Below are 115,343 nucleotides of genomic sequence, written 5' to 3' on the forward strand. Positions count from 1 at the left end.
CTCAAACGGTGCCTGAAAGACCTCAGAGATGAGGGCAACAAACAGGCGATTATTCCATGGGTGGGCCCCATACCATTTTACGCTTATCATGCCGGTGCCAAAGTGGATCGTGTATTCTGGCGATTCGAGAAAAAATTGTAAGTTGTTACTGCTTTATTCATGGCAGTAACCGGCACCGTGCTGCATGAAGAGATACATTACGGGACATTCAATTATTATTAACAACGATTATCGTGAACACCTCTGCCAAATACCGTGTACGACTCATTGCTGTTGCAGCGCTTCTCATTATCATCCAGTCATGCCGCACTCCGGATCCCGCTGTGACACCCGAACCTGAACCCGAAGATCCGCGCATAGAACGCATCCGCGATGCCGTCAATAAAACCATCGATGAAATGTATGAAACCGGCGAACCGGTTGAACTGACCACCGCCGTTGAAGTGGACACCATCCTGCTGGACGATGAAGCCATGACCATCGATATCCATATGAATGAGCGGTTTTCATACTCTCCGCTGCGGCCGGATATCAATGATCAGATTTACAGCCTGCTGGATGAAAACATGCACCGCAGATTCCGGAATTACAAGGTAACCCTTTATTCCCTTGAAGAACCCATTTCGAATCTGGTTCCCAATATGTACCGGCGATCGCCGGAAGCTTATGACCGCGAGCGCATGCCTTATGCCGATGAACTGCGGCCGCTGCCCATTGTGCGGCGGCATGACCGGAACGTTGAGCCCGGCCACGGCCTCGAGGGCCGGCAGATTGCTTTATGGCACAGCCACGGATGGTATTATGAAAAGCAGAAGCAGCGATGGGAATGGCAGCGCCCCAGATTGTTTCATACTTCGGAGGACCTGCTGCCGATGGCATTCACCATCCCGTATCTGATCCCGATGCTGGAAAACGCCGGTGCCCATGTCTGGGTGCCCCGGGAGCGCGACATCCAGAAAAACAAAGTGGTGGTCGATTTTGACAGCTCATCGTTCGAAAGCCGCGTCGCATTTCGCAGTTTCACAGGCAGTACACCGGTCAGCCGCGATGGCCATGATACCGCAGGTGAGGAGTGGGAGGATGCTGATCCTCAGACATGGCAAACCGACGAGCCAGGCTTTGCAATTGGCAGTCCTCCCTATAAGGATGGAGAAAATCCGTTCCGGATGGGATCCTATCGCTACATCGAATCAGATGAAGATGGTGCATCGGCCATTCAATGGATACCTGATATTCCGGAAGACGGGAAATATGCCGTTTATATCTCTTATGCCTCGCTTGAAGAGTCGGCGGAGGATGCATTCTATTCGGTATATCACCGCGGTGGCCGGACCGATTTTTCTGTCAATCAGACCATCGGCGGCGGGACCTGGGTCTATCTTGGCCATTTTGAGTTTGATGAAGGCGTGAATCCGGAGCAGGGAAGGGTAGATCTGGTCTCCTACAGCCAGGAATCATCGCTGATTACCGCCGACGCCGTCCGTTTCGGTGGCGGAATGGGCAACATCGAAAGAGAAGGACAGACAGGAGGCCGGCCCCGCTATCTCGAGGCGGCTCGTTACCATTTGCAATACTCCGGCATGCCCGACTCCCTGGTTTATGCGCTCAGTGACGGACGCTCCGATGTTGTTGACGATTTTCAGGGCCGCGGGGAGTGGGTGAATTACTTGCGAGGTGCACCATACGGACCCAACAAAGACCGTGACACCCCCGGACTCGGCATCCCCATTGATGCCTCGCTTTCGTTCCACACCGACGCCGGAATCACCCGCAACGATACGGTTGTAGGCACGCTTATGATCTACAGCATTGAAGACGGCGACTCACTGCGCAGGTTCCCCGATGAGGTTTCCAGGCTGACCAACCGGGATTTTGCAGATATCATGCAGACGGAAATTGTTGAGGACATCCGCAGCACCTGGGATCCGGCATGGAACCGGAGGCACCTGTTCAACCGGAAGTACAGTGAAGCATTTCGCCCGAACGTCCCGGCCGTGCTGCTCGAGCTGCTGTCCCATCAGAATTTCCTGGATATGCAGTATGCGCTGGATCCGAGGTTCCGCTTTGATGTCAGCAGAACGCTGTATAAATCCATGCTGCGGTTTATTTCAGATCGCTATCAGGTAGATTATATCGTGCAGCCGCTTCCCGTCAGCAATTTCCGCATCACGGCAACCGGTGATGATAGTGTCAGGCTGCGCTGGAATGCAGTTTCTGATACCCTCGAGCCTACGGCAGATCCGGACCGCTACATCGTCTACAAGAAGAAAGGGGACAAGCCCTTTGACAACGGACGGATCACTGAACAGACTCAGATTACAGTTGACGGTCTGACTCCCGGCGAGATGTATCAGTTCAAGGTGGTGGCGGCCAATGATGGAGGAAAAAGCTTTCCATCCGAAAAACTGGCGGTTTCTCTGCAGGACAACCCGGGCCCCTCGGTGCTTATCGTAAATGGATTTGAAAGGGTGTCCGGTCCTGCCATTGTGGATGAACCCGGTTTCAAGGGATTTGCCAATTTTTCGGACCGCGGTGTTCCGGACCGGTATGATATCAGTTTTACCGGTGATCAGTTTGATTTTGACCCGGATTCAGAATGGCTGACAAACGATGCGCCCGGCCACGGAGCCAGTTACGCTGACTATGAAACCCGGGTTATTCCCGGCAACAGTTTTGCCTTTCCTGCTGTTTACGGTGAATCATTGCAGCAGCTTGGACTTTCGTTTTCATCGGCAAGCATGGCCTCAATACGTGACCGGCAGGTTGATATGTCAGATTATGACGCCGTAATTTTGATTTTTGGAATGCAAAAATCAACGCCCTGGCCCAAACAGGAGCTGCTTGACCGTGAACCCGCTTTCCCCGTTTTCCCTGAACGGACACGGGAAGAGATTGCAAGATATCTCAAGCTCGGGGGAAGATTGTTCATAAGCGGAGCACATGTAGGGTCTGATGCAGCAGATCGGGCCGGTGACGATCCCGGGGTATTGGATTTCATTCAGGACACTCTGGGCTATTCCAGCGAAACAAATCATGCTGCCAGGACCGGGGATGTCAGGGTCGTTTCAGATTCGTTGCTGCCGGTAAATACCCGCTTTTCCTTCAATACGGAGTACCACCGGGATATCTACATTACAGATGCTCCGGATGCCATTGAGCCGTACGGAGATCCGGTGGAACCCGGTGTTTCATCCGTGGATGACGGCGGGGCGCAGAATGATGCCCTGATCATGAAAACGGCCGATACTTCCGGCACAGCAAGTGAAGAAACCATCAAAAACAAGAAGCGGCTTTCTACCGGAAATCTGTATCCGTTAGGACCGGAAACACTGATACGCTTTGAAGAGAATCAGTTCAGTGCCGGGGTTGGTAAAAGAACGGGCACGCACGCAGTGGTGACATTCGGCTTCCCCTTTGAGACCATCAAAGAGCGGGATGAACGCCGGCTTGTCCTCGAAGGTGTAATGAAGTATCTGGGAGTTCTGGAGGCTGCGGATTAGCAATCAGCAGAAGCAGGTGTGACTCAGCAGGCGGGATGCTGATCCGGTCTGCGATGTGACATTCAAAGCGTGCCGTACTGTCCCGGCAGAGAGCCGCTACTGTGCCGTCAGTTTGCCGGTCAAGCTTTTTGCCATTCCGAGGATGCTCGTCGCCCTTTACATCGTCACCGTTGAGGAATTTCATATTGGGATCACACATGCCCATAACGATGTAGCCAATCTCCTCCGGTTCGGCTATGCGGCCCATCGGGCTGTTTGCGCCGGCTCCGTCGAGGCTTCCGCCCATGAAGCGTTTCAAAAGATCGGTCCGGGTTCCGCCGGGCGACAGGCTCATGACGCGGATTCCGTGCTGTGCGTTGGGAATAGCCGCAGAGCGTGTCATACCGATGACAGCGTGCTTGCTGGCAGCATAGGCTCCCCAGGTATCGGAGCCGCGGTGGGAAAGCATCGAGCCGACATTAATGATAATGCCGCTTTGCTGTTCTCTCATGACCGGAAGCTGATATCTCATGGAATAGATAACCCCGTCGACATTCGTCTTTATCAGATCATGGTAGCCCATCTCACCATCCATGCTGATTTCGTCAAAACCCCCATTTGGCCCTTCTATTCCGGCATTGTTAAACGCAATGTCAATACGTCCGTAGGTATCCTTGCAGGCATCAACAAAATCCCTGACCTTGGACTCTTCACGTACATCGGCATAGTAATATGTTACTTCTCCACCGTCATTTCTGATAGATTCTTCAACCTGCTTGCCAAGTTCACGGCGGCGTCCGCAGAAAAACACTTTGGCACCGGCTCCGGCAAACAAACGCGCTGTAGCCTCGCCAATTCCGGATGTCGCTCCCGTTATCAGTACCACAGCATCCCGGAAGTGTGAGTAGTCCGATTCTCCGGGACTGGTTCTGGAAGCAGATGCTGTTCCGGCTGAACCGCTGGCAGCTGAGCCGCCGAGTGCAAGTCCGGCCATTCCAAGGGCGCTGTTTTCAATGAAATTTTTCCGGCTGATTCCTTTTTTAGGCATGACTGGAGATGGTTTGGTTTAGGTTCCGGGGATGAGCCTCTTACAGTTCTTACTCACACAACAAAAAATAGGTCTGATAATGTTTCAGCAGAAAACAGGTCACGGCAGCCAGGGATATTTACGGAAGTCCGGCTTTCGCTTTTCGTTATACGCATTTTTGCCCTCCTGGCCCTCTTCGCTCATGTAGTAGAGCAGTGTGGCATTTCCGGCCAGCTCCTGGATACCGGCCTGCCCGTCAATATCCGCATTGAAGGCAGATTTCAGGCAGCGAATCGCGATCGGACTTTTCTCCAGTATTTCCTTTGCCCATTGAACTCCCTCTGCTTCAAGCTGATCAACGGGTACGACCTTGTTAACCAGCCCCATCTTTTCGGCTTCTTCGGCATTGTATTGACGGCATAAATACCAGATTTCACGCGCTTTTTTCTGGCCTACTATACTGGCAAGATAGCTTGAACCAAATCCGCCGTCAAAGCTGCCGACCTTGGGGCCGGTCTGACCGAAAACGGCATTGTCCGCTGCAATGGTAAGGTCGCAGATCACATGCAGCACATGTCCGCCTCCGATAGCGTACCCCGCTACAAGTGCAATGACCGGTTTGGGCATCGAACGTATCAGCTTTTGCAGATCCAGCACATTCAGTCTCGGAATGCCATCGTCACCGACATAACCGGCATCTCCCCGGATTTTCTGATCACCACCGGAACTGAATGCATATTTTCCGTCGGCAGCAGGTCCTTCTCCCGTCAGCAGTACCACCCCGATTTCATTGTCCTCACGTGCATCGGTGAAAGCTTCGTACATTTCAAAAATGGTTTTGGGGCGGAATGCATTGCGGACTTCCGGACGGTTGAATGCAATCCGGGCGATACCGTCTGATTTTTTGTAGGTAATGTCCTCAAAATTTTTGACAGTGTTCCAGTTCATAAAAGGCAGATTTGTTTGGTAGTTTTTGAAAGTTATGCTGTATTCGGGATTACTCCGGCCGGACAGAAAAGTCAATCTTGTTATTCGTCCCGCAGGTGTTTAAAAAATCCCGAAGTGTTGAAATATAATGATCGGGTGAATCGATATGAACCCGGTGAGCGGCATCCGGTACAATGGTGTGGTGAGCATCCGGCAGCTTTTTTGTCATCCGTCCGGCGATGTCACAAAATTTCGAATCCATCCGGCCGGTTATCATAATAACCGGGCATCTGATCCGGTCGAGTTGATCCCATACAGGCGGCATAACGCCGGCACCGAATCCTTCAAGCCAGGCAGCGGCGGTTTCGGGGTGTTGGCTTCGCTGAATGGTTTCCAGGCGGTTACGTGCTCCGGAGGTTACTTGTGTGCCGGAATTGTCCTTTTTTTGCCGGATATAACGCGGCACGGATGCCGCACTTCCGCCATCGTCTATCTGAAACAGCGGATTTTTTTCCCATTCATTCAGAAACGCGGGAAAATCGGCACGGATCCGGTCAGCATTTTCAGCATCCCGTATTCTCCGCTGCTCGCGTTTACGCTCATCAAAAATACCAGCAGTGGTGCTTTCAAGAATCAGTCCCGAAAGATGTCCCGGAAACCGAGTTGCCCAGCTGAGAGCCAGCCGACCGCCCATGCTGTAACCTGCAACAAAAGGATGATCGAAATGATCGCCGCCATTCAGGTATCCGGACACGATCTGATGAATGCCGCGGCTCAGTGGTTCGGCAAGAGAACCGGCCGGACTGTGAGTCGGACCGGGGATGGAAATGTCTGCAGTTGCGGGATTTACGATATCAGATATGCCCGTGAAAAGATGCCTGAACTGCATTCCAGAACCCATGAATCCATGCAGAAACAAAAGGTCAGGCAGGCGGGGGTTATCGACATATTTTCGGATATCAAACCGAAGTTCGGCTTCGTAATGCTTTTCCGTATGGGTGAATTCGGTCACCATCGATTCATTTCCTCGACAGACACATCATTTTGAAATTTTGAAGGCCGGATCATGGCCCATTCGCTAAAACCCGCGTTTTTTCATAGAAATGACGGGGTCGGTCCGGCATTCCAGGATTCCTGACGGATGGACACTCAGCTTTTTCCACGCGTTCCGGATCTGATCTTCGGTCTCCGCAACTTCACAGGGCAGGCCATGCGCACGTGCAATATCCGGAATGGAGACCTGCTGCGGTGTTTCGACAAAGTCGGTAAAGACATCATCCCGCTTTTCAAAGGGAAGCATGCGGAAAATATTACCGCCGCGGTTGTTTACAACCACGATTTTCAGGGACAACTCCCGGAAAGTCAGATTATTTAGTCCTGATACATCATGCAAAAAAGCCAGATCTCCGGTAAACAATACGGTGGGAATTCCATCCGTCAAAGCTGCTCCAATTGCTGTTGAAGTCACGCCATCGATGCCGCTGCCGCCACGATTATAAATAACCGGTATTTTTGTGACCTGCTCAGCCGGTCCGTACAGCAGATAGTCCCGGATTGGCATGGAGTTGGAAAGAACAATACGGCAGGCACCATTGTTGTCAACTACAGGCAAAAGCGTTCTGTACACATCCGGATCACCGAAACCGTTGATTTTTTTATTAGCGGATGTTTGCTCAGCAGTTGTTTGCCAAAACTCATGCCATGACTGGTACTTATTGTCGTTATTACCGGTAGTGGATTCGCAGTTCCAGTCGTAAGAGGAGGCCGGTCCATTCACAATATGGGTGGATGAAAGCGTGGCATCATCCAGGTTCTCGTAGTCGCTGAAGATAATTTGATGACACTGCCATTTTTGCAGGGCATGTATGGTCGCAGTGTGTACCGGGCCGCTGCCGGTTCGGAAAACCAGGTCGGGATCAGGGTTTTTCGCATCTTTCAGTATCTCCGGGTGATGGGTGATCCCGGAAACCCCGCCGGTTTCACAGAGTATCGGAATGGCTCTTGCCTGACACCATTGCCAGAATGCATCTTCATGTTCGGATCCCGGTCCGGCAATGGCAAGCGGACGCTGCGCTTGCTTCAGAAGGTCTGTGATTTCTCCGGGAACCGGATTGTTTTTTTGACCGGGGGGCACGATTAATTTGGCAGCATGATCCCGTACGTCCGGTTCGCTGCCACTGCCGAATCCGTATGCGTCAAGACAATCCGAAATTTCTTTTCCCGATGGCTCAAGCGGCTTGCGGAAGGGCAGGTTGATGTGAACCGGTCCCTGTTTATGCATTGCAAAATAAACTGACTGTGCAGCGAGATGAGCCAGGCGGCGGGCATCCTGTGACGCAGTGAAGGACTCTCCGGTTTGCGTCATAACAGGTTCTCCGGTATCAAAGAAAAAAACCGGATAATCCCCGAAAATTTTAATCTGGTCGATGGTTTGAGATGATCCGATATCGCGGAGTGCGGGAGGCCGGTCGGCAGAAAGCACAATCAGCGGTGAACCTGACTTGCGGGCTTCCACGACGGCAGGAAAGGCATTGGCAAGTGCTGTTCCGGAGGTGCATATGAAAAGAGCAGGTGAGCCGGATGCTTTTCCTGCTCCAAGAGCCATGAATGAAGCGGCCCGCTCATCCAGAACAGAATGGCATCGTATTTCGGGATGATGTACAAGTGCTGTCATTAGCGGCGTGGAACGGGACCCCGGACTGATAAAAGCTTCGCGCACCCCGTATTGAGATAAAGCATCGGCCAGATGGAAACACCATTGAAAAGAAATAGCGGCCTGGCTTCTGTTTATTTTCTCGGTCATTATCTCGTCCGGAATTATACCATAAATCTTTGCACTGCAGTTAATTTACTCCAAAGCATATTCAAGTGCCTTTTGCATGGGTATGAATTTGATACGGGTCTCTTCCCACTCGGCTTCCGGATTGGAGTCTTCCACAATGCCGCAACCAGAAAAGAACTGGACGTGATTCCGGCGGATCAATCCGCTTCTGATAGCTACGGAAAATTCAGCCCTCCGGTTTGAGTTGAACCAGCCAACAGGTCCGGCATACCATCCCCGCTCAATCTGTTCAAGTTCCTGTATCTTCTGCATGGCATCAAGCTCCGGGTATCCTCCGACTGCAGGTGTCGGATGGAGTTGTTCAATGATGTCAACCGGATTCATGTTGTTCCGCAACGACGCGGCAACAGGTGTGCAAAGATGTTGTACATTGGCATACTTTTTTATTACCGGCTCGGGTGCATACTCAAGGGAATCACTAAGCATGCTCAGTTTGTCCTTTATGGCATCCAGCACATAAGCATGCTCTTCACGGTTTTTGCTGCTTTCCTGCAGTTTTTTTTCAAGAATGGCGTCCTGGGTGGCTGTATTGCCCCGGGGGATACTGCCGGCCAGTGCTTCTGTCTTTATATACTGGGAGTGCAGTGAAAGCAGTTTTTCGGGGGTGCTTCCCAGAAATGTGGCATCTCCGTTAAGCTGGTACATGAAAGTATAGCAGGACGGATATTCTTTTCTGAGAAAATGGACAAGCTTGGTACTTGATACTTTGTTTTTTGTCCGCAGCTTAAGATCGCGGGCAATCACAATTTTACGGTAATGTCCCTCGCTGATATGCTGCCTGGCTTTGGTAACGTTATGAATCCATCTGATCCGTTCTGCCTCGGATTCAACAGGCATGATATCTCCGCCCGGAGTCACGGAATACCTTAGTATTCTGCTTCTTTCGATGTTGTTGCTCAAACGGCTCACGAACTGGTTAATCCAGTCAAGGAACCAGTTTTGAATTTCTTCCAGACTGTCTTTTTTATTCCATGGCCTGGTGATATTGATCATAGAAAATTGTCCGTCCCGGACAAGAAGCCATTCAGGCAGAAAAAATGAGGCGTTGCCGAGTGAACTCCAGGATCCGGACATAGACTGATCAAAGAACGAAAAGCCACCCGCCAAATGGGCGCCCGCCATACTGTGATTGATTTCACTAAAATAGCGGACGGTTTGCAGCAAACTGTCTGACTGCCGGGAAATGTTTCTGAATCGCCCCGATCCGCTGTTGCGAAGGACAGCTACTTTGTTTCCTGCAGCAAGCGCCATTTCATATTCCGGACGCTCCCAGTAAAAGCGTGTTCCGTCAGAATCCCCGTTGAGTTCCAGAACGGCAAGCGGGTCGATGTTCTCAAAAGGAACACCTAATGTTACATAGGCAGTTTGGTCATCCTGGTGAAAGGCATGGTAAAAATCTGAAAATCTGTCGGACAGTACCAGAGATTCCATGAATGAAACCGGTTGTCTTGAAATCTTGTCTGTGAAATCCGACATGTTAAAATTAATTGTTTTCTTTGTAACCTGACAAGCCTGCCGGTATTGTCAGGTTTGTAATGAACAATGTAAATGTATATGAGGTGAAAAAAGTTCGAATCACTGAATATGCAGGCGGAAATACGCCGAATTCGGGCTGCATGCCGGCTGGAATTCTCAGCGCAGTCCAGACAGTAGGTTCTTACAAGGCGTCATCAACCCCATCGACTTCGTATGGATTTTGGATGCCGTAGTCACGGGGATCGTATTCGGCCAGCCGGTAGAAATGAGTCCAGGCTTCCTCACTGCATCCGTTTTCATCTACCCAGCTGATATGGCTTTGTTTAATGAGTCCGACTATGCGTTTGGCATATTCAACACGTTTTTGTTCATCCTGAATCCGGGGCAATGCCTCAATCATCAGATCGAGATTAAGCCCGCAATCATAATCTTTAGGTTTTCGTTTGGGAAGAAACATAATTAATGGCTGATGTGTTATAGAATAACATAGTAACAGAGGAAGTTATCGGCACAAGGACTGTCTTTAAATAACTGATTTCCTTGCATTTTGAAATATACCGCTATGTACTGTGCAATAAAAACCCGTAATATAGTATCTTTCTGAGTCTTTAACATCAATACAATGAACAGGAAATGCCATTATTGCCCAAACGTCACCCGCTGCAGTACCAAGGAAGCAGAAGCAACTTTTTGGCAAGAAATGAGCAGCATCATCACGTGATGAATCACATTCCGGCATTGAATGTATTAAAACAAAATAAATATGTGGCACCATTCCATTATTGATACCATCGGTAACACCCCTTTGGTTAAACTGAATACCTTTCATGTAGATCAGCCGGGTACCGTACTTGCCAAAGTGGAGTATTTTAATCCCGGACAAAGCGTTAAGGATCGCATAGCATTGAAAATGATTGAAGATGCTGAAAAAAGGGGAGAGCTGAAACCCGGTGGAACCATTATCGAGGGAACATCCGGAAACACCGGAATGGGTTTGGCTCTTGCTGCAGCCGTAAAGGGATACAAATGTGTTTTTACTACCACCGACAAGCAAAGCATGGAAAAGGTGAATTTGCTGCGGGCGCTGGGATGTGAAGTACAGATATGTCCGACAAATGTCGAACCCGATGATCCGCGCAGCTATTATTCCGTTGCCAAACGGTTGAATGATGAAATCCCGAATTCCTTCTACCCTGACCAGTACAACAATCTAAGCAACAAGGCATCACATTACGAGATGACCGGACCAGAAATCTGGGAACAAACGGAGGGTAAAATTACCCATTTTGTTGCAGGCATCGGTACCGGCGGAACCATTTCCGGAACCGGACAGTATCTCAAGGAACAAAATCCGGATATTAAAATAATTGGTGTGGACTCAGTCGGGTCCATTTTCAAATCCTATTTTGAAACCGGTGAATTTGACAAGCGCCACATCGCACCCTATCTGACAGAAGGAATCGGTGAGGACATCATCCCCGAAAACGTCGATTTTTCACTAATCGATGATATCATCCAGTGTCCGGACAGGGAAGCTTTTGTAACCACGCGCAAACTGGCACGGAAAGAGGGCCTGTTTGTCGGAGGTTCATGCGGAGCAGCTGTCTGGGGTGCAATGAACTATATAAAAAAGAATCCGCTCAAACCGGACGATCTGATGGTCATAATTCTTCCGGACAGCGGTACCCGTTATATATCAAAGGTATACAACGACGAGTGGATGCGGACCAATGGCTTTCTTGACGACCGGCAGGTACCCGAACTCGATGAGGTCATCAAAGTAAATGACTCACGGGACCGCGGGCTGGTCACTGTGGATATGGATGAGACGCTTGACGATGCCATCAAGCGGATGAATGATCACAATATATCCCAGCTTCCTGTGAGTTCCGGGGACAAACTGGTCGGCAGTCTTACTGAAAATCAAATTCTGGGCTTGCTCACACAACAGACAAATGTTAGAAATAAAAAAGTAGGCGAGGTCATGGAAGAGCCTTTCCCGGTTGTTTCTGCCGACTTGAAAGTCGATCAGATTACCCGGATGTTGTCGGACGGTCAGCCGGCAGTGATCCTGCGCCTTGACGATGGCCGGCATACCATCATTACGCGCAGCGATCTGATCAATGCCATGTCAAAGTCCGGGTGACAATCACCTGACAGAATTACTTCTCACTATTCAATACAAATGACTTATGGAAAAGAAAAAAGATAAAAAAATGGAGATTGAGCTTACGAAAGAGGAGGCGCCTGGCACCTATGCCAACCTTGTCATGATTACTCATTCTCCCTCGGAATTTGTTTTCGATTTTATTGCCATCATGCCGGGCCTGACAAAAGCGAAAGTAATGAAGCGCATGATTCTGACACCGGAGCACGCAAAACGATTTTCAAATGCTCTTCAGGATAATATCAAGCGCTATGAAGAGCTTCACGGGGAGATAAAATCCAAAAGCAAGAACGATCCCCATCAACCCTTCAAATATCGCGGTCCTCTGCCGGAAGCGTGAAACTGCTTCGTTTTATTTTCTTGCTGAAAAAAGCAGGAAGAGAGCTACGATGAAGAAAATTCCGTGTGGTGCGATCGCCGCATGCATCGGATCCATGGCACCGGTGTAGCCGAAAGGCTCAAATAGTTTCATCAGTGCCAGGTAGAGAAAACTGATGACCAGTCCCACGGCGATGTGTACCCCGCGTCCGCCTTTTCGTCTTACCGAGGCAACGGCAACACCTATAATCGTAACCAGTATAATTGAAAACGGATAGCTTAATTTTCCGTAATACTGAACCTTCGGCATGTCAATTCCGCCGGCACCGCTTCGTTCTATTGATTCGAGGTAGTCACGAATTTCCGGGTAGGTGAGCTGGTAGACATCCGAGGAGGTCCGGCCGAAATCCCGCGGATAGAGGTTGAGCGTTGTATCCCGCTCGTCGAAGGATATCTCTTCATACCCTCTGTCATTGAATTTTTTAATGGTGCCGTTGACCAGGCGCCATTTCTCTGTGCTGTCCTGCCAGGAAATGCGGCCAACTTCCATGGTTTCGGTAAGCTTGTCGTCATCAAACGTGTAAAAAGTCACCCTGTAGCCGGTTTTCTGGCGGATGTCGAAATAGTTCACAAGCATGAGCCGGTCCGGTGATTCCTGCCGGAAAATACGGTTGCGGTCAAGCCGCTCCGTCCGGTTCATTATATATTTCTGTTCGAATTCAGCCCTGATGGCATTGGAACGCGGCACGACATACCCGTCAAGGTAGCTGATGGTGGCTGCAACAAGAATGGCAAAGACCATGTAGGGGGCCAGCAGACGGTAGAGACTGATTCCGGCTGCACGCAGTGCGATGATTTCAAGCCGGTTGGCCATTTGCCCCGTAAGCCACAGACAGGCTGCAAACACGGCTACCGGCGATACCAGCCTGATCATTTCGGGGATGTAATTCAAATAGTAATCATACCAGATCTCGCTCAGCGACGCTCCGCGATCGGTGAATTCTCCGCTGTTTTCCGAAAAATCAATGATGATGAAAATGAAGATCAGCAGACCCACAACAAAGCTGCTGGTCAAAAGCATCCGGAAGAAGATATATTTATCGAATGTTTTGATCATTTTTTCACGATAACAAGATACAGCAGGATGATTGCGGCAATCGCCATGGTGAAATTCGCAAACCACATGCCCACAAACGGAGAAATGTACAGCCGGTCGGCAAGTTTTTCACCCTGTATGATACTGATCCAGTAATAGGTGAAAAGGACGGTGCTGATAATGGTATGGATACCCATGTTTCCTTTTCTGACCAGCAGACCAAGTGGTGCACCAATCAACGCAAACAGAATGCATGCAACCGGAATGGATGCTTTTTTGTGCACTTCTACCATGAACCGGGCAATGCGCTCATCACGCCATTGCAGGTTGTTTACAAGATTATCGGCCATGGTCTGGGTATTGCGTATCTGTGTGAGTCCCCTCATGGAAACTTCGCGCTGCTCCTGAGCGGATGAAAGATTGCGCAATGTTACGAAGGATAACGATTCAAGAGGTTTGAACTCCTCTTGTGCACCGATTGTGCGGTCCGGCCGGTCATCACTGTGGTCATGGGCATCCCGGTCCTGCATATAGTCATATTCCTCATCCACACTGGCCGTTTCGACAGTGGTGTCCGGGTCTTCGTGGAGTGTGATGTGGGAAGCCAGCAGGGAGTTTTTGAAATTCCTGATCTCGCGCTGTTTGTCCTGCTCAAGTGAATCTACCAGCGCAAGCATGGCCTGGGCACGCATTGAGCGCCCGTCACGGCTTCGGTCTTCGGGATTTGTTCGCGAAAAAGTAAGATCTGACAAATCGAAAGATATCCGGTAAGAGTCAAATCCGGTCTCCTCATGCAATGTACCCCCGGAACCCCGTCCGCGTTCAAGATACCGCATGATGGTGCCGTCAAACAAATTCAGCGTCAGGCTCATGTTGCGTTCGTCGCTTTCAAGCAAGCCTTTTTTTGCCTTGATGACGGCGCGGTCACGTCCTTTTTCCGGCCTTTGGAACAATGTGATATCAAACAGCGAATCGGAGTCCTGCGGGACATCCCTTACCAGGAAGGTGTACCCTTCAATACCTTCATAAAAGGTGTTTTCCTGCAGATCAAATCCGGGTTTTTGCATTCGGATGTCCATGAACAGAGCCCTGGCCTTGTAGTTGGCCTCCGGCAGCACCTCATTTGAGAACCATCCGAGAAAGATAGTCATCATAATCGCAACTCCGAGAACAGGACGGATGATCCGGAAGGGGTGGACACCGGCTGCACGAACGGCTGTATATTCATTCTGCTCTGAAAATTTCCCGTATGCGATGAGAGAGGCGGCAAGTATGGTCATCGGCACAGCCAGTACCACCATGTAGGCAAGGTTGACCATGATCAGCTCTACGATAACGGTGAACGGAATACCCTTCCCGACAAGATGATCCATGAACTGGATGAGAAACTGCATCAGCAGCAGGAACATAATGGTAAAAAAGCAGAAAACGAAAGGCCCTATATGCTGCTTGAGCAAGTTTCGTTCGATACTGCCGGGTAATAACTTCTTCAGAAAATTGACCGCCATTTTGAATAAAAATGCAGAATAATCGTTATTTTAGATATGTCTTTACACAAGATAACGGCAAAATATCAGAAATCTGTCGTATCCTGCCAATTAATTAACGAATGGGCATTGATTCATTGTTGCAGGGGTTCTAATTTCCCTGTCTGAATATGACCAAGAATCTTGAAAACCTGTCAGCCTATAGACCAATATTTACCGTTTGCTCACTTCAACCGTAGTATTTTTGGACCAGGGATAAACTGAGTTTTTTTCATTGTATTTTGTAACGGTTTGTAATGGTTTGGCAGGCCTGCTGACAGGTATTGCCTTTTTGTTGTTCCTTCCGCTTTTGGTACTCGCGCAGGAAACGGATACGTTGCGGGAAAACGGTATTGATGATCGCATCAACAACAGGGCTGCGTCTCAGATGGGGACGGATGTGGAGTCAAACCTGCCGCGGACCAGTCAGAAAAAGTTCCCCTCACCGCGCGGCTCCCGCGTTACCGATCCTTTTCCGCGCAAACGCTCCCCGCTGATTGAGATAGACCTGCCAAGAGATCGCGTGCTTACAACCCTTGATTCGCTTGATCATTATACTGTTCAAAGAGAAGTGTATGGTGTGCCCATTGGTTTTTCCAGGAAACTGGATTTTCAAACCATGTCGGAACTGAGTTTTGAACATACAGCCAGAGCCAACTGGAGACGTCTGGTAAATGAAATGCGACGCCAGAGAGATGCCCGGCGCGGCCTGCTGGATTTTACACTGGATCTGCCTGTTGGGGAGCGATCGGCATTCACCACCATTTTCGGGCGGCCCGAAGTGAATCTCCGTGTTACGGGAACGGCAAACATGAATGTGGGTGCAACTATCAGAGAAACCGAGGATCCGTCGCTGCCTCCTGATCAGCAAACGCGCATCGACCCCGTATTTGAACAAAACCTGAGACTGAATATCCAGGGGTCGATAGGGGACAAGCTTACCATCCGGACTGACTGGGACACAGAGCGATCGTTTGATTTTGAAAACCGGTTGAGCATACGTTATGAGGGTTATGAAGATGAAATACTGCAGAGTATCGAAATGGGAAATGTTTCGATGCAGACCGGAAATTCCCTGATCCGGGGCGGAAGTTCGCTTTTCGGGATTAAATCGGAAGCCAAATTCGGTCCGCTTCGGCTGACTTCCGTTGTTTCTCAGCAAGAGGGGCAGAGCGAAACCCAGACCATTACAGGCGGTACTGAGGAAAGTACGATTGAGATACGACCTGCATCATATGATAATGACCGGCACTTTTTCCTGAGTTTCTATGCCAGGCAAGAGTTCGAAGATGCCATGTCTGATCCGCAAACCGACCGCCGGATGTTCAATATTGAACGTATGGATGTATATGTCCTGAATACTTCATCTACCGAACAGTCCGGACAGCGCCGCGCTGTGGCACTGACGGATCTAGGGGTGGTCATGCAGGGTGACCGTTACATGCTGCCCGATACCGATGCCGATCCATTTGATGAAGATCTGATCGAATTTTACAGAGATCCGTCTGAAACTCCGTCAGCCTCGGATTTCGGTGTGGCCGGTGATGAGTTCGTAGAAGGGAACTTTGTTCCGCTCGAAGAGGGGGAAGACTACACGTTCAATGAGAGCAACGGGTACTTGTCGCTGGAGTCCAGGCTGAGTTCCAACCAGGCTCTGGCCATATCTTTTGCATACTCATCGGGAGGCGAATATATTGATGTCGGTGACGAAAATATCGGCGATGAGCGCCGTCTGTTTCTCAAGCTCCTCCGCCCGTCCAATATGACATCGAGCAGCTCGGCATGGGGCCTGACCATGCGTAACGTGTACAGTCTGAATGCCACCGACCTCACTCCGGATGACCTGGAAGTGGACATTCTTTTTGACGGGGGAAATACCAGCCAGACCAATTTGCCGGGACTCAGCAACGTTCTGCTTCAGGATCTCGGACTTGACCGTGTAGGGTCGGACCAGTCTCTGGGGTCAAATAATCAGATCGATTTTGGAACCGGTACGCTTGATGCCAGACGGGGCCGCATTATTTTTCCCTACCTGGAACCATTTGGCGGCCGGATTCGCGAAATTTACGAAAACAGCGATCTGCCTCAGGCCGAAATAGAGGAAAACATCAATCGATATGCGTTTACCGAGCTTTATGAGAGTTCGCAGGATAACGCCAGGCGCGAATCCGGAAATAATCTCTACTACATCGGCGGAGTGAGCACAGGCGCCGTTCAGGACAGCTATAACCTGGGTTTTGCTTTAGTCGAAGGCTCGGTCAGTGTAAGAGCCAATGGTGTGGAACTCTCCGAGGGGGTCGATTACGAAGTGGATTATTCCATTGGTAACATTGTCATTACAAACGACCGCTATCTGCAGAGCGGGCAGGAAATAGTTATTGATTATGAGAGCAATCAGATGCTCCAGATTCAGCAAACCACATTTGCCGGTGTGAGGGCTGAGTACACGGTAAATGACAACATCCGTTTCGGCAGCACGTATTTTACCCTTCGCGAACGCCCCCTGCAGGACAAGATTCCGATCGGGGATGAACCTATCCAGAATTCCATCATCGGATTTGACGGATCTGCTGAATTTGATGCTCCCTGGCTTACAAGGGCCATCAACTGGATCCCGCTGCTTCAGACCAGGGCCGACTCGGACATCCGTATCAGTGGTGAGTTCGCCCAGCTTCGGCCAAATGTTGCACAAACGCGTGCGGTTTCACGGGCTGCTGACCGCGGTGAGCTGTACCCGGATGAAGAAACCGGCCTGTCATTTATTGACGATTTTGAAGGCTCCAAGACAACGATCAATTTCCTGAGTCCGGGACGCTGGAATATTGCCGCGGCACCTCATGCCATTCCGGGGTATGACTCCGACATGAATACCGATGACAACAGCATGGGATCCCGCATCGCGCGGTCCGACATGCGCGGGAAGTTTTCATGGTACATGATTCCGCTTAATGTCGGGCGTGTTACCGATGCTGCAAGAACTCCGGAGTCACTGCCGGTTTCGGTATCGGATGTGTTCCCCAACCGGGAAGTGCTTCGTCAGGAAGACCGTCTGCAAACACTCGACATCCATTACAATCCGCGCAAACGAGGTCCATATAACTACAATGAAAACCTCAGAGACCTGCTTGAAGGACGTCCGGAGGACACATGGGGTGGAATGACCGCCACACTTCCCAGCGGCCAGAGTGATCTGCGCCAGAACAACGTGGAATTTCTTGAGTTCTGGGTACAGCCCCTGCTTCCGGATGGCCGTACACCGTCAGCCGGTGATCTCGAAGATTATGACGGCAAAATTTACATCGACCTTGGACTGGTTTCCGAGGATGTGATTCCCAATAATCAGCTTAACACCGAGGACGGTCTGGCACGCGCCCAGGACGGCAATAATATCAATGTAGGAAATGCCGGCCGGTCTTATGTTATTCCATCCGACAGAATCAATCTCACCGGTCAATTTTCCGTCGAAACACAGGAAAGAGAGGATGTCGGTCTGGATGGCGCCCACAGCACCGATGGTGAATTCAATGAGCAGACGCTGTTTGCCGATTGGCTCGAGCTCATGGAAGTTCAGTATTCAGACCAGCCGGAAATGCTGCAGCAGATACAGGAAGACCCCTCCAATGACCGGTACTACTATTTTAACCATCCTGCAGTAAGCGATCTGCCCCTTCACGAGCGTTTTCACCGGATGTACGGTTTTCTGGAAGGCAACTCCCTGTCCGACGGGGACTCACGGTCCATAACCAACCGGCCGGATACCGAAGGTCTCGAAAATCCGGCACGTGTAAACCGGGACAATTCCTATTTCCAGTATGAAATACCGATGAATCCGGCAGATACCAGTTCCATGCAGGTCGGGAAAAACTACATTGTGGACCGCGTGGAAGGGAGCGATCCTACGGATCGCTGGTATTTGGTACGTGTTCCGCTTCGGGAAATCGCCCGGGAAGTTGGCACGATAGAAGATCTTGAGCGGGTTCAGCATATTCGTTTCTGGATGAGCGGCTACCGCGAACCAATGACCATGCGTTTTGCTACATTTGAGCTTGTCGGCAATCAGTGGCGTGAATTTGAAGAAATCAGCAGGGACGGATATCAAAATACCATTTTCGACGTGGCTACGGTAAACATCGAAGAAAACTCGAACCGTGAGCCTATCCCGTATCGTGTGCCCAACGGGGCAATCCGTGCCACTCAGCGAAGCGGACAGCAGGAGCAGGTGCTTGCTAACGAGCAGTCGCTGTCGATGCGGGTTGAGGACCTGCGTTCTGGTGAGTACCGGATGATTCAGCGTCTCTACCCAAGCGGACTTAATCTGTTGAATTTCTCCAATCTGAGAATGTTTGTTCACGGGGAAGGATACGAAAGGCGTTCGGATCTGGAAGTGGTCATCCGGATGGGCAACGACCTGACGGATAATTATTATGAATACAGGCAGCCGGTTTCACCGACCGATCCGGACTTCAACTTTACACCGCTGGCACAGGATCCCGACCGCTCCATCCTGGAGGAAGAAACCGACCGCATCTGGATTCCGGACTCCAATAGTGTGAACATTGTACTATCATCGCTGAATGCGCTCAAGCAGGCCCGTGACCTTGAGGAATTTGATGCGGGCGAACTGTATGAGCGCACGGACTTGCCGGAAGACGCCCCTCCCGGAACCGTGATCGGAATCAAAGGCAATCCGTCACTGCAGCGGGTCAGGGAAGTGGCTATTGGTATCCGGAATCCGCACGACAGTGAGAGCGGTGGAAGCGGAGGAGGCGGGAAGCCGTCACTGGATGCCGAGGTATGGGTCAATGAGCTGCGGGTTTCAGGAGCTGATGATGAAAAAGGCTGGGCTGCAAACATGTCTACAGACATCCGGTTTGCCGATCTGGCAACAGTCAGGGCCAGGTTCTCCCGGTCTACCGATGGGTTCGGCGCCCTGGATGCCAGTCTGGCTGACAGGCAGATGTATGATGATTATTCGTATGACTTGTCAACTACCATCAACATGCACCGTTTCATTCCGGAGCGCTATGGCTGGAATATCCCGGTTCAGCTATCTGCCCGGAGAAGCCAGCGCACCCCCCGCTTTCTGCCGCAGGAGGGCGACATCCGGTTTTCGGATTTTGAGGATGCCGTCAGAGCCAGTGACGAGCCGCAGGATGAGCAGGACCGGCTGATTGACGAGATGCTCAGGCAAATCAGGACAGAAGACCGGCGGTACAGCGTAAATATTTCCAATGTGTCTAAAAGTGATTCCGAGTCGTGGTTTCTGAGAAATACTGTTGATAACCTGACCCTGGGCTATGTCTACAATATTCGGGAAGAAAGCAGCGACCGGCTTGAATTCAGGGATTCCTGGGATTACCGGACGAGCTTGAATTACAGATTGAATATCCGTGATATCCGGGTGGTCAGGCCATTGATATTTCTGGAAAACGTGCCCGTTCTGAACTGGATTTCCGAAACTGGCTTCACGTTTGTACCCAGTCAGGTATCCTTTGGAGGAAACCTGAATCGCGATTACTCGGAAGAGCGTCGAAGAAGCTTCACGGATAGTCAGTTCGATCTGCAGCAGCGGCACAACTTTGACTTCCGGTCTAATGTGTCCGTTAATTACAATTTGACGCAAACCATTTCAACTTCGTTCAGCAACCAGACCCGGCTGAATCTGGAGTCTATCGGACAAAGGCCTGTCTCGGAGACCATTGACACAGATTTTCCGTTGCAGCCGCCGGACGAGGATGAGGTGGAGTACCGGCTGAAACCAACGTTTGAAGTCATGGAAGACTGGCTTCTTGATCCGGCCGTGTCTCCGCGCCGCGACAATTACCAGGAGTCATGGACGGCATCGTGGCGTCCGCGGCTCAACCAGATCGACGGGCTCGACTGGTTCAATTATTCTGCTTCCTACCGCGGACAGTTCCGCTGGCAGAACAGTCCGGAAGGATCGGGCCTTGGTGCCAATCTGACCAACCAGTACAGTCTGGATCAAAATCCGGAGATCAGAACCCAGAACCTGCTGGAACGGATTTCTCTCTACGAACGGGCAAAGCAGGCGGATGAGCAGGCTCAGCAGGAGCGAAGGAGAGAACGGCAGCAAAGCCGAGATAACGGAGAATCTGTTGACAGGGAGTTGAGCGAGCAGGTCGTCTACTATGGCCGGCGCTTTCTGCTTGGCATCTTGAGTATCCAGAATCTGAATATTTCCTATAATATTAGCGGCAGTTCCGCACAAAGCGGATATGACGGCGGTTCCCAGATTTACCACATGTTCGGTTCTGCGGATGATTCCAATTTTTCTCCACCATTCGCTTACCGCCTTGGCCTGCAAAGTGAGATACCCCGGAACAAACTGATCACCAATCCCGAACCCGGGACCGAGTTATCGCTCAGGGCAACCAAGGATTCGCGCCAGCAGCTGAACGTCCGATCAGGATTGCGCCCGTTCAGTGACTTCACTGTGAATGTCGACTGGCGGACCAGCTGGCAGGATACCCGCACGCAAAATCAGACTCTTATTTTCCCGGATGAACTCAGTGTGCAAAGAGAGCACTCCGGAAGAGTGGAAACATCTGTATGGGCATTCGGCGCGGGTTATGATGCGTTATTTGACCGGCAGCTGAGCAGAGCCCTGGATGAGTTCGGCGAAGATCCGGAAATTACCGATCTTGATGCGGATGATGTCCCGCTGACATCAGGCAGCCTTGAAAAAGATTTTCGCCGCTCCTATCTCGGATTTGCATCGGGTACGATCGGCGAACGGGGGTATATGCCCATACCGCTGCCAAACTGGAGTATCAACTGGTCGGGCTGGGAGCGACGCCTGCAATTTCTGGATGATTTCATCCAGCGCGCGACCATCAATCACAGCTATTCCAGCCGCTATGAAACCGGATGGCAGCTCAATGCCAACAGAGGAGCAGACCGGTCCAGGTCACTTGGCGGGTATACATTTTTGTATGAACAGCCGGATTATTCAAGCCGCTCCATCAGTCTGCAACGCTCTTTCTCTCCGCTGATTGGTGTCAACATTACATGGGCAAACAACCTCAGGACCCAGATACAATACAATCGCAGCAAAAGGGTCAGCATAAGTTTTTCCAATAATACCATCACCGAGAGCAACAGTCAGGGAATCACCTCTACCTTCAGCTACTCAAAAAGAGGATTTCGGATCCCGTTTTTCCGGCAGCTTAACAACCAGATTGAATTGAATCTCTCAGTCAGTTACAGTGACGACCTGACCTATACGTTCCGCCTTAATCAGGACATCGCAGATGCCCTTCAGCTTCCGCCTGATGAAATTGACCAGTTTACCCGGTCCACACCGGATGAAAGAGGAACAGCACAGTTTCAGCTCAGACCATCCGTCAAGTATCAGTTCTCACGGACGATCAATGCCGGCCTGGAGTACAGTTATACCCGCCTGATGCCGAGATCCACAGGGACCTATCCCAGAACCGACCAGGATATCCGCTTCAATATCCAGGTATCGATCCGTTCAAACTAACCTGACCGTTTCAATTAAGGATTCCGCCGACCTGTCATCTTCGTCCTGCTCATCATGCCCGATGCGATGAGTGTGAGAGCAAGTGACAGCCATCCGATCCAGTCCCCGTAACGGACATAAAACGTTTTGTGATCGTAAATCGGCACATCGTAGACAAACCGGTCCTGCGTCCAGTAGGTCGTTTTCACGGCGACATTCCCGTTGGCATGAATCACGCCGGACAATCCGTTATTGGCACTGCGCAGAACGGTCCGGCGCGTTTCGACGGCCCTGAGCCGTGCAAACTCATAGTGTTGAATATGTCCGCTTGTATTGCCCCACCAGCCGTCATTGGTGATGACCATCAGAAAGCCTGCGTTATTGTTGACAAAACTGCGTACCCAGTCGGGATAAACCGAGTCGTAGCAGATAAGGGCAGGGACCTTGTGGCCGCCCACGTCGAACATATCTAACGTTTTTCCCTTGCCAAACATGGCCAGGCTGCTCCAGTCGATCCATCCGAACAGGTCGATCCGGTATAGCGTATGCAGAAACGGAACCCGCTCAACCATGGGCACCAGCTTGGCTTTTTTGTAGAAATCAAGCGAACCGTCCGGATAAAAACCAAGTGCGGAGTTGTAAATGTTGTAGGGACGCCCGCCAAATTCGCCGCGGACTACAGGCGGCTCCTGGCCGGGTTCGTATCTTCTGAGAAAGGATGACCCGGCAATGAGAGGGATATCCCATGATTCCACATAATCGCGGATGACGACATCCGCCTGTCCCGGATCGTCTTGCCGGATCAGTGCTTTGATGGCATTTTCCGGCCAGAAGACGGCGCGTGTCTCGGATGTAATGGTTTCATCGCTCAGCTCAAGGAGTTCTTCAAGCGGTGTAATGGCATCGGGGTATCCTGAAAGATGGAGATAGGAGTCATAATTTGGCTGCATGACGGCGACTTCGGTTGTATCCACCGGTTTCAGTTCATACAAGTGGTACCATGCAGCTGAGCCCAGAGCCGGAACAGCCAGCACTGCAAGAACCAGGTAGCGATGAGCTTTGCGGAAGATCAGCCAGGCACATAAAACTATCCAGAATGTGATACCAAGCATACCGGTCACCGAAATGTACTGCACGAGCCAGGGTGCGGTTGCAAAGCTGTTTCCCAGACTGATCCAGGGCCATGACAGATCCCACCGGAAGTGCAGGAATTCGTAGGTGAGCCAGACGGCAGGGGTGCTCGGCGCAGTCAGCCAGAAGGGCAGCCTGCTGTGCCGGATCATCCATATCAGCATGAGGGGCAACGTCATGATGGCACTGTTGGCCAGTATGGCGGCAATACCGCCGGCGATGGTGGCAAAGGTGAGCCAGTACGTTGTAATAATATTCCACAAGAGCAGACCCGCATAGGAAACATAGGCCATTTCCCGTGCGGACCCGGTAAGTTCGGTCAGACGGAGCATCAGCACAAAGGCGGGAATGATCAGCAATGGAAATGGAAAGGGAAACGGGGAGAAGCTGATGCCGAGCAACAGCCCGGAGACAAGGCTGGCTGTCCACTTCCGGTTCCAGATATGCAAAAAAAGGTTTGTAAGGCCTGCTGTCATGTTGTCTTAACTGATGAATTGGTTGCCGGGGTTAACATTAGGTTGTCACGTGAGAAGAGGTCATTATAAGCCGGGCTTGTCTGCATCCGGGCTGACCGGATCTTCCCGGTAATTCTTGCCGGCAAGAATTATGACGAACTCTCCCTTCAGGTTCGCATGCTCCCGGAGCTTATTGCTTACAACAGGTACCGGCCCGCGGATAATTTCCTCAAAGTGCTTGGAAAGTTCGCGGCAGACGGCGATCATCCTGTCCGGTGTGCAGCGCTCAGAGAGCTCTTCTGCAAGTTTTATCACACGATGAACGCTCTCGAAAAGCACAACCGTACATTCCTGATCAACAATGGCATCAATTCTGCCGGAGCGTCCCTTTTTTGCCGGCAGAAATCCTTCGAAAAGAAACCGGTCGCTCGGCAGTCCGCTGGCCGACAATGCGGTAATCAGGGCAGACGGTCCCGGAACGGCGCAAACCCGGTGACCATTTCTGTGAGCTTCCCTGGCAGGAAGAAAGCCGGGATCTGAGATTCCCGGTGTTCCGGCGTCACTGATCAGGGCGATGTCCTTGCCGGAATCCAGGTATTCAATTACAGAAGCCGTTTTCCGGTGCTCGTTGTGCTGATGGAAAGAGAGGGTCGGTGTACCGATATTGAAGTGGCGCAAAAGCTGGCCGGAAGTCCGGGTGTCTTCGCAGGCAATGGCGTGAACCGAATTGAGTACGTCTATGGACCGGGGTGAAAAGTCGGAAAGATTGCCGATGGGTGTTGCTACAAGATACAGTGTGCTCACAGCGTTTTGTCTAATTTTTGGGAGAATACTGACCTAAAGTATGACTAAACTGAAATAAAGAAAAATGCGTTATATTAGGCGCGGCGGGTGATCACCGGCGGGTATTCAACGAAAACTATCTATTACAAACGACAACAGACTGAACAAAAATGACAAAAAAAAGATTTAAAGGGCTTAATCATATTACACTCAGAGTAAATAACATCGAGAAGGCAGAGGAGTTTTACGGGGAGGTGCTTGGATTTGAGGTTGAAAAGAAAATGGGCCGGAGCATGACGGTATACCGGATCGGGAAGGATTCGCTGGTGCTTGTAGAGGCTGAAACAGAATACGAGCGCGCTTCCAAGGACTACCGCGTCGACCATTTCGGTTTTTTTGTGGATTCCCCGGAGGAGGTTGATCAGCTGGCAGAATATTTCAAGGAGCGGGAAGTGACCATTTTGAGCGGGCCGTCAAACAGGAAAACAGGTCGTTTTGTCTTCATATCGGATCCTGATGGTAACATGATTGAGATTTTCAACGAAGGCGGCTGAACTTGTGCAACTGGCCGGGTGATTTCAATTGGCTGTTTTTTTTGTTAACTTACCAAGTTACAAAAGAAAAATTAGCGACGACTGTGATGAAACTGACAGGGTTTTCCGAACTGACAAACAGAGAGCAGGAGGTGCTCAGATACATTATCCAGAACTTCATTGTGACGGCCAGTCCCGTTGCATCGAAGACACTGGTGGACAGGTATCGTCTGAATATCAGCTCCGCGACAGTCCGGAATGCAATGAACAGTCTGGAAAGCAAAGGGTTGCTGGATCATCCCCACACATCTTCGGGTCGCATACCCACCGAAGACGGGTACCGGCTGTATGTCAATTCCCTGATGCAGGTTTCCGAGCTGAGCAGGGAGGAGAAGCAAATTCTCGATACTATCCAGAACTTTCTGACCAATGATGTGGATGATGCGGTGCAGTCGGCGGCGCGCATCCTGGCCCGGCTGTCCAATCTGCTGGCTGTCGTCATCGCACCGAAACTCGGACACGGAGTATTCCGCAAAATTGAACTCGTATCCATCAGTTCGAACCGCATACTTGTGGTTTTGACTGTGGAAAGCGGCATCGTCAAAACGCTGTCCGTTGAAGTGCAGACCGAAATAAAGCCGGATGAGCTGGAACGTGTTGCCAGATTTCTAAACGAACGTCTTCACGGTTACAAACTGAGCGAAATCGCTAAAAAGATCGACGAAATGCTGGCCAATTATGACCAAGGCGATTATTCCGGTCTAATAAGGGTGTTTATTGACAGCGCCGACACGATTTTTGATGATAACCATCTGCGCAGGTTTCATTTCGGTGGTGTGGAATACATGGCACTTCAGCCGGAGTTCAATGATCTCGGAAATTACAAGGGGATTGTAGAACTGCTGGAAAACGAAGACATGATTATCCACCTGTTTGACGATCCCCGGGTGGAAAGCAGCGAAAAGGATGTCCGTATCCGGATTGGAAAAGAGAATAAAATTCAGCAGGTGGAACAGTGCAGTGTCGTCTCTGCCAATTATCACTATGGCGGCATTAAGGGCACCATAGGACTGGTGGGGCCTACGAGAATGAATTACAGCAGGATGGTAGCTCTTGTTGAGCAGCTTGCCAACCGCTTTAATGTATACAATCCCGGAGCATAGATCATGCCGGTAAGGTTTGCAGGGTTCCGGTATCCAATAGAATAAAAACGGTTTCGTTAACTGGTGTTTGCGGAAGGAATTGTGAATTACAGGGCAGTCGCCGGAATCAACGAAATCAAGGATATAGATCAACAGAAATTTTTCGAAGAGTTTACAAGTTATTTATGAACACGATTGACAATGAAAAAATGAAAGCAAATTCTTCTGAACAGGCAGGTAATTCGGCTGATATGAATGAAAACAGCGATCATCTGAATGAATCAGGTAATTCAGCCGGCAGTCGCGGCGCATCCTCTGAATCAGGGGACCAGTCAAAAACGCAGGAACAGGAGCTGAATTCCGGAAATAAAAAGGATGATGAAGCAGCATCCTCAGATCAGGCCGGTCAACAGGCAGCAGATGAGAAAGACGAAAAAATCGCGCAGCTGGAAGAGGAGCTTCAGAAAACCCGTGACAGCATGCTCCGTAAGGCTGCCGAATTCGAAAATCTGAAGCGGCGCACTCAGAAGGAAAAGGAGCACATATACGATGAGGCCCGCGCGGCTTCCATATCAAAATTCTTAAGTATACGTGAAGATCTCAAACGAAGCATTGAGCTGTCCCGCGAAAAAAACGTGGATAAAGGGTTTCACGACGGACTGAAAATGCTTCTGAATAATTTTGACCGGATTCTGGAGGAGTACAATGTGGAACCTGTAGAAGAGACCGGTGTTCCTTTTGATGTGGACAAGCATGATGCCATGCTGACACAACCTGCCGAAGATGATTCTGTCGAAAGCAATACAGTCCTCCAGGTCCTCGAACCGGGGTACATGATGGGAGACCGCGTAATCAAGCACGCCAAAGTTATAGTCAGTCAATAATCGTAACACATGTCTAAACGAGATTACTACGAAGTTTTAGGAGTTGATAAAGGTGCCGGCGAAGCCGAGCTCAAACGGGCATACCGCAAGCTCGCCATGAAATACCACCCTGACCGCAACTCCGATAACCCGGATGCAGAACAAAAATTCAAGGAAGCTGCTGAAGCTTTTGAAGTCCTCAAAGATCCGGATAAAAGGGCACGATATGACCAGTTCGGTCATGACGGACTCCGCAATGCCGGTGGATTCGGAGCAGACTTCGAAGACATCAGTTTTGATGATATTTTCAGCCGCTTCAGTGACATTTTCGGCGGTGACATATTCGGAGGTATGGGAGGAGCGCAGGGCAGAAGCCGGCGCCGTTCCGGTACCGGACGCCCGGGTGATGATATGAAAATATCGCTGAACCTGACCCTCGAAGAGATCGCTTTCGGAACGGATAAAGAGGTCAAGGTCAAAAAATTTGTGGTCTGTGATTCCTGTGAAGGTTCCGGTGCGGAGACCGAAGATGATTACATGACCTGCGATGCCTGTAATGGTGTCGGAGAAGTACGCCAGGTAACCAAAACCATGTTCGGACAGTTTGTGAATGTGCAGCCCTGCCCAACCTGTCAGGGAGAAGGCCGCACTATTCGTGACAAATGCAACTCCTGCAAGGGTGAAGGTCGCGTAAGGGGTGAAGAGACAGTGAAAATTCAGATCCCGAGCGGAGTAACCAAAGGAAACTATATCAGCCTGCGCGGACAGGGACATGCCGGGATTCGCGGAGGCGATGCCGGTACACTAATCGTACTGATCGAAGAGAAAGAGCATGAACATTTCAAGCGTGACGGAGACAACATCCTCTACGATCTGAATGTCAGTATACCGGATGTCATCCTCGGCACGACGACCGAGGTGCCCACGCTCAGAGGCAAAGCCCGGATCAAAATTGATCCCGGTACGCAACCCGGCAAGATGCTCCGCATGCGTGAAAAAGGTATCAAAGGGCTGAACACCAAAAGATTCGGTGATCAGTATGTCCGGATAAATGTATTTGTTCCGACATCAGTTTCTGAAGAGGAGAAACAGATGATTGAGTCGCTGAAAGAATCCAGCAATTTTGATCCTGCCGAGAGTAAGGAAGTCCGGGAAAATCTGTTTGAACGGGTGAAATCGGTGTTTACCTGAATGTGACAGAAGGTATTTCTGTCATTTAAGCCTTACTGAAGCAGATCGCTTTTTTTGACCGAAGCCTCTTGCTGTTCCTTGCGCCATGCAGACAGATGTTCTGCCAGTTTCTGATCCTGAAGTGAGAGAATTTGCAGCGCCAGGAGTCCGGCATTCATGGCATTGTCGATGGCTACCGTGGCAACGGGAACTCCCCGGGGCATCTGGACTATGGAAAGCAGGCTGTCCATTCCCTTGAGATGACGCGTGGATACCGGAACACCAATAACCGGCAATGTGGTGTGTGCAGCAACCATACCCGGCAGATGTGCGGCACCACCTGCACCTGCTATGATAACTCCAATGCCTCTTTCCCTGGCAGTGCGGGCATACTCTGCCATAAGATCCGGAGTACGATGCGCTGAAACGACCTTTTTCTCGATATCCGCATCAAACTGCCCGCAAATTTCAGCAGCTGCCTTCATGACAGGCCAGTCAGAATCGCTGCCCATAATAATACCAATCCGGAAGTTTTTTTCTTTCATGCGTCTGGGAATTTCGGTTTATAATGACAGATGAAATGAACATGACCGGGCTGTCGCAGAGTCACACAGGCTCATGATAAACATGGTCATGGAATTACATCTGACCATATGAATCTGAAAAACTAAACAGATGAAATGACATTGCATTTTTTTTGACTCGCCTGTGTGTGTCCGGACGCCGGACCGGTCACGGGTATTCCAAATATTTCAGTTTAAATTCTGATTTGTTGCGCAAGATCTGAAACTGCAGATAGGGTTTGCTTATGCTGCTCTCCAAGCAGGGTTATATGGCCCATTTTGCGGCCTTTTTTGCTGTCACGTTTGCCGTAGATGTGCAAATGGGCATCTGGGCTCTTGAAAAGATCACTGGAGTTTTCAACAACAGCCGGTGCATCGGCAAAACCCAGCAGATTCTCCATCACGGCCACCGGCCTGCGCATTTCGGTTGAACCCAGCGGCAAGCCCATAACAGCCCGGATGTGATTTTCGAACTGGGACGTAACACATCCTTCAATGCTGTAGTGTCCCGAATTGTGGGGCCTGGGCGCCGATTCGTTGAGCAGCAGCCTGCCATCATCCGAAAGAAAAAACTCGAAGGCAAACAAACCCCTTCCGTCAATCGCTTCAACAGCATCAACGGAAATCCGGCAGGCTTCATCACGGATTCCCGGGTCAATATCGGCGGGAGCAATGACCGTTTTACAGATGTGTCCCTGCTGTATGGTTTCACAGCAGGGGTAAACGGCGGTTCCGTGATGATTGCGCGCCACCTGTACGGCAAGCTCTTTTCTGAAAGGAATAAATGCTTCGGCTATAAGCTCGCGGTTATCATCACCGCCAAGTGACTGGAATGCAGAAACAGCCTGATCTTCGGAACGGATAGTTACGTTTCCGTATCCGTCATATCCGCCTTTTGATGATTTCAGAACCCATGGGTACCCGAATGCATTGCCTGCTTCTTTCAGATCATCCCGGCAGGTTACTTTCCTGTAGGGCGTTACCGGAATTCCGGCCTTACTGAACGTCTCTTTCTCAATCCATTTGGACTCAAGAAGTGAAAATGTTTTCGGGGACGGGTAAATAGGGGTGCCCGAGGCCTGTTCCACATCAGCCAGCAAGGATCCGTCAAGGAACTCATTTTCCAGGGTTACAATAGTGCATTGACGTGCAAAGCGGATGAGCGCATCCCGGTCATCAAATGCACCGGGCGTCCTCAGCGGCGTCATCCACTCCAGAGGCTGGAAATTGCCGGTATTTTCAGATTTGTTGTCTGATTCATCGGAATCAGTTGGGTCAGTAATTCTGCCCGAGCCGCCGGTGCTGCTGCGGGATGCAGTTCCGGGGTAAGCTGACACTTTCATACCCATCCGGAAGACCTCGGCTGCCGACATCCTGGCAAGCTGTCCTGCACCAAGAAATCCGATTGTGGTATTTGCCGATATTTCAATATGGTTGCTGCTGTTCATGCGAATGAAGAATAATGCTTGGAAATTGCCTATTTTGCTCCGGCCGAAAAATACAGTAAAACCGGCACAAAAGAATCATTTGATTATTTCCCGCGTTAGGAAAGAAAACAGAGGATTACAGAGACATCATGGATATTGAAAAAAAACTGGAGCAGCTGAAATCCCGCTACGAAGAACTTGCAGTGGCGTTGAGTGACCCGGGTATATACGATCAGCCTGAAAAGCTTACCGAGGTCACCAAGGAACACAGTTCTCTGAAATCTCTGGTTGAAGATTTTGAAAAATGGAAGAATCTGAAAAACCAGATTCGTGGTAACGAAGAGGTAATCGCCCAGAATGAGGATCCGGAACTGACGGAAATGGCTCGGATGGAACTAAAGGAGCTGAAGCAGGAGCTGGAGTCACTGGAGGAGAAGATCCGGATGGATCTGATCCCGAAAGATCCCGAGGACTCCAAAAATGCCATAATGGAAATCAGGGCCGGAACCGGCGGTGATGAAGCTGCAATATTCGCCGGGGACCTGTTCGAGATGTACCGCCGCTATGCTGATGAGCGCAAATGGAAAATTGAGCTGATGGACCTTCATGAATCGGAAAAGGGCGGATATAAAGATATTGTTTTCAAGCTGACCGGACAGGATGTGTTTGCCGAGATGAAGTATGAAAGCGGAGTCCACAGGGTGCAGCGGGTTCCGGAGACGGAATCCCAGGGGCGGGTTCACACCTCGGCAGCAACGGTCGCCGTACTTCCGGAGGCCGAAGAAGTTGATGTTAAAATCAATCCGGCGGATCTTGAATTTGAAGCGTACCGGGCGAGCGGAGCCGGCGGGCAGCATGTTAACACTACGGATTCGGCTGTCCGTATCCGGCATGTTCCGTCCGGCGTGGTGGTGACCTGCCAGCAGGAGCGCTCTCAGCATAAAAACCGGGAGAAGGCCATGGCGATGCTGCGTTCCAAACTCTATGAACACGAACTTAAAAAAACACACTCGGAACGGGCCGAAGCAAGAAAATCACAGGTGTCAACCGGTGACCGCAGTGCCAAAATACGGACCTATAATTTCCCGCAAGGCCGTCTGACGGATCACAGAATCGGGCTTACGCTTTACAATCTGGATGCCATCATGAAAGGAAATCTCGGCGAGGTGATCAAAGCTCTGCGTATCCAGGACAACCTGGAACGGATGGAACAGGTATCCTGAAGATTGAGAACAGTCGGGTTTGCATCATTAAAAGCTCTGACAAAAAACAATACGAAAAGACTCTATAGAATAGAGCGATTTATCAGAGAAGAAAACGCAGTTCCACACTGTTTCCTTTTTTGTTGTAATTCACTTCATCAGCAAATTCAGACAGCAGCCAGACACCTCTGCCACCGGTTTTCATCAGGTTCTCTTTTTTTCTGGGATCCGGAATGGCGTCCGGGTCAAAACCGTCACCCTGATCAGTCACTGTCACGGTTACGTCCTGTCTGCTTATCACTGCCGTGACTCGCACTACCTTGGCCGGATCCTGTTTGTTCCCATGCAGTATCGCATTGGTTACTGCTTCATTCAGTGCAAGATGCAGATTGTGCTTTTTATCTTCGTCAGCTCCGGAAGCGACAGCAATTTCGTTGACAAATTCAGCCAGCCGATCCATTTCTCCGGGATCGGATGCCAGTTGAATAGAATACTTTTTGTCCGTCATTCTGTTGTTACTGTGCAACGAATAATTGCCAATTAAGCGTAAATACCCCGGATCTTCAATGTTTTTGAAACTTTTTCGATGGCATGAACATATGCGGCCTGCCGCAAGGTAATATTGTACTTCTGTTTTACATCATAAAGGAGCTGGAATGCATCACCCATCATCCTGTTCAGCCGCCGGTTTACGCGATCTTCGGTCCAGAAATATCCGTGCCGGTCCTGAACCCATTCGAAGTAGGAGACGGTTACACCCCCGGCATTGGCAAGTATGTCCGGAATAATAAGAATGCCCATATCATCAAGCATGGCGTCGGCATTTGCCGTAACCGGTCCGTTCGCGCCTTCCACAATAGCCCTGGCCTTTATTTTGCGCGCATTGTCCTTGTTTATCTGATCCTGAAGAGCGGCAGGTATCAGCACATCACATGGCAGCTCGAGCAGCTCCTTGTTCGAGATCCGGTCGGCCCCGTCAAATCCATCGAGGGTACCTTTATTGTTCTGCACATACTTCAGGGCATAATCGATGTCTATTCCATCGGCATTGTAGTAACCGCCTGAAATATCGCTGATACCTGTAATACAGGTGCCTCGCTCATAGAGAAGCCGCGCTGTCACGGAGCCGACATTCCCGAAACCCTGAATAACTGCCCGGCACTTGTTGGGCATGATACTCAGCTTGTTAAGAGCAGCAAGCGTAACTGTCACGACTCCGCGGCCGGTTGCTTCTTTTCGCCCTTTTGATCCACCCAGGATTACCGGTTTGCCGGTCACCACCGCATTTTCCGTTCTGCGGGCATGCATGCTGTAGGTGTCCATCATCCAGGCCATAATCTGCTCATTGGTATTCATGTCGGGTGCGGGGATATCCCGGTCGGGTCCGATAACTTCTATCATTTCCGCTGTGTACCTTCTTGTGATTTGCTCAAGCTCCCGGCCGGACAGATGTTTCGGGTTGCATTTGACGCCCCCCTTTGCGCCCCCGAAAGGAACATTGACGACGGCACACTTCCATGTCATCCATGCCGCAAGTGCCTTGACTTCTTCAAGAGTCACACCGGGCGTAAAACGGATGCCGCCCTTTGACGGTCCCAGAACATTGTCATGTATGACACGATACCCCTCAAAAACCCTGACTTCTCCGTTATCCATGATAATCGGTATGGAAACAATAACGGTTTTTACCGGGTTCGAAAGATACTGAAACATTCCCTCATCAAGATCGAGTATTCTGGCGGCAAACCGGAACCGCTCCATCATTGACTCAAAAGGTGATTCTTTATCCAGTGCAGGACCCGGTTCCTTGTAGTACGGTGAGCTGTAGCTTTCTTCTTTTTTAGTCATGTAATCCAGGGATATTTGATTGACTCTCTCACTTCAGGTATTCCTGAAATATACCAAGTGCAACTGAAAGAGAAAGAAAAAAAAGTGACATTCGTTATATAACTTTTCAAGTGACGTTGCATCAAAAACAAGGCTTTTCGATATTATGCCGAAATATAAGTTCAGATCCTATGAATGAATCCAACCGCCATGGGGTAGCCCGGATTGGGGTTGTTCCGGTTCGCAACACTCCTTCAGAGACCTCTGAGATGGTCAATCAGCTCCTTCTTGGAGAAACGATGCGCATCGTCTCCGGGGATGAGGTGTGGACCCGGGTGGTTGCTGATTTTGATGGTTACGAAGGATGGGTGAGCAGCAATCAGATAACCAGTTTGACATCATCAGAATTCGAGGAATGGACCCAACACCCTGCACGCAAGCGTTTTCCCTTTCACAGTACTCTGGCTGTACGACCGTCGCACCGATATGTACAGGTGCCGGCCGGTGCTTATGTTCCACTCACTGAAAACGGGATAGAATGGTTTGGCGATGAATTCCGTTTTCAGTCGGAACCGGATACCCTTGCCGGCAAAACGGTCATTGAAACAGCAATGGGATTTTTGGGTGTATCCTATTTGTGGGGTGGCCGGACAGACAACGGAATAGACTGCTCCGGTTTCATCCAGACAGCTCACATGCTTCATGACATCACTGTTCCGCGTGACAGTTCAGATCAGTATGAGGCCGGGCACAGAAAGGGTGTTTTTTTAAACGAAGCGGATCCGGGTGACATCATTTTTTTTAAATACCAGGATCGTCCGGTTACACATATCGGTTTTTATCTTGGAGAAGGATTGCTTCTGCACGCATCAGGCCAGGTCCGCATTGATCAAATTAATACCGACTTCAGGTCTGATGAACGTTTTCAGTTTAATGAGTCGCTGTCAGAAGGCCTTGTCGGAATCATCCGGCCGTTCCAGGCTCATTCACTTAATGACAACCTAAAACAATGATACTCAACGGAAATGTTCTGGTTCTGAATCAGGACTATCAGCCGCTCAGCATCTGCAATGTAAAGAAGTCGATGGTGCTGTTGCTGATGGAAAAGGCGGAAATGCTGCATGACCATCCCAGAAAAAAAATCCGGACCATCCGGGATGAGTTTGACTATCCTACCGTTATCCGTCTCAGAAAATATGCCCGGATTCCATACAAAAACATTGTCATGTCGCGAAAAAATATTTTGAAGCGCGACAGCCACACGTGCATGTATTGCGGGGTGCGTGACAGGCTTACCATAGATCACGTCATCCCCAGAAGCCGGGGCGGTGACGATTCCTGGGAAAATCTGGTTTCCGCATGTACCACGTGCAATCACAGAAAAGGCAACCGGACCCCCCGTGAGGCCGGCATGAAGCTGCGGTCGAAACCGTTCCGGCCTAATCACATCATTTATCTCAGAGATTTTTACGGTAATGTCCACGAAAGTTGGAAACCGTATTTATACTATTAACAGGGAAATGCCGGATGCTCCGGAAAGCATGCGAATTTTGAGCTAAATATTTGTAACTTCTCTGCTCAAATGCTGACCCGTATCATGTTCTGAAATATGTGGATTTGGCGACGGGTAATGTTCTGACGGGCACCGGAATGACAAGGACTGTACGGGCTTCCCGCAGGACTCATACCTTTAGAGCCGGTTTTGCAGCAGGATCATGGGGGGACGGGTCGCATGTTTTGTTTTAAACAAAGTAACAGAGTGTCATCCATCCTGTAAAAGAAATCACGGCATGCCCGCTGATTGTATTTCCGGATGGATATAAGTCATAGTGAATTATAATTTCAGTGAAAATGCAAGTATTTAAATTTGGCGGATCTTCGGTTGGTACACCGGAACGTATTCAGGAAATAGCATCCTGGTTTCCAGATGCTGTCGGGAAACAGCAGTGCGGGGGAGTGGTTTTCTCTGCTTTCCAGGGAGTGACCGATCAGCTTATATCAATGGCCGAGCGGGCCGGGGCAGGTGACGACAGCTACACTACCGACCTGGGCAGTATGGAAGGCCGGCATATCGATGCCATCCGCAAAATGCTTCCTTCATCCCAGCAGAGTCAGGCTATTGCCGGGGTGAAATTTCTGCTCAATGACCTGGAAGACATCCTGCAGGGAGTGTATCTGGTAAAAGAGCTTACTCCGCGCAGCATGGATTTTATTACCAGCTTTGGTGAGCAGCTATCCAATTACATCATCCATCTGGTTTTTCGCCATCACGGAATCGACTGTGATTATCTGGATGCCCGGACCGTCATTGTAACCGATGATCAGTTCGGAAATGCCGAGGTGGACATGGATGCCACTCTTCAAAATATCCGCAATCATTACAAAAACCGGGATAACCGGCTGCAGGTGATCACCGGATTTATTGCCGCTACCGAAACCGGTGTTACCACCACACTCGGAAGAGGTGGGTCCGACTACACCGCATCCATTTTTGCCGCTGCTCTTGAAGCAGAAGAACTGCAGATCTGGACCGATGTTGACGGTGTGCTCACATCGGATCCGCGCGTGGTCAAAGAGGCTTTCACGATGGATGTCCTCTCATATGAAGAGGCCATGGAGCTTTCCCATTTCGGTGCGAAAGTCATCCATCCACCGACAATTGAACCGGCCATGAGCCGGGAGATACCCATCCGCATCAAAAATACCATGAATCCGTCTTTCCCCGGTACCGTGATCGGGAAGATGGAATCAAAGCAGGAGCACATCATCAAGGGGATATCTTCCATTGATAATGTCGCGCTGATCCGTGTTCAGGGGAGCGGACTTGTGGGAATGGCCGGTGTCGCCCAGAGAATTTTCGGTGCACTTGCAGCCGGCAGGATCAATATTATTCTCATTACCCAGGCTTCATCCGAACATTCTGTGTGTCTGGCAGTAATGCCGAAAGATGCCGCCAAGGCGAAAAAGCTGCTTGAAAAGGAGCTTCGCCATGAACTTTCCATCAGGAAGGTCGCCGATATCATAGTTGAAAAGGATCTGAGCATCATTGCCGTCGTTGGTGAAAACATGCGCAATACTCCCGGAATTGCAGGCAAGATATTTCAGGCTCTGGGCCGCAGCCGGATCAACATATCGGCCATTGCCCAGGGCTCATCGGAGCTTAACATTTCGGCTGTCATACAGCAGCGCGATAAAGCCAAGGCACTGCGTGTCATTCATGATGCCTTTTTCTACGGCCCCCGCAAAACAGCCAATATCTATGTATTCGGAGCGGGACTTATCGGCGGCCAGCTGCTTAACGATATCAGGGATAAACAGGACTGGTTTCTCACCAGCCGGCACCTTGATCTCAGAGTCAACGGCATCATGAACAGCAAGAAGCTGCTGCTGGATGAGGATGGAATTGAGCTGGGGGGATGGGAGAAAAAACTGGCCTCCACGCGGAAACAGGCTGATCCCGGTGCGCTGCTGGAATTCGTGAAGAAAAATCAGTCACCCAATACGATCATAGTAGATGCAACGGCTGATGAAGCCATCGTTGAATGGTATGATGCCTTTCTGAAACAGGGAGTTGCCGTAGTCACTCCCAACAAGAAAGCCAACACGAATGACTGGGAACAGTACCGGAGGCTCTCCGATCTCGCAAGAGACAACGACACACAGTTTCTGTATGAAACCAATGTAGGTGCAGGGCTGCCGTTTGTTGAGGCCGTGAAGCAGCGTGTGGCAAGCGGAGATGAAATCCACCGCATTGAGGGTGTTTTCTCCGGAACCCTGAGCTATCTGTTCAACAAATTTGACGGAAGCAAGCCATTCAGCGAGCTGGTGCGTGTTGCAAGGGAAAACGGATACACTGAACCGGATCCGCGCGATGATCTGAATGGAATGGATGCTGCCCGGAAACTGCTGATTCTTGCGCGTACTCAGGGCAAGGCTCTTTCACTCGATGACATTGAGGTTGAAAATCTCGTGCCGGAGGAGTTGCGCGGCGACATGGATCCGGACACGTTTCTTGAAAAGCTTAAGGTATATGACGAAGCCTTTGAACAACGGCTTGATCAGGCTAAAAAGGAAGGGAAGCTGCTGCGCTATCTCGCCATTCTGGACGATGGAACACCGCGGGTCCGGCTGGAAGCTGTGGACTCCGGACATCCGGTCTCAGGACTTGAAGGTTCAGAAAATATGCTTAACATAACAACGGATGCCTATTCGGAAACACCACTCGTTATAAAGGGACCGGGTGCCGGGCCGGTCGTGACGGCAAACGGCGTGCTGAACGACATCCTGAAAACGATCAAATAGATCACCCTGGCAGCAGAATCTTTACATGCATCCGGAATGACTGAATATTTCGACAACAAAATACGGGTTTTTGCTCCGGCAACGGTGGCCAATGTTGCCTGCGGTTTCGACTCTCTGGGCTTCGCTATAAATCAGCCAGGGGATATTGTCGAAGCTGTACTGCAGGATGAACCGGGTGTGCGGATAAGTGAAATTACCGGTGAAAACGGACGTTTGCCTACTGAACCGGAAAAAAATACGGCCGGTGTGGCGGTTCTGGCTTTGCTGGAACACCTTGAAGAAACCCGCGGCATCGAAATGTCACTGCACAAGCGAATGCCTCTCGGCAGTGGTCTCGGGTCCAGTGCAGCCAGTTCTGTTGCCGCTCTGTTTGCTGCGAACGAATTGCTGGGACGGCCCCTGAAAAAAGGGGAGATGCTTCCGTTTGCCATGAAAGCCGAAGCAAGTGCCTGCGGATCGCCGCATGCAGACAATGTCGCCCCGGGACTGCTCGGCGGCTTTGCCTTGATACGCAGTTACGATCCGCTTGATGTTGTTTCAATAGAATATCCGGAAAACCTTTGCTGTACCGTATTGCACCCGCATATTGAACTGCGTACAGAAGACTCCCGCAGAATACTCAGAAAACATATAAAGCTTCAGGATGCGGTTATTCAGTGGAGCAATCTTGCCGGACTCATAGCAGGGCTGGCAAAATCCGACTTTGATCTGATCAGCCGGTCGCTGAACGACATCATCTTTGAACCTGTGCGCTCACTTTTGATCCCCGGATTTGACAACGTCAAGGGAGCCGCCATTGAGGCCGGAGCACTGGGATGCAGTATCTCCGGATCGGGTCCCTCCGTCTTTGCCCTGAGCACAACCATGGACAAGGCTTATGAAGTTGGCGCGGCCATGAAGGAGGCTTTTTCAGAGTTGCAGCTCGACAGTGACATATATGTCTCAGCAGTCAACAAAAAAGGCCCCAGAGTACTTCAGCCGGAAGAAGATCCCGTTCAGCCGGATCTCTGACCGCCGGGAAATCTGATTTTTTTTCTTTTACATGAGACTACACAGCACTTCCGATAATAAAGTTACTGCTGACTTCAGGACAGCCGTAAAACAGGGACTGGCACCGGATGGCGGGCTCTACATGCCGGATTCTCTTCCGGTGCTGCCCGACACATTCTGGGTGGATGCGGGAAAGAAAGACATCGCTTCGGTGGCTCAGCACGTATTTGACACGTTGCTGAAAGACGATTTTTCTGACGCAGAAAGGAAAGAGATCGTAGATCGTGCCTTCACATTCGATGCCCCGGTTGTCTCACTTGACGACACATTCCACATTCTGGAACTGTTCCATGGCCCGACCCTGGCATTCAAGGATTTCGGCGCCCGTACCATGGCTGCCATTCTTTCCGTCATAGCAGAAAAGGAGGGAGAAAAGCTGACCATAGTTACCGCCACATCGGGTGACACCGGTGCCGCCGTGGCGCACGGCTTTCACAAGACCCCCGGCGTTGAAGTATTCGTCCTTTATCCCCGTGGACAGGTTAGTCCGCTTCAGGAAAAGCAATTCACCACACTGGGGGATAATATTATAGCCCTTGAAGTAAATGGCACCTTTGATGACTGCCAGCGCCTGGTAAAAGCCTGTTTCAGTGATGATCAGATCAGGGCTCAGAAACAGCTGAGCACGGCAAACTCTATCAATATTGCCCGGCTTTTGCCGCAGATGATTTATTACATGCATGCCGTATCCGTTCTGATTGCGGAAAAAGGGTCCGGCAACCCGATAGTCTGTTCCGTGCCAAGCGGCAATTTCGGCAATTTGACAGCCGGACTGATGGCACACAGGATGGGACTTCCGGTTGACCGTTTTGTCGCCGCAACAAATTGCAACCACGTTGTGCCGGACTATCTTGAGGAAGGAGAATTTATCCCCAAACCATCCATGCGCACCCTGTCCAACGCCATGGATGTCGGCAACCCCAGCAACTTCGACCGAATGCAGTCACTGTATAACCACGACCATGAAGCCATGTCGCGCGATATAAAAGGGGCGTGGTTCGATGATTTTCAGACACAGTCAGCCATTGTAGATATCTGGGTAAAGCACGGTTACCTGATGGATCCGCATACGGCTGTCGGCTACCTTGGCTGCCGGGAGTATCTGCAGGAGGGGGAGACCGGGCTTGTCCTTGCAACGGCGCATCCGGCCAAATTCCCGGAATCGATCGAAAAATTTGTGCCCGGCGCTCTGGAAACGCCGGAGCAGCTGAAGCGCCTGGCTGATCGGGACAAGAAATCCATCCCGGTTTCGGCCGGGATCGAATCCGTACGGGATGCCATCCTCCGGGTTGTTTAACTGCATTCTGTTATGCAGATAAAACTAAACACGTATAACATGCGTTTAGTTTTAGTAATATAGTGGACAAAATTTTCTAAACGGCTTTTAATTCTGTTAAAATGAGTAGAAAAGGACGCGTACTGGTGGCAATGAGCGGCGGAGTTGATTCTTCGGTTGCTGCCGTTATGCTCAGAGAGCAGGGCTATGAAGTGATCGGCATCACCATGAAAACATGGGATTATGCCCAAAGCGGAGGCAATTCAGACAAAGAAACCGGCTGCTGTACACTTGAGTCGATGAACGATGCCCGCCAGGTATCCATGCGCTTCGGATTCAACCACTTTATCGTTGATATCAGAGATGAGTTCGGAGACTGGGTGATCGACCGGTTCGTCGATGAATATATGCAGGGGCGCACCCCCAACCCGTGCGTTCTTTGCAATACCCACATTAAATGGGCCGCCCTGCTAAAGCGCGCGGACAAGCTGAACTGTGACTTCATCGCCACAGGACACTACGCAAATGTCCGCGAACAGGACGGGCAGTATGTCATATCCCGCGGAAAAGATGCGCACAAAGACCAGTCCTATGCGCTCTGGGGTGTAGACCAGAAACATCTTGCCCGGACAAGGTTTCCGCTAGGAAGTTATCACAAAAGTGAGATCCGCCGGTTTGCTGAAGAGTTTGAGCTTTTCAACGTAGCCAATAAAAAGGATTCGTACGAAATATGCTTTGTGCCGGATAACGACTACCGCCGGTTTCTCCGGGACCGTGTCGACGGGCTTGAAGAAAAAGTGGACGGCGGATTGTTTGTGGACCGCCGGGGCAATGTACTTGGCAAACACAAGGGATATCCATTTTATACCATCGGGCAGAGGAGGGGGTTGCATCTTGCGCTTGGAAAGCCAGTGTATGTAACTCATATTGATCCTGAAACCAATACCATTACGGTCGGAGAAGAATCCGAACTTGTAAACACCACCGCTGTTGTCCGCAATGTCGTAATGGGAAAATATGACCGCATCACCGAAGAGGAAATGCCGGTAAATGCCGCAATTCGATATAATGACAGGGGGGAGCCCGGCTTTCTGACGCAGAATGGTGAAGATGAAATTACTGTACGGTTCCCGGAAGGGCGTTCTGCCATCACTCCCGGCCAGGCCCTTGTTGCATACGAAGGTGACGATGTACTGGCAGGCGGATGGATTCATAAGGCTACCGAACCTGTTTTCAATGACATAATTGAATCGCAATGAAAAAAAACACCACTTCTCCTGTTTTATCCGGTAACCGTTTGCCCGTTTCCGCAAGGGGCAGCATGTTCAACCTTCTTATGATCCTGATCGTCACCGGGGCGTTCACATTTTCTTTTCTGAAACCGGCTCAGGCAGAGTCGGCATCAGACGAGGCCGCTTTCCAGGGCAAGGTCACCCTGGCCCGGTACAGTGTGGATGCCGCCGGAGAACGGGAGATCAAATCGCGCACACCGCTGATCGTTCATCCCGATTACATCCTTCTGGAGCAGTCTGATGGCTCCTCCGTGGATCTGCTCGGCAATGTACAGGCTTCGGGCATCATTGTAAGACAAAAACAGGAAGATTTCGTATTTCTCACAACAGACCGCAATGCCGTGGTCATGAACAAGCAGGAACTGCAGCAGATGATTAATATGCTGGACTCCATGAGAGGAAACAACAATCAGTCACGCAGTGAAGCCGATGACATTAAGCTCGAACCTACCGGCGAGCAGAAAGAACTTGACGGCTATACTGTGAAAAAATGGAAACTGATTCCCGACGGAGGTGTGGCAGAATGGCACATATGGGTGACCGATGAGCTGGTGATCCCCTGGGGTTTGCTGGCGGAAAACTGGCTGACCCGAAGAACACTGTTTTCCGGCCTTCCAGTCGAAGAATGGCTGGAGGAAAAAAAACTGCCGCTGCAGGCAGAGTTCTGGAATGGCGGCAAACTTGCCGAAGTGATAAAAATAGAGGATATTGAGCACGAAAGTATTGATCATACCCGCTTTCAGATACCTGACGGGTATAAGCAAATTAACTTTCAGCAGATGCTTTTTGACCGGATGAGAAACCGGTAGGTACATCGACACCCATTGAATAATATTGATTTACAGCAGATGTCATCCATGAACAAGTACATCCGAATGCTGCTGCTCCTGATATTTTTCGCCTTTTATTCAGGATGCGGCACTACTGAGTATACATACGAATCCGTCGAAGATGATGATGTTCATATTTATTATGACATCGATGAAGATATTGAAGATGATGAGGCCATGAGTGCATTCATCCGTCCGTATGTCCGCGAACTGGAAAAGACGATGAACCGGGTGATAACGGTCAGTGAAGGCCCGTTTGAAAGAGCTCATCCTGAAGGCACTCTGGGTAATCTGACTGCTGATATCGTGCGCTACCGGGCGACGGCAGAAATGAGGGAGAAAGTGGATGTCTGCATAATGAATAACGGAGGTCTGCGCGTCCCGCTGCCGGAAGGCGAGATCACCGTTGGCCATATTTACGAACTGATGCCGTTTGAAAATCATATTGCAGTGCTGCGATTCAGCGGTGAACAGGTCAGGCAGATAGCCGGTGAGCTGGCGGAAGTTAACGGAGAGGCGGTCAGCGGCATGCGGTTCCGGATTGATGACGGTCAGGCCCGTGATATACTTGTTGATTCCATGAGCGTCCGGCCGGAGGAATATTACTGGGTGGCAACCAACAACTGGATGGCGGACGGCGGCGGTGCATCTGAAACCCTGTGGGATCCCGTAGAACGAAGAGATCTGGACGTGCTCATCCGGGATGCCATTATTGAATATCTTGACAGAAAAGAATCCATAGCGCCCTATCTCGACCAGCGCATCAGAAATTAATGGTTATGCTATGACCGCAACCGGGCTGGCTCCGAAAGATACAGTATTTGATAATAACCGGCCGGGACAAACGGGCATGACATCGCATCTGACATTGTAAATCGAAAATATAAAAAGATGAACCGAAGAGATTTTCTCAGAAACAGCGCCGTTATCGGAACAGGTCTGGGCGTCGGCGGATTCATTCCGTTCAAAGATGCTCTTGGTGATGACCGGTCCCGGGTAACCATTCTGCATACCAATGATACCCATGCCCGGATCGAGCCTTTCCCCGATTCTGCACCGGACCACGCCGGCATGGGCGGAGTGGCCCGGCGTGCGACGCTGGTCAATCAGCTGCGGGCTGAAAATCCGGACAGCCTGCTGCTCGATGCCGGCGATGTGTTTCAGGGAACACCCTATTTCAACAAATACAACGGTGCCCTGGATTTTGAGGTTATGTCAAAAATGGGCTATGACGCCACTACCATCGGCAATCATGAATTTGACAACGGTGTGGACGGTTTTGAGAAAGTGATGGGAAAGGCAAACTTTCCTTTCGTTTCTTCCAACTATGACTTCGGGACCACCATAATGGGACAGCGTGTACAGGACTTCATCGTCCGTAAAGTTGCCGGTATTAAAATCGGCATTTTCGGGATTGGCGTAGCCTTTGAAAATCTGGTCCTGCCGCATCTGCACAAAGGGGTAACCTACCTTGACCCTGTGGATGTGTCAGCCGACATGGTTGCCCGGCTCAGGCGCCATCACCATTGTGACATGATTATTTGCCTGAGTCATATCGGTTACCGGTACGATGACAACCGTGTCAGTGACCGTGTTGTTGCACAGCAGGTAGACGGTATTGATCTGATCGTCGGCGGACATACCCACACGTTCATGCCCGAACCTGAGTTGATAGAACGAGAAAACGGAGGACGCACCTGGATTTCGCAGGTAGGTTTTGCCGGTGTGGTACTTGGGAGAATGGACTTTTATTTTGACAGGCAGCGAGCGATTGCGGGTGTGCAGCATCATCAGTATCCGGTAACAGAAAAGCTCGATAACAAGGTTTGACTATGAGTAAAAAAAGGATGGCAATGGGGGAGGAGGGCCCGGATTGTTCACGAATAATTGCCGGGTTCTGGCGGCTAAGGCACTGGGGTATATCCAGAAACCAGCTGACGGATTTCGTCCATGAATGTATTGATATGGGAGTGACAACCTTTGACCACGCCGATATCTATGGTGATTATACGTGTGAGCAGCTGTTTGGTGACGCCGTCGCGGGCAATAACGGTCTCCGCGGCAAAATGCAGCTTGTTACCAAGTGCGGTATCCGGCTCCAGAACTCAGAAACGCGTCCGGGAATTTCCCATCAGCATTACAATACCGACTACGACTACATCATTGCAAGTGCCGAACGGTCTTTGAAGCTGCTTGGCACAGACCGCATTGATGTGCTGCTTATACATCGGCCCGACGCACTTATGAATGCCGATGAGACAGCCCGCGCATTTCAGCAGCTCAAAAAAGACGGAAAGGTGCTGCACTTTGGTGTTTCCAATTTCACTCCTTCCCAGGTTTCATTGCTTCAGAGCCGGTTGCCGTTTCAGCTTGTAACCAATCAGATTGAGTGTTCCGTACTTCGTATTGATCCGCTTCACGATGGAACACTTGACCAGTCCCAGCAGATGCGCATGAATCCCATGGCATGGTCACCTCTTGGTGGAGGCAGCCTGTTTACCGGTGATGGTGAAAAAGAGAAGAGGCTTAGAAACGAGCTGGCTGCCATAGGAGATGAAACCGGCGGCTACGGTATCGATCAGGTAGCACTGGCATGGCTTCTGTGCCATCCATCCGGAATATTTCCGGTAGTTGGCTCCGGAAAGCTGGCCAGGATACAGGATGCCGTTGCATCACTTGGCATTGCATTATCCCGGGAGCAGTGGTACCGCATCTGGAGTGCATCAACGGGAACACCGGTACCCTGAATTCATGGTGCGGAGAAAATATGGGCTGGCTGCAATCCTGGCAACGAAAAAAACTCGACCGAAAACCGTTTCCCGATGACTGGAGACGGATCCTGGTATCCAGGGTGCCTTCATACCGGCAGCTTGATTCTGCGAAAAAGGAAAAGCTCAGGCAGCTTGTCCGATATTTTCTTTCGGAAAAAAGCTTTGAAGGATGCGCCGGACTCGAACTTACGGATGATCATTTGGTCGTTGTTGCAGCCATGTCATGCATACCGCTTCTCGGCGGAGTTTCGGATCTTTATCCCAACTTGCGTGCCGTTCTGATTTATCCGGGACGATATCATGCCTATTACAGTGAATCAGGAGTGGACGGCGTGGTGACCGAAGGCGTGGAAAGCCGGAGCGGAGAGTCATGGGACCAGGGTGTAATCGTTTACTCCTGGGATGAAATCCTGTTTGACCTCAGGAATCCGGGGGATGGTTCCAATATCGTCTATCACGAATGTGCTCATCAACTCGATTATGAATGGGGTGCCACAATGGAGGGATTTTCCTGGCAAAAGCGCAATAAGGACGGAAAAGAAAGCATAGGAACCGTGATGAAAAGAGAGTACGCGGCATTTCTGAAACAAATGGATAAAGGATTGCCTGTGCATATTGATGACTATGCAGCTACCAACATTCATGAATTCTTTGCCGTGCTGACCGAAACATGGTTTGAAAAACCCGGAGTGGTGCGGACACATTACCCGGCTATAAACAGCGTTTTTCGCGAATTTTACAATCTGGATCCGGGCTTTTGATGTAACCTTTTTTCTGCCGGCCCTGTAATGCCCCGGGCCGGTTTCCAGCTGCTTTAATCATTAGTGCTTCTTAAGCTGTACCATTCTCTCCCGTCCGTTTTTTTTGTACATTGTCATATAGAGGCAGGTGTACCTTAAAAATATTACCCGGAGGTACTCTTATGGCTACATACAGTATTACATCTCTGAATCAGACTATTGTAGAACACCGGCATTACTGGATTGAGGGGCTTCGCATCTTCCTTGGACTGCTGCTAATTTACAAAGGCTACTATTTTGTGGAAAATCTGGAGGATATCTATCATTACATAGATGAAAACTACAGATTGTCTGCCTTTGTGATTTCACATTATGTGGTCTTTGCACACCTTGCAGGTGGCGTGATGATTGTATTCGGGATATTGACCAGGATCGGGGTGTTTGTCCAGATACCCATTGTGATCATTGGAGCGATCTATTTTACCGGAGAAGGCGGCACCTTTTTCGGTCCGACCACAGAGCTTGAGTATTCACTGCTTATCCTCGCACTGCTGATCGTATTTCTCTTCTACGGATCAGGAAAATGGTCGGTGGATCACTGCGTTTTAAGGAAAAAGGAGAGTGATGACCAGCAATAGCTGAACTGTTCGGATATGATACTGTGCTTCATGGCAATACAGCCCGGTGCTACTTGACAAGCAGCATCCGTCCGGTCTGTGTTTGTCCCGAAGTCACAAGCCGGTACATGTAAACACCGCTCGGCAATCCCGAAGCGTCAAAAATCACCTCGTGATTTCCTGCGGAGTGCATTTCATCCTTGAGCAATGTAACCTTGCGGCCCAGTGCGTCAAAGACTTCCAGTCTTGCGTTCATGGACGCGGGCAGCTCGTAACGTATGGTGGTTTCCGGATTGAAAGGATTGGGATAATTGTCCCCAACCCTGACATTATCCGGCAATTCCGAGGCAAATTCCTGATCGTCACCGGCTGAAGTAGGCTCACGATCGTAAAGAATGTCGGCGGCTTCTGTAAGTGTGACAAATCTGATGCGGTCACCGTAATATTCTGTCAGGTAATCCAGCAGCTCCTCAATCCATTCAATGATCAACCCATCCTTGTAGCCGGGTCGGATAAAGGGATCGTGCAGCATCAGATTGTAAAAACCATCGGCTTCGCCCCGGTCTTTTATATCGGCTATAGCTGTGTCCAATGATTCCTGGTAATCCCAGCTTTCCGTAACCCATGTATACTCCTGATGTACAGGAACATCGATTAAACCTTCGGTTACCTCTTTGGGATACTGTCCATCGCTGCTGCGGAAATTGGATACGACATGCAGGTCAAAGTCGACAAGGACCTCATAGGTTGTCTGATCAAGACTATGTCCCGGGGCAATGAATGAGGTCAGAGGCACATCCATGTAATCACTCAATGTTTGGATGGCATTTTCAAGGATTTCTGCCTGCTCTTCATAGGAAAAGTTGTAGTCAAGTGTGGGGCAGTACATTTCATGACCAAATGGACCGCTGTCACAATCGAGCGGACAATAATGCGTGTATCCGTGAACGGATATTTCATGTCCCCGGTCGGCGCTCTTCTGAAGATCGCGTTCCATGTGTCCACCCTCGTTGAGCCCCTCTTTCAGCCTGTGCGGAATGACGCCCCACGTCACCTTGCCGCCAAAAGCTTCGACGGCATCCTGAAAAGCAGTAAAATTGTGCGGAACGTTCCATCCGGCGTAGCTGTCCGACCGGAAATAGATATCATCCACCCGCAGCAGAAAGTAAAGGGTGTCGGATTTTTCCTGTTCAATTTGGTTGCCGGAGTCATGATAACCTGAATCAATGGCATCGGCGGGTGATGCAGTGAGAATGGAAATGAAAAAGAGCATGGACATTATGAAGAATGTCCGGATCGATGTTTGCTTTCCGGTTGTAAGTGGATTCATTGGTCTGTATTCAGTTGCAGATTGTCCCTGTTATGTTGCAACTTGGCCCTTCTAAGCTACAGATTTCCCCGTTATGTTCCTGTTTGTTATGTTCCCGCTTCAACAATATTTTCATTCTGGATCCGAACAGTGCGGGCCGGATACTTTTTTACCATGTCGTAGTTGTGCGTGACCATAAGCACTGCCATGCCGCGGTTGTTGATCTGGCGGAAGAGGTCCATGATCGAATGGGCGGCCTCCGGATCCAGGTTGCCGGTCGGCTCATCAGCAAGCATCAGTTTGGGTTCGTTGGCAAGGGCCCGGGCTATGACGACACGCTGCTGTTCGCCCCCGGATAGTTCTTCGGGCATGTCATAGCGACGGTGGCTGAGTCCGACCATGGAAAGAACTTCCATTACCCGCTGTTTGATTTTGCTGCGCCGTGTACCGGTAACCTCGAGCGCAAAAGCTACATTTTCGTATACGTTCCGGTCCGGCAAAAGCTGGAAATCCTGGAAAACAATTCCGACACTGCGTCTCAGTTCAGGCACCTTGCGTTCACTAAGTGAAGTTACCTCTGTTCCTGCAACATAGACTTCACCTTCATCGGGAAGCAGATCCCTGTAAATTAATTTTAAAAAGGAGCTTTTCCCGGACCCGGTGGAACCGATCAGATAAGTGAATTCCCCCCGGTCGAGAGTGAAATTCAGATCATCGAACAGCGTCCGGTCGTCAAACCGTACGGTAATATTTTTAAAGGAAATAACGGGCTGCTCATCCATGCGAAACCACCATGGTTATTCGGTCACTGTTGTCTGTGGCGTCTTCAAGTTCGAAATCTTCATAAGCGGCAGAGATTTGCAGGCCGCACGCTTCCACAAGGGCAGCGATTTCATGGAGGCGCCAGATCTTCTGCCGGTGAACTTCCTCGAATTCCTCGGAAACAACACCTGTTTCCGGGTCTTTTTTCCGGACTTCGAAGTGGTTGGTGTGCACTGCGTTTTTGCTGTTGTAGGAACTTCTGCGATAGAATGTCCAGGTTTTTCCGATGCTTCGTTCACCATTCAAAAGAGGGGCAACTTTCGGAGAAAAGTTGGGTGTGGTAAAATCAAAAATGAAAAAACCATTTTCTTTGAGGCATCGGGCGGCACTTTTCAACAGCGAGCGTATTTCTTCAGGTTCATGCAGATAATTCATACTGTCAAAAACCATAAAAATGATATCGAAGGATTTTCCAGGATTTAAAGTGCGCATATCCTGAACTTGCCATTCAATGCTGCTGCCGCGGACAGCCGCCTTGTTCCTGGCTATTTCTATCATTTCAGCAGATACATCGGTAGCGGTAATCCTGTAATCATCAAAACGTTCCATCATCAGCGCCATGGTTCCGGTCCCGCATGCCAGCTCAAGAAGGGATTCGGCAGCAGGGTGGTGGTACTGAATGATGCTGTCAATATATTCCGTCCACTCCTCGTAATCGACGTCTTTCATGATTTCGTCATACACAGGAGCAATCCTCCGATATATATTGTTGTTATAGGATTTGTGACGCGTAGCGGCTGATTGCATGGTGATCGAGCAGGAAAAATTCCGAACCGGTTATCATATGCGGCCGGATGTTGTCAAAGCCATTTCAAGCGATGCAATATATCTTTTTTCGAAGCAATCTTACAGTGCTTTTTTCCTGCGCGAGGTTCTTTTTTCCGCCAGTTCCCTGGCCAGATGCAGTGCCTTTTCCATGGATCCGGCATCAGCCTGATTTTGTCCTGCCAGGGAGAAAGCCGTACCGTGATCTGGGGAGGTCCGGATGATGGGCAGGCCGGTGGTGATATTGACGCCGCCACCGAAACCGGTCATTTTCAGGGGAATCAGCCCCTGGTCATGGTACATTGCCAAAACCATATCAGTGTTTTCATATGATTTGCTTGCAAAAAAACCATCAGCAGGCCATGGACCGGTGATATCCATGCCTTTGTTTTCAAGTGTCCGGATGACGGGGGATATAATATCGGCTTCCTCATTACCGATGACCCCGCCGTCTCCGGCATGCGGATTAAGTCCGAGAACGGCAATGCGGGGCGATTGTATCGAGAACGAATCCGCGAGGTAACGGTGAAACAGCAGCAGTTTCTCTTCGAGCAGCTCCGGGGTCAGAGCCGAAGGGACATCCCGCAGAGGAATGTGAATGGTGGCAAGACCGACACGCATGATGTCATTTACCAGCATCATTCCGACACTGCTGCTCCCCGTGTGTTCGGCAAGAAACTCGGTATGGCCGGGGACATTGTACCCCGCAAGATGAATGGCCTCTTTGGATATCGGTGCCGTAACCAGTGCGTCGGCCGTTCCGTCCATGCAGCAATCTACAGCGGATGCTATGGCTGTCATGGCCGCTTTTCCGGCAAGGGCGGTTATTTCCCCGGGTCTGATTTCGACAGGAGATGAGGAGACGGATATCAAATGAACATGCCCGGATTCAGGAGCAACGGTGCCAGTACTTTCTTTCCAGAATATGGGTATCTCCAGTTTCTCTGCGTAGAATTTCAGGGTTTCCGGGCATGCGAAAATCATGAAGCCGGGCAAATTTTGACCGCCCGGGTTATTATGATCCGGTCCCAATAATTTGTGCAGTGATTTAAGGATGATTTCCGGTCCGATGCCGTTCCCGTCACCCATGGATACGGCCAGAACCGGAGTTTTTTTAACGCTGCTGCCCATAATCACTTATCTCTGTTCTATGAGCCGGAAATCACCGAATCCGGTTGTGGCTTCAAACACAAACTGTTTATCACCATAATGCCAGACCTCCCGGGTTGCCTGGTTGGGTGGAAATGTTCGCTCTTTTCTATCGGGTTCGCCGTTGCGGATATACACCATGCCTTGATCTGACTCATATCCGGGTTTCTGAGGTGTAGTGAAATTGTCATAAGCGTAATCTATTCTGCGGTAATACTCAACCATCAGCTCATTGTATTCCCGGTCAGGACTGGGATCACGCTCCGCCCAAAATTCACGGAAACGCCGTTCCCGGTCTTCCCGGCTTCCTCTTCGCAGAGAGCGCATTTCACTGTCATCCGCAATGTATTCCATCATATTGATGGCAACATCAAGGTTTAGAAGACTTTTCGGCATATCAAGCCAGTAATTCTGATACGTTCGGCTTGCTATGGTATGTTCTTGTCCGTCAGCATCGGTTTTTTTCAGCCGGATCCGGTAGTGTGCATTCTGAAAAGTGCTGTTAGGGATTTTGAGTACATAAAATGATCCGATATCAGCGGTCTTTTCTGGTTTTTCAAGTCTGAAATAGGGCCGGTCATCATTCATGTAAATTTCAGGAAGATATCCTTTGCGAATCTCTTCTTGATTGATCGAATACTCCATCATTTTTTCCCGGTCGGTCGTATCGCTCCCGCTGATTCTGACTCTTGTTATATCAAGTTCGTAACCGGCGTCATCCGTTGCTTCCGGAAACCAGATGCCAAGATTGTGATCTCTTCCGTAAAACACATTATTTCCCATATTGGCAAGGGGTGTATCAAACGGTGCTTCCAGAGAATTCTCATCATCCAGGAAATAGAAATATGCGATATGGCTGTCTGATGTATCAGCGATTTTAAAACGGGACTCAAGACCGCGCCGGGTTCTTCCGCCGGCCGTTGTCGTTGTTTCGATGCGATAAGTCCCGGGTTCAAGGGATGTGGTGATCATATTCTGCACGAACTCCAGAGGGGAACTGGCCTGTTCATAGGTTTCAGCAAAGACGGTTTCATTCCAGCGGACGGTTTTGACGGCATCACGGTCGGATTGTGAATCACCGTCTGAGGCTCCTTTAAACACACGTACATTTACATCGGGCTCGGCATAGAAATTTCTCCGGCTTTCAGGATCGTCGCGGTCGCGATAGCGGCGAAAGGAAAGAAAGTTGTTCTGAATACGAAAAAGAGAAACCAGTGTGGATTCATGTGATGAGGTATCAGGGATTACCAGCTGTTCGGAAAACACCCGGGCGTCGCGGTCACGCATGCGAAGTGATTCGTATGTTATCCGCTGTGCATATAAGTCTGAAGCGCACAATAATAATATGACAAGGGTTACAGTAAATGCGGCAGTGTACTGCAGCGGGAGCAGGCGTTGAAGAAGAGACGTAATAAGGGTCAGGTGCATGATATCTCCGGATTGATGTTGACAATACATAACCTATAAGATACGGCCGTAATTCCCAAAAATTATCCTTATTGACCGGCAATTGGCTGATATATCAAACACCCATGCAAATCAGCAGATTGCTCAGATCTGACCCGGAGGTGTTTCGGGTCTTGGCCTGGCTTCATCCTGATGATGATGCGGGTGCGTGCAGTAATGGGTGTGTCGGTTGTTGCGAAAGACGGTCCAGGCAAGCAGCAGTGCTCCGGCGAAAGTTACCGAAGTCCGCACCCAGGCCATGGCCGGAACAGAACCTCCGGAAATCTGGTCATGACTGACATGCAGGAAAAACTGGCTGAACAGAATCAGAACCAGACTCGTCACATAAAGCCCCAGCAACCGGTAATCTTTATGGCGCAGCCAGGTAGGTGCAAATCCGGCAAGGCTGATCGGGACAACGGATATTACCAGGATTTGTTCAATTGTCTCTGAAAAAAAAGTGGATATCGCAGGCAGCAGCAGAAGAACCAGAGGTGTTGCCATGCAGTGTACAACGCACAAAGAAGACAGGATAATACTTAATCTGACAAACAGAGAACGTTTTTGAAATAGTTTTGTCATATGGTCAGTTGCATTCCGGACAGGTACCGTGAAGTCTGAATTCCTGGGATTTGATTATAAATCCCCGGTCACTGGGAACTGCCGGTTTAAGGTATTCCGCGTCCATAGGAAGACAATATATTCGTTCACACTCATCACAGATAAAGTGTGCGTGATCATCAGGCTGCATGGATGTTCCGCCGTCGTGCATTTGAAGTGCGTATAACCAGTTTCTGTCTTCAGTAGCTACTTTGTGCGCCAGTCCGCACGAAACGAAAGCGTTCAATGTTCTGTATAGTGTGACTTTATCCGGGCTGGCATCATCAAGACGCTCTGTAATATCATTGTGAGACAATGCAATGTCGGAGTTCATCAGGACCTCCAGCACCCGGATTCTGGTGGCTGTTGCTTTAAGTCCATGCTTCTGAAGTACTTCCCTTTGTTTTGCTTCTGTATTCATAATTTAAAATATAACAAAAGTGCAACTCAGTTGCAATACCTTGACAAGGAAACATCAGTCCGGAATACCTCTCTGATCTGCAATAATAATACTTTTTATATCTTGTTTAAATCATTTGCCGGAAGTTTCAGCACCACTTATCTTAGATTCGATTGTTTGCAGGAAACGTTCAAGGCAAACAGGCTTATTCAACGGACCGGATCTGGCGCAGGTACACACAAGCGCATGGTTAAATATGGTCATAGAATTTCACTTCGTGACCTTGGAAATTAAAAGATTAAACGCATGAAATACCCATGGTGGCTTACCGTCACACAGGAGCATGATTATAGCCAGCACGGGTACTGCATGTGACGTCAGAATCATAAAATATAAACGCATGAAAATAGGAATTATCGGAGCCGGGATTTCCGGACTCACCGCTGGCAGGGAGTTGGTAAGAGCAGGGCACGATGTTGTAGTTTTTGAGAAAAGCAATGCTCCCGGAGGCAGAATTGCTACCCGCAGAAGCAATACCCCCACGGTCTATACTTTTGATCACGGGTCACCCTACCTCTCCGGTTCCAGCAGTGAATTTACAGTATTCATCAACGAGCTGAAAGAAAACGGCATTGTTCGTGAATGGACCGACTCGGTATCTTATTACAAGGATGGAAAAATTCTTCCTGAAATACCCGGACGCGACCGTGAGACGCTTTATATAGCCCCTGAGGGTATGAACAGGATAGGCAAGTATATGGCCAGGTGGCTTGATTTCCATTTTTCCGAAAAAGTCGGCGGACTGACTCATATTGGCGGATCGCGCATCAAAAAAAGCCCCTGGATGATAAACTCCAGTACTATCAATGTGTTTGAAGCTGATGCTGTTATAATTGCAACTCCGGCAATACAGGCTTATGGCCTTGTTTCAACTGCGCAGGACGAGTTAGATCTGCGAAAAATGATTTCTGTACTCGATGAAATCCCATACAATTCCACTTATTCGTTTATGGCAGGGTATGGCAAGCGGGATCTTCCAGATTGGTCACTCGTCAGCTGCCAGCATCCGGTGATATCATGGTTGAGCAATGAAAGCCGGAAAAAAGTCAATATGGATGAGCTTGCAATTGTTGCTCACACTACACATGAATTCACCCGGGAGCATATTGAAGACGAGTCGCCTGAGGCGACCGACCGGGAAATAAAAAAAGGGCTGGGGGAAGTCCTCGGATCATGGGCATCGAGACCGGAATGGTCGCAGTCGCATTTATGGCGCTACAAGCGTCCGAGAAAGAGCCTGGGTATGCCATTTCTGGAGTCGGAAAACGATTTGGCTCCACTGGCTGTTATTGGAGATTACTTTCAGGGAACAACCCTTGAAGCCGCTTATCTGTCCGGTTTGCGACTCGGCAAGCACTGGGCAGAGAAACTTACCTGAAAACAGCCTGATTTGTGAAGGAACTTCGCAAGCTTAATCGCTTCTTTCTGAATTATAAGTGGACCCTGCTCCTGGGTACCATTCTGCTTGTTGCAGCCAATTTCTTTCTTATCTGGATACCCATTCTGATACGGCGGACCATGGATCAGATTGAGAAGGTTGCAGAGGAGATGGACGTGCCTTATGAAAGTGCGGTCGCCACCCTGTTTTCGGACGAGGCCGGATGGTTTTTGCTGCAGAACACGGCCATGCTTGTCACAGCCGTTCTGATTTACGGATTTCTTCTGTTTGCGACCCGTCAGACGCTTATAGTTACATCCCGGAAAATTGAGTTCGATCTGCGAAACGAGATTTACCGGCATCTTCAGAAACTCCCGAAATCTTTTTTCGACACCAACAAGACGGGAGATATCTACACCCGGACAACGGAGGATGTTGTACGTGTCAGGGAGTATTTTGGCCCGGCATTCATGTACACGATCAATACCATGTCACGGGCCGGAATTATCATAACCATCATGATAATGGTTCATCCGGGCCTGACTTTCTGGGCTCTGCTGCCACTGCCGTTTCTGGCTGCAATGGCCTACTGGGTGAGCCGCTATATTAACCGCCGGTCCGCTGAAATTCAGCAGCAGTATGCCCTTATGGCAGGAAAAATTCAGGAAGTGTTTTCGAGCATCCGGATGATCAAGGCTTTCAACCGAGAAAACCATCAATCCGAACAGTTTCTCAGAGAAAGCAGTCGTTACCGGCGGAAAAAGCTTCGTCTGGATGTCGTTGAAGCTTTGTTTCATCCCATGCTGCTGTTTCTTATCGGTCTTTCAATTGTTCTGGTAGTCTGGCAGGGCGGGCTCATGGTGATGGCCGGAGCAGTGACTGTGGGAAATATCGCCGAATTTGTGATCTATGTCACTTATCTGACATGGCCGGTGGCATCGCTCGGATATACTCTGAATCTTCTGCAGCGCTCTGCCGCATCCAATTCCAGAATACAAAAACTGCTGAGTATCCCGGCAGAAACAAGCGGACGCGAAATTACCGGTCACGAAGCGTCGGGCGCCGGCCAGGAACCTGCAGGATTCAATAAAGAGCTTGTTTTCGAAAATGTGACCTTTACGTATCCGGGAGCGGATGATCCCGCACTGAAAAATATCAGTTTCAAAGTAAAACCCGGCGAAAGAATCGGTATAGTGGGCAGGACAGGATCCGGAAAAACGACTCTGGTGCAGCTAATTCCAAGAATGTATGACCCTGACAGCGGCCGGATAGTGATTGACGGCACGGATATCCGTAAATGGGACCTGTCACATCTGCGTTCAATGATTGGTTTTGTACCTCAGGAAAATTTTCTATTTTCAGATACCATCCAGGAAAATATCGCCTTTGGCAAAGATGGTGCATCCGGGGAGGAAGTTCAGGATGCTGCAGAAAAAGCCGAAGTTCTTGAAAATATTTTGGAATTTGAAAAAAAATTCGACACTATACTTGGAGAACGTGGTATCACGTTGTCCGGGGGACAAAAACAGCGTACCAGCATAGCTCGTGCTCTCATACGCAAACCCGGAATCCTTGTTTTGGACGATTCACTAAGTGCTGTGGACACAAAAACAGAAGAATACATTATACAAAATCTGGAGACTGAGTCCCACCACATGACGATGTTTATCATTTGCCACAGGTTGTCTTCGCTCAGACATGTTGACAGAATTTTAGTATTGGATGATGGAAGGATTGTAGAAAACGGTGCTCATGAGGACTTGATGGCAAAGAACGGATATTTTGCAAACATGTACCGTAAACAACTGATTGAAAAAGAACTGGAACAAATATAATTGCAAAGGGTTCTTGCGTTTGAAAGCGGAAGACCCGAAATCTAATATAATGGAGAGGAAACCATGATAGTAATTCCACTTGGTGTGTCATCTGCGACGCCTACAGCTGTCAGGCATCTGCCTTCAGTAGCGCTATGGAGAGAAGGCTCGGTCTTCTTGTTTGATTGTGGAGAAAATGCTCAGATGAGATTGCTGCAGGCAGGAATCAAACGTTCCAAAGTAGACACCATTTTTATTTCTCATCTCGACGGAGACCATATATTCGGCTTGTTCGGACTTTTGAGTACACTCCAGCTCCAGAGAAGAGACAAAACGCTGCACATTGTGGGTCCTCAGGGACTGAAGAAAATGGTTGATACTGTTTTCAAGACAACGGAAGTCGAGCTTGAGTTTGACATAAAATACAAAGAGCTGAAAGACGGATTCGAGCATGAGGTCGTACTCGAGGATGAAGAGTACTATGTCGAAGCGCGGCCGCTGAAACATACCAAACTCTGTATTGGCTACCGTTTCCAGGAAAAGGACAAACCGGGCAAGGTTGATGCAGAAAAAGCTGAAACAGCCGGTATTTCCGAGGATGCCCAGTTTAAGGCGCTGAAAAACGGAGAAGATGTCACACTTGAAGATGGCACCGTCGTTCACTCAGCTGATATTGTAGGTGATCCCAGACCGGGGCAGAGCTTTGTTTATGTAACTGACACCGAGTTTTGTGAAAATGCCATCCGCCTGGCAGAGAACGCTACCATCCTGTACCACGAAGCCACCTTTGGCGAGCCGCTAAAGGAAAAAGCAGAAGATACAGGTCACTCCAGTGCCCAGGATGCCGCCATCGTTGCCAAAACTGCAAAAGTGGAACGACTGGTTATCGGTCACTTCTCGGCCAGGTACTCAAACCAGTTCCTTTTGCTTAAGGAAGCAAGGGGCGTATTTGAAAAAACATGGCTTGCTTATGAGCTTCGTCCGATCTTTACAAATCCGGCACAGGAAAAGGATATCATCAGCCCGCGTGTTGAAATCATTGACCTGAAAGATAAACGTGCTCAGAAATCCAGAAAGACATTCAAACCCGAAGCAAAGCGGAAAGGCAGCTTTAAGAAAAGGAGATTCAAACGGAAACCGGCGAACGCGCGTTACTACAAAAGCGATTCGGATCAGTCCAGACGCGGACGTTATAAAAAACCTTACAAGCAGCGTCCCGAAGAAGACCAGTCCAAATCAAGTCCGCACCGCCCGGGCAAGCCTTTACCCATAACACCTCGAACTCCGTTTGATGACTTCGACCGCTTCTGACAAGCGTTCCGGAAATAATAAATCAGCACAAGGTAAAGCCGTCGACAGCTATCTGATACGACGGCTTTACTACTTTTTGGCACCGTACAAGTGGTTCATGGTCCTGGCGCTTGTACTGACACTTTCAGTTGCCTTTCTGGGGCCGTTACGGCCATATCTGACCCAGATAGCAGTTGATGATTATATTGCCGACCGGGATGCCGGCGGACTGGCCCGGCTGATGCTTCTGTATCTCGGTGTGCTGATGCTGGAGACGATCATATTGATCGGAAACACCTATCTGATGCGGTGGGTCGGTCAGGGAGCGCTCTTCAGGCTGCGAAATGCCGTTTTTGAAAAGATTCAGAATCTGCATGTCCAGTTTTTCGACAAAAATCCGATTGGGCGGCTGATTACCAGAACCACCAGCGACATTGAAGCGCTCAACGATCTTCTTTCAACCGGTGTCGTCAATATTATCGGAGACCTCTTTCGGATCGTATTCATCATAGGTTTCATGCTCAGCATGAGCTGGGAGCTCTCCATCGTAAGTCTTAGTGTTCTTCCGGTCCTCGTGTATGCCACATTCTGGTTCAAAGCCAAAGTCAGAGTCGCATTTCTCAATGTCCGGGATCAGATCGCGCGCCTGCACTCATTCATCCAGGAGCACATCAACGGAATGAATATTGTGCAGCTGTTCGGAAGGGGGGAAAAAGAAGCAGAAAAATTTGCATCTATAAACAAGGACCACACCGATGCACATATCCGTACTATCTTCTATTTTGCGCTTTTCTGGCCTGCTGTTGAGGTTATCGCTTCACTGGCGATGGCACTTGTCATTTGGTATGGAGGAGCACAGGCCCTTTCCGGCCAGGTGACGTTTGGTGTGCTGCTGGCATTTATTCAGTATGTCCGTCAGTTTTTTGTGCCTATCCGTGACCTTTCTGAGAAGTTTAATACCCTGCAGAGCGCACTGGCTTCCTCCGAGCGTATTTTTGGTGTACTGGATACTGAAAATGAAATCACCGATGCGGAACACCCCGTTACACCGGCAAAGCAGGACGGACACATCCGCTTTGAGGATGTATCATTCCGGTACAATGAAAACGAAACGGAAGGGGATGTTCTCAAGAACGCCTCTTTTGAGGTTCGGCCCGGTGAGGTCGTTGCAATTGTTGGTGCCACGGGTGCCGGAAAAACGACAATCATCAATTTGCTGATGCGTTTTTATGATGTCTCAGCCGGCAGGATAACCATTGATGGCGTTGACATTCGACAAATGAGCCAGTCCTGTCTCCGGTCCTACTTCGGTCTGGTCCTTCAGGATAACCTGCTTTTTGAAGGCACAATTATGGATAATATCACACTCGGAAATAATGATATTACGAGAGAGCAGGTAATGCAGGCATCGCAGGCGGTTCAGGCAGACCGTTTTATCCGGAAACTGCCCGGCGGGTACATGCACCGCATAGCGGAGCGGGGTGCGTCACTGTCAATGGGACAACGCCAGCTGATCTGCTTTGTCCGGGCAATTGTATTTGATCCCAAAGTGCTTGTTCTGGACGAAGCTACCTCAAATGTAGACTCCGAAACTGAGTATCTGGTATCGCGGGCACTGGACTCCATAATGGAAGGCAGAACAACCCTGGTCATTGCGCATCGTCTTTCAACCATACAGCATGCCGATAACATACTGGTAATGCATAAAGGCCGGATACGGGAAACAGGCACCCATGAGCAGCTGCTGGCAAAGACCGATGGCATATACCGCAGGCTGTATGAACTGCAATACCGCGATCAAAAAGTCAACCCGTTGACGTAGTCGATGATGTCGGACGGCGTATCTGGCGGAAGACAATAAAAACGGTCACAGAATATGTTGCCGTCATGGTAGGATGCAGGCTCACCATTAGAGAATATCCTGGTCTGAAATCCGGCCGCCTCCATGATGGCTGCAGGTGCCGCCAAATCCCAGTATGCAGTTTTACGGAAACTTAAAAACCCGGTATTCGGCCCGTTCAGCGGTCCTATGATATTGTGAGCTGCTGCAGATGTACGCTTGACCGGCAGGTGGGTAAGCTCTTCCAGCCTGTTTCTCAATGCGGGTTCGGCTCCTTTGACAACAAGCGGCATTTGATGGCGCCAGCTTATTGTGTGATGAATTTCACGATACTCATGCAGTGATGTGTAAAGTCTTGTGCGAACATATGGGTTTCCGTAAAGGATGCAATTGCGCTCGGGCTGATAAAGCATGCCGAATCGCGCTTCGCCCTCAACGCACAGGCTTATAAGCACAAAATAGTTCGGTGAGCCGTCAACGAACTTGCTGGTTCCGTCAATGGGATCGATATACCAGACCAGCCTGCTTTTTGAATGGTAGGAATGAGAAGATTCATCTTCTTCACTTACAACGGTTTCGCCCGGGAAAGCCCGGTTGAGCAGCTCCAGCCAGTATTCACTCATCTCCTCATCCACACTCGTGACTTTTGAACCGTCCTTCTTATACCGTGTTTCAAAGTTTTTGTTGTGACGATACAACCTGAGCTTGCGTCCGGCCTCCTCAAGATGCGGGTACAGCCACTTGAACCGTAAATTAAACTCCTTTTCAGACATCATCGGTCAATCCGTTTATCAACATTTGCTTCAAGCAGCTCCATTTCGAACAAACTCGCCTGTTTCCTGTAAAAGGAAAATTTATATATTTCAGAGTCAGAAAAATTTGAAACCATAAATCAACCGGGTAACAATATGGAAGAAGATAAGGGCAATGAACAAGTTAAGTTTGATGATTTGTCAAAAAAATTTGACAGTACATACAAGGATATTATTGAAAAGCTGAATGAAGAAAAAGACCGGCTTGAAAATGAGTTGCGGCAGGAGTACCGGTCCGCAAGGAAATATGTGCGTTCACATCCGGAAGAAGGACTGGCCTACTCATTTCTCGGCGGCCTTGTGGCAGGCGTCATCATAGCAAAAATTTTTTCCAGAAGGTGACGTTCCCTGCAAAGGAACCGGGTTGATATTTCCCGGCTTCCTTTTATTACAGGACAAATACTTTTATCTTTCATTATAAGCGGTTGCTCCTGCGGGGTAACCGTTTTTTTTGGGATGCAATCGATTTTTATATTTAAATAACCCGGATGCTGCAACACGCATCCAAACGATCCATAGGAGTTGACATGGCAGAGCTGAATTATACATCAGACCAGATAAACGAATTGCTGCAGCGCGTAGATGCGCTGAGGAGGTATCTTTGACTATGACGGACGCAAAGAAAGGATAGGTGAACTGGAATACAAGGCTCAGCAACCAGGATTCTGGGACGATGCCGATCAGGCCCAAAAGCTGATGCAGGATCTGAATCATGAAAAATCATGGGTGCAGCAATGGGATGAAATTGATGAAAAGAGGCAGAATATTCTGCTTTTTCAGGAGATTCTGGCGGAAGGAGATGACGTGACCGATGATCTGAACTCCGAAATAACCAGCCTGAAAGAACAGGTCGAAGACCTTGAATTCAAAAACATGCTTGATGAGGCAGATGACCGCAGGGATGCATTGCTGACTATCAATCCGGGTGCCGGCGGAACCGAAAGCCAGGACTGGGCGGAAATGCTGTACCGCATGTATGTACGATGGGCAGATGACAATGATTTTGATGCAACCGTTCTTGAATATCAGCCGGGCGATGTAGCTGGTATCAAAAGTGCAACAATAGAGGTAAAGGGAAGTTTTGCATACGGATATCTGAAAGCTGAAAACGGTGTGCACCGGCTGGTCCGGATATCTCCGTTTGACAGCAACGCCCGCCGGCATACCTCGTTTTGCTCGGTATTTGTCACACCCCTTGTAGACGATGAAATTGAAGTCGATCTGAATCAGGATGATATCGAAATGCAGCGGTTTCATGCCGGCGGCAAAGGCGGCCAGAATGTCAACAAGGTTGAAACAGGTGTCCGCCTGATATGGACCGGAACACTGTCAAATGGAAAAGAGGAGCGCGTAGTGGCTGAATGTCAGCAGGAGCGTTCGCAGCTTCAGAATCGCGAAAAAGCCATGGTGATGCTCAAGTCAAGAGTTTATGATCTTGAAAAAAAGATCAAGGAGGAGGAAAAGGACAAAATCGAAAGCAGTAAAATGAAAAATGAGTGGGGCTCCCAGATTCGCTCCTATGTCTTCCATCCGTACAACATGGTCAAAGATCATCGCACAGGACATGAAACATCCAATGTGGAGTCTGTGATGGATGGAGATATTGACCCGTTTATTAAAGCCTACCTGATGTCCAATGCCTGATAGATTTGATTTTCTTGTTCTTGGCAGTGGCGGTGCGGGCTTGTCGTATGCCTTGCGTGTGGCAAAGTTCGGAAGCGTAGCCATTATTACAAAAAAAGAGTCGGCCGAATCCAATACGAATTATGCCCAGGGCGGACTGGCAAGTGTTATTGATAAAAACGACACTTTTGAGTCACACATTCAGGATACTCTGACAGCAGGTGCCGGTCTGTGTGACCCGGAAATTGTGGAGATTGTTGTCAGGCAGGGGCCTGATGTGGTTCGCGAGCTTCTGGAATGGGGGGCGCAGTTCACATCGAAAGACGGAGAGCTGGATCTGGGCCGTGAAGGCGGACACTCCCGCAACAGAATCGTCCATGCTGCTGACCGTACCGGAAAAGAAATTGAACAGGCACTGCTCTCAGCTGTTGAGAAGCACCCGAATATCAGTATGTATGAGCACCATTTCGCCCTTGAACTGATTACCGAACATCATCTTGGGAAAAAAGTCACCAGACATGACAATGATATCCACTGTTTCGGCTCTTATGTACTCAACACACAAACGGGTAAGGTGGAAACGATTCTGGCAAAGTCTACACTTATTGCAACCGGTGGTGTAGGTGAGGCCTATTTGCACAGTACCAATCCGTCGATTGCCACCGGTGACGGTATTGCAATGGCATATCGCGCCAAAGCCAGAATCGGCAATATGGAATTCATGCAGTTTCATCCGACCACATTGAATGTTCCGGGAGCCGGGTCGTTTTTGATTTCGGAGGCGGTGCGTGGCAAGGGCGGAATTCTGCGATCACGCGACGGGCGTGCCTTTATGTCCGATTACGATGAACGCGCCGAGCTTGCACCGAGAGATATTGTTGCCCGTGCGATTGATGATCATTTAAAAAAGACCGGTGATGAGAGTGTTTATCTTGATGTGACTCATATTGACAAGGAGACTCTTGACCGTAATTTTCCGCACATTTCGGCTACTTGTCTGAGGCATGGTGTTGATATTTCCGAACAGTGGATTCCTGTTGTACCGGCTGCTCATTACCTTTGCGGAGGAGTCATGACTGATCAAAATGGCAGAACATCCATTCATGGATTGTATTGTACCGGGGAGGCCTCATGCACCGGGCTGCATGGTGCCAACCGGCTCGCATCAAACAGCTTGCTGGAGGCAATCGTTTTATCAAAAAGGGCTGCTGAAGATGCCGCGAAATATGTGCTGGAGATAAATGAACACACGCCAGTTCCGGAGTGGGACGAAAGCGGCACCGTGAATGCCGAAGAGGCTGTTCTGATTTATCACAACAGGAATGAGCTCCAGAATGTGATGTGGAATTATGTGGGAATTGTACGAAGTGACCTGCGCCTGAAACGCGCTTTCCGGCGGACCAGACTTCTCTACGAGGAGACGGAGGATTTCTACCAGCGTACCCGCGTTAGTGTTCCCCTGTGTGAGCTTAGAAATCTTATAGCTAATTCATATGTCATAATTTCCTCAGCACTTTCCCGCAAAGAGAGCAGGGGACTGCATTATACCACAGATTATCCGAAACCCGTTGAAAGATTCAGAAAGAACACCGTAATTTGAATCTGTAAGACCTTTTCCTGGCTAACACAAAACAAAAACTGCTTTTGTCATGCTGCACATCGGAGTAACAGGAGGTATCGGGAGCGGAAAAAGCCTGTTCCTTAAGGAATGGGAGAAAATGGGAGCACGAGTTGTATATTCCGATGACCTTGCTCAAAAACTGATGCTTGAAAATGCCGATCTGAAAAGCGAAATTATTCGCATTTTCGGCGAGCAGGCCTATAACGAAGACGGATCGCTCAACCGGGAGTTTCTTGCTGCTGAAGCGTTCGGAAAAGGCCGCATTTCAGAACTGAACACTCTTGTTCATCCCGTTGTGGTCAATGAGCTCACCATGCTTAAGGAGCAGGCGGAACGTGAGGGCTTCGGATTATTCGCTCATGAGTCGGCACTCTTACTTGATTCTCCAACTGCCGAAATGTGTGATGTGATCATCATGGTTGCCAGTGAGCCTGAAGAGCGTATCCGGCGGGTTGTCAAAAGGGACAAATCAAGTGAAGAGGCGGTACGCCACCGGATGGATAAGCAGCCTGATTTTGATGCGCTTTCCGACCGGGCAAATCTCGTTATCCACAATGATGGTGATGAAAAGCAGCTGAAACGGAAGGCTGAAGAAGTATATAAAGAGCTCGAAGCGGTTGCAGCCGGTCAGACCTGATCATCCTGCAAGAATTTATCATTCAATCTCAAAACCGGCTCACGTACAATGCCGGTCTGCACCACGGGCATCGGGGGGGCAAGCTCATTCAAACTGGCACACTGGATCAGAACAACGGTGAATTCATACTAACGTATGATGATAACCGCTTCTTGAACGGCAAACGCCGACTTCATCCGGCGTCTTATTCCTGATGCCGGAAGTGACAATGGCATGGCAGAGCAGCGGAGCCGGTTTATTCCTGCGTCACTGATTCAGAACAACATGCATGCCTTCCCGGATATCATACTCCCTCACAAATCCGGCATTAACCTCCAGAACATACTGGGCCGGTGATTCAGATGGAATCTGCCGGTCTGAATACGGTGTGGTGTTGGTGTGGATGCGCACAATCCGGTCATTGCTGTCCATATAAATAATATCAAGGGACAGAGGCGTATTGACCATCCAGAAACTTCGCTCTCTTTCGTCTTCAAAAATGAAGTACATTCCGGTGTCAAAGTCCATCTCCTGAACCTCCATCAGACCTCTGTTACGCTCATTTTCGGTCTGGGCAAGAGCGACATTGACCTCAGCCACGGTCTCCTGGCGGTCTTCCGTAAGAATTTCGACGGTGTGTGTCGGATCGATGGTCCTGCCGTTGCTTTCGGTATCTCGGATTCTTTCGGGTGAATCATCATTCCCGCAGGAAATGAGAAACGGCAGTAATATCAACAATGCAGAACATCGGAATATCTTCATAATCGTAATAAATCGGGGTGCAGGGTAGTCTTTTATCTTCGGTTAATGTGTTGCCGGATAAAATACCCAATCATTAACAAAATTACAGTTGTCAATGTTGACGGAACCGTTCAGAAAGTGTTATTGAAGGGGTTCGTTTTTGGCTATTGTTAAATTTTGCCGTATATTTCCTTCTTGTAAGTGAGCTCTTGGCGGGCTCACTTTTTTTGTATCAGGAAACAGGTAAAACGGAGTCCCTGATGGAAGAACATAATGAAATAAAGTCATTGACAGAACAGGTTCTGCAGAATTTCGACCTGTTTCTTGTTGATATTGAACTGAAAGGTTCTCAGGGAAATCGTATCGTCTGGATTTTTGTCGAATCTGAGCATGGCAATGTATCGCTGGACGCCTGTGCGGAGGTGAGTCGTGAACTTGAGTTTTTACTTGATGCAGCCGGCTGGCGTGGTAAAAAGTATACGCTGAATGTCTCTTCGCCGGGACTCGATCGGCCACTGAAGGATATCAGGCAATATGTTAACAACCTGGGACGTAAAGCAACTGTAATCTATGAAAAAAGTGGCGAAAACGTTCAGGAAGAAGGAAAACTTGTCAGTGCTGACGGGGACAGCATCGTGCTGCAAAAAGACAGCAAGCAGCAGATCAGCATCCCGTTTGAGAACATCGTAGAAACCATGATACAACCAGTTTTTAACAAACAATAACGGCAGGCTCGAAACACAGTTACATGCAAACGGATATTTCAAAACAGATTATTCAGTCTTTTGCCGAAATTGCAAAAGACAAGGGAATTGACAGGGATCTGCTTCTGTCGATTCTGGAAGACGTATTTCGGTCCATGATCAAGAAAAAGTACGAATCGGATGATGCGTTTTCCGTTATTCTGAATCCCGACCGCGGTGAAATTCAGATTATGCATATCCGTGAAGTGGTCCCGGATGAGGAGCTCAATGACCCGGTCAACGAAATCGGCATTACCGAAGCCAAAAAGCTGGATCCCGACCTGGAGTTGTATGATGAATTTGCCCAGGAGATCAGAATCGAAGATTTTGGTCGCCGTGCAGTGATGATGGCCAGGCAGACACTTGCCCAGCGCATACGTGAAATAGAGAAGGACAACATTTTCGAAGATTACAGCGATCGTATCGGCGAAATCGTTCTGGGGGATGTTTACCAGGTCCGGAACCGGGACATCCTGGTAAATCATAACGGTGTTGAACTGATTCTGCCCAAGGGGCATCAGATTTACAAGGACAGATACCGAAAGGGGGATACCATCCGCGCTGTGGTTGTTGAGGTGAAGCGGCAGGAAGGGAATCCGGCGGTAATCATATCCCGAACGTCACCGCTTTTTCTTGAACGCCTGTTTGAGAATGAAATCCCCGAGGTATTTGACGGGGTGATAGAAATAATCAAAACGGTTCGTGAACCGGGTGACCGGTCGAAGGTGGCCGTTGTTTCCCATGATGAGAGGGTGGATCCCGTAGGTGCCTGCGTCGGAATGAAGGGTATCCGCATTCACTCCATTGTCAGGGAGCTTTGCAACGAGAATATTGATGTGATCAACTTCACCGAAGATGATCACGAATTTATAAAACGGGCACTGCAGCCCGCTCATGTCCAGTCAGTTGAGATTGACAAGGGTAAAAAGCGGGCAAAAGTTGTTGTCCCCGCCGACCAGGTTTCCAAGGCTATAGGCAAGGGCGGTGTCAATATCAGGCTGGCAACGCAGCTTACCGGGTTTGAGATTGATGTATACAGAGAAGTGGAAGATGAGGATGACATTGACATTTTCGAGTTTGCCGATGACTTCGGAGACGAAATCGTGCAGATGCTCTTTGATATCGGATGCGATACAGCGCGTGCCGTCCTCGATCTCAGCCCTGAAGAGTTGCAGCGGCGAACGGAAGGCAAACTTGAACTGAAGGATGCCAAACACATCATCCGTACCATAGAAGAAGAGTTCGAAGAAGACGAGGCCTGACGAAAGCCAATTAGCGAAGACAATACAACAGAATAATAGATCTATATGACAGCAGCTGGTAAACCGAAACGCTTATTCAAGGTGGCATCGGAATTCAATGTTTCCACACAATCTATCGTGGATTCACTGAATGACAATGGGTTTCCTATAGAAAACAAACCCAATGCCAAAATCACACCTGAAATGTACTCAGCTTTGGAGTCGGTTTACGGGGAAGATAAAGCAAAGAGCAGGGATCATGTCAGGGCAAGAGAGGAATACGAAGAACGCAGAAGTACCTTTCGGACAAGCAGAAATGAATCTGTTACCATTGACAGTTTTCTGGAACCGCTGGATGATCTGGAGCCTGCCGATGAGAAGACTGAAAAGGACGAGGATCTGCCTCTCAAGCCCGCCGATGATGCTGAGAGCAGTGAAGACCAGCTGAAACCATCCGATTCAGAAACACAGGAGGAAGAAGACGTACCGGTACCTGCAAGGGATGAGCAGAGAGAAGATGATACTGCCGGGTCAGATGCAGGAAAAGAGGCACCGGAAGTTTCTGAAACCGAACCTGCAGAAAAGCAGGAAGTGGCAGAAGATGAAGAGACTGCGGAAGCCGGATCAGATCAGGATTTCGAACCGGAAGAAGAGGTCGAGACAGACGATGAGCCGGAAGAAGAGGTCGAACCTGCCGGAAAAGAAGCGATACAGTTGCCCGAAGCGGATGACGAGCTGGATATTGTTGAAGGTGATGATGAAGAAGAGGAACAGGAACCGCATGAAATAATCCGCGGGCGGAAGGAAAAGCTTGCCGGGACAAGAGTTCTTGGAAAAATCCAGATTGCTGACCCTGCCGAAGAAGGCAAAAAGAAAAAGAAGAAAAAGGGTAAAAAGGCCAAGAAAGAAGAGACGAAGCAGGCTGATGCGGTTGAAGCGGATGAAAAGGAAAAGCCCAAAAAGAAAAAAATTGCCGCAAAGCGGGTGAAGGGAGACAGTCCGGCAGCCGATGTTACAGAGGAAGCTCCGAAGTCCAAGAAGAAGAAAAAACGGATAAAAGCGCGGAAGGCACCGAAGGTTGATGACTCGGATGTTGAATCCAAGCTCAAAGAGACCATGGCCATGCTGAACACCGGCGGTTCTGTCGGCAGAAAACGTCAGAAGAGAAGAAAACAAAAGCGTGAGGAGATGGCCGCCGAGCGTGAAATCCTTGAGACGGAAAAGTCGGAACAGGAACAAAAGATACTTGAAGTCACCGAGTTTATAACCGTAAGTGATCTGGCAGATCTTCTGGATGTATCGCCTAATGAAATCATCATGCACTGCATGAATCTGGGCATGGTTGTTTCGATCAATCAGCGGCTTGAGGCCAGTACCATTGAACTGCTTGCCGAGCAGTATGACAGAGAAGTGGTCTTCGTTGACGCCGAAGAACTGACGGATGATATTGAAGAAGATGATGATGACGACCCGGCAGATCTGGAGCCGAGATCCCCGGTTGTCACCGTAATGGGGCACGTAGATCACGGAAAAACATCACTGCTTGATTTTATCAGGGAGGCCAAGGTAACTGCCGGTGAAGCAGGCGGAATAACGCAGCATATTGGTGCCTACGAAGTCAGACTGCCTGACAAGCGGAATATTACTTTCCTTGACACACCAGGCCACGAGGCATTCACAGCCATGCGTGCCAGAGGTGCCCAGGTGACCGATATGGTGATCCTTGTTGTTGCGGCAGATGATGCAGTTATGCCGCAGACAATCGAGGCCATCAACCATGCTCAGGCAGGTGGTGTCCCCATGGTCGTTGCCATCAACAAAATGGACAAAGAGGGATCTAACCCCGACCGTATCAAGCAGCAGCTTGCCGATCACAACGTGATCGTCGAGGAATGGGGCGGAAGCGTGCAGATTGCCGAGGTTTCAGCACATACCGGTGCCGGTATAGATGAACTGCTGGACAAGGTGCTTATTGAAGCCGAATTGATGGAATTGAAAGCCAATCCGAACCGGAAGGCATCAGGGATTATTCTCGAATCCAAGGTTGACCGCGGAAAAGGTGTTGTGTCAAACATCCTTATACAAAAAGGAACATTGCGTGTCGGAGATCCGTTTGTAGCAGGCTCATATTCCGGACGCGTAAGAGCTCTGGAGAATGAGTTTGGTGAGCGTATTGACTCCGTCGGACCTGCGCAACCGGCACAGCTGACCGGATTTGACGGACTTCCCCAGGCGGGCGACAAAATTGTGACGGTTCAGGATGAACGCACTGCAAAAGAGATCGCCCAGCAACGGCAGCAGATCAAACGCGAACAGTCACTTCGCAAAGTCAAACACGTCACACTTGATGACATTTCCAGAAGACTTGCACTTGGAGAGGTCGCCGAACTCAATATCATCATCAAGGGTGATGTTGACGGTTCCATCGAGGCTTTGGCAGGAGCACTGCAAAAACTGTCTGACGAAGAGGTAAAGGTCAACATCATTCATACCGGTGTGGGCGCCATAACAGAATCAGACGTACTTCTGGCCTCCGCATCCGATGCGATTATAATCGGCTTCCAGGTCAGGCCATCGGCCAATGCCCGGAAGCTTGCCGAAAACGAGGAAATCGACATTCGACTGTTCAGTGTCATTTACGATGCTGTCGATGCCGTTCGTGATGCACTTGAAGGTATGCTTTCGCCGGAAGTCAACGAGAAGACTGTGGCTACACTCGAAGTCCTTGACATATTCAAGGTTCCGAAAGTGGGAACTGTTGCCGGCTGCAAAGTTACTGATGGAAAGATTTCCAGAAATACGAAAATCCGTCTGATACGTGACGGTATTGTAATCTATGAAGGTGAGCTTGCCTCTCTGAAACGCTTCAAGGATGACGTACGCGAAGTAACAAGCGGCTATGAGTGCGGCTTGGGTATCAAGAATTACAATGATATCAAAGTCGGAGATGTCATCGAGGGGTACGAAGTCACTGAAACGAAACGCAAACTCAAGCAGGAAACCAGCTGATGAGTATCAGAACCGAGCGGGTAGCGGCACTTCTGAAGTCGGATATCGGCGGGATACTACAAATGGAATATCAGCATGATGCCATGCTGACGGTCACTACGGTGCGAGTTTCCCCGGATCTTATGCAGGCTCATGTCTATCTCAGTATTTTTTCGAACCAGGATAACAACACTGAGATTTTTGAGTTCATAAGAGAAAAAACACCGGAAATCCGGAAAAAACTGGCATCAAGAATTCGTCACCAGGTTCGCAGAATACCGGAAATTCACTTCCATCTCGATGATACTGCGGAGTATGTGGAAAAAATTGATGCTCTGTTCCGAAAAATTCATGACGAAAACAAAGATGCCGGTGACCGGGATCAGGGTTCAGAGGATTCAGGCTCTGAAGACAAGGGGAGTAGCTAAACATTGACAACCGATTCGGACAGACGCATGACATCTGATTCTGGTTTACCAGTGTTCCCGGTTTACAATCACCGCCGCCTTCCTGATCCCGATGATAATCTGGATGACGGTGCCGTATTTCTCGCAGACAAGCCTTCCGGATGGAGCAGTTTTGACGTAGTCAAGTTCCTGCGGAACCGCATCCGAACCCGCAAAATCGGACATGCCGGCACCCTGGATCCTCTTGCGACCGGTTTGCTGATACTATGCACCGGAAAAGCCACTAAATCCATTTCCATTTTTCAGGATTATGCCAAACGCTATAAAGCTTCGGTAGTTTTCGGCATGTCTACTCCCAGCCATGACGCTGCCACAGAGCCTGACGGTCATGCTCCGGCCGGTCATCTTGATGAAGAAAAAATCCGGCATGTCCTTGAAAACCGGTTTCAGGGAAAGATAACACAGATTCCTCCCATGTATTCAGCACTGTGGAAAGACGGAAAACGACTATATACATATGCACGAAAGGGAAAGGTTGTAGAGAGGGAGCCCAGAGACATTGAGATATTTGAGACACGTATTCTCAGGTTTGAAGGTATGAAACTTGAGCTGGAGGTACTGTGCAGCAAGGGGACCTATATCCGCAAGCTGGCTTACGATCTGGGCCTTGAGCTGGACACACTGGCCCACTTGTCCAAGCTGAGACGAACTCAAATCGGGCAGTTCAATGTTGATGATGCGATGACCATTGACCAGATACGATCTTTATCAGAATGAATGCCCGGAACAGTTGCAAAAGGAATCATGCCGCCGGACCGGCTGTAATCATAAAGGGTATAACCGTTAATCAGGTTTACGAAAATATTCAAAATGGCTGAACCGGTTTTTATAGAAAACTGCAAACGAAACCCTGCCAATGTCCTGACTGTCGGGACTTTTGACGGCGTACATCTTGGACACCAGGCCCTGCTGAAAAACGTAATTGATCGTGCCAGGGCCGTTTCTGCTCCGGCTGTTGTAGTGACGTTTGATCCCCATCCAAGGGATGTCATAACCCCGGCACGGGAGGGTATCCGCCTGCTCACCAATTTGCAGGAAAGAGCGGCAATTATGAATCAATACGGAATTGACCAGATGATAGTCATTCCGTTCAACCGCGATTTTTCCATGCTGTCATCAGAACAGTTCATCAGGGATTACATTCACAAGCGGATAGGAGTGCATACGTTCGTAATTGGATATGACCACCATTTCGGGCGTGACCGCGAAGGATCCATTCAGACACTGAAGGGATTATCCGAAGAACTAGGGTTTTCCGTTTATGTCGAAGAAGCCCATGAAGTCAGACACACAACGGTCAGCAGTTCGGTAATACGCAAATTGCTGGAAGAAGAGGGCAATGTGGAAATGGCTGCTGAAATGCTGGGCAGACCGTATGAGATGGCTGGTACCGTAGTAAAAGGGGATCAGCGCGGCCGGACCATCGGGTTTCCGACAGCAAATATTGAACCGGAAAACAAGAACAAAGTAATACCTGCAAAAGGTGTTTATTGTGTTGAGGCTGAACTGGACCGTCAGGTATACAATGGAATGATGAATATCGGAATTCGTCCGACATTCGGGGGGCAGGAGCGGATCGTCCCCGAAGTGTTTCTGTTTGATTTCAGCGGAACGATTTACGGCAGCAATTTACGCATCCGGTTTTTAAGGAGGATACGGGGTGAAAAAAAATTCAGTGACGGGGAAGCTTTGGTGCAGCAGCTTATCAAAGACCGTGACACTTGCAGAAAACTGGCAGGAGGTTAGCCAGTTTGCAAATAGATATGAAAACAGTTAATTTAGGATGCTAATTAAAACCAATCATCTACTTTAGCATGATATAATCTAAAGCGGAGAATCTTTACATGAACGTTACAGCAGAAGAAAAGAAGGAAGTTTTCAAAAAATACGGTAAATCCTCAGATGACACAGGATCTCCTGAAGCACAGATCGCACTTTTTACTGAGCGTATCAACAGGCTTACCGACCACTTGAAATCTCACAAGAAAGACCATTCAACCCGCCTTGGGTTGCTGCGACTGGTCGGCAAGCGCCGCCGCCTTCTCAATTACATGATGAAAAAAGACATTGAAGGATATCGCAAGTTGATCAAGGAACTTGGTATCCGGAAATAACACGCAAAAAGGCACGGGTTACTCGTGCCTTTCTTGTATAAAACACCCTTATTCAGCAATTCACCGGGCTGGTGGTTTCAGGGCGTTTCCACATAATGGGAGCAATTCCCCCCGGTAATCGCTTATACGCAAATGACGAAAGAAGAACAGAACACTATGAAAGCTGATTTTAAAACGATTGAATACGCACCAGGAAAAGAGATGACCATCGACGCAGGTCGTCTCGCAAAACAAGCCAACGGAAGCTCGTTTGTCCGAATCGGAGATACCGTTGTTATGGCTACAGCAACATCCGCACCTGAAGCCAAACCGGGTCAGCCCTTTTTCCCGCTGACCGTAGAATTCAAGGAGACCTATGCTGCCGGAGGAAAATTTCCCGGCGGATTTATCAAACGCGAAGGCCGCCCTTCAGAAAAAGAAATTTTGTCCGCACGGTTGATCGACCGTACCATCCGTCCGCTTTTTCCGGATGGATTCATGAATGAAACGCAGGTTATCTGCCAGGTCTTCTCTTCTGACGGAGAAAATGACGGCGATGTTATTGGTGCCGTAGCGGCATCCCTGTCTCTGACCATATCCGATATCCCTTTTGAAGGACCTATGGCGCAAGTCCGGATTGCGCGTATTAACGGTGAGTTTGTGGTCAATCCCACCGTTACCGAACTTAAAGCCGCTGATCTTGAAATGATTGTGGGCGGTACCCTTGAGAGTGTAGTAATGGTTGAGGGTGAAATGGAAGAGGTCTCGGAAGAAGATATGGTTGAGGCCATCAGGCATGCACACGATGCTATTAAAAAACTGTGCCAGTTCCAGCTGGATGTCCGCGAAGAGCTTGGCAAGGAAAAGTGGGAAAAACCCGAACCCGAAGTCAATACGGAGCTCGAAGCGAAGGTCCGCGAGCATGCAGGCAACAAGTTTCTGGACATCAGCCGGAGCAAACTCTCCAAAAAGGAATACTCTGCTGCCTGCAAGGATGTGCGCACAGAAGCCAAAGAAGCATTTGCAGAAGAATATCCTGAAGAGGAAGAATTTATTTCTGAGGTATGCCATGTGATGCAGAAAGAGGCTATGAGGAAAGTTCTTCTTGAGGAAAACCAGCGTATTGATGGCCGCAAGCCCGAAGAGATCAGACCCATATGGACCGAGGTGGGTTACCTTCCCCGTACACATGGTTCCGCAATTTTTACACGCGGTGAAACACAGGCACTGGCTTCGGTCACACTTGGAACCAAACGCGATGAGCAGATGATCGATACGCTGTTCTACAGTGACGCCAAGCGGTTCATGCTTGATTACAATTTCCCGCCTTTTTGTACCGGTGAGGTAAAAATGATGCGCGGTGTTTCCCGCAGGGAGATTGGTCACGGCAACCTGGCAGAGCGCGCCTTGAAGAAAATGGTTCCGTCTACTGATGAATTTGATTACACCATCCGTGTGGTATCTGACGTCCTGGAATCCAACGGATCATCTTCAATGGCAACCGTCTGTTCGGGTTCCATGTCACTGATGGATGCCGGAGTCCCGGTCAAAAAACCGGTTGCCGGAATCGCCATGGGTATGATCGTTGATGAAAATAAACACGTAGTCCTGTCCGATATTCAGGGCGAAGAAGATCACATGGGCGACATGGACTTCAAGGTTACGGGAACATCCGATGGCATCACTGCCTGCCAGATGGATATCAAGGTCAAAGGAATCTCCTATGAAGTCATGGTGGAAGCCCTGCAGCAGGCTCGCGAAGGACGCATGCATATTCTGGAGAAAATGGCGGAATCCATTTCACAGCCACGTCCTGAGGTCTCCAAATACGCACCCTCCTTTGTGAAAATAGAAGTCGACTCGGATCAGATCGGCGGTATTATCGGCCCCGGCGGCAAGGTAATACAGTCCATACAACGTGAGTCCGGCGCCGAGGTAATGATTGAGGAAGTCGGAAACAAAGGTGTCATCACCATTTCGGCAGATGAAAAGGAAAAGATTGATGCCGCGATACAAAAGATCAAAGGTATCACCGGAGACCTTGAGGAAGGTGAGGTATACCTTGGCACTGTTCGTTCAATCAAAGAATACGGCGCTTTTGTTGAGATTATGCCCGGCCGTGACGGTCTGCTGCATATCTCGGAACTTGATCACAAGCGTATCAACAAAGTGACCGACGTCCTTTCAGAAGGTGACAAAGTTGAAGTAAAGCTGCTCAAGGTGGAAGACGGAGGCAAACTTCGCCTTTCCCGCAAAGCGCTGATACCAAAAGATCAGGAATAATCTGTCGTTGCGACAGTAATGCAGATACGGGCTTTGATGCCGTATCTGTATCTTGATTCAGTATATTAAAAAGCGTCGTCACCTCAATGACGACGCTTTTTTTTCAGGTAGCGGGCCCGGCATGGGCTTCCCGGACAGCAAATACCTCTTTTATCGTCAACCCAACAGCTTTTAATTCCGCTATATGAGTACTGCAGATCGTATACAGAAAACAACACTCCCGAACGGATTGCGAATTGTAACCGAGACCATTCAGACTGTCAGAAGCTTGTCGGTCGGTATCTGGGTCAAGACCGGAAGCCGGCACGAGAAAGACGATCAGGCGGGCATCACCCACTTTCTTGAGCATATGCTGTTCAAAGGCACAGAACAGCGCACCGCCTATGATATTGCTCTGAGTATGGAATCGGTTGGCGGCTACCTCAATGCATTTACATCCCCGGAACTGACCTGTTATTATGCCAGGTGTCTGGATACCGAGCTGGATACAGCCCTGGACGTGCTGACGGACATGGTCCTGCACCCCAGGTTTCCTGAGGAGGAGATTGAAAAGGAAAAAAAGGTGGTGCTTGAAGAGATGAAAATGTACCGTGACAATCCGGAGGATTACATTTTTGAAGAATTTCACCGGCAACTGTTTCATCCTCATCCTCTTGGGCGGCCCATTATCGGATTCGAACAGACCGTAAACGGATTCAACCGGGATTCCCTTTTTGCCTATTTGCATCAGCAATACCATCCTTCAAACGTGATCATAGCTGTTGCCGGAAATGCGGAGCATGACAAGGTAGTGGATCTTGTGAACAAATATTTTCAGCCGTTGGAATCAAATGGAAAACACAATGGCGATCAGCCGATTACGGATTATGAGCCAAGCAAGAACGTACTCACCAAGCCAATCGAGCAGACACATTTCATGCTGGGACGACGGGCCATGTCGGCGGTTGATCCTGACAGGTACAAACTGCTGCTGGCTAATACGGTTCTGGGAGCCGGCATGAGCTCCCGGCTTCATCAGAACATCAGGGAGAAATACGGATACTGTTATCACATTCAGTCGTTCATGGAAGCTTTCCGGGACAGCGGAATTTTCGGCATTTATGCAGGTACTGATCGTGACTATATAGATCACATGCGTGAATTGATTTTGAAAGAGCTTAAACAGCTGCGCAATGAAGCGATTTCCGCAAAAGAACTCGACGAGGCCAAATCACAGCTGAAAGGAAAGCTGCTGCTTGCACAGGAAAGCATGAGCAACAGAATGACCCGCCTTGCCAAGAGCGAGGTGTTTTATGACCGTTATATCACCCTGGATGAACTTGTCGCTGAAATTGATCGTGCAGATGCCGGACAAATTCGCGATCTTTGTGGTGATTTTTTCGATGAAAACGAATTCTCCGAGACGATTCTGAAGCCGGACGGACATCAGGTCGAATAACCGGATAATCATGCTCTAAAATTATTCAAAATGGTATATATCAATGAGATATCAGCACATTCCGGAAAGAATGTCACGCTGAAGGGATGGGTTTACAATATTCGTACCAGCAAAAAGCTGGTGTTTCTTATAGTCAGAGACGGAACCGGACTTTGTCAGACCGTTGTGGCCAAAGAAGATGTGCCGGATCAGGTTTGGGAGCTGGCCATGTCACTCCAGCAGGAAAGTGCCATAGAGATCACCGGCAGGGTAAATGCCGATGACCGGAGTATCGGAGGTTATGAACTTCATGTCAGTGACCTGTCCCTTGTCTCTCAGGCTGAAGATTATCCTATCACGCCAAAAGAGCATGGTGTGGAGTTTTTGATGGAACACCGGCATCTGTGGCTGCGTAGCCGAAAGCAATGGGCCGCCATGCGTGTCAGGAACACCATTATTTATGGTCTTCATCGTTTTTTTCAGGACAGGGGATTTATACAGATGGATGCGCCCATTTTTACGGGAAATGCAGCAGAAGGTACAACAAACCTGTTTGAAACGGATTATTTTGACCGCAAAGCGTATCTCACACAATCCGGGCAGCTTTACGGGGAAGCCATGGCCATGGCGCATGGAAAAATTTACACGTTCGGTCCTACATTTCGTGCCGAAAAAAGCAAGACACGCCGGCATTTGACCGAGTTCTGGATGATCGAACCCGAAATGGCCTACTATGATCTTGCAATGAATATGGATCTGGCCGAAGAAATGGTCAGTTTTGTTGTCTCGGAAGTGCTGAGACAAAACCGAGATGAACTGGAAATCCTTGACCGCGATATAGCACGGCTTGAAAAGATTAAGGCTCCGTTTCCTCGTATCAGTTACACTGAGGCCGTTGAACGATTGAATTCAAAGGAGATGCAGGAAAAACTGGACGAAATGGAGGCCGACAGAAAAAAGGAAGCAGAGGTACTCAAAGAGGAACTCTCATCACTGGATACCGAGTTCGGCCAGGCAAAAAAGGGCAGAAAGTTCCAGATTGACCGGAGAAGAGGAGAAATAAACGCCCGCATCGATCAGATTGAAGAAGACCTGAGAAATATTCCGGTCTGGAAGAAATCAGCTCTGAAAAAAAAATGGGGCGAAGATTTTGGCGGCAGTGATGAAACGCTGCTGACCATGGATGAAGATACGCCGGTCATGGTTTACGGGTATCCCGCCGAGGTAAAGGCGTTCTACATGAAAAGAGATCCGGAAAACGAAGACATTGCACTTGGTGTAGATATGCTTGCCCCGGAAGGGTACGGGGAAATCATTGGAGGAGGACAGCGAGAGGAGGATCTTGAAATCCTGAAAAAGCGTCTTCAGGAGCACAATCTGCCGGAAGAACAGTTCCGCTGGTATCTTGATCTTCGCCGATACGGTACGGTTCCGCATTCAGGCTTTGGACTGGGACTCGAACGAACCGTTGCATGGCTGTGCGGACTGAAACACGTACGGGAAACCATTCCGTTTCCAAGAATGATGGGACGTTTGTATCCGTAGCCGACACTGCTATAAAGCCATTGACGGCATCCGGAACAGGATCTGCAGATCAAAATAAATTTATACAGCATGGCCAGAAAGTCATCGAGTCTTGAATTGTACCAATCGTTTCTGGAAGAACTTCGCAGTTCGGACGTGAAACCTGTGTATGCTTTTTTTGGTGAAGAAACCTTTTTCATAGACCGGTTGCAGGATGCCGCTGTGGAAACTGTTCCGGAGGAGTCACGGGACTTTAATCTGGATATTCTTTATGGACAGGATGTCAAGGCCAACTCGGTCATCGACATGTGCAAGAGTTATCCGATGATGGCGGAGCGCCGCGTCGTGATTGTCCGCGACTTCATGAAAATGTTCAGCGACAGAAGAGGCGGGAGTGCCGGGGAACCGGCCGGAACGCTTTCCATCGGAGAGGATGAACACAAGGGCGGATCTGATGAAATAAGTCTGGATGATGTTTCACCGCAAGGCAGTCGTGATGATTTTGCCGCATACCTGAAGCAGCCCAATCCGACTACGCTCCTATTTTTGACCAACGATACCAGACCGGCTCAGCACAGTGCTCTTGGGAAAGCATTGAAAAAGGGGAAAACAGTTACTTCGCACACTTTTGAAGCGGTACCGGACTATAAAATTCAGCAATGGATCACGGACTGGGCATCTGCAGAGCACAACCTGGAATTCGAAACCGGTGCAGCGCAGCTCCTTGCATTCCATGTCGGCACCAATCTGCAGCAGCTTACGGTCGAAATTGAAAAACTGTCCAATTTCCGGGAAGACAAAGGTCCGATAACAGAATCGGATGTCCGGCAGGTGGTCGGCCTTTCCCGTGAATACAGCTTATTTGAATTTCAGGATGCATTGCTGGAAAAGAACCGGGATAAAACCATGGCCATCACCCATCAAATGCTTAAAACGGCGGACAATGCCACCGGCGAAATTTTCAAAATGATCGGGTTCCTGTATTCAACATTCGGAAAAATCTGGCTTATACAACGTTTGTCCCGTAAGGGGCTCACACCGGGCCAAATAAGAAAAGAAGCCGGAATCAACAGTTCATTTTACTACGATAAACTCGTAAAAGCCGGGCGTAATTATTCGCTTGAAGATTGTCCGATGGTGTTTGAAACCCTTCTGGATGCGGACAAAGCCCTGAAGGGTTTCAGCCGTGAAACGCCGGAGGCCATCTGGCTCATGACGATCAAGAAACTGACCGGATGATACCGGGATCAGATGAACCGGTTTTCTTCATGACACCGGTATAAAATCGTAATGAATTGCTGTTTAATGGTTTATCGTACGGTCTGATACCCTCCCGGAACGCCATCCGGAGACAACACAACTTGCCAGAGATTGTTTTTTCTGGCTCTGAACGATCCGGCACAGCTAAGCAGATAATAACGCCACATGCGGAAAAAACGCTGGCTGTATTGTTCGCTCAACTGCTCTTTATGCTTTAACACGTTTTTGTACCAGTGCATCAGGGTTTTATCGTAATCTGCACCAAAGTTATGCCAGTCTTCCATGACAAACAGGTTTTCGAACGATAGGGCAAGCTGCCTGATGGAAGGGATCATGGAGTTAGGGAAAATATATTTATTAATCCAGGCATCACTTTTGAATACAGACCGGTTGCCACCAATCGTGTGAAGCAGAAAAAGTCCGTCCGGTTTGAGGGACCGCCTGACTACCTGCATGAATGTGCGATAGTTTTTTACCCCGACATGTTCGATCATTCCAATAGACCAGATTCTGTCAAATGATCCCCGCAAATCTCTGTAATCCTGCAGTTTTATTTCCACAGGAAGTCCGGAACACATTTTTTTCGCTTTCTCTGCCTGATTGCGTGAAACCGTTATGCCGAGACCTTTTACACCAAAATTTTCTGCTGCATATTTCAGGGCGCCACCCCATCCGCATCCGATATCAAGTACGCGCATTCCTTCGCGAAGCCCAAGTTTTTCACAGACCAGCTCCAGCTTGTTTTTCTGGGCGATGTCAAGCGAACGGGTATTTTTCCAGTAACCGCAACTGTAAGTCATAAGCTTGTCAAGCATGGCTTCATACAGATCATCACCGATATCATAATGATGCTCACCAATGCGGAATGCCCTCGAAGGACGCTGAAGATTGGAGACAAAAGCCTTTAACCAGGTTCCGATCTCTCTGACGGGTTTGATTTTTCTGTCGAGTCCGGCTGATAAAACACGATAAAAAAAGTCGTCAAGTGCTTCACAGTCCCACCAGCCTTCAATATATGCCTCCCCAAGTCCCAGGGAACCTTCGGCAAAAACTCTCTTAAACAGCTCATCATTGTGCACCTGAATGTCACATTTGCGGTTGCCGTTTATCGTAACATCTGCGTGCTTTAATAAATCCGATGCCTTCTTTCTGAATGTATCCATAATGAAACCGGGTTTTGTTATCCTGACAGAAGACCAGCACTCTTTATATATATTAAATGATGAGATTACTTTCAATAATAGAAATCAGCAGATAATGAGACAGTCAGAACAAACGTTCTCATCGCGAAATCATGATTATTTGTGTACGGATGAAGGATATTTTATTTTGATGCATAAATAATTCAGGATTTTTTTTAATTTTGTGATCTTCCGAGAAATGGCATCATTACATCATCACATCGGAAAAACAATTTTGTTCTAACGCGATTGCATCCTTTCCAAAAGGAAATTTCGCTGCATATTAACGCAACATTTTGACACAAGCGCAGGCAATGACAAGCGGGGTGGCTGTGAAAAGATGTTGTTTTTTTTCTGCTGTTTGACGGCAGCGATCATTGAAATTACCACCCAAATCCGATAGTACGTGAGAGAAATGGAAGCATTGGGACGACAAATACTCGTTGAATTTTATGAATGTGATGAAAATGTGCTGAATAACGTTGCACAAATTGAGGCGATACTGCTTGAAGGTACGCGTTTGTCCGGTGCTTCAATCATATCTCACAAATTTCACAAATTCAGTCCCCACGGTGTAAGCGGCATGGTTGTTATCGCTGAATCACATGTGGCCATTCATACCTGGCCTGAGTACTCATATGCTGCCGTAGACATTTTTACCTGTGGCGAAACCATAGACCCGTGGATTATTCAGGAGCATCTGAAGGAAAAGTTTGATTCCCAGAACACATCGGCAATGGAGCTGAAGCGGGGGATGTTCAAGGTTGCCCGGGGACAGAAACTGCTGTTCAAACCTGAAAACGCGGCACGTTTCGGCAACTGACCGTTTTTTAAGGCCATTGTTGTGCTGCAGTGCCGTCCTTGCAAGCAGCAGTATTGTTTAAGCTGCATTTTTTACTGCAAATCCCGGTATTGACTCTGATGAAGCCGGCAACGTAGCAGTAGTGTGATATTTTCCCGGCTCAGGCATTCAGAGTGATTTTATAATTAACTGATATCTTTTTTCACGGAGTTAGAATATATGAATATGGTACCAACCCCGAATACGTTCTGTCTGGTCAAGGGGGCCGGCGAAGCACGAACCCGGTTGAATGCCTTTGACAAGGCGTTGCTTGCAGCGGGTATCGGTGACACCAATATTGTTAGAATGAGCAGCATCGTGCCTCCGTCTGCAAGAAGGGTTGATACAGTTGATCTGCCAAAAGGCGGACTGATTCCCACCGCTTATGCACATATCGATTCCGAAACATCCGGCGAAATCATTTCGGCGGCAGTAGCTGTTGCATTGCCGGAAGACCCGTCACTCCCGGGGGTAATAATGGAGCACGAAGACACGCAGCCTCTGTCGGTAGTTGAAAATAAAGTCAGACAAATGGCGGAAGATGCCTTCACCTATCGCAACCGTACGTTGAAAGATCTTTTTTCTATCGGAATTGAATATCAGGTTAACAAATGCGGTGCCGTTTTTGCAGGGGCCGTCCTCTGGTACGAATAAATTATTACAGCGCAATGCAGTTCAATGAATATTACCATGGCCGGACCGGGCTGACCGTAGGCGTAAAAAAAGTTCTTTTCTCAGAATCGACACCGTATCAGAAAGTGGAGGTGTTTGAAACGGACACATGGGGAAACATGATGACCATTGACGGGATGGTCATGCTTTCCGAGAAAGATGAGTTCGTCTATCATGAAATGCTGGTTCATGTTGCGATGTTTTCGCATCCGGATCCGAAAAGAGTGCTGATCATCGGCGGCGGTGACGGCGGGTCGGCCAGAGAGGTGCTTCGACACCCGGGAGTAGAGCAGGTGGATATGGTAGAAATTGATGAGGCCGTTGTCCGTGCAGCCCGGCAGTTTCTGCCCGATGTGGGTGATTTTGACAATCCCCGGCTTAAGGTTTATTACGAAGACGGGATTACTTTTGTGAACAATATTTCTGACCCATATGATGTAATTATCATCGACGGATCCGATCCGGTGGGGCCTGCGATCGACCTTTTCAGTGATTCTTTCTACAAAAGCTGCTACCGGGCTCTTGGTCCCGACGGGGTGCTGACGTCTCAAACCGAAAGTCCATGGGTCGCATCATACCATAGCGGCATTCGCAAGTTATTCCATTCGCTGGACAGCATTTTTGAGTTGTCAGCCATGTACCTTGCGTTTATCCCCCTTTATCCGTCCGGGATGTGGTCACTCGCATTCGCCTCAAAGGGCATTCATCCACACGACCCTGAAGTACTGGACCGGGTGGCACGGGGTACCACGGCGATGAATTCTTCGTTACGCTATTATAATCCGGACATCCATAAAGGTGCATTTGCACTGCCCGGATTTGTCAAGGATATTTTGCGCTGATGCTGATTGCGCGCACAGACTGTGCAGACTGCGCGTCATCCGCATTACCGAAAATTCATTTTTCCAGCTTTTTCGCTTATCCAGGATGAAATTGCTCATTTTTCTGTTACTGACTGCAGGTCTTTTTTTAAAAGCAGACTTTGAAGGCCGGACTGTAACAGCGGCTCCATCTGAAAGTGACGGGCAAGTCGAGCTTCGTTATTATAACAACGGTGAAGCCGTCCGGCTGGAAGAAAGCATCCGGGATTCACTTCTTGATAATGTGTCGTTAGATCAGAGTGACTCAGCCGGAGTTTCGGAGAGCATCAGGCAGAATGGCTATCGCTATTACAGCCGGTTTGGCTATTTCAATGCCAGCATCGACTCAGTTCTGATACATTACGGGAGCAGAGCCGCCATTGAAGTATTCAGCAGGCCGGGTTGCCGATTTGAAATTGAAGAAATCGATTATTATTTCACCGATAACGAATCTTCGCTTCTTGAGGATTTTATCTGGTTTTTCGGAGCCGGTAATTATTATGAACAGGAGGAGCTGGAGGCGGAAATACTGCGTGTAGTAGCGCATCTGGAAGACCTGGGCTATCCGCTTGCGGAGTTATCAGTTACCCGGTTTCAGCCCAACCGCACCGATTGCACGGTTGAACTTGAGCTGGAAATAGATGCAGGAGAAGAGCTTTATGCAGCCGGAGTCTGGACTGACGGACTGTCGCAACACGATCCGGATTACATTGAAACGGCATCAGGAATCAGAGCAGATGACAAGATCACTCCGGATTTGTTCCGCAAGGGCCGGCGCAATCTTGAAAATACAGGGCTTTTTCATGATGTCAGCGAAGGTGAGATCATGTTCCGGGATGGCCTGCCGTTTGTGCATTATGAGGTTACTGAGCGCCGGGCCAACCATTTTGATTTGCTGTTCGGATATGACCCCGGCCAGGCGGATGCCTACAATGTGATCGGAAGGGGAGAAGTCATGGTCCGGAATGTGGGCTGGCAGGGAAGCTCATTGCGCATCATGTTTGAACGTCTGGAAGATATGGTGACCCGTCTGGAGACGGGATATAAAAAGCAATGGATAATGGGAATGCCGCTTGGCGCCGGAGCTTCTTTCAGGTTTGTTCAGCAGGATACCAGCTATCAGATCAGAACCGTGAATGTTGAGGGATCATATGAATGGGCAGCCGGCCGGGAACTGTCAGTCAGCCTCTCACAATCCGCGACATCGGCAAACACGAATCCGGATCTGCCTCTTCTTGCCCTTGACGGCGTGACCCGTTCCGCCGGAATCGGATTCAGATATGATAATACAGACAGCCGTTTTGCTCCAACCCGCGGCATGATCTTCAATATTAACGTTGGCAGCGGAATCAGAAGAGTGACCGACGAGCGTGCGGAAGAGCTTGAAAGCAGGGGAACCATGATGCAGCAAATGGTCAATTCTTCCCTGGAAGTTTTTTACAGTCCGTTTCAGCGGCAGGTTGCTGCTTTCAAAATTCATGGAGCAACACTGGAATCTCCCGAATACTCCGAATCAGAGCTGATGCCTCTGGGCGGTTCCGGAAGCATCCGTGGCTACCGGGAAGAACAGTTTCGTGTTGCCCGGTCTGTATGGAGTGATCTGGAATACCGGTATTTGCTGGATCCCTATTCCCATGCGTTCCTGTTTCTGGCTGGCGGGGCGTATCAGCGTCCGGATATCATAGGACGGCAGGGATCCGGAACCAGTGACTGGCTTCACTCGGGCGGATTTGGATTCCGGTACCGGACACCGATCGGTATGATGCAGTTTACATATGCGGTCTCGGGGGATGATCCCATATACAACGGCAAAATTCATTTCAGCCTGAACACCGAATTTTGATTCACGGGCCTGCGGGCGAGTTCAGGTGTGCCCTGTCAGCCCGGGTTATCACCGATCCAGCGTGAGGGTATCGGATGGTACGTATCGATACGGCGGTCACGTAAAAATGGCCATGTAGTGCGGTGTATATCCAGCTTTTCAGGATCAACGGAGCACATGACAACCTCCTCATCGCTACCTCCTTCAGCAAGGACTTCGCCAAAAGGCCCGCTCACAAATGATCTGCCCCAGAAGCTCAGGTTTCCTTCAACTCCTACACGGTTCACGGATGCAACATAACATCCGTTTGCAATGGCATGACTCTGCTGAATCGTTTGCCAGGCCTTAAGGTACTTTTGTGACAAGGCTCCTTTTTCTTCCGGAAGCGTGGCAATGGCTGTGGGATATACCAGCAGATCCGCACCCATCAGCGCTGTCAGGCGGGCTGCTTCGGGAAACCACTGGTCCCAGCAAATCAGAACGCCTATGCTGCCGAAACGGGTATCGAACACCTGATACCCATGATCTCCGGGAGTGAAATAGTACTTTTCATGAAACCCGGGATCTTCGGGAATATGCATTTTCCTGTATTTCCCAAGAAATGTTCCGTCAGCATCTATGACGACGGCCGTATTGTGATAGAGTCCGGCAGTACGTTTTTCAAAGAGCGGTACCACAATGACCACTCCCAGCTCTCCGGCAAGCTTCTGCATCCTGCTTGTAAGCGGACCCGGCACCGGTTCGGCCCGGGCGAAATGGCGGTTGTCAACTTCCCGGCAAAAATAGGGCCAGGCAAAGAGCTCTTGCAGGAGGATGACATTTGCGCCTCCGGAAGCAGCCTGACGTATGTATTTCTCTGAGTCAGCCAGATTGCGGTCTGTATCGTTACTGCACGCTGTTTGAATCAGAGCGATATTATATGCCATGGGAAAGGGATTTATTCTGAAAATCAGGGAAGACAGTAGTGTAACTATTATACCCTTTTTTACGGAACAGACAATATAATCAGAACGTTTTCGTGATTTTATCAGTGTTATATCTGGCAATTTTGAAAAATTGCTTGAAAGGTCAATACAGGGTATCTTTCGGTTTCTGAACATATTTGTATTTTGACAGCCTGAGAAGCAACCGTATTTATAATTTTTGATATGAGCAAAAAGAAAAGAAGACAGCGAACTCCGAGAAGACGCAAAAGAGGACCGTCAGTGCCCATGCTGCTGACGCCATATAACTACAAGCTGCTTTTTATGGGGGCATTGCTGGTTGTGCTGGGTTTTGGCGGCATGTACATTGAAGGCCAGCAGTACGGTATTTACTCACTGTTCATCGGACCGGTTCTGATTATGGCGGGCTTCGTAGTGGTTGCGGTTTCTGTTTTCAAAACCGATCCGGCGGTTCTTGAGAAGGAAAAAGAAGCTCAGGCTGCACCCGAATCAGAGTCAGCCACTACTGATACAACTTCAACGGCGTAGCTGTGACTGACCGGCTGCTTGATTACCTGTTCGGCTTTTTGCTTATCGTACTTTTCGTGGTTATAGCCGACAGCTCAGAGCGCATCTGGATGGTCGCAGCCTTGGGGTTGGGGACTGTTGGTGTTCTGTATACTTTTTTAAATAATTCGCTTACTATTGACGGAGCCGGCGCCGCACTGGTGACGGGTGTTGCTGCAATGGGACTTTGGGCATGGACTGGTGCCGGTTTGCTGCTGTTTTTCTTTTTCAGCAGTTATGCCCTGGCTCAATGGCTGACTGGCAGCGACAGAAAAAAGAAAACAGAAACAGATCAGCCGGGAATGCCGGAATCAGATAAAGCCGAGAAAGCACCCGCAGTCGCAACCGAAAGGCGCACAGGTATGCAGGTATGGGCAAACGCATTCTGGTTTGTGTTTTTCGTATTTGTTTTTTTTCTGATAAATGAGCAGTGGGCCGCAGTTGCTGCTGTTGCTGCTCTGGCAGCGGCTACATCCGATACATGGTCTTCCGTTGCCGGAGAACGGCTGGCACCGCAGGCAAAAATGATCACAACATTCCGGACCGTACCTGCCGGGACCGATGGTGCGGTCAGCTATCCCGGTACACTTGCCGGATTTGCCGGCGCCCTGGCCGTGACCGTTCTGTTTCTGGTTCTCAGTTTCAATCTCGATATAAGGGCATTGTGGGTAATTTTGTTATCCGGGTTTTCAGGTTGTATTGCGGATTCCTATCTTGGAGCAATTTTTCAAGCACATAACATGCCGGGACGGTGGTTTGATGATTCCGGAAAAGGTGCATTTTCGCGCGTTATCAGAAAGTGTATACCGGATAACAACGGAGTCAATTTCCTGTCCTCAGGTTTCGCCGCATTCCTGGCACTTATGCTCTATTAAAAAAGGTGTCCATGTCCAAATTGCCCTGGTATAAAACCCTGCACTGGCAGATTTTGTCCGGACTCATAGCCGGACTCATATTCGGAATTATTGCTACGCTTACCGGCCTGCAACAGTTTACTGTAGATTTCATCGAGCCGTTTGGCACCATATTCATCCGGATGCTGCAGCTTGTGGCCATTCCGCTGGTGATTGCCTCCCTCATTGTCGGCATCACCAACCTGAACGACCTCACCAAGTTATCCCGCATGGGAGGAAAAACCATCGGGATTTATATGGTTACTACTGTTTTTGCCATCACGATCGGCCTTACGGTTGTCAATATATTTGAACCCGGCAAGGTCCTTCCCGAGGAGACGCGTGACGGACTGTTTGCCAGCTATCAGGAGAATATTGAAGGGCAGGAAGAGGCCGCCACCGAATTGCTGGACCGCAGTCCGCTTCAGTTCATCGTGGATATCGTGCCGGCAAACTTCTTTGAAGCTGCCTCAGACAATACCAATATGCTTCAGATAGTATTTGTAGCACTGATTATTGGCATCGGTCTGATGAGAATTCCGGAGGATAAGTCAAAAATACTGGTCGACTTTTTCGACTCACTGAATGATGTGATTATCAAGATTGTGGAGATGATCATGAAGATTGCTCCTTTCGGTGTCTTCGCACTGATAGCATCGGTGATTGTCGATCTGGGTGGGGAAGACCTTCGCCGCACGGCCGAACTGCTGCAGGCATTGCTGATGTACGGACTGGTCGTAGTGGCCGGGTTGATACTTCATGTCCTCATTGTATACACCACTCTTTTCAAGATGTTCAGCAATATGTCATTGCTGAACTTTCTGAAGGGAATTCGTCCTGCTCAGCTTCTTGGCTTCAGTACCAGCTCCAGTCTGGCAACCCTGCCGTTAACCATGGAACGGGTTGAGAAAAAACTCGGTGTACATGAAGAAGTGGCCAGTTTTGTTCTGCCGGTAGGGGCCACAATCAATATGGATGGAACCAGCTTGTATCAGGCCGTTGCCGCCGTTTTTATTGCCCAGGCTGTTGGAATAGATCTGACCGTTTCACAGCAGCTCATCATTGTAATTACTGCCACGCTGGCATCCATCGGTACAGCCGGTGTTCCCGGTGCCGGAATTATTATGCTTGTTATCGTTCTTCAGGCAGTTGAAGTTCCCGTTGAAGGAATAGCGTTGATTCTGGGGGTCGACAGAATTCTGGATATGATCCGCACTGCGGTGAACATTACAGGCGATGCCGCTGTTTCAGTAGCTGTCGCCAGCACAGAGGGCCGGCTTGGTGAAGGACATTTTGATGATTGATTACGATAAACGCCCCTCAGAAACAGCTGTATTTTGCTTTGTTCATATATACCATGTTATTATCTGAGTCGTTTAAAGTTATTAAGACTTTACTGAGGCTTTTCCGGCATAATAGCGGAAATTATTGTTACCATGCAGGCAACGCCGGATCTTGCTTTTTTCAAGCCGGATTCAATCACTTTATTCATCCCGAATTATGATTCTGCTTCTGATTATCACAACCTTACTTGCAGGGAGTTATCTAAACAAACAAGAGATGCCGGGAGCTGAGCTTACTACTGAATACGAACAGAAGCTTGAAAGGGGAATCAAAGCTTTTTACAAGGCGGACTGGGATGAGGCAAGAATCGTTTTTGAAGAACTGAAAGAAGATGACGAGAATGACCCGCGGGCCTATTTTTTCGATGCCATGATTCCTTTCTGGAAATATTTTTTCGCAGGCGAGCCTTCTGAATCTGCAGAAGCATTCCTGGAGAAATCAGAAATAGCACTGGAAACTGGCAAGAAGAGAATGGATGAGGACCCCGGTGATACCACAACGGTGCTCATGATGGGCGGACTTTACGGATATCGCGGTCTTGTGGCCGCCGGGGAACGTCAGTACAGAACCGCGGTCCGAAGCGGTGCCAGCGGATACTCATACACTCGCAAACTCATGCAGATGAGCAGTGACAATCCCGACGCACTCATCGGGCAGGGGGTATTTCATTATATGGTAGGCACAGTGCCGGGCGAGGTCCGGTGGCTTGTCAACATGATCGGCTTGCGCGGTGACAAAGAAACCGGATTTGAAAAGCTTGAGGAGGCATCACAGACGGAAACCTACACCAGCTCGGATGCCAGAATGATTCTCACCTATTTGTATCATGAAGAGGAAAAATTCGGGGATGCTCTCCGGATTGTGGAGCCGCTTGTGCAGCAATGGCCCGAAAACATCATATTCAGGTACTACTACGCCTTGTCGCTGGAAAAAACCGGCAATAAGGACGATGCCAGGGAACAGTACCGGACCATTCTTGAAAACGATCACCCCGAACTGAGCGCCATCCGGACAAAAGGAGAAGAGCGGCTTCGGGAGATTATGGCCTCCGCAGAGTAACACCCGTTCCTCTGAAACATTCTACTTAATCAGTGTCATCAGCCCGGTATCGTTTGCACCACTGGCGGTGTCCATTCTGTAAAGATACACTCCGCTCGCCCATCCCGAAGCGTCAATCTCAACCTGATGGATACCTGCTTCATATTGCCGGCTTGTGACCGGTTCGGCCACTCGTTCTCCCATTGGATTGAATACCGATATGGTGACGGCTTCCGGTCTGCCAAGTTCAAATACGATGGATGTCTGCGAGTTGAACGGATTGGGATGGTTCCGGATTAACGCCGCCTTCTCAGCGGTGTCCCGGTCTGAGTGGCTCTTATGTGCACCCGATGGATGAGACGATGTGGCCCTGCCGGTTACATCGAACCGGACTTTTACGGGATAATGGTCGGATGTCGTGCGCGGATAGTCCTCAATATAATCCGGACGGTAAACGCGTTCAGAACCTTCCAGCCAGTATTCGAACCAGGGTTCGTTGATGGTGATGTGATCGAGCATTGTGGGAGGGAACCAGCTGTCAACGCCCGGCCAGGAGGCTTCTCCGGCCTCATCCAGCGAGTAAGTGACCACCTCATAAGCCGGATCATCGACAAAGTTGCGGTAGGGTGAAGGCATGGGGGTATCTTCAGGCCGGTATGTGGATTCGGTCACACGATCGTTGTAGTCACCCAGAAAAATTAGTGGGATTCTGCTGAAGTAAGGATCAAAGTAGTTTTCTTTGATCTCCTGAGATGCTGCTATCCGCCGCTCGTATGATGCACTGTCAGACCGTGCCATGGCGTGAACCACCACTGCACGGGCAGAAAAGGAGATGTCTTCCAGCTGCACTCGGAATATAAATTCCTTGGGTAACCGGGAAGCCCAGTAAAAGGGGGTAAGATCGGCCTGAGAGCCGCTGTCAAGCAAACGGTAATGGGTGGGGTTGACGGTCTCCGTGTTGTATATGAAACCGACATCCATTCCCGCGTCGGGATCACCGCCCCAGCCGTACCGGGTGACAAAGCCATCGTAGCGGTCAAGGTCATCAATGAGCCGTTCAAACTGGGTGATGCTGTATATCTCCTGCACACCGATCAGATCTGGCTGCAGGCTGTCGATGATTTCGACCACATTACGGTATTGCAGCTCGGTATCTGACGGACCGCGTGTTTCATCACCGAACCATTCGATATTCCATGTCACCACATCAAAGGTGCGGGAATGAGGAATATGCGAATAGTTTCCCTCGCCCGAATTCGCGGCACCGGTCATGGCCGCGGCAGCGATGATGACGCACAGCAACAAGGCAGAGAGTGCAAAACAGGCCGGGCGTGAGGACATTCTTTTCAAAAATAATCGCATAGCATGAGTACGGACTGGATGCCTGAGGAAGATGAGTATCCGGGCGGCGATCCGGGAACGAACGGGCACATCACGGCTGGTGCCATGATGTGCCAATTCAGGTTCTGTTGTTATTTGATCAGGGTCATCGACCGGGTCAGTGCCTGTCCGTCATCCAGCTGGACGCGATAGATGTACACGCCGCTGGCCAGATGGCTGGCATCAAAGGAAACATGATGCGTTCCGGCCGGCAGGGACTCATCTGAAAGCAGGGAGGCAACCTGTCTCCCAAGGGTGTCATACACCCGCAGTGTCACATTGCTTTGACTTGGAAGGTCGAATGCAATTTTGGTCGTGGGATTGAACGGGTTGGGATAGTTTTGCTGCACACGGAACGACTGCGGCAGCTCATCGGCCTCATGCCCGGCATCTACCGTAACGATGTCATCCTGTCCACCGGCCTGATAGTAACGGGCGGCAAACTCCTGGATGTACAGGTTGGCGATTCGGGCATCCTCGATAATGATGGTATTCTCGTCATTGCGCCGGTTTGCCGAACTGGACCAGTTGTGGGATCCGGTTATGACTTTGCCGTTCCATTCCGCCTGCTCACCGTCAATGACAGCGTATTTGTGATGCATCAGGGGACTGGTGAGCGTGTGCATATCGGCAAAAGCAGCAATGTCATCATACTGGCTTCCCTGCTGGCCCGGCTGACCCATGACGCCGCGGATGGTTACACCTGCGGCATTCCGGTTAAAAAGTGCGTTGGTGTAGCCGGTCCGGGTAATGAGCATGGTACCCAGGTTTACGGAATGCTCTGCCGTCCTGATGGCGTCAATGATAGCCGCCTCGGTGTTGCCCTGCGGACTGAAAAACAGGCGGACATAGCTGTCACCAATCCAGAAGGTGGATGGGTTGACTACGATTTTTTGTGAGCCGAAACGTGATTCGCCTGCATCCGGCGTGGTGGTGTCACTTCCCCATTTCTGGTTGAACTCACGTGTATAGGCCCCGGCGATGGCCACATCCTGAAACTCAATCATATTCTGGTTGTGGACGTTGGTGCCGTTGTCGGTGGCATTCCAGGAACTGGTGATAAGCCAGACATCTTCCGGGTCGCCGCCGTTGTAATCAATCACGGCGTATTTGTTGTGGTGAAGGCCCTCGCGTCCGCTGTTGGCATCGCCGAAGTCGCTTTCGATGACCGGGACATCGCTGTTTTCGAGCGCATTGACAAAATTGTCGGTTGCTGTGTTGTGATCGACAATGACCCGCACATCCAGACCGCGGTTGTGGGCACCTGCAATGGCCGATGCGATGTTGCTTCCAACTGTCCCGCTAATGCTGTAAAAGGCCAGGTCAAGCGAGTGCCCGGCGCTGTTGATGCGATCAATCAGATGATCGTCAAAGGCATAGTTGGAAATTGCCTCTTCGAACGTAGCCAGAGTGTGATCCACATCCTGATTGAAGTAGACGTTTACCTCCTGTGTGGTTCCTTCTGGGGATGAGGTTGTCACCAGATAATTGGAGGTGCGGGTGGTATCCTCGCCAAGTGCCGAACGAAGCTGAACATTGTAGACTGTGGCGGGATCCAGTCCCTCCAGTGTAATCGTATGATCGGTTTTGTGCTGATCATCTTCGACTATCCCCAGCTCGTACTCATCTGTCAGGCCATATCGTATTTCGGAGGTGCCTTCAGCATCGGTTTCCCACTCAAAGGTGATGGACGATGATGTTGCCGACACCTCGTAAGGTGTATCGCTGACGATGATCGGCGCATCGCCGACAGGCATGAAGTCGCTTCGGTCTCTCGGGAAGACCTGGACGAAATCCAGGAACCTGCTTGCTGCTCCGGTGATCTGTACTTCGTCGAACGGGATGGTCATGCCGGGGATATCGGTGTATCTGGAAATCCGGATTTCACTGGTGCCCGTTTGATCTTCTATATCGTAGTTGGTGTCACCGGAAAAACGGCCGTCATCAAGAATTCGGACAGCATCCAGCCGCACAAGCTGGCCTTCATAATCACCGGTTTCGAGCTGCTCAACGGTCAGCACAGTGGGCTCAATGTCCCTGCGTCCCTCAGGATAGACCTCAAAAATGACAGACTCGAAATCATCGGTCGGCGCGATCTGAACAAGGTCATTAAATGTCGTGAGCGGACCGGTGACCACAATGGAGTCGCCTTTGGAAACTTCAAGAGTAAATCCCAGCGAGTCGTCACGCATAAGCGGATTGTAATAAGCCGCGATACCGGCAGTTTCGTCCTGGAAGTAAATCGGACCGGAAAACTCGTCAGTTACAGTGACCCAGCCGCTGACCGATACGAGCGTGCCCATTGGCATTTCCCGGGCATCGGCAATGTCGATGGGTTCATCCGGATCAAGACCGCTTCCGGACAGTGAGGCCTCATATTGCTGCGCCTCAGGATCATTTGAGACGATGGAAAGGGTGCCGGATGCGTCGCCTTCGCTTACCGGTTCAAACACCACCTCCATCTCTGCCGATTCCGACGGGGAAAGTTCTGACGGCGCATCACCTGAAAGTGAGAACCCGTCGCCGGTGACCGACACTGAACTTATTTCAAGATCCTGCTGGCCGGTATTGCTGATGGTCAGGGTTTGGCTGTCCGAACTTTCAAGAAGGACATAACCGAAGTCGATGCTGCCACCGGACTGGACAACGCTGCCATCTGCCTCGACGCGCAGTCGCGGTTCATCCGTGTCTTCGACAAACTCGGTAACTTCGAAATTGTCGATGTTGACGCGGTTGTCTGAGCCTTCACTGGATAGAATGCGAAACCGGACGTTGCCGTCGATGTTGGCTTCGATATCCGCCTGAACCAGTTCGCTTTCCGGCTGCAGCTCATCACCGAGATCATTCCAGCTGTTTCCCCCGTCCTCAGAATATTGCAGCCGGACCAGCGCGCCGCTGTCGTTGCCGAAGTTTGCATAATAAAAACGGACGTCACCTGCGCCGAAGGTGTCGAACTGCATTTCAATGTAACCGTCACGGATACGGACGGACTGGGATCCCATTCTTCTGTCGCCATCCAGACTGCCGATCAGCGCGTCATCAAACATCCAGTCTCCGCTGGACAGTTCTACAGTTCCAGGGGCATACGCGCCTTTGGAACCGTCTTCAAAGTCTTCAAAAAGCTGCGAAAAAGCCGCAGCCGGCAGAAGCAGCAATAGTATCGTCAATAAACTGAGTAATTGTAAGGGTGATTTCATGGTAAAGCGAAGCGTTTGTGGATAAGGTGTGTAATTATAGTGTTGAGATGCAATGTCCGGAAGAACCGGTGTTCCGTCTAGCCGGAATGCAGATGTTTTTTTTCAGGGTGGATAAGGAAACATGGAAGAAATAAGGGTCCCGGAGCCGTCAAGTTATTTTACCAGCATCATGGTTTTTGCAGCTGCAGGATGCCCGTCAACCGAAATGCGGTAGAGATAGAGTCCGCTCGACAATCCCTCTGCATCAAAAGAAACCTCGTGATGCCCGGCAGATTTGTCAATGCCGTCAAGGATGCTGGAAACAAGACGCCCGGTTACATCATAGACCTGAAGTGTTACGCGCCCTGCTTCCGGCAGTTCAAATGAAATTCTGGTTGTGGGATTGAAGGGGTTGGGGTAATTCTGGTTCAGAGTAAGGACCTCCGGCACAGCGTTTTCTTCCGGATCACCGGTGGCGGAAGTGATGGTGAGATCGGCCGTCCCGCCGGCTTCATAATAGCGGGCCGCAAATTCCTGATAGTACAGGTTGGCGATGTGGTCATCGCGGATTATGATGGTGTTTTCATCGCTGTTTTCATTGCCGTTGCGGGACCAGTTCATCGAGCCGGTAATTACCTGTCCGCTGCCGGAACCCGGTTCGTAAGGGTCAATAATTGCTGTTTTGTGGTGTAGAAGAATGTCGCTTGCGGCCCCGTGATCGTGGACATCGGCAAATCCTGAAAGCTGGTTGAAAAGGCTGCTGTTGTATGTGATATCTCCTATAGCCCCCCGAACGGTTTTTCCGTCGTTATCCAGAGACCGGAGTACATCGAGGTAGGGCCATTGCGTGATAAGATACTTGGGCAGAGCCACGCCCTGTTCGGCGCTGCCGAGCCTGCTGATAATTTCGCTCTGCGTGTTTGCCTGCGGACTGAAGAAGATATCGATCTCAATATCATCAATCCAGAACCGTGTCGGATTGACAACCTCCTTGTTTTGTGAAAAATGCGCATTCCCGGCATCGGGTTCAAACCCGTCGCTTCCCCACATCTGGTTGAACTCGGCACGATAGCCTCCGGCCAACGCGGGATCCTGGAACTCGATCATATTTTGATACTGCTCTTCAGAGCCGGTATCGGTGGAATTCCATGAGCTGATAATCAGCCAGGTATCAGAAGGGTCGTCGCTGTCATAATCAATGATGGCAAATTTGTTGTGCATGAGTCCGTCCCGGCCGCGGTTATCACCAAACTCGCTTTGAATGACTTCAATATTATTTTCGAGTCTGAGGGTTTGACGGATTTGATTTGCAGGGTTGCCGAGGTTGTGATGCATGATTACGCGGACCTGAACTCCCGAACGTGCCGCGCCAATCAGGGCCCGTTCGATATCACTTCCGGTATTGCCGCTAATGTTGTAAAATGTAATATCGACAGACTGTTGGGCATTTCGTATGCGGCTGGCATAGTGCGATCCGAAATCGAAATCAGCAGTGGCTTCCGACCGCCATGCCGCATCGGAAAATACCGAACCGTTGAAGTAGGTGTTGATTTCACCCGTCGCTGCGACCGGAGACCCGGTTGAAACAATGACAGGGTCAGACCATGTGGTATCGCTGCCGGAGGCGTTTCCTACTTTGAGCCTGTAAATTTGTGCCGGGGACAGCCCGTCCAGCGTGACATTGTGTGTGGAAAGTTGATTTTCAATGGAAACAACACCTTTCTCCAGATCCGGTGTCCGTCCGTAGCGAACGACACTGTTAGCCGGAGAACCGGACTCCCAGGAAAGTGTAATGCTGCTGTCGGTAGCCGCCGTTTCATAAGGCGGGGCTGAGGTGACGGGCGGCGCATCTGCCAGCAGCTGAACCGGGGAAAAAGCAGTCAGGGTAAACAGCAACAGCAAAGAAGCAGAGAAGGGAAGAGGTTTACAAGAGAACATTCAGGAGTGCATTAATGGCGAAGATAATCAGTGGTAAAATAAGCGAAATACGGCACCGATATATTAATGAATATTACTAAATAATAAAGCTTCAAAAAAGTGTTTGAAAATTGAAAAAAGTTTGGGAATTTAGGTATATCAGATGAGCCTTAATTTTGTGTCTGATACTTCCGGGACTGCCAGGAACAAACTCGCAATCATACTGATAAATTCTGAATCCTGCAGGTGTCCTGTATCTTTTGCTTTCGCAAAAAATCACTTTATATTACTCAAACAAGCGCTTCCATAAGCACATCACGCAGTTTTAGTTTATGACGAATAATCCGCTACGAACCAGCTTATCATTTGCACTTCTTTTAACATTATTTGCAGTAACGGCCCAGGCTCAGCAGGTATTCGAGCGTAAAACGGTAGAAGTCAGCAATATGGGTATTTCCTACACCAATGTAGGAGCGATCGGAACCCCGGGCCGCCAGAATAATCCCGGCCTCGCACCCAGCATGGAGTTTCCGGCAGGATCGGGAACCGAGCACCTGTTTGAGGCCGGTCTGTGGATCGGCGCCATCCGTGACGGAGTGACCACCGTTTCAACCGGAGCCGTCACCAATCCGTCCGGTTATACGCGTGCCGGTCAGGCCGGATATGAATTTACCAACGACGGGATGCCGATCATGGAGCGGTCCAGCCTGCCTGACAGTGATTTTTTCTCTCCCGATGCAGTAAGCCACCAGGACTTTGTAGCCGAGTTCTCTGACCGGCGGGACGTCGTATCCGGCCGGCCCATCGCCGATCATGAAGACCCGCTTTACGCCGATGTGCGCATGGAGGCTTACAACTGGAATTTCGGGTTTACCGATGGCATCAGCATTATCAAATACGAAATTACCAACAACAGCCATGAACACCGCAGCGGCGGCGGGTTTACCTGGGAGGATGTCTACTTCGGCATGTATTCTGATCTTGTGGTCAGAAATATCAATACTACCGAGGAGTCCGGTAGTGCCTTTTTCAATAAAGGAGGCGTAGGCTATATAGATTCACTGTATACATTATATGCCTTTGACTCAGGATCGACGGATTTTCCCAGAACCGATACCTATGGAGCAACCGTGGTTCTCGGAGCAGAATACCGCGATGTGAACTTTCATCCCCGATATTCCGATGAGATGCTTGCCGAAGGATATGGAGAGGATGACATTCCGACCGTCGGTCCGCGTTTCTGGAAGTTCGGGCAGACCGGAGGATCTTTCAACCAGCCCAGAACAGATTCTGAACGCTATGCGGTACTTTCTGAAGACTGGGATTACACAGATTTTGAAGATCAGCTCCGCGAAGACGGTCAGGATGCCGACGGAAACTACATCCAGCTTCATCGGTTCGGACCGGTACCGGAAGTGGAACCGGGAGAGACGATAACTGTCTATTTTGCTTATGTCGCCGCACTGAAACCCGAAGAGTTTCAGAATCTCATTCCCTTTGACAATACCGCCGATCAGCTTGATAACCCCGAGTCACGCCGGTTACTGAAAGAGACTGCTGACTGGGCATTTCGTCTTTTTGAAGGTTTTGAAGACCCCGAAACCGATGAACGACAGCGGTTTCTGGTTCCCGAACCTCCCGAGGTGCCTCGTCTCCGCGTTGAGCTGGATGCCGGAAAAGCAACTCTGTACTGGGACCGCAGGGCGGAAGAAACAGTCGATCCGGTTTCCGGCGAGAAAGATTTTGACGGCTACCGGATTTACCGCAGCAAACCGGGATCGGACCTGACCGGAGATATCGCCTTTGGCCCTGAACTGATTCGTGAGTATGACACCCCCGGAACTCCGGTGGGATATGGAACCGGATTTGACGATATCAGACTTTCAGAGCCCGTTTTATTTGAAGATGATGACACTGAGTACTGGTACAGCTACACCTTTGACGGCCTGCTGAGCGGCTGGCAGTATCAGTTCTCGGTTACCGCATTTGACCGCGGCGATGCAGGCAGGGAATCACTTGAAAGCAGCAGAACAGCCAATGCGGTCAGGGTTTTTCCGGGTACTGCCGTAAATGAAAATTTTGAAAGTGATGATCCCGAGTACAAAGTCGGGGTATATCCCAATCCTTATCGCATCAATGCAGCATGGGACGGCGGGACAGAATTTACCAGGAAAATAAACTTCCGCAACCTGCCGGCCCGTGCGGAAATCAGAATTTACACACTTGCCGGTGATATCGTTGCCACACTGCACCACGAAGCAGAAAACTATGACGGAGACATCCGCTGGTACCGTGAACTAAGCGGCAGCAACCGGGTATTTTCAGGCGGCGAACATTCCTGGGATCTGCTCACAAAGGCAAATCAGAACCTCTCTACAGGCCTGTATCTGTTTTCGGTTCGTGACCGTGAGTCCGGTCATGTGCAAACCGGCAAATTTGCCATTATTAAATAGTTTATCCATCCTTTTCAGAAAACCAATCAATAATCACCTAAAGAAGAAACAATATGAAATCAGGATTACTGACTTTTGTTTTTGGATTGCTCATTCTTTCCCTGTCAGCAGGGGATCTGCTGGCTCAGGGTTACCAGGAAGTGACAATCCGGGACTTGAATACCTACGAGGAACCTCCGCAGACTTCGGATGACTTCCCCGACCATCCTCTGGTCGATGAAGCTGTTGAGTTTACGGCCATCGTACTCAGCAACCCGAGGTCATCCGGACTTTCTAATTTTGAGCCTGAAGATGCAGGCGACGACGGTGTTGAAATATCACGGATTCACTTCTTCGTAATTGACACCACCGCTTATTCCCAGGGCAAAGAGGGAATGTACATGCATGTTGTAGCCACGGATGTTGCGGCCTTTGAAACACTTGAAAGGGGTGACATGGTAACCATGCGGGGGACGCATGAGTTTTATAACAACACCGTGCAGTTTAACCCTGATGATTCCGACTTTGAAACCAATATTCTGATCGGCGGTGATGCCAATCCTGATGCCAGGTATCAGGAGCTGCTCGAGCCGATCACGCTGACAACCAGTGATCTTAATCAAATTGCCGATGAAGAAGGAGGTACATTCCGGTTCCGTCCCGAAGCCTACCCTGATTACATCAACGCCTATGTTCGAATGGAAGGCCAGGAGATAATTGGTTCCGAACTGGATGATACCGGCCGCCCCAATTATTACTGGGTTGATAATGAGGGGGTCGCTATGCAGGATCGTGACATTTCACTTCGATACCGCAATGACCGGAATGACGCACAGGGTGGCTATCGCGAAGGCTATAATTTCAGACGCGAAGATACTGACGGACCATTCCGTCCGCCATCAAGCGGAAGTATCGTGAATATCAGCGGCTTTGTGGTTTGGGACACCTTTGACGGAGCTTTTGGTCTGAACGAGGGGCCGGGTGAAGAAGCTTTGCTGCTTGCACCCATGGAAGATGGTATTCTCTGGTGGCTTGGCGAACGAACAGAAGAAGACCCGAACAGCGGTGAGCCCTGGCCGAATGACCTTGAAGTGCTCGGGTTTCCTCCAGTCATTTCCAACTTTAACCTCTCCTCCTCTGAACCTGCACAAGGTGAAACCGTAACGGTTTCTGCAGATATTGCAGGCCCCGAAGGTGAGGAAGTAGATGATGTCATCATTACCTATAACACTACAAGGGGTGATAGCGAAACCACCGATATGACTCATGATGGTGACGGATCATACAGCTATGAATTCCCTGTTTTTGATGATTTTACAGCGGTCAGTTTTGTGATTGAAGCCACAACGGAAGTGGAACTGGCTTCCGGAGAAATAATCCCGATTACAGCCCGGTTCAGCGATGGAAGCCTGGATGTTGCAGGAGAGCAGCTTTCAATGCGATTTGTATATCTCGGTGATGAAATCACTTCCATAGAGACTATCCAGCGTACCATGGACGGAACACGCGGCCCAAGTCCGTTTGAAGACTTCGAAGGCATCGGTATCAACATTGAAGCTGTTGTCGTTTCCGGCGGCAATGATGGATTTGTTGTGGTTCATGACGGAAATGAAGCATGGTCAGGTCTTCCGCTTGCTTCATCCGGTGACGTTCCGGATCTCCGGCGCGGTGACAGAATTACGATTACAGACGGGACCATTTCAAGTGCATTCGACAATGTATTTCTGGATGATGTCAGCTTTACCACAAACGGTACCGTTGAGGATTTTGACGAATACATTCCTGTGATTACTACATCCCAGGCCCGCCATAATTCGGGAAGAGCATACGAGGGAATGATCATCAAGCTCGAGAACGTGGAAGTTCAGACCAGCCAGGCTGATGCGCCGGGGAATGACTTCGGCGAGTGGGCGCTCAGACCTCAGGATGATCCTGACGGACGTGTACTTCGTGTTCGCAACCGGCCCAGTTTTGCCGATATTACCGAAGGACTGGACAGTAACATCCCGAATGATCTGAATGCCCATATGCGAGTCGGTGCCGGCATTGATGCCGTTTACGGACTTATGGCCTATTCTTTCGGCAATCCGAAAATCCAGCTCCGCACAGTGGATGACATTGTTTCAGATGAGGTATTTACCTGGCCGACCAGAGATATCGATCTGTACAGGTTCCAGCGTTCCGATGCCGCGGCTCCGTCCGAAGGTGCAGCGGATACCATCAGAACCGAACACGAAAATGTTGCCGAATGGGATTTTGCCACATCCTATGACGGAAATGATTTCACTTACCGTTTCGTCCTTGATGTTTCCGGCGGCGATTTTTCCGATCCTGTCTTTTCCTCTCCGAGCGATCAGGACGGAACCATGCCGGAAATGACTCTTTCAAGTGCAGAACTGGAAGATATCGTGGAAGAGCATATGGATGCCGATGAATCGAAAACATTCGTCTGGACGGTGTTCCTGGTAGCCGATGACGGCGAAGAAGTTCAGGTTTCCGACAAGGACGGGCCCGAATTCATTCCTGCCTACCGCGAGGTGCTTATCCAGGGAAGTCTGACAACTTCCGGCGAAGCGGAAGACGAACTGCCCAGAACCGTTGAACTGAAGCAGAATTTCCCGAACCCGTTCAACCCGACGACGGTAATCTCATTTGCTGTTCCGGAGGATACGGACGTGAGACTGACGGTTTATGATGTGCTCGGCAGGCAGGTGACACAGCTTGTGAATGAGCATAAATCAGCCGGTACGTATGAAGTCAATTTCGATGCCACGCGCCTGTCAAGCGGTGTGTACATCTACAGACTTGAAGCCGGTGAAACCATACGGACAAAGCGAATGATGCTTGTCAAATAACATCCATTGATTGACAGGCGGGAGACTGTGCTCCCGCCTGTCATTTTCATTTAAGGTTTACTCTGATATTCCCGTTTCAATGCCCAAAAGGATACCGTTACTATTACCATTACTGATTTTGTTTTTGATCTCCTCGTGTGATACCTCTTCAATAAGCGGAGAGTTCAAAGAAAATCAGCCGCCAAGAACATTTCTCTCTGTTGACCGCATTGATCTTCCTGATGAGCAGCGTCTGGCCAGCCGCGTGGATATTACCTGGTGGGGTGACGATCCTGACGGATATGTTGTTGCCTACGAAATTTGTGTTGGTGAAAATGAAGCACCCGATGATCAGTGCCATCCTGAGAGCGAAGAATGGGAATATACCGAAAGCACAGATACCACCATCACCCTGCCTTTAACCCCGGGCCAGGATACTGATGATGTGCTCTTCAGTGTCCGGGCAATAGATAATGAAGGTTTACGTGATCCCGAGGGTGCAAATGTACGTTTTCCTATCCGCAATTCACCTCCGGAAATATTTTTCGACCCGACACTCACACCGCCTGATACCACCTACTCGATTATGAGCTTTGGCTGGGAGGCAAGCGACCCGGATGGTGATGAAGATCTCAATTACATTGAAATGACCATGAATCTGGATGAGGACGATCCGGATGCCAATGACTGGATACGACTAGACCGGGATATCAATTTCATTACGCTTCAAATAAACCCCAATGACATTGATGAAAACGGAAATGCTACTGCCGATCTGTACCTCGGCAGGGGAATGAGTCCTGCCGATGATGTTGTCAACAATATCAGACTTGAAGGTGATAATACCCTGCATGTACGGGCTTTTGATCAGTCAGAAGCGCAAAGCAGAACCGCCGAACATGAGTGGTATATCAAGGAACAAACTTCCAATATCCTGTTTATCAATGATGACAACACCGCCGGTGCACCCGGCAATGTGGCGTTCCATACGGCATTTCTGGATCAGCTGGGTATAACATACGATTACTGGGACATCTCTGAAGCACTCATACCATCGGGGAACGTACTGCCGACTCCCTTTGATCCCACTCTGCCGCTGGTTCTGGCCCAGTGGGACCATATCTATTACATTTCAAACAGTCTGGAACGCAACCTGTTGTATGCACTTGAGTTTACTTCAGATTTTCTGGCTGAGGGCGGATCCATGTTCATAAACATTCCATCCCGCGGTATTTCATCCCAGAACGAGGATGCTGTCTTCAACTTCCTTCCGTTTTCCGGATTTCAGGAGCTCCCGGCAGGTGAAAGCCGGTTTATTCTCTTCCCGAATACCGAAATTGAATCGCAAAATGCCAGTATCCCCGATCTGACACTGGCATCCGGCTCTCAGAATACACTGCCGCTGGTTCCCGAAGGTGATGCAAATCTCTTCTACAATGCAGAGTTCACACTGCGGGGTGAACATGAAATAAGCAGGCTTATTGCTGCCAGCAACAATGACCAGAATATTCTCTTCTTTGGTATAGACATGCGGGATATCACCGAAGACAGCCCGCTTGACCAGACTATGGAATACTTCCTGTTGGATCATCTTGGATTTGAAACAAACTGACGCCATGCTCAGACTAATACTTATTATCGGAATAATAATTTTGCTGGGAGCACCGCTGGACAGTGTCGCCCGGGATGATAGAGGTACACTCAGAGGTCAGGTGACCGATGCAGAAACCGGCGAAGAGCTGATTGGTGTAAACATCACCATACAGGGAACCGACTTCGGTGCAGCTACCGACCTGGAAGGAAATTATGAAATCCGGAATATCCGGCCAGGTTCATATAACGTACAGGCCACGTATGTCGGTTTCGACCGGATGATGTTCACCGGAATCGAAATAAGAGCAGGTGAAACCACCGATCTGAACATTGAAATGACTCCTGAGGTGCTCACAGCAGATGATGAAGTTATAGTCATCGGCGAGCGGCCCATTTTCGACATCGAAGAATCCGGATCCAGCTCCCGTGTAGGCAGATCAGATATTGATGCGGCTCCTGTTCGCCAGATTGATGAGGTTATTGGCCGCCAGGCGGGTGTCATCCGCGACCCGACCGGAATATACATCCGGGGTGGCAGGGCAGAAGAAACCGGATTTGTTGTTGACGGTGTATCCGCTCAGGACCCCCTGTCGGGAACAGGTATGGGACTTGATCTCGGATCCGGTGCCCTGCAGGAAGTTGAAGTTACGACCGGCGGTATTGACGTGGAGCATGGCAATGTAACTTCCGGACTTGTATCTGTTCGCACCAGAGAGGGCGGAGATACGTTTTCCGGATACTTTTCGCATCAGCGTGACAATACCGGAACGGGATCAGACCCGCTTGTATCCGGTTTTGCTACTGATGTGTACGAGTTCAATCTTGGAGGACCAAGTATACTGAACAATCAGATACTCAAGCCACTGGGTATCGGCCTGCCGGGTGAACTTTCCTTTTTCGTTACTGGCCAGGTGAACCTCACGGATGAATTTTTCGGATACACTGCCGATCAGCTCGAGTCCTCACTTTACGATTCTGATTTCTGGAGTCCCAGGATGGATAACCGCTGGAGCGGCATGTTGCGCATGACCTACCGTCCGCGTTCAGCCATGCGTATCGACGCAGCGTACCAGAGATCAGTCACCGTGAATCAGAATACGAGAATGCTTCAGGTTGTTGGTGACGATGTCCAGATCAGACCCGGCTTCCAGTTTTTCCATGCACTGAACCTGGACAACGCCAACACGTACACCCATGACAGCAAACTGGCGTATATCAGGTGGACACATTCCATTGATTCCAATACCTATTACCGGTTTCAGTTCAGCCGTTTGTTTACTCGTCTGAGAGCCGATGCCAACGGACTTGACTGGAGGCCCGAACGAGTCGAAGGCGATCTCGATCCGGCCAGTATTGTTGTCCCTCCGGTTGATGAATTTGAAACCGGACAAGATTTCAGGTATGTGCTACCCGGTCCGGGACTGGTGAACAATGATGGCCTCGCAACGCTGTGGCATGATCACTATGCAGAACAGTACACTCTGCGCGGATCACTCACCAGGTACTTTTTTGACCAGAACAACAGGCTGCGCGTCGGGTTTGAAATGGTATTCAATGACTATCAGTGGATTGATATAACCAGACCCTGGGTAGGCGCCCCTATTGCAATCGGTGAAGACGAAGAGGAAGACGAAACACTAACCCAGACATCACGTCTTGGTGAATCCAGTGATATATGGGATGTTCGTCCGCGTCAGGGATCCATTTACGCCAGTGACCAGATCAGGTACCGCGGACTTATTGCAAATATCGGTGCCCGTCTTGAATACTGGTTCCCGGGTGACTTTGTTGATGAGATGGTTGACAATCCGGATGCCCCGATTCCTGATGAAGTCCGGGAAGCGTATTACAATGATACCTACAATTTCTTCGGAAACCGGTTCAAGATGCGCCTGCTTCCGCGGATCAGCGTCTCTTTCCCCGTACGTGAAAACCAGATGATGTATTTCAATTACGGACACCAGACGAAACTGCCGCATCCGTCACATGTGTATGCAGGACTTGATCCGTTTTACCAGGACCGGTCCTTCCTGGCCAGTCTGGGTAACCCCAATCTTGACCCCGAAGTCGATATCTCCTATGAAATCGGTATCAGAAACCAGCTAACCGCAAATGACGCCCTTAACATTTCTGCCTTCTGGAGTGACAAATATGACTTCATCACATCCGAGCGAATTCTTATTACCGATGTGACCGGCAGGGAAGTGGAGCGCGCGTACAGGGTAAATGGTGATTTTGCCAGAGTCAGGGGATTGGAAGTGACCTATATCAAACGTTATTCTGACTGGTTCCGCGGCAACATCTCCGCAACATACCAGCGGGCAGAAGGACTCAGCTCTACCTCGCAGGATGCGCTTCAGGATCTGATAGTCGGCGGGCAGGCTTTTGGAAGCAACGTGGAAACGCCCCTTGCTTGGGACCGTCCCTGGGATTTCAGGGCTTCCGCCACTTTCCGGTATGACCGCAATTCACCGTTCCTGGACATACCCGGGCTCAACCAGTTTCAGCTGAATATTTCCGGATACTACCGGAGTGGAATCCGCTATACACCAAGCGAATTCATACAAAACGAGCGTCATCCGATTACCGGTGAACGTACCTGGAGGCCTATCTACGAACGTAGTACCGATCCCTCCGACCGGTTTTCCGAAAGCGGACCTGCCTGGTATGAAATTGACCTGAGTTTCCAGAAATGGTTTGATATTGCAGGTGCCCAAATGCGTTTCACTATTGATGTTACCAACCTGCTGGACACAAAGAATCCTGCAATTATTAATACGGTAACCGGAGATTCTTATCGCACCGATTATCCTGACTCCCAGGAAGAACTCGAGGCGCTGCGCGATGACCGCTCCTGGGACGTACCAGGCAATGTCAGAGATCCGAGATATGTGGATCCCAGAGACAACAACCGTCCGGACTACATGAACCCTGCCAACTTCCTTAAGCCCAGGCATGTAATGTTTGGTCTTTCCGTCGAATTTTAATGTTACCTTTGCTTTTTTAATATCCGCCTGCAATGACTTACAACAGATATCTGTCTTTATTTATTCTTTTGCTGTTTTTGCCCGGGCTTGCTGCGGCTCAGGTGCTGCCGAGTTTGGGTGAGGCGCGCTCGGGAACCTACGGTTTTCAGTACTTGAAAATCGGTCCTGATGCAAGGTCGGCAAGTATGGGAAGCTCAAGTGTCGCTGATGCAGCAGACGCCTCGGCATTGTACTGGAATCCGGCCATGTCGGCTCAGCTCGACAACTCACAGGTGTTGTTCGGACATACACAGTATTTCGCGGATATCGCCATGAACTATGCTTCCTATGTTCACAGATATCGTGATATCGCACTTGGACTATCCTTCCAGATGCTTGATTCCGGTGAAATGGACGAAACAACCGAACTTCAGCCGGGAGGTACCGGCCGGACATTTCGAACAACTCACTTCGCTGTCGGATTGTCATTCGCCCAGGAACTGACGTCCCTTTTCAGCTACGGAGTCACCCTGAAATACCTTGATGAAAGTGTAGAAGAAGTAACATCGCGAACCGGTGTTATTGATGCCGGATTCTTCTATCGCGTTGGTGACACCGGTCTGCGGTTCGCCGTCGGGTTGAATAATTTTGGGTTCGATGCCGATCCTTCCGGAGAAACAAAACGCAGACCCGGTCCAAACGAAACTGGCGCTGAGACTGACGAAGACGGGTTCATTGTCTATGATGAATTTACCGACGTTTCACCGCCTACCACCTTTATCCTCGGCTCGGCCTTCGATCTGATTCAGCGCGATGATTTCAATATTACACTTACCGGACAGCTGACCAATCCGGCTGATACACAGGAACGCTTCAGTCTCGGCGCAGAGATGGACTATCTGAGAAGGTTTTTTGTCCGGACCGGCTATGAGTTTGGAGTGGATGAGTCTTATCTGCCGTCATTCGGAGCCGGGTTTAACTTTCCGCTCTACAACTACGGCATCCGTGCCGACTATGGCTTCAGCACAAGGGAGTACCTTGGAAGCATGCACAGAATTTCCTTAAGAATTGACCTCTGATTATGAAGACAATGAAGTACGTGATTTTGAACAAATGGCTGGCACTGATCGTGGTTGCCGGTCTCATCGGCGGATGTGATTCCATTTTTGGAACAAAGGGAGATGATACCACCGATGAAATATTCGAAGAGGGAAGAATTGATCCGACACTGGTACCGGACGAAATCGGGTATGCCGCCCTGCTGCCGTTCTGGGACTTTTTTGATGCTCCCACGGACGTGTATATCGGTTACGACGAACTGGTATATGTAACGGATCGCAGTGGACTCCATCTGCTCGACAGAGCCGGGCGCACCTACTACGAAACAATTGAGCTCGAGGGAGCTGTCTCGGTTACTCAGGATCGTGACCTGAATGTTTATGTGGCTGCGCGTTATGATACGGTCATTACCGCAGTTGACTCTAACCTGGTGTGGAACCTGCCGGCGGTGTACAAATTCAGAGATATAAATAAAGGCTCACCGGTTGCCGTCGACACCATCATACACCCGTTTGATGATTCCAGCCGGCCAACAGCTTCGGCCCAGCGCGGACGGCTGGACAAGGACAGTCCCAACAATCATGAGTTTGTAGAGTTCACGGATGTAACCGCACTTTATGACAACACCATTTATATCTCCAGGAGAGGTCCGCAAAATATTACCGGTCAGGCAGCTGCACCGGACAATATTGTCATGGAATTTCAGCAGGATCCCGACCGCGAAGAAGGAAAAATGCGCAATAACCGGCTGATCAGAGCGCTGAGCCCGAATACACCGTCCCTGATCAGTGCCGTGGGACCCGGCGCAATCACCGGCCTGGCCGGACCTCCACAAAGCGAAGATATCACCCAGGACAGAAGCTTTATCATTGCCCAGGCTGATACTGATGCCAATATTCCCTTCAGAGTGCTTTGGATCAATGCCGAAATGACACCTGATGGTCTTCAGTTTGATCCGCGTTCGGAGTTGCTGTCACGTGATACCACCCAGGCAGAAAAGTTCCTTTATGACCAGTTTCGCTTTACCGAGCCTTCAGGCCTGGCTTTTTCCGCGGATGACCGCAATCACATTTTTGTAACTGATATTGCTACCGACAGCTTGTACCTGTTTCAGGCCCGCGGTGTGGAGGGGGTTAATCCGCCACCGGGGTCCGAACTTGAAAGAGCACAAAGTGTCTCATTCGGGGGGACCGGAGGAGGAGACCGGCAGTTTCGTGATCCGTCCGGTGTTGCCTATTTCGACCGTATCGTTTATGTTGCCGACACCGGTAACAACCGTATTACCCGTCACCGCCTGAATACGGACTTTGAACGAAACTGAAAGCCTGTTATGAAGTATGTAAAAGCCGGATCTGAACATATTCCGGCACTGGGATTCGGGACGTACCTGCTTTCCGGTCAGACTTGTGTTGATGCGGTCAGGGATGCTGTTGCCGTCGGCTACAGGCATATCGATACCGCTGAGATGTATGGAAATGAAGCGGAAACCGGCGAAGGAATCAGGCAGTCCGGAGTTTCCAGGAACGAGCTGTTTGTTACTACAAAACTCTGGAACGACAGTCTGGCTCCGTCTGCTGTGCAGCGAACAACAGAACAAAGCCTCACATCCTTGCAGACCGATTATATCGACCTGCTGTTGATCCACTGGCCCTCATCCCGTGTTCCGCTGGAAGACACACTGGATGCGATGAACCGGCTTCGCGAGCAAGGGAAAGTACGCCATCTGGGCGTCAGCAATTTCAATATCGCATTGCTCCAGCGTGCCCTAAAAACCGGTGTCCCCCTGATTACCAATCAGGTTGAATATCACGTCATGCTCAATCAGGATAAACTGATGACCTTTATGCGTTCACATGGCATGTTCCTGACGGCGTACAGTCCTTTGGCAAAGGGCAGACTTGTTAACAATCCGGTATTGCGTGAAATTGGAGAAAAACACGATAAAACCGATGTCCAGGTCGCGCTCAGATGGCTGGTTCAGCAAGACGATGTTGCCACGGTTCCCAAAGCATCCGGACCGGATAAGCGCAGAAAAAACTTTGATATATTTGATTTCGAGCTTGATTCCGAAGATCTGGAGCTAATTGACCGTCTGGAAAAAAACAGGCGGGTTGTTGATTTTCCCGGACTCTCACCGCAATGGGATTGATTTCGGTAGTCCGGTGCGCTGCACAAGCCGGAAAAACGTTATCTGTTTCAACGTTTCAATGATTACCTAATATTTTCTATCTTAAGTGTTCTAAATTAATTCATTAATTCAGTATTTAATCCCTCAGATTACCGGATTCTGAGAACTGTACCGGCGCTCTGAAAATAATTTTCAATCTGTTTACCTGCATCATTATGCCCCTCCTCCGTTTTCTCCCTCTCTTATCTCTGATACTGTTGTTTTCCAGTTGCACACTGTTCCGCACAACCGCCGAACCGGACGAAGATATTCCGGAAGGAGTAGTCGAAGTCGGCGAACCTGAACCGGTTACCGAGTATAATGAAATCCTTGAAGATGCCGAAACCGAAGAGGGGATGTTCAATGTGCATATGGTCGATGACAAACTCTATTTTGAGATACCGGATAAAGAGCTGGGAAGAGAAGTTCTGATGGTTTCCCGCTTTGTCCGTGCTCAGGAAGGAACAGGGTACGGTGGTATCCGTCTGAGCAACTATGTTCTCAGATGGGAAAAACGCAATGATGAAATTTTGCTTAGAAGCGTCATCCATCAGTCAACGGCAGATACCACCTCGTCTGTATACCGTGCGGTCAGAGCGGCAACATTCGAGCCGATCATAGCTTCCTTTGAAATCGAGGCCATAGGGCCCGACAGCCTCTCATCGCTGATCGAAGTTACAGATCTGTTCACCACTGATATACCCGAATTTTCTCCCAGGGAACGCTTCAACGGACGCTCCATCGACTCTGACAGAAGCTATATTGAGCGGGCCCGCGCTTTCCCGGACAATGTCGAGGTGAGCAATGTGCTCACGCTGCAGACCGAGCGAGTTCCCGCCGGCGGACGTCTGCGATCCATTTCGATGATGCTGAATTTCAGCTTTCTCAGGTTGCCCGAAGAACCGATGCAGCCAAGATTGCATGATGAACGGGTCGGCTATTTCTCGGTTCGCCAGGTTGACTACAGCCGTCCGGAACATCGCGCCGAACAGCGCCGGTTCATCACCCGGTGGCGGCTGGAAAAAGAAGACCCCGATGCGGATCTGTCCGAACCTAAAGAACCCATTGTTTTTTATGTGGATCCCGGGACACCGGAATTTCTTGTTGATTATGTAATTCAGGGTGTGAATGACTGGCAGCCGGCTTTCGAAGAGGCCGGTTTCAAAAATGCGATCAAGGGAAAAAAGGCACCGGAGGATGACCCTGACTTCAGCATGGAAGATTCCCGCTATTCCATGATTCGGTGGATGCCGTCCACAACTATGAATGCGTTCGGCCCCCATGTGCATGATCCCAGAAGCGGAGAGATCATTACTTCATCCATAGGAATGTTCCATAATGTGCAGAACCTGCTGAGAAACTGGTATTTTGTCCAGGGCGGTGCCGTGGATGAACGCATGCAGGATTTGCCGATGCCGGACTCGCTCATGGGCAGGCTTGTGCAGATGGTTGTGGCTCATGAAGTAGGGCACGCACTCGGTCTGCCGCACAACATGAAAGCGAGTGCAACCGTGCCCACAGACAGCCTCCGCAGCCCGACATTTACCCGGAAATACGGCACCACTCCATCCATAATGGATTATGCCAGAATGAATTACGTTGCCCAGCCGGGGGACGATGCCTATATGTTCCCAATCGTATCCATTTACGACAAGTTTGCCATCGAATGGGGGTACTCTCCATTTCCCGAGGCCGAATCCGCTGACGAAGAACGTCCGTTTTTGAATGAAATCGCCCGCCGGCAGGAAGATGAGCCCATGCTGCTGTTCGGCAACCTCTCTTCTGTAGACCCGACCCAGCAGCGGGAGGCTCTTGGCGACAATCACGTCAAATCAACACAATATGGTATTGCGAATCTGAAGCGGATCATGGAGTTCATTGTGGATGCCGCCGGAAAGGATGGCGAGAATTATGAAACGCTTGAAGAACTGTACGGCAGCGTCATCCAGCAGCGTAACTGGATGCTCGGACACGTTGTGAACTGGATCGGAGGTGTGTACGGTGAAAGAAAAGTTTACGGTCAGGAGGGGGCCGTCTATTCACCGGTCAGCCGTGAGCGACAGACCGAAGCCCTGGAATATCTGCTGGAAGAAGGATTTCAGACACCGGATTATCTTCTCGATCAGGAGTTGCTGGATCTCATTCAGCCCTTTGGCTCCAGCAATCAGATCAAAGAGGGGCAGCGAAGATTGCTGTTTGGTGTTATGAGCAATTCCCGGCTGGAGCGAATGGCCGAACTCGAAGCGACCCGAAATCCTGATGACGTTTATCCGGTTGATGAAATGATGACCGACCTGCGTGAAGGTATCTGGATGGAACTGAGCGGCAACAGTGTGGAAATTGACCTGTATCGACGGAATCTTCAGCGTGCATATCTGGATGTGATGGAAATGCAGGTGGGGGGCACGTTCATGCGTTCATCCGGTGAAGGAGCAGCCATGATGCGCGGACATCTCCGTGATTTGCGCAGAAATGTGGATGAAGCCATTCCTGCTTCGGCCAACAATGTCACCCGGTATCACCTTGAAGATATTTCCGAACGAATCAGTGATATTCTTGACTCGGACTAATGTCGAGTCTGAGACTTATTTTGAACAATGCACACAAACCCTTTTTTCGGGCATGATCTGGATACGCCCGAAAGCAATAGGTTCTCCGCATCGGACGCATCGGCCGTAATCGGGATCGTCAACTTTCTCAAGCACATTTTTCAGCCGCTTCAACCGGGTTCTTGTGTTTCGATATGCCGCGTCATTGACAGTCTTGTTGTTGATGGCATCCATGCGTGATATACGACCTATGGAGCTGTCCGGCTCAACAGCCGCAGTAAGTTCCTTCAGAACCTTAAGTTCTTTGTCTGCTTCCTGAATCTGTTGCTCAATAATTTCACGGATTTCTTCCTTCTGCTTGTCGGTAAGTACTGATTCTTTCATTATTGTGTTACTGTCATCCTGAATCTTTTATTGCCTTGTCATTTACTGCAATGTAACAAATTGCGGTGACTTGTCGATGCAAGGAAAAAAGTAACATAACCTGATAAGCACCATGAGAATTTTATTGGAGCTCATAACGTGAAACCCGCAAAATTTATGGATTATTCGGAGATGTGATTGGTTGATGATGTTGGTGTTATTTCTGGTATCCCGACACCTTGCGATTCTTGCATCTGCCCCGGGCTTTCTTTGCGATATTTTCTGCTGAGAATACCATATCTGGGTGCCAGAAAAAGCACAAGTATAAACTGGAGTCCGGTTACCACCGCCATGGCACCGGCAATGGAGCTGTTTACCCAGAGAGCGAAATAAAACCCGCCCACAGCCGATGTGATTCCGAAAAATACCGAAAGCAGCAAAAGAATGTGGAGTCGGTCCGTCAACAGGTATGCTGTTGCCGGAGGAACGATAAGCATAGCCACGACCAGGATCGCACCGACACTTTCAAATGAGGCAATGGTTGTGATGGAAACCGATCCCATCAGAGTGTAGTGGATCAACCCTACGGGCAAACCCAGCGTTGTTGCAAGCTTGGGACTGAAACTGTATGTTTTCAGCTCTTTGAACATCAGAAGAATAAATGAAAGGTTCAGCACCAGGACCATGCCGAGAATCCATACAGGCCGCGGACCCATGTTGGTTCCCTGCCAGATCCACAAGTCCCAGGCTACATAGGCAATTTCACCATACAAAACACACTCCTGGTCAATATCCACATTTGCTGCAAAAAGGGATATGATGATGACTCCAATTGCAAAGAGAGTTGTAAAAACGATACCCATGGATGCATCATGAAATATCCGGCCGCGCTTGCTCAGTTCTTCGGTCAGCCAGACCGTGAGTACACCGAATATGCCGGCACCGATAAGCATGGGAAACGTATTGCGCCCGGCAGTCAGCAAAAAAGCAATGACAATACCGGGTAGTACGGCATGGGAAATAGCATCTCCCATCAGGGACATCTTGCGCAATACAAGAAAAGCCCCCACCAGTGCGCAGGACGTCGCAACCAGAATGCCCGTGATGATTATCCAGCCTGTCGAGGTGATCATATAGTGCTGTTTTCAGTTTAGGCGTTCAGGAGATACAGTGAGTAAAAGGTGATAGAGACTGCCATATGTTATTTTTTTCTGTGTTTTCTGCCGTTGTTTTCTGATTCCTGCGACGCTCCGGAATCTTTGGCGGAATGACTGTCATTAACATCGTACGGAATAGTGCTTCTGTGGGGATCCGATTCAGGTGATCCGAGGGACTTTTGCAGCTCCTGCTCAATTTCGGATGTTATCAGGTGTTCCATCGATTCGGCATCGTCATGAACATGATCATCGGCAATATGCAGGTGATCAGTGAGGTATTTTTCCCAGAGCCGGTGTACCCGGACAAGTCTGCGGGCTTCGCGCCGCCCGTCATAAGTAAGGACAAAGCCTTCATGAACTCCGGTGTATGCCTCGATCAGTTTTCTTTTTTTCAGTGATGAAAGCACGGATTTCAACTTCCGGGGTGACATGTACCGCCGTTTCCGGAGCTCGTCAAAACTGCGTGCTCTTTCCTGTTTTCCGTCTTCTTCTTCCATGGAATACAGCGTCTTGAGGATATTTTCGCAGGCCACTTTAAAGGAGAGCCGCTTCCGTTGAATATGGCGGGCAATTTCACCCCGCCGCGGAGCCAGAAGAAAGGAAATGAAGAAAACGAGAGCGGCACTGACAACCATCCACGGGCCGGTCGGCATGGCCGGAGCCGTGTAGCTGATAAAGGAACCGGTCACGCCGGAAAAGGCGCCGACGCCCGCGGCCAGTACGAGCATGATACCAAGAGAGTCGGTCCAGTAGCGGGCTGCAGCAGCGGGAATAATCAGCATCGATGCCATCAGTACGACGCCTACGGCCTGTATGCCGGCCGTAATGGTCATGACCATCAGCAATGCCAGCAGAAACTCCATTCGCTTGACAGGATATCCGATGCTTCGGGCATACGACATGTCAAAACTGACCAGTTTGAACTCCTTGTATGCCAGCACAACCAGAACCAGAATAAGCAGACTGAGTCCACCGAAAACTTTCACATCGGTTCCGACCATGGCTGCAGCCTGCCCGAACATAAAATCGTCAAGCCCGCTTTGATCGACATAGCCGGTGGACTGGATAAACGTCAAAAGTACAACGCCAAACCCGAAAAACACGGACAGCACCATTCCGATGGAGGCATCCGGAGCAATCCGGCTGTTGCGCGTGATGAAATCCATAGTCACCATGCTGAGCAGTCCGAATACGAAGGATCCCAGAATCAGCATGAACGGATCTTTTCCGCCGGCAACAATAAATGCAAGGCAGACTCCGGGCAGTACGGCGTGTGCAACGGCATCTCCGACAAGGGCCCGCCTTCGCAGGATGGCAAAACATCCGAGCGCTCCTGCCGAGATGCCCAGCAGAATGGTTCCGGCAAGTACAAACCGGATGTTGGGATCCTGTAGCGAAAAGAATTCAAAGAAAACATCCATACGGCTCAATCCTCTTGCTCGCGTAGAAATCGCTGCTGCCGGCTCTGCTCAACCATCTGGCTGAGTATGTTCAGGCGGCCGCCATATGTTTTTTGAAGGTTTTCGTCGGTGAATGTGCTGTCCACCGGTCCGAGTGCAACCATGCGGAGATTCAGCAGCATCGCCCAGTCAAAGTTTTCAGGTACACTTTGCAGGTCATGATGCACAACCACGACGGTTTTGTTTTGTGCGCGGAGATCCCGGAGCTTGTCAAAGATTACATCTTCGGTAGCAGCATCCACACCGGCCAGGGGCTCATCCATCAAATAAATGGATGCGTCCTGGGACAGGGCGCGCGCCAGGAACACCCGCTGCTGCTGTCCTCCGGAAAGTTGAGAAATCTGCCGGTTACGGTAATCCTGCATGCCCACTTCCTGAAGTGCTTCGACCGCAAGCTCCCGGTCACGGCGGGATGGTCGCTGAAAAAGCCTGAGATGAGGATATCTGCCCATAAGCACAACATCCATCACATTAATCGGGAAGTTCCAGTCCACAGATTCGCGCTGGGGGACATAAGCGACGTTTTTGCGCTGTTTGTCCAGCGGTTTGCCGTAAATCAGTGTGTATCCGGAAGAGGAGGGGATGAGCCCCATCATCGCTTTGATCAGCGTGGATTTGCCGGCGCCGTTGGGGCCAATGACCGCCGTAATTTTTCCTTCAGGAAGCTCAAAGTCAATATCCCACAGTACCGGTTTCTGATCATAGGCGACGGTCAGGTCATGAACTTCAACCGGTGGATTTTTTTTGTTTTTGTCAGTCATGTCGGTGAAATAATGGCATATTCAGCAAATCAATAATTGGAAAACAGACTGTGCATACAGTCCGGATGCTGTCAGGCGGGTTCAAGATCGCCAGTCAGCGCCTGTACAATGGTTTCGACGTTGTGACGGAACATTCCGGAGTAGGTTCCTTCAGGTGTTCCCCGGGCGCCCATGGAATCGGAGTAAAGTGACCCGCCCATCCGGACCTGGTAACCCCGTTCGCGTACACCCGCAATGACGGATTCGATGGAACGGGTACTGACGCTTGATTCTACGAAGATGGCAGGTATTTCCCGTTCAATAATCAGTGATACCATTCGGGAAACGTCCTGAATTCCAAACTCGGTTGCCGTGCTGAGTCCCTGCAGCCCGCGGACTTCTATTCCATAAGCTTTACTGAAGTACTGGAAAGCATCGTGTGCAGTAATGAGAATACGGCGCTGTTCCGGTATGCTTTGAATACGTTGAAGAGCATACATGTGAAGCTCGTCAAGCTCCTGTTTGTATTGCTCTGCCCGTCTGGCAAAGGTATCTGAGTTCTCAGGATCAAGCTCTGAGAGCGCATCGGCTACATCATCAATAACCAGCTGCCACAAGGAAGCATCAAACCAGATATGGGGATCATAGGCACCGCCGAATTCAGTGGCCGAAATGCGTTTGCCGGATGGAATGGACTCAGCTACTGGCCGCGATTTGTCCCCTTTCTGATCCAGAATTTCGGAAAGTCTTCCTTCGAGATACAATCCGTTATACAACACGAGGTCGGCATTT

The 115,343-nt window shown here is 49.6% G+C and carries 91 protein-coding genes (2 of these 91 cut by a window edge); 57 read left to right on the forward strand and 34 right to left on the reverse strand.

The features are described from left to right. Positions 1–141: the final stretch of a GNAT family N-acetyltransferase gene (locus NATSA_RS10585; protein ID WP_210512420.1), read on the forward strand. Its footprint begins 756 nt before the window's first position; 141 of the gene's 897 nt are visible here — the last part of the coding sequence; the start codon falls outside the window, past its left edge; its stop codon occupies positions 139–141. A gap of 12 nt (positions 142–153) precedes the next feature. On the opposite strand, the gene NATSA_RS15790 is transcribed toward NATSA_RS10585, so the two are convergent. Continuing rightward, positions 154–225 carry a DUF2933 domain-containing protein gene (locus NATSA_RS15790; RefSeq protein ID WP_210512627.1) on the reverse strand — a complete coding sequence of 24 codons (72 nt, stop codon included), beginning with the start codon at positions 223–225 and terminating at the stop codon, positions 154–156. A gap of 8 nt (positions 226–233) precedes the next feature. Here NATSA_RS15790 and NATSA_RS15680 point away from each other — a divergent pair, with 8 nt between their 5' ends. Further along, the gene (locus NATSA_RS15680) at positions 234–3,500 is read left to right on the forward strand and encodes a golvesin C-terminal-like domain-containing protein (protein ID WP_210512422.1); all 3,267 of its coding nucleotides are present in this window, start codon (positions 234–236) and stop codon (positions 3,498–3,500) included. On the opposite strand, the gene NATSA_RS10600 is transcribed toward NATSA_RS15680, so the two are convergent. The 6 genes from NATSA_RS10600 to NATSA_RS10625 form a co-directional block, all read right to left on the reverse strand. Next, complete coding sequence (locus NATSA_RS10600; protein ID WP_210512423.1) at positions 3,424–4,527, reverse strand: SDR family NAD(P)-dependent oxidoreductase; 1,104 nt, start codon at positions 4,525–4,527, stop codon at positions 3,424–3,426. The two genes, NATSA_RS15680 and NATSA_RS10600, sit on opposite strands and share 77 nt — an antisense overlap. A 99-nt stretch (positions 4,528–4,626) precedes the next feature. Next, complete coding sequence (gene menB, locus NATSA_RS10605) at positions 4,627–5,454, reverse strand: 1,4-dihydroxy-2-naphthoyl-CoA synthase (protein WP_210512425.1); 828 nt, start codon at positions 5,452–5,454, stop codon at positions 4,627–4,629. Positions 5,455–5,503: 49 nt separating this feature from the next. After that, a complete protein-coding gene (locus tag NATSA_RS10610; protein WP_210512426.1) occupies positions 5,504–6,448 on the reverse strand; it encodes an alpha/beta fold hydrolase in 945 nt (314 codons plus the stop codon). A 63-nt stretch (positions 6,449–6,511) separates the two neighbouring features. Next, the gene (gene menD / locus NATSA_RS10615; protein WP_210512428.1) at positions 6,512–8,236 is read right to left on the reverse strand and encodes a 2-succinyl-5-enolpyruvyl-6-hydroxy-3-cyclohexene-1-carboxylic-acid synthase; all 1,725 of its coding nucleotides are present in this window, start codon (positions 8,234–8,236) and stop codon (positions 6,512–6,514) included. Positions 8,237–8,281: 45 nt separating this feature from the next. Next, positions 8,282–9,706, reverse strand: a complete 1,425-nt coding sequence (locus NATSA_RS10620; protein WP_210512430.1) for an isochorismate synthase — start codon at positions 9,704–9,706, stop codon at positions 8,282–8,284. A 226-nt stretch (positions 9,707–9,932) separates the two neighbouring features. Beyond that, positions 9,933–10,208 (reverse strand): DUF4290 domain-containing protein, encoded by a 276-nt coding sequence (locus tag NATSA_RS10625; protein ID WP_210512431.1) that lies wholly within the window; start codon positions 10,206–10,208, stop codon positions 9,933–9,935. A 306-nt stretch (positions 10,209–10,514) separates the two neighbouring features. Between NATSA_RS10625 and NATSA_RS10630 the strand changes: the two genes are divergently transcribed. After that, positions 10,515–11,897 carry a cystathionine beta-synthase gene (locus NATSA_RS10630; RefSeq protein WP_210512433.1) on the forward strand — a complete coding sequence of 461 codons (1,383 nt, stop codon included), beginning with the start codon at positions 10,515–10,517 and terminating at the stop codon, positions 11,895–11,897. Positions 11,898–11,943: 46 nt separating this feature from the next. After that, positions 11,944–12,258 (forward strand): DUF3467 domain-containing protein, encoded by a 315-nt coding sequence (locus NATSA_RS10635; protein WP_210512435.1) that lies wholly within the window; start codon positions 11,944–11,946, stop codon positions 12,256–12,258. 12 nt (positions 12,259–12,270) lie between these two features. Here the strand turns inward: NATSA_RS10635 and NATSA_RS10640 are convergent, their stop codons facing one another. Both NATSA_RS10640 and NATSA_RS10645 read right to left on the reverse strand, forming a co-directional pair. Then, positions 12,271–13,353 (reverse strand): LptF/LptG family permease, encoded by a 1,083-nt coding sequence (locus NATSA_RS10640; protein WP_210512437.1) that lies wholly within the window; start codon positions 13,351–13,353, stop codon positions 12,271–12,273. After that, positions 13,350–14,840, reverse strand: a complete 1,491-nt coding sequence (locus NATSA_RS10645; protein WP_210512438.1) for an LptF/LptG family permease — start codon at positions 14,838–14,840, stop codon at positions 13,350–13,352. The genes NATSA_RS10640 and NATSA_RS10645 overlap by 4 nt, the downstream gene beginning before the upstream one ends. A 280-nt stretch (positions 14,841–15,120) precedes the next feature. Between NATSA_RS10645 and sov the strand changes: the two genes are divergently transcribed. Continuing rightward, a complete protein-coding gene (gene sov, locus NATSA_RS10650) occupies positions 15,121–22,362 on the forward strand; it encodes a T9SS outer membrane translocon Sov/SprA (protein WP_210512440.1) in 7,242 nt (2,413 codons plus the stop codon). 14 nt (positions 22,363–22,376) lie between these two features. Here sov and lnt read toward each other — a convergent pair whose 3' ends face one another. Then, positions 22,377–23,948 (reverse strand): apolipoprotein N-acyltransferase, encoded by a 1,572-nt coding sequence (gene lnt / locus NATSA_RS10655; protein ID WP_210512442.1) that lies wholly within the window; start codon positions 23,946–23,948, stop codon positions 22,377–22,379. 63 nt (positions 23,949–24,011) lie between these two features. Continuing rightward, a complete protein-coding gene (gene rsmI / locus NATSA_RS10660) occupies positions 24,012–24,731 on the reverse strand; it encodes a 16S rRNA (cytidine(1402)-2'-O)-methyltransferase (RefSeq protein WP_210512444.1) in 720 nt (239 codons plus the stop codon). A 149-nt stretch (positions 24,732–24,880) separates the two neighbouring features. Here rsmI and NATSA_RS10665 point away from each other — a divergent pair, with 149 nt between their 5' ends. The 4 genes from NATSA_RS10665 to dnaJ all read left to right on the forward strand — a co-directional run bounded on the left by NATSA_RS10665 (position 24,881) and on the right by dnaJ (position 28,439). Further along, the gene (locus NATSA_RS10665; protein ID WP_210512446.1) at positions 24,881–25,264 is read left to right on the forward strand and encodes a VOC family protein; all 384 of its coding nucleotides are present in this window, start codon (positions 24,881–24,883) and stop codon (positions 25,262–25,264) included. A gap of 86 nt (positions 25,265–25,350) precedes the next feature. Then, complete coding sequence (hrcA, locus tag NATSA_RS10670; RefSeq protein ID WP_246481808.1) at positions 25,351–26,406, forward strand: heat-inducible transcriptional repressor HrcA; 1,056 nt, start codon at positions 25,351–25,353, stop codon at positions 26,404–26,406. A gap of 188 nt (positions 26,407–26,594) precedes the next feature. Next, positions 26,595–27,269 (forward strand): nucleotide exchange factor GrpE, encoded by a 675-nt coding sequence (locus NATSA_RS10675; RefSeq protein ID WP_210512449.1) that lies wholly within the window; start codon positions 26,595–26,597, stop codon positions 27,267–27,269. A 9-nt stretch (positions 27,270–27,278) separates the two neighbouring features. Further along, positions 27,279–28,439, forward strand: coding sequence for a molecular chaperone DnaJ (gene dnaJ / locus NATSA_RS10680; RefSeq protein WP_210512451.1), 1,161 nt, complete (start codon positions 27,279–27,281; stop codon positions 28,437–28,439). Between the two features lie 32 nt (positions 28,440–28,471). On the opposite strand, the gene purE is transcribed toward dnaJ, so the two are convergent. Further along, on the reverse strand, positions 28,472–28,963 hold the full coding sequence (purE, locus tag NATSA_RS10685; RefSeq protein WP_210512453.1) for a 5-(carboxyamino)imidazole ribonucleotide mutase: 492 nt from the start codon (positions 28,961–28,963) through the stop codon (positions 28,472–28,474). Between the two features lie 212 nt (positions 28,964–29,175). After that, complete coding sequence (locus NATSA_RS10690; protein WP_210512455.1) at positions 29,176–30,429, reverse strand: 5-(carboxyamino)imidazole ribonucleotide synthase; 1,254 nt, start codon at positions 30,427–30,429, stop codon at positions 29,176–29,178. Positions 30,430–30,557: 128 nt separating this feature from the next. Here NATSA_RS10690 and prfA point away from each other — a divergent pair, with 128 nt between their 5' ends. Next, positions 30,558–31,631 (forward strand): peptide chain release factor 1, encoded by a 1,074-nt coding sequence (prfA, locus tag NATSA_RS10695; protein ID WP_210512457.1) that lies wholly within the window; start codon positions 30,558–30,560, stop codon positions 31,629–31,631. 82 nt (positions 31,632–31,713) lie between these two features. On the opposite strand, the gene NATSA_RS10700 is transcribed toward prfA, so the two are convergent. Both NATSA_RS10700 and NATSA_RS10705 read right to left on the reverse strand, forming a co-directional pair. Beyond that, a complete protein-coding gene (locus NATSA_RS10700) occupies positions 31,714–32,118 on the reverse strand; it encodes an ATP-binding protein (protein WP_210512458.1) in 405 nt (134 codons plus the stop codon). Positions 32,119–32,150: 32 nt separating this feature from the next. Continuing rightward, on the reverse strand, positions 32,151–33,458 hold the full coding sequence (locus NATSA_RS10705; protein WP_210512460.1) for a Glu/Leu/Phe/Val family dehydrogenase: 1,308 nt from the start codon (positions 33,456–33,458) through the stop codon (positions 32,151–32,153). 170 nt (positions 33,459–33,628) lie between these two features. On the opposite strand from NATSA_RS10705, the gene NATSA_RS10710 reads away from it, so the two are divergent. The 12 genes from NATSA_RS10710 (at position 33,629) to NATSA_RS10765 (ending at position 46,336) form a co-directional block, all read left to right on the forward strand. Then, positions 33,629–34,450 carry a C40 family peptidase gene (locus NATSA_RS10710; protein WP_210512462.1) on the forward strand — a complete coding sequence of 274 codons (822 nt, stop codon included), beginning with the start codon at positions 33,629–33,631 and terminating at the stop codon, positions 34,448–34,450. Continuing rightward, complete coding sequence (locus NATSA_RS10715; protein WP_246481799.1) at positions 34,447–34,950, forward strand: HNH endonuclease; 504 nt, start codon at positions 34,447–34,449, stop codon at positions 34,948–34,950. The genes NATSA_RS10710 and NATSA_RS10715 overlap by 4 nt, the downstream gene beginning before the upstream one ends. Positions 34,951–35,288: 338 nt before the next feature. Beyond that, positions 35,289–37,739 carry a bifunctional aspartate kinase/homoserine dehydrogenase I gene (gene thrA / locus NATSA_RS10720; protein WP_210512464.1) on the forward strand — a complete coding sequence of 817 codons (2,451 nt, stop codon included), beginning with the start codon at positions 35,289–35,291 and terminating at the stop codon, positions 37,737–37,739. Positions 37,740–37,775: 36 nt separating this feature from the next. Continuing rightward, complete coding sequence (locus tag NATSA_RS10725) at positions 37,776–38,750, forward strand: homoserine kinase (RefSeq protein WP_210512465.1); 975 nt, start codon at positions 37,776–37,778, stop codon at positions 38,748–38,750. A gap of 31 nt (positions 38,751–38,781) precedes the next feature. Then, complete coding sequence (thrC, locus tag NATSA_RS10730; RefSeq protein ID WP_210512467.1) at positions 38,782–40,086, forward strand: threonine synthase; 1,305 nt, start codon at positions 38,782–38,784, stop codon at positions 40,084–40,086. Positions 40,087–40,187: 101 nt separating this feature from the next. Next, a complete protein-coding gene (mnmA, locus tag NATSA_RS10735) occupies positions 40,188–41,324 on the forward strand; it encodes a tRNA 2-thiouridine(34) synthase MnmA (RefSeq protein WP_210512469.1) in 1,137 nt (378 codons plus the stop codon). After that, positions 41,321–42,166, forward strand: coding sequence for a DUF4412 domain-containing protein (locus NATSA_RS10740; RefSeq protein ID WP_210512471.1), 846 nt, complete (start codon positions 41,321–41,323; stop codon positions 42,164–42,166). Before mnmA ends, NATSA_RS10740 begins: the two co-directional genes overlap by 4 nt. 48 nt (positions 42,167–42,214) lie before the next feature. Beyond that, the gene (locus NATSA_RS10745; RefSeq protein WP_210512473.1) at positions 42,215–42,961 is read left to right on the forward strand and encodes a 5'-nucleotidase C-terminal domain-containing protein; all 747 of its coding nucleotides are present in this window, start codon (positions 42,215–42,217) and stop codon (positions 42,959–42,961) included. A gap of 117 nt (positions 42,962–43,078) precedes the next feature. Next, positions 43,079–44,017: a bifunctional metallophosphatase/5'-nucleotidase gene (locus tag NATSA_RS10750; protein ID WP_210512474.1), complete on the forward strand. Its 939-nt coding sequence runs from the start codon at positions 43,079–43,081 to the stop codon at positions 44,015–44,017. Between the two features lie 2 nt (positions 44,018–44,019). Then, positions 44,020–44,934: an aldo/keto reductase gene (locus tag NATSA_RS10755; protein ID WP_210512476.1), complete on the forward strand. Its 915-nt coding sequence runs from the start codon at positions 44,020–44,022 to the stop codon at positions 44,932–44,934. 20 nt (positions 44,935–44,954) lie between these two features. Further along, a complete protein-coding gene (locus NATSA_RS10760; protein WP_210512478.1) occupies positions 44,955–45,719 on the forward strand; it encodes a M90 family metallopeptidase in 765 nt (254 codons plus the stop codon). Between the two features lie 161 nt (positions 45,720–45,880). Further along, complete coding sequence (locus NATSA_RS10765) at positions 45,881–46,336, forward strand: DoxX family protein (protein WP_210512480.1); 456 nt, start codon at positions 45,881–45,883, stop codon at positions 46,334–46,336. A 49-nt stretch (positions 46,337–46,385) separates the two neighbouring features. On the opposite strand, the gene NATSA_RS10770 is transcribed toward NATSA_RS10765, so the two are convergent. From NATSA_RS10770 to NATSA_RS10800, 7 genes are all read right to left on the reverse strand, one after another. Further along, positions 46,386–47,645, reverse strand: a complete 1,260-nt coding sequence (locus tag NATSA_RS10770; RefSeq protein ID WP_210512482.1) for a DUF2334 domain-containing protein — start codon at positions 47,643–47,645, stop codon at positions 46,386–46,388. Between the two features lie 86 nt (positions 47,646–47,731). Further along, positions 47,732–48,406: a cell division ATP-binding protein FtsE gene (gene ftsE / locus NATSA_RS10775; protein ID WP_210512484.1), complete on the reverse strand. Its 675-nt coding sequence runs from the start codon at positions 48,404–48,406 to the stop codon at positions 47,732–47,734. Further along, positions 48,399–49,193 (reverse strand): class I SAM-dependent DNA methyltransferase, encoded by a 795-nt coding sequence (locus NATSA_RS10780; protein WP_272491773.1) that lies wholly within the window; start codon positions 49,191–49,193, stop codon positions 48,399–48,401. The genes ftsE and NATSA_RS10780 overlap by 8 nt, the downstream gene beginning before the upstream one ends. 99 nt (positions 49,194–49,292) lie before the next feature. After that, the gene (gene pdxA, locus NATSA_RS10785) at positions 49,293–50,342 is read right to left on the reverse strand and encodes a 4-hydroxythreonine-4-phosphate dehydrogenase PdxA (RefSeq protein ID WP_210512488.1); all 1,050 of its coding nucleotides are present in this window, start codon (positions 50,340–50,342) and stop codon (positions 49,293–49,295) included. Between the two features lie 6 nt (positions 50,343–50,348). Continuing rightward, positions 50,349–51,788, reverse strand: a complete 1,440-nt coding sequence (locus tag NATSA_RS10790) for a GWxTD domain-containing protein (protein ID WP_210512490.1) — start codon at positions 51,786–51,788, stop codon at positions 50,349–50,351. A gap of 123 nt (positions 51,789–51,911) precedes the next feature. Beyond that, on the reverse strand, positions 51,912–52,388 hold the full coding sequence (locus NATSA_RS10795; RefSeq protein ID WP_210512492.1) for a MerC domain-containing protein: 477 nt from the start codon (positions 52,386–52,388) through the stop codon (positions 51,912–51,914). A gap of 4 nt (positions 52,389–52,392) precedes the next feature. Next, complete coding sequence (locus NATSA_RS10800) at positions 52,393–52,827, reverse strand: Fur family transcriptional regulator (RefSeq protein ID WP_210512494.1); 435 nt, start codon at positions 52,825–52,827, stop codon at positions 52,393–52,395. 322 nt (positions 52,828–53,149) lie between these two features. Here NATSA_RS10800 and NATSA_RS10805 point away from each other — a divergent pair, with 322 nt between their 5' ends. The 4 genes from NATSA_RS10805 (at position 53,150) to NATSA_RS10820 (ending at position 59,170) form a co-directional block, all read left to right on the forward strand. Next, positions 53,150–54,244 (forward strand): NAD(P)/FAD-dependent oxidoreductase, encoded by a 1,095-nt coding sequence (locus NATSA_RS10805; protein ID WP_336244708.1) that lies wholly within the window; start codon positions 53,150–53,152, stop codon positions 54,242–54,244. A 14-nt stretch (positions 54,245–54,258) separates the two neighbouring features. Next, positions 54,259–56,079 carry an ABC transporter ATP-binding protein gene (locus NATSA_RS10810; protein ID WP_336244709.1) on the forward strand — a complete coding sequence of 607 codons (1,821 nt, stop codon included), beginning with the start codon at positions 54,259–54,261 and terminating at the stop codon, positions 56,077–56,079. Positions 56,080–56,142: 63 nt separating this feature from the next. After that, positions 56,143–57,369: a ribonuclease Z gene (gene rnz / locus NATSA_RS10815; protein WP_210512497.1), complete on the forward strand. Its 1,227-nt coding sequence runs from the start codon at positions 56,143–56,145 to the stop codon at positions 57,367–57,369. Beyond that, entirely contained in the window at positions 57,350–59,170 is a 1,821-nt protein-coding gene (locus NATSA_RS10820) for an ABC transporter ATP-binding protein (protein ID WP_246481810.1), read from the forward strand. The genes rnz and NATSA_RS10820 overlap by 20 nt, the downstream gene beginning before the upstream one ends. Here the strand turns inward: NATSA_RS10820 and NATSA_RS10825 are convergent. Next, positions 59,146–59,964 (reverse strand): inositol monophosphatase family protein, encoded by an 819-nt coding sequence (locus tag NATSA_RS10825; RefSeq protein ID WP_210512500.1) that lies wholly within the window; start codon positions 59,962–59,964, stop codon positions 59,146–59,148. The genes NATSA_RS10820 and NATSA_RS10825 overlap by 25 nt on opposite strands. Before the next feature lie 132 nt (positions 59,965–60,096). Between NATSA_RS10825 and NATSA_RS10830 the strand changes: the two genes are divergently transcribed. The 4 genes from NATSA_RS10830 to coaE all read left to right on the forward strand — a co-directional run bounded on the left by NATSA_RS10830 (position 60,097) and on the right by coaE (position 63,881). Next, the gene (locus tag NATSA_RS10830; RefSeq protein ID WP_210512502.1) at positions 60,097–60,342 is read left to right on the forward strand and encodes a hypothetical protein; all 246 of its coding nucleotides are present in this window, start codon (positions 60,097–60,099) and stop codon (positions 60,340–60,342) included. Between the two features lie 185 nt (positions 60,343–60,527). Continuing rightward, positions 60,528–61,644 (forward strand): peptide chain release factor 2 gene (gene prfB / locus NATSA_RS10835; RefSeq protein ID WP_210512503.1). Its coding sequence is split into 2 segments (ribosomal slippage): positions 60,528–60,602 and positions 60,604–61,644, totalling 1,116 coding nucleotides; the frame shifts between segments, so codons are not numbered across the junction. Continuing rightward, positions 61,637–63,223, forward strand: a complete 1,587-nt coding sequence (nadB, locus tag NATSA_RS10840) for an L-aspartate oxidase (RefSeq protein WP_210512505.1) — start codon at positions 61,637–61,639, stop codon at positions 63,221–63,223. The genes prfB and nadB overlap by 8 nt, the downstream gene beginning before the upstream one ends. Positions 63,224–63,272: 49 nt before the next feature. After that, positions 63,273–63,881, forward strand: a complete 609-nt coding sequence (gene coaE, locus NATSA_RS10845; protein WP_210512507.1) for a dephospho-CoA kinase — start codon at positions 63,273–63,275, stop codon at positions 63,879–63,881. Positions 63,882–64,127: 246 nt separating this feature from the next. On the opposite strand, the gene NATSA_RS10850 is transcribed toward coaE, so the two are convergent. Next, complete coding sequence (locus NATSA_RS10850) at positions 64,128–64,622, reverse strand: DUF192 domain-containing protein (RefSeq protein ID WP_210512509.1); 495 nt, start codon at positions 64,620–64,622, stop codon at positions 64,128–64,130. 239 nt (positions 64,623–64,861) lie between these two features. On the opposite strand from NATSA_RS10850, the gene NATSA_RS10855 reads away from it, so the two are divergent. From NATSA_RS10855 to holA, 11 genes are all read left to right on the forward strand, one after another. Then, entirely contained in the window at positions 64,862–65,326 is a 465-nt protein-coding gene (locus NATSA_RS10855) for a ribosome maturation factor RimP (RefSeq protein WP_210512511.1), read from the forward strand. Positions 65,327–65,349: 23 nt separating this feature from the next. Next, the gene (nusA, locus tag NATSA_RS10860; protein WP_210512513.1) at positions 65,350–66,606 is read left to right on the forward strand and encodes a transcription termination factor NusA; all 1,257 of its coding nucleotides are present in this window, start codon (positions 65,350–65,352) and stop codon (positions 66,604–66,606) included. 45 nt (positions 66,607–66,651) lie between these two features. Beyond that, entirely contained in the window at positions 66,652–69,594 is a 2,943-nt protein-coding gene (gene infB, locus NATSA_RS10865) for a translation initiation factor IF-2 (protein ID WP_210512514.1), read from the forward strand. After that, positions 69,594–70,001 carry a 30S ribosome-binding factor RbfA gene (rbfA, locus tag NATSA_RS10870; RefSeq protein WP_210512516.1) on the forward strand — a complete coding sequence of 136 codons (408 nt, stop codon included), beginning with the start codon at positions 69,594–69,596 and terminating at the stop codon, positions 69,999–70,001. The genes infB and rbfA overlap by 1 nt, the downstream gene beginning before the upstream one ends. A gap of 27 nt (positions 70,002–70,028) precedes the next feature. Continuing rightward, complete coding sequence (gene truB / locus NATSA_RS10875; RefSeq protein WP_210512518.1) at positions 70,029–70,757, forward strand: tRNA pseudouridine(55) synthase TruB; 729 nt, start codon at positions 70,029–70,031, stop codon at positions 70,755–70,757. 93 nt (positions 70,758–70,850) lie between these two features. Beyond that, positions 70,851–71,786 (forward strand): bifunctional riboflavin kinase/FAD synthetase, encoded by a 936-nt coding sequence (locus tag NATSA_RS10880; protein ID WP_210512520.1) that lies wholly within the window; start codon positions 70,851–70,853, stop codon positions 71,784–71,786. Positions 71,787–71,884: 98 nt separating this feature from the next. Beyond that, on the forward strand, positions 71,885–72,154 hold the full coding sequence (gene rpsO / locus NATSA_RS10885) for a 30S ribosomal protein S15 (protein ID WP_210512522.1): 270 nt from the start codon (positions 71,885–71,887) through the stop codon (positions 72,152–72,154). Between the two features lie 156 nt (positions 72,155–72,310). Continuing rightward, positions 72,311–74,416 carry a polyribonucleotide nucleotidyltransferase gene (gene pnp, locus NATSA_RS10890; RefSeq protein ID WP_210512524.1) on the forward strand — a complete coding sequence of 702 codons (2,106 nt, stop codon included), beginning with the start codon at positions 72,311–72,313 and terminating at the stop codon, positions 74,414–74,416. Between the two features lie 184 nt (positions 74,417–74,600). Then, complete coding sequence (locus tag NATSA_RS10895; RefSeq protein WP_210512526.1) at positions 74,601–75,854, forward strand: M16 family metallopeptidase; 1,254 nt, start codon at positions 74,601–74,603, stop codon at positions 75,852–75,854. Positions 75,855–75,884: 30 nt separating this feature from the next. After that, on the forward strand, positions 75,885–77,378 hold the full coding sequence (locus NATSA_RS10900) for an asparagine--tRNA ligase (RefSeq protein WP_210512528.1): 1,494 nt from the start codon (positions 75,885–75,887) through the stop codon (positions 77,376–77,378). Positions 77,379–77,447: 69 nt separating this feature from the next. Then, complete coding sequence (gene holA, locus NATSA_RS10905; RefSeq protein WP_210512530.1) at positions 77,448–78,596, forward strand: DNA polymerase III subunit delta; 1,149 nt, start codon at positions 77,448–77,450, stop codon at positions 78,594–78,596. A 71-nt stretch (positions 78,597–78,667) separates the two neighbouring features. Here the strand turns inward: holA and cfa are convergent, their stop codons facing one another. Next, positions 78,668–79,780, reverse strand: coding sequence for a cyclopropane fatty acyl phospholipid synthase (gene cfa, locus NATSA_RS10910; protein ID WP_210512532.1), 1,113 nt, complete (start codon positions 79,778–79,780; stop codon positions 78,668–78,670). Between the two features lie 433 nt (positions 79,781–80,213). Between cfa and speD the strand changes: the two genes are divergently transcribed. From speD to NATSA_RS10930, 4 genes are all read left to right on the forward strand, one after another. Continuing rightward, a complete protein-coding gene (speD, locus tag NATSA_RS10915) occupies positions 80,214–80,621 on the forward strand; it encodes an adenosylmethionine decarboxylase (RefSeq protein WP_210512534.1) in 408 nt (135 codons plus the stop codon). A 204-nt stretch (positions 80,622–80,825) separates the two neighbouring features. Next, entirely contained in the window at positions 80,826–81,293 is a 468-nt protein-coding gene (locus NATSA_RS10920; RefSeq protein WP_210512543.1) for a pyruvoyl-dependent arginine decarboxylase, read from the forward strand. A gap of 14 nt (positions 81,294–81,307) precedes the next feature. Continuing rightward, complete coding sequence (speE, locus tag NATSA_RS10925; protein WP_210512545.1) at positions 81,308–82,153, forward strand: polyamine aminopropyltransferase; 846 nt, start codon at positions 81,308–81,310, stop codon at positions 82,151–82,153. 85 nt (positions 82,154–82,238) lie between these two features. Next, positions 82,239–84,014: a BamA/TamA family outer membrane protein gene (locus NATSA_RS10930; protein WP_210512547.1), complete on the forward strand. Its 1,776-nt coding sequence runs from the start codon at positions 82,239–82,241 to the stop codon at positions 84,012–84,014. 35 nt (positions 84,015–84,049) lie between these two features. On the opposite strand, the gene NATSA_RS10935 is transcribed toward NATSA_RS10930, so the two are convergent. Further along, positions 84,050–84,919 carry a carbon-nitrogen hydrolase gene (locus tag NATSA_RS10935; RefSeq protein ID WP_210512549.1) on the reverse strand — a complete coding sequence of 290 codons (870 nt, stop codon included), beginning with the start codon at positions 84,917–84,919 and terminating at the stop codon, positions 84,050–84,052. A 222-nt stretch (positions 84,920–85,141) separates the two neighbouring features. On the opposite strand from NATSA_RS10935, the gene NATSA_RS10940 reads away from it, so the two are divergent. The 4 genes from NATSA_RS10940 to NATSA_RS10955 all read left to right on the forward strand — a co-directional run bounded on the left by NATSA_RS10940 (position 85,142) and on the right by NATSA_RS10955 (position 88,779). Then, positions 85,142–85,465: a hypothetical protein gene (locus NATSA_RS10940; RefSeq protein ID WP_210512551.1), complete on the forward strand. Its 324-nt coding sequence runs from the start codon at positions 85,142–85,144 to the stop codon at positions 85,463–85,465. Positions 85,466–85,467: 2 nt separating this feature from the next. After that, on the forward strand, positions 85,468–86,358 hold the full coding sequence (locus NATSA_RS10945; RefSeq protein ID WP_210512553.1) for a DUF92 domain-containing protein: 891 nt from the start codon (positions 85,468–85,470) through the stop codon (positions 86,356–86,358). An 11-nt stretch (positions 86,359–86,369) separates the two neighbouring features. After that, complete coding sequence (locus NATSA_RS10950) at positions 86,370–87,680, forward strand: dicarboxylate/amino acid:cation symporter (RefSeq protein WP_246481801.1); 1,311 nt, start codon at positions 86,370–86,372, stop codon at positions 87,678–87,680. Positions 87,681–87,876: 196 nt separating this feature from the next. Next, positions 87,877–88,779 carry a tetratricopeptide repeat protein gene (locus tag NATSA_RS10955; RefSeq protein WP_210512555.1) on the forward strand — a complete coding sequence of 301 codons (903 nt, stop codon included), beginning with the start codon at positions 87,877–87,879 and terminating at the stop codon, positions 88,777–88,779. Positions 88,780–88,800: 21 nt separating this feature from the next. Here NATSA_RS10955 and NATSA_RS10960 read toward each other — a convergent pair whose 3' ends face one another. The 3 genes from NATSA_RS10960 to NATSA_RS10970 all read right to left on the reverse strand — a co-directional run bounded on the left by NATSA_RS10960 (position 88,801) and on the right by NATSA_RS10970 (position 95,252). Further along, complete coding sequence (locus tag NATSA_RS10960; protein ID WP_210512557.1) at positions 88,801–90,099, reverse strand: endonuclease/exonuclease/phosphatase family protein; 1,299 nt, start codon at positions 90,097–90,099, stop codon at positions 88,801–88,803. A gap of 131 nt (positions 90,100–90,230) precedes the next feature. Beyond that, on the reverse strand, positions 90,231–93,305 hold the full coding sequence (locus NATSA_RS10965) for a phospholipase D-like domain-containing protein (RefSeq protein WP_210512559.1): 3,075 nt from the start codon (positions 93,303–93,305) through the stop codon (positions 90,231–90,233). A gap of 183 nt (positions 93,306–93,488) precedes the next feature. Further along, entirely contained in the window at positions 93,489–95,252 is a 1,764-nt protein-coding gene (locus NATSA_RS10970; protein WP_210512561.1) for a phospholipase D-like domain-containing protein, read from the reverse strand. A 311-nt stretch (positions 95,253–95,563) separates the two neighbouring features. Here NATSA_RS10970 and NATSA_RS10975 point away from each other — a divergent pair, with 311 nt between their 5' ends. From NATSA_RS10975 to NATSA_RS11010, 8 genes are all read left to right on the forward strand, one after another. Next, the gene (locus NATSA_RS10975) at positions 95,564–97,684 is read left to right on the forward strand and encodes a hypothetical protein (protein WP_210512563.1); all 2,121 of its coding nucleotides are present in this window, start codon (positions 95,564–95,566) and stop codon (positions 97,682–97,684) included. A 53-nt stretch (positions 97,685–97,737) separates the two neighbouring features. After that, positions 97,738–100,518: a T9SS type A sorting domain-containing protein gene (locus NATSA_RS10980; protein WP_210512565.1), complete on the forward strand. Its 2,781-nt coding sequence runs from the start codon at positions 97,738–97,740 to the stop codon at positions 100,516–100,518. A gap of 118 nt (positions 100,519–100,636) precedes the next feature. Continuing rightward, positions 100,637–102,109: a hypothetical protein gene (locus tag NATSA_RS10985; protein ID WP_210512567.1), complete on the forward strand. Its 1,473-nt coding sequence runs from the start codon at positions 100,637–100,639 to the stop codon at positions 102,107–102,109. A 4-nt stretch (positions 102,110–102,113) separates the two neighbouring features. Next, on the forward strand, positions 102,114–105,077 hold the full coding sequence (locus NATSA_RS10990; RefSeq protein ID WP_210512569.1) for a TonB-dependent receptor: 2,964 nt from the start codon (positions 102,114–102,116) through the stop codon (positions 105,075–105,077). A 32-nt stretch (positions 105,078–105,109) separates the two neighbouring features. Then, complete coding sequence (locus NATSA_RS10995; protein ID WP_210512571.1) at positions 105,110–106,135, forward strand: PorV/PorQ family protein; 1,026 nt, start codon at positions 105,110–105,112, stop codon at positions 106,133–106,135. A gap of 2 nt (positions 106,136–106,137) precedes the next feature. After that, entirely contained in the window at positions 106,138–107,436 is a 1,299-nt protein-coding gene (locus tag NATSA_RS11000; RefSeq protein WP_210512573.1) for an NHL repeat-containing protein, read from the forward strand. Positions 107,437–107,445: 9 nt separating this feature from the next. Then, on the forward strand, positions 107,446–108,264 hold the full coding sequence (locus tag NATSA_RS11005) for an aldo/keto reductase (RefSeq protein WP_210512575.1): 819 nt from the start codon (positions 107,446–107,448) through the stop codon (positions 108,262–108,264). Between the two features lie 236 nt (positions 108,265–108,500). Further along, a complete protein-coding gene (locus NATSA_RS11010) occupies positions 108,501–110,852 on the forward strand; it encodes a zinc-dependent metalloprotease (protein WP_210512583.1) in 2,352 nt (783 codons plus the stop codon). Between the two features lie 15 nt (positions 110,853–110,867). Here NATSA_RS11010 and NATSA_RS11015 read toward each other — a convergent pair whose 3' ends face one another. The 5 genes from NATSA_RS11015 to NATSA_RS11035 all read right to left on the reverse strand — a co-directional run. After that, entirely contained in the window at positions 110,868–111,215 is a 348-nt protein-coding gene (locus NATSA_RS11015) for a TraR/DksA family transcriptional regulator (RefSeq protein WP_210512585.1), read from the reverse strand. 161 nt (positions 111,216–111,376) lie between these two features. Beyond that, on the reverse strand, positions 111,377–112,327 hold the full coding sequence (locus NATSA_RS11020) for a metal ABC transporter permease (protein ID WP_246481802.1): 951 nt from the start codon (positions 112,325–112,327) through the stop codon (positions 111,377–111,379). A gap of 68 nt (positions 112,328–112,395) precedes the next feature. Next, the gene (locus NATSA_RS11025; protein WP_210512587.1) at positions 112,396–113,772 is read right to left on the reverse strand and encodes a metal ABC transporter permease; all 1,377 of its coding nucleotides are present in this window, start codon (positions 113,770–113,772) and stop codon (positions 112,396–112,398) included. 5 nt (positions 113,773–113,777) lie between these two features. Beyond that, positions 113,778–114,572 carry a metal ABC transporter ATP-binding protein gene (locus NATSA_RS11030; protein ID WP_210512589.1) on the reverse strand — a complete coding sequence of 265 codons (795 nt, stop codon included), beginning with the start codon at positions 114,570–114,572 and terminating at the stop codon, positions 113,778–113,780. A 71-nt stretch (positions 114,573–114,643) separates the two neighbouring features. Beyond that, on the reverse strand, positions 114,644–115,343 hold the 3' portion of the coding sequence (locus tag NATSA_RS11035) for a metal ABC transporter solute-binding protein, Zn/Mn family (RefSeq protein WP_210512591.1). It continues 227 nt past the right edge of the window; only the last 700 of its 927 coding nucleotides appear in the window; the start codon falls outside the window, past its right edge; its stop codon occupies positions 114,644–114,646.

The sequence above is a fragment of the Natronogracilivirga saccharolytica genome (genome assembly GCF_017921895.1).
In the GTDB taxonomy this organism is placed as follows: Bacteria; Bacteroidota; Rhodothermia; order Balneolales; family Natronogracilivirgulaceae; genus Natronogracilivirga; species Natronogracilivirga saccharolytica.

Excerpts from the sequence above, each read along its gene's own strand:
- NATSA_RS10600 (WP_210512423.1), bottom strand. The coding sequence starts at position 4,527 with ATGCCTAAAAAAGGAATCAGCCGGAAAAATTTCATTGAAAACAGCGCC.
- menB (WP_210512425.1), bottom strand. The coding sequence starts at position 5,454 with ATGAACTGGAACACTGTCAAAAATTTTGAGGACATTACCTACAAAAAA.
- NATSA_RS10610 (WP_210512426.1), bottom strand. The coding sequence starts at position 6,448 with ATGGTGACCGAATTCACCCATACGGAAAAGCATTACGAAGCCGAACTT.
- menD (WP_210512428.1), bottom strand. The coding sequence starts at position 8,236 with ATGACCGAGAAAATAAACAGAAGCCAGGCCGCTATTTCTTTTCAATGG.
- NATSA_RS10620 (WP_210512430.1), bottom strand. The coding sequence starts at position 9,706 with ATGGAATCTCTGGTACTGTCCGACAGATTTTCAGATTTTTACCATGCC.
- NATSA_RS10625 (WP_210512431.1), bottom strand. The coding sequence starts at position 10,208 with ATGTTTCTTCCCAAACGAAAACCTAAAGATTATGATTGCGGGCTTAAT.
- NATSA_RS10630 (WP_210512433.1), top strand. The coding sequence starts at position 10,515 with ATGTGGCACCATTCCATTATTGATACCATCGGTAACACCCCTTTGGTT.
- NATSA_RS10635 (WP_210512435.1), top strand. The coding sequence starts at position 11,944 with ATGGAAAAGAAAAAAGATAAAAAAATGGAGATTGAGCTTACGAAAGAG.
- NATSA_RS10640 (WP_210512437.1), bottom strand. The coding sequence starts at position 13,353 with ATGATCAAAACATTCGATAAATATATCTTCTTCCGGATGCTTTTGACC.
- NATSA_RS10645 (WP_210512438.1), bottom strand. The coding sequence starts at position 14,840 with ATGGCGGTCAATTTTCTGAAGAAGTTATTACCCGGCAGTATCGAACGA.
- lnt (WP_210512442.1), bottom strand. The coding sequence starts at position 23,948 with ATGACAGCAGGCCTTACAAACCTTTTTTTGCATATCTGGAACCGGAAG.
- NATSA_RS10665 (WP_210512446.1), top strand. The coding sequence starts at position 24,881 with ATGACAAAAAAAAGATTTAAAGGGCTTAATCATATTACACTCAGAGTA.
- hrcA (WP_246481808.1), top strand. The coding sequence starts at position 25,351 with ATGAAACTGACAGGGTTTTCCGAACTGACAAACAGAGAGCAGGAGGTG.
- NATSA_RS10675 (WP_210512449.1), top strand. The coding sequence starts at position 26,595 with ATGAAAGCAAATTCTTCTGAACAGGCAGGTAATTCGGCTGATATGAAT.
- dnaJ (WP_210512451.1), top strand. The coding sequence starts at position 27,279 with ATGTCTAAACGAGATTACTACGAAGTTTTAGGAGTTGATAAAGGTGCC.
- purE (WP_210512453.1), bottom strand. The coding sequence starts at position 28,963 with ATGAAAGAAAAAAACTTCCGGATTGGTATTATTATGGGCAGCGATTCT.
- NATSA_RS10690 (WP_210512455.1), bottom strand. The coding sequence starts at position 30,429 with ATGAACAGCAGCAACCATATTGAAATATCGGCAAATACCACAATCGGA.
- prfA (WP_210512457.1), top strand. The coding sequence starts at position 30,558 with ATGGATATTGAAAAAAAACTGGAGCAGCTGAAATCCCGCTACGAAGAA.
- NATSA_RS10700 (WP_210512458.1), bottom strand. The coding sequence starts at position 32,118 with ATGACGGACAAAAAGTATTCTATTCAACTGGCATCCGATCCCGGAGAA.
- NATSA_RS10705 (WP_210512460.1), bottom strand. The coding sequence starts at position 33,458 with ATGACTAAAAAAGAAGAAAGCTACAGCTCACCGTACTACAAGGAACCG.
- NATSA_RS10710 (WP_210512462.1), top strand. The coding sequence starts at position 33,629 with ATGAATGAATCCAACCGCCATGGGGTAGCCCGGATTGGGGTTGTTCCG.
- NATSA_RS10715 (WP_246481799.1), top strand. The coding sequence starts at position 34,447 with ATGATACTCAACGGAAATGTTCTGGTTCTGAATCAGGACTATCAGCCG.
- thrA (WP_210512464.1), top strand. The coding sequence starts at position 35,289 with ATGCAAGTATTTAAATTTGGCGGATCTTCGGTTGGTACACCGGAACGT.
- NATSA_RS10725 (WP_210512465.1), top strand. The coding sequence starts at position 37,776 with ATGACTGAATATTTCGACAACAAAATACGGGTTTTTGCTCCGGCAACG.
- thrC (WP_210512467.1), top strand. The coding sequence starts at position 38,782 with ATGAGACTACACAGCACTTCCGATAATAAAGTTACTGCTGACTTCAGG.
- mnmA (WP_210512469.1), top strand. The coding sequence starts at position 40,188 with ATGAGTAGAAAAGGACGCGTACTGGTGGCAATGAGCGGCGGAGTTGAT.
- NATSA_RS10740 (WP_210512471.1), top strand. The coding sequence starts at position 41,321 with ATGAAAAAAAACACCACTTCTCCTGTTTTATCCGGTAACCGTTTGCCC.
- NATSA_RS10745 (WP_210512473.1), top strand. The coding sequence starts at position 42,215 with ATGAACAAGTACATCCGAATGCTGCTGCTCCTGATATTTTTCGCCTTT.
- NATSA_RS10750 (WP_210512474.1), top strand. The coding sequence starts at position 43,079 with ATGAACCGAAGAGATTTTCTCAGAAACAGCGCCGTTATCGGAACAGGT.
- NATSA_RS10755 (WP_210512476.1), top strand. The coding sequence starts at position 44,020 with ATGAGTAAAAAAAGGATGGCAATGGGGGAGGAGGGCCCGGATTGTTCA.
- NATSA_RS10760 (WP_210512478.1), top strand. The coding sequence starts at position 44,955 with ATGGGCTGGCTGCAATCCTGGCAACGAAAAAAACTCGACCGAAAACCG.
- NATSA_RS10765 (WP_210512480.1), top strand. The coding sequence starts at position 45,881 with ATGGCTACATACAGTATTACATCTCTGAATCAGACTATTGTAGAACAC.
- NATSA_RS10770 (WP_210512482.1), bottom strand. The coding sequence starts at position 47,645 with ATGAATCCACTTACAACCGGAAAGCAAACATCGATCCGGACATTCTTC.
- ftsE (WP_210512484.1), bottom strand. The coding sequence starts at position 48,406 with ATGGATGAGCAGCCCGTTATTTCCTTTAAAAATATTACCGTACGGTTT.
- NATSA_RS10780 (WP_272491773.1), bottom strand. The coding sequence starts at position 49,193 with ATGCAATCAGCCGCTACGCGTCACAAATCCTATAACAACAATATATAT.
- pdxA (WP_210512488.1), bottom strand. The coding sequence starts at position 50,342 with ATGGGCAGCAGCGTTAAAAAAACTCCGGTTCTGGCCGTATCCATGGGT.
- NATSA_RS10790 (WP_210512490.1), bottom strand. The coding sequence starts at position 51,788 with ATGCACCTGACCCTTATTACGTCTCTTCTTCAACGCCTGCTCCCGCTG.
- NATSA_RS10795 (WP_210512492.1), bottom strand. The coding sequence starts at position 52,388 with ATGACAAAACTATTTCAAAAACGTTCTCTGTTTGTCAGATTAAGTATT.
- NATSA_RS10800 (WP_210512494.1), bottom strand. The coding sequence starts at position 52,827 with ATGAATACAGAAGCAAAACAAAGGGAAGTACTTCAGAAGCATGGACTT.
- NATSA_RS10805 (WP_336244708.1), top strand. The coding sequence starts at position 53,150 with ATGATTATAGCCAGCACGGGTACTGCATGTGACGTCAGAATCATAAAA.
- rnz (WP_210512497.1), top strand. The coding sequence starts at position 56,143 with ATGATAGTAATTCCACTTGGTGTGTCATCTGCGACGCCTACAGCTGTC.
- NATSA_RS10820 (WP_246481810.1), top strand. The coding sequence starts at position 57,350 with ATGACTTCGACCGCTTCTGACAAGCGTTCCGGAAATAATAAATCAGCA.
- NATSA_RS10825 (WP_210512500.1), bottom strand. The coding sequence starts at position 59,964 with ATGATGTCTGAAAAGGAGTTTAATTTACGGTTCAAGTGGCTGTACCCG.
- NATSA_RS10830 (WP_210512502.1), top strand. The coding sequence starts at position 60,097 with ATGGAAGAAGATAAGGGCAATGAACAAGTTAAGTTTGATGATTTGTCA.
- nadB (WP_210512505.1), top strand. The coding sequence starts at position 61,637 with ATGCCTGATAGATTTGATTTTCTTGTTCTTGGCAGTGGCGGTGCGGGC.
- coaE (WP_210512507.1), top strand. The coding sequence starts at position 63,273 with ATGCTGCACATCGGAGTAACAGGAGGTATCGGGAGCGGAAAAAGCCTG.
- NATSA_RS10850 (WP_210512509.1), bottom strand. The coding sequence starts at position 64,622 with ATGAAGATATTCCGATGTTCTGCATTGTTGATATTACTGCCGTTTCTC.
- NATSA_RS10855 (WP_210512511.1), top strand. The coding sequence starts at position 64,862 with ATGGAAGAACATAATGAAATAAAGTCATTGACAGAACAGGTTCTGCAG.
- nusA (WP_210512513.1), top strand. The coding sequence starts at position 65,350 with ATGCAAACGGATATTTCAAAACAGATTATTCAGTCTTTTGCCGAAATT.
- infB (WP_210512514.1), top strand. The coding sequence starts at position 66,652 with ATGACAGCAGCTGGTAAACCGAAACGCTTATTCAAGGTGGCATCGGAA.
- rbfA (WP_210512516.1), top strand. The coding sequence starts at position 69,594 with ATGAGTATCAGAACCGAGCGGGTAGCGGCACTTCTGAAGTCGGATATC.
- truB (WP_210512518.1), top strand. The coding sequence starts at position 70,029 with ATGACATCTGATTCTGGTTTACCAGTGTTCCCGGTTTACAATCACCGC.
- NATSA_RS10880 (WP_210512520.1), top strand. The coding sequence starts at position 70,851 with ATGGCTGAACCGGTTTTTATAGAAAACTGCAAACGAAACCCTGCCAAT.
- rpsO (WP_210512522.1), top strand. The coding sequence starts at position 71,885 with ATGAACGTTACAGCAGAAGAAAAGAAGGAAGTTTTCAAAAAATACGGT.
- pnp (WP_210512524.1), top strand. The coding sequence starts at position 72,311 with ATGAAAGCTGATTTTAAAACGATTGAATACGCACCAGGAAAAGAGATG.
- NATSA_RS10895 (WP_210512526.1), top strand. The coding sequence starts at position 74,601 with ATGAGTACTGCAGATCGTATACAGAAAACAACACTCCCGAACGGATTG.
- NATSA_RS10900 (WP_210512528.1), top strand. The coding sequence starts at position 75,885 with ATGGTATATATCAATGAGATATCAGCACATTCCGGAAAGAATGTCACG.
- holA (WP_210512530.1), top strand. The coding sequence starts at position 77,448 with ATGGCCAGAAAGTCATCGAGTCTTGAATTGTACCAATCGTTTCTGGAA.
- cfa (WP_210512532.1), bottom strand. The coding sequence starts at position 79,780 with ATGGATACATTCAGAAAGAAGGCATCGGATTTATTAAAGCACGCAGAT.
- speD (WP_210512534.1), top strand. The coding sequence starts at position 80,214 with ATGGAAGCATTGGGACGACAAATACTCGTTGAATTTTATGAATGTGAT.
- NATSA_RS10920 (WP_210512543.1), top strand. The coding sequence starts at position 80,826 with ATGGTACCAACCCCGAATACGTTCTGTCTGGTCAAGGGGGCCGGCGAA.
- speE (WP_210512545.1), top strand. The coding sequence starts at position 81,308 with ATGCAGTTCAATGAATATTACCATGGCCGGACCGGGCTGACCGTAGGC.
- NATSA_RS10930 (WP_210512547.1), top strand. The coding sequence starts at position 82,239 with ATGAAATTGCTCATTTTTCTGTTACTGACTGCAGGTCTTTTTTTAAAA.
- NATSA_RS10935 (WP_210512549.1), bottom strand. The coding sequence starts at position 84,919 with ATGGCATATAATATCGCTCTGATTCAAACAGCGTGCAGTAACGATACA.
- NATSA_RS10940 (WP_210512551.1), top strand. The coding sequence starts at position 85,142 with ATGAGCAAAAAGAAAAGAAGACAGCGAACTCCGAGAAGACGCAAAAGA.
- NATSA_RS10950 (WP_246481801.1), top strand. The coding sequence starts at position 86,370 with ATGTCCAAATTGCCCTGGTATAAAACCCTGCACTGGCAGATTTTGTCC.
- NATSA_RS10955 (WP_210512555.1), top strand. The coding sequence starts at position 87,877 with ATGATTCTGCTTCTGATTATCACAACCTTACTTGCAGGGAGTTATCTA.
- NATSA_RS10960 (WP_210512557.1), bottom strand. The coding sequence starts at position 90,099 with ATGTCCTCACGCCCGGCCTGTTTTGCACTCTCTGCCTTGTTGCTGTGC.
- NATSA_RS10970 (WP_210512561.1), bottom strand. The coding sequence starts at position 95,252 with ATGTTCTCTTGTAAACCTCTTCCCTTCTCTGCTTCTTTGCTGTTGCTG.
- NATSA_RS10975 (WP_210512563.1), top strand. The coding sequence starts at position 95,564 with ATGACGAATAATCCGCTACGAACCAGCTTATCATTTGCACTTCTTTTA.
- NATSA_RS10980 (WP_210512565.1), top strand. The coding sequence starts at position 97,738 with ATGAAATCAGGATTACTGACTTTTGTTTTTGGATTGCTCATTCTTTCC.
- NATSA_RS10990 (WP_210512569.1), top strand. The coding sequence starts at position 102,114 with ATGCTCAGACTAATACTTATTATCGGAATAATAATTTTGCTGGGAGCA.
- NATSA_RS10995 (WP_210512571.1), top strand. The coding sequence starts at position 105,110 with ATGACTTACAACAGATATCTGTCTTTATTTATTCTTTTGCTGTTTTTG.
- NATSA_RS11000 (WP_210512573.1), top strand. The coding sequence starts at position 106,138 with ATGAAGACAATGAAGTACGTGATTTTGAACAAATGGCTGGCACTGATC.
- NATSA_RS11005 (WP_210512575.1), top strand. The coding sequence starts at position 107,446 with ATGAAGTATGTAAAAGCCGGATCTGAACATATTCCGGCACTGGGATTC.
- NATSA_RS11015 (WP_210512585.1), bottom strand. The coding sequence starts at position 111,215 with ATGAAAGAATCAGTACTTACCGACAAGCAGAAGGAAGAAATCCGTGAA.
- NATSA_RS11020 (WP_246481802.1), bottom strand. The coding sequence starts at position 112,327 with ATGATCACCTCGACAGGCTGGATAATCATCACGGGCATTCTGGTTGCG.
- NATSA_RS11025 (WP_210512587.1), bottom strand. The coding sequence starts at position 113,772 with ATGGATGTTTTCTTTGAATTCTTTTCGCTACAGGATCCCAACATCCGG.
- NATSA_RS11030 (WP_210512589.1), bottom strand. The coding sequence starts at position 114,572 with ATGACTGACAAAAACAAAAAAAATCCACCGGTTGAAGTTCATGACCTG.